Annotated in this window: 89 protein-coding genes and 3 tRNA genes; 48 read left to right on the forward strand and 44 right to left on the reverse strand. The window is 57.0% G+C overall.

Features of this window, described 5'->3' with window-relative positions:
* The 4 genes from SPL01S_RS19395 to lptF all read right to left on the reverse strand — a co-directional run.
* A partial coding sequence (locus SPL01S_RS19395) for a tyrosine-type recombinase/integrase (RefSeq protein WP_155729011.1) occupies nt 1-560 on the reverse strand: 560 nt, incomplete at its 3' end.
* Nucleotides 561-749: 189 nt separating this feature from the next.
* Nucleotides 750-834 (reverse strand) — tRNA-Leu (locus tag SPL01S_RS19400).
* Between the two features lie 251 nt (nt 835-1,085).
* Nucleotides 1,086-2,156: an LPS export ABC transporter permease LptG gene (lptG, locus tag SPL01S_RS19405; protein WP_020438362.1), complete on the reverse strand. Its 1,071-nt coding sequence runs from the start codon at nt 2,154-2,156 to the stop codon at nt 1,086-1,088.
* A complete protein-coding gene (lptF, locus tag SPL01S_RS19410) occupies nt 2,156-3,250 on the reverse strand; it encodes an LPS export ABC transporter permease LptF (protein WP_006323363.1) in 1,095 nt (364 codons plus the stop codon). The genes lptG and lptF overlap by 1 nt, the downstream gene beginning before the upstream one ends.
* 281 nt (nt 3,251-3,531) lie before the next feature.
* Here lptF and pepA point away from each other — a divergent pair, with 281 nt between their 5' ends.
* The 4 genes from pepA to SPL01S_RS19430 all read left to right on the forward strand — a co-directional run bounded on the left by pepA (nt 3,532) and on the right by SPL01S_RS19430 (nt 9,178).
* Nucleotides 3,532-5,043, forward strand: coding sequence for a leucyl aminopeptidase (gene pepA, locus SPL01S_RS19415; RefSeq protein WP_004953046.1), 1,512 nt, complete (start codon nt 3,532-3,534; stop codon nt 5,041-5,043).
* Nucleotides 5,044-5,128: 85 nt separating this feature from the next.
* Nucleotides 5,129-5,578 (forward strand): DNA polymerase III subunit chi, encoded by a 450-nt coding sequence (locus tag SPL01S_RS19420; protein ID WP_012005017.1) that lies wholly within the window; start codon nt 5,129-5,131, stop codon nt 5,576-5,578.
* A gap of 13 nt (nt 5,579-5,591) precedes the next feature.
* The gene (locus SPL01S_RS19425; protein WP_063202324.1) at nt 5,592-8,483 is read left to right on the forward strand and encodes a valine--tRNA ligase; all 2,892 of its coding nucleotides are present in this window, start codon (nt 5,592-5,594) and stop codon (nt 8,481-8,483) included.
* A gap of 191 nt (nt 8,484-8,674) precedes the next feature.
* Complete coding sequence (locus tag SPL01S_RS19430; RefSeq protein ID WP_063202325.1) at nt 8,675-9,178, forward strand: GNAT family N-acetyltransferase; 504 nt, start codon at nt 8,675-8,677, stop codon at nt 9,176-9,178.
* A gap of 66 nt (nt 9,179-9,244) precedes the next feature.
* Here SPL01S_RS19430 and SPL01S_RS19435 read toward each other — a convergent pair whose 3' ends face one another.
* Nucleotides 9,245-10,255, reverse strand: coding sequence for an acyltransferase family protein (locus tag SPL01S_RS19435; protein ID WP_063202326.1), 1,011 nt, complete (start codon nt 10,253-10,255; stop codon nt 9,245-9,247).
* Nucleotides 10,256-10,657: 402 nt separating this feature from the next.
* Here SPL01S_RS19435 and SPL01S_RS19440 point away from each other — a divergent pair, with 402 nt between their 5' ends.
* Complete coding sequence (locus SPL01S_RS19440) at nt 10,658-12,265, forward strand: GMC family oxidoreductase (RefSeq protein WP_063202327.1); 1,608 nt, start codon at nt 10,658-10,660, stop codon at nt 12,263-12,265.
* An 18-nt stretch (nt 12,266-12,283) separates the two neighbouring features.
* Here SPL01S_RS19440 and miaE read toward each other — a convergent pair whose 3' ends face one another.
* Both miaE and rraB read right to left on the reverse strand, forming a co-directional pair.
* Complete coding sequence (miaE, locus tag SPL01S_RS19445) at nt 12,284-13,048, reverse strand: tRNA isopentenyl-2-thiomethyl-A-37 hydroxylase MiaE (RefSeq protein WP_004953030.1); 765 nt, start codon at nt 13,046-13,048, stop codon at nt 12,284-12,286.
* A gap of 162 nt (nt 13,049-13,210) precedes the next feature.
* Nucleotides 13,211-13,639: a ribonuclease E inhibitor RraB gene (gene rraB / locus SPL01S_RS19450; RefSeq protein WP_006323358.1), complete on the reverse strand. Its 429-nt coding sequence runs from the start codon at nt 13,637-13,639 to the stop codon at nt 13,211-13,213.
* A 163-nt stretch (nt 13,640-13,802) separates the two neighbouring features.
* Between rraB and argF the strand changes: the two genes are divergently transcribed.
* From argF to SPL01S_RS19495, 9 genes are all read left to right on the forward strand, one after another.
* Nucleotides 13,803-14,822 carry an ornithine carbamoyltransferase gene (gene argF / locus SPL01S_RS19455; protein ID WP_004953024.1) on the forward strand — a complete coding sequence of 340 codons (1,020 nt, stop codon included), beginning with the start codon at nt 13,803-13,805 and terminating at the stop codon, nt 14,820-14,822.
* Between the two features lie 245 nt (nt 14,823-15,067).
* Nucleotides 15,068-16,636, forward strand: a complete 1,569-nt coding sequence (locus tag SPL01S_RS19460) for an ABC transporter substrate-binding protein (RefSeq protein WP_063202328.1) — start codon at nt 15,068-15,070, stop codon at nt 16,634-16,636.
* 288 nt (nt 16,637-16,924) lie between these two features.
* Nucleotides 16,925-17,860 carry an aspartate carbamoyltransferase gene (gene pyrB / locus SPL01S_RS19465; RefSeq protein WP_063202329.1) on the forward strand — a complete coding sequence of 312 codons (936 nt, stop codon included), beginning with the start codon at nt 16,925-16,927 and terminating at the stop codon, nt 17,858-17,860.
* Between the two features lie 12 nt (nt 17,861-17,872).
* Complete coding sequence (gene pyrI, locus SPL01S_RS19470; protein ID WP_004953014.1) at nt 17,873-18,337, forward strand: aspartate carbamoyltransferase regulatory subunit; 465 nt, start codon at nt 17,873-17,875, stop codon at nt 18,335-18,337.
* A 182-nt stretch (nt 18,338-18,519) separates the two neighbouring features.
* On the forward strand, nt 18,520-18,906 hold the full coding sequence (ridA, locus tag SPL01S_RS19475) for a 2-iminobutanoate/2-iminopropanoate deaminase (RefSeq protein ID WP_004953012.1): 387 nt from the start codon (nt 18,520-18,522) through the stop codon (nt 18,904-18,906).
* Nucleotides 18,907-19,181: 275 nt separating this feature from the next.
* Entirely contained in the window at nt 19,182-20,618 is a 1,437-nt protein-coding gene (locus tag SPL01S_RS19480) for a circularly permuted type 2 ATP-grasp protein (protein WP_006323352.1), read from the forward strand.
* A complete protein-coding gene (locus SPL01S_RS19485) occupies nt 20,612-21,541 on the forward strand; it encodes an alpha-E domain-containing protein (protein ID WP_063202331.1) in 930 nt (309 codons plus the stop codon). Before SPL01S_RS19480 ends, SPL01S_RS19485 begins: the two co-directional genes overlap by 7 nt.
* Entirely contained in the window at nt 21,538-22,344 is an 807-nt protein-coding gene (locus tag SPL01S_RS19490) for a transglutaminase family protein (protein ID WP_063202332.1), read from the forward strand. Before SPL01S_RS19485 ends, SPL01S_RS19490 begins: the two co-directional genes overlap by 4 nt.
* Before the next feature lie 96 nt (nt 22,345-22,440).
* A complete protein-coding gene (locus tag SPL01S_RS19495; protein WP_004953000.1) occupies nt 22,441-23,169 on the forward strand; it encodes a proteasome-type protease in 729 nt (242 codons plus the stop codon).
* A gap of 40 nt (nt 23,170-23,209) precedes the next feature.
* Here SPL01S_RS19495 and SPL01S_RS19500 read toward each other — a convergent pair whose 3' ends face one another.
* Both SPL01S_RS19500 and mgtA read right to left on the reverse strand, forming a co-directional pair.
* Nucleotides 23,210-25,603: a beta-N-acetylhexosaminidase gene (locus SPL01S_RS19500; RefSeq protein ID WP_063202334.1), complete on the reverse strand. Its 2,394-nt coding sequence runs from the start codon at nt 25,601-25,603 to the stop codon at nt 23,210-23,212.
* Nucleotides 25,604-25,749: 146 nt separating this feature from the next.
* Entirely contained in the window at nt 25,750-28,458 is a 2,709-nt protein-coding gene (gene mgtA / locus SPL01S_RS19505; RefSeq protein WP_063202336.1) for a magnesium-translocating P-type ATPase, read from the reverse strand.
* A gap of 419 nt (nt 28,459-28,877) precedes the next feature.
* On the opposite strand from mgtA, the gene treR reads away from it, so the two are divergent.
* The 4 genes from treR (at nt 28,878) to SPL01S_RS19525 (ending at nt 33,566) form a co-directional block, all read left to right on the forward strand.
* Nucleotides 28,878-29,825, forward strand: coding sequence for a trehalose operon repressor TreR (treR, locus tag SPL01S_RS19510; RefSeq protein WP_037432101.1), 948 nt, complete (start codon nt 28,878-28,880; stop codon nt 29,823-29,825).
* Between the two features lie 301 nt (nt 29,826-30,126).
* On the forward strand, nt 30,127-31,263 hold the full coding sequence (locus SPL01S_RS19515; protein WP_063202338.1) for a tail fiber domain-containing protein: 1,137 nt from the start codon (nt 30,127-30,129) through the stop codon (nt 31,261-31,263).
* A gap of 99 nt (nt 31,264-31,362) precedes the next feature.
* The gene (locus tag SPL01S_RS25765) at nt 31,363-33,303 is read left to right on the forward strand and encodes an S-type pyocin domain-containing protein (protein WP_232246036.1); all 1,941 of its coding nucleotides are present in this window, start codon (nt 31,363-31,365) and stop codon (nt 33,301-33,303) included.
* On the forward strand, nt 33,300-33,566 hold the full coding sequence (locus SPL01S_RS19525; protein ID WP_063202340.1) for a colicin immunity domain-containing protein: 267 nt from the start codon (nt 33,300-33,302) through the stop codon (nt 33,564-33,566). The genes SPL01S_RS25765 and SPL01S_RS19525 overlap by 4 nt, the downstream gene beginning before the upstream one ends.
* 92 nt (nt 33,567-33,658) lie before the next feature.
* Here SPL01S_RS19525 and SPL01S_RS19530 read toward each other — a convergent pair whose 3' ends face one another.
* Nucleotides 33,659-34,072 (reverse strand): Exc2 family lipoprotein, encoded by a 414-nt coding sequence (locus SPL01S_RS19530; RefSeq protein ID WP_063202342.1) that lies wholly within the window; start codon nt 34,070-34,072, stop codon nt 33,659-33,661.
* A gap of 523 nt (nt 34,073-34,595) precedes the next feature.
* Here SPL01S_RS19530 and treB point away from each other — a divergent pair.
* Both treB and treC read left to right on the forward strand, forming a co-directional pair.
* Nucleotides 34,596-36,011: a PTS trehalose transporter subunit IIBC gene (gene treB / locus SPL01S_RS19535; RefSeq protein WP_062869377.1), complete on the forward strand. Its 1,416-nt coding sequence runs from the start codon at nt 34,596-34,598 to the stop codon at nt 36,009-36,011.
* A 179-nt stretch (nt 36,012-36,190) separates the two neighbouring features.
* Nucleotides 36,191-37,855 (forward strand): alpha,alpha-phosphotrehalase, encoded by a 1,665-nt coding sequence (treC, locus tag SPL01S_RS19540; RefSeq protein ID WP_063202344.1) that lies wholly within the window; start codon nt 36,191-36,193, stop codon nt 37,853-37,855.
* Between the two features lie 210 nt (nt 37,856-38,065).
* Here the strand turns inward: treC and SPL01S_RS19545 are convergent, their stop codons facing one another.
* Nucleotides 38,066-38,590, reverse strand: coding sequence for an NAD(P)H-dependent oxidoreductase (locus SPL01S_RS19545; RefSeq protein WP_063202346.1), 525 nt, complete (start codon nt 38,588-38,590; stop codon nt 38,066-38,068).
* A gap of 104 nt (nt 38,591-38,694) precedes the next feature.
* On the opposite strand from SPL01S_RS19545, the gene SPL01S_RS19550 reads away from it, so the two are divergent.
* The 4 genes from SPL01S_RS19550 (at nt 38,695) to SPL01S_RS19565 (ending at nt 43,440) form a co-directional block, all read left to right on the forward strand.
* Entirely contained in the window at nt 38,695-39,600 is a 906-nt protein-coding gene (locus SPL01S_RS19550; protein WP_063202349.1) for a LysR family transcriptional regulator, read from the forward strand.
* 214 nt (nt 39,601-39,814) lie between these two features.
* Entirely contained in the window at nt 39,815-41,953 is a 2,139-nt protein-coding gene (nrdD, locus tag SPL01S_RS19555; RefSeq protein WP_063202352.1) for an anaerobic ribonucleoside-triphosphate reductase, read from the forward strand.
* 168 nt (nt 41,954-42,121) lie between these two features.
* Nucleotides 42,122-42,586, forward strand: coding sequence for an anaerobic ribonucleoside-triphosphate reductase-activating protein (nrdG, locus tag SPL01S_RS19560; RefSeq protein WP_063202354.1), 465 nt, complete (start codon nt 42,122-42,124; stop codon nt 42,584-42,586).
* Between the two features lie 200 nt (nt 42,587-42,786).
* Nucleotides 42,787-43,440: a haloacid dehalogenase-like hydrolase gene (locus SPL01S_RS19565; RefSeq protein WP_063202409.1), complete on the forward strand. Its 654-nt coding sequence runs from the start codon at nt 42,787-42,789 to the stop codon at nt 43,438-43,440.
* Nucleotides 43,441-43,620: 180 nt separating this feature from the next.
* On the opposite strand, the gene SPL01S_RS19570 is transcribed toward SPL01S_RS19565, so the two are convergent.
* Both SPL01S_RS19570 and SPL01S_RS19575 read right to left on the reverse strand, forming a co-directional pair.
* Nucleotides 43,621-43,896: a putative quinol monooxygenase gene (locus SPL01S_RS19570; RefSeq protein WP_063202356.1), complete on the reverse strand. Its 276-nt coding sequence runs from the start codon at nt 43,894-43,896 to the stop codon at nt 43,621-43,623.
* A gap of 232 nt (nt 43,897-44,128) precedes the next feature.
* Nucleotides 44,129-45,187, reverse strand: coding sequence for a permease (locus SPL01S_RS19575; protein WP_063202358.1), 1,059 nt, complete (start codon nt 45,185-45,187; stop codon nt 44,129-44,131).
* 360 nt (nt 45,188-45,547) lie between these two features.
* Here SPL01S_RS19575 and phnF point away from each other — a divergent pair, with 360 nt between their 5' ends.
* The 11 genes from phnF to phnP are packed head-to-tail and all read left to right on the forward strand — an operon-like array spanning nt 45,548 to nt 53,848.
* A complete protein-coding gene (gene phnF / locus SPL01S_RS19580) occupies nt 45,548-46,273 on the forward strand; it encodes a phosphonate metabolism transcriptional regulator PhnF (protein WP_174523968.1) in 726 nt (241 codons plus the stop codon).
* Nucleotides 46,274-46,717 carry a phosphonate C-P lyase system protein PhnG gene (gene phnG, locus SPL01S_RS19585; RefSeq protein ID WP_006323306.1) on the forward strand — a complete coding sequence of 148 codons (444 nt, stop codon included), beginning with the start codon at nt 46,274-46,276 and terminating at the stop codon, nt 46,715-46,717.
* A gap of 3 nt (nt 46,718-46,720) precedes the next feature.
* On the forward strand, nt 46,721-47,302 hold the full coding sequence (gene phnH / locus SPL01S_RS19590; protein ID WP_063202360.1) for a phosphonate C-P lyase system protein PhnH: 582 nt from the start codon (nt 46,721-46,723) through the stop codon (nt 47,300-47,302).
* Entirely contained in the window at nt 47,302-48,387 is a 1,086-nt protein-coding gene (locus SPL01S_RS19595) for a carbon-phosphorus lyase complex subunit (RefSeq protein WP_062869357.1), read from the forward strand. The genes phnH and SPL01S_RS19595 overlap by 1 nt, the downstream gene beginning before the upstream one ends.
* Nucleotides 48,380-49,240, forward strand: a complete 861-nt coding sequence (locus SPL01S_RS19600; protein WP_004952938.1) for an alpha-D-ribose 1-methylphosphonate 5-phosphate C-P-lyase PhnJ — start codon at nt 48,380-48,382, stop codon at nt 49,238-49,240. The genes SPL01S_RS19595 and SPL01S_RS19600 overlap by 8 nt, the downstream gene beginning before the upstream one ends.
* Nucleotides 49,240-50,028: a phosphonate C-P lyase system protein PhnK gene (phnK, locus tag SPL01S_RS19605; RefSeq protein ID WP_004952936.1), complete on the forward strand. Its 789-nt coding sequence runs from the start codon at nt 49,240-49,242 to the stop codon at nt 50,026-50,028. The genes SPL01S_RS19600 and phnK overlap by 1 nt, the downstream gene beginning before the upstream one ends.
* Nucleotides 50,029-50,043: 15 nt before the next feature.
* Complete coding sequence (gene phnL / locus SPL01S_RS19610; RefSeq protein WP_004952934.1) at nt 50,044-50,748, forward strand: phosphonate C-P lyase system protein PhnL; 705 nt, start codon at nt 50,044-50,046, stop codon at nt 50,746-50,748.
* Nucleotides 50,748-51,884, forward strand: coding sequence for an alpha-D-ribose 1-methylphosphonate 5-triphosphate diphosphatase (gene phnM / locus SPL01S_RS19615; protein ID WP_063202363.1), 1,137 nt, complete (start codon nt 50,748-50,750; stop codon nt 51,882-51,884). The genes phnL and phnM overlap by 1 nt, the downstream gene beginning before the upstream one ends.
* Entirely contained in the window at nt 51,884-52,453 is a 570-nt protein-coding gene (gene phnN / locus SPL01S_RS19620) for a ribose 1,5-bisphosphokinase (RefSeq protein WP_063202365.1), read from the forward strand. The genes phnM and phnN overlap by 1 nt, the downstream gene beginning before the upstream one ends.
* Nucleotides 52,450-53,052 carry a DapH/DapD/GlmU-related protein gene (locus SPL01S_RS19625; protein ID WP_063202367.1) on the forward strand — a complete coding sequence of 201 codons (603 nt, stop codon included), beginning with the start codon at nt 52,450-52,452 and terminating at the stop codon, nt 53,050-53,052. Before phnN ends, SPL01S_RS19625 begins: the two co-directional genes overlap by 4 nt.
* A gap of 13 nt (nt 53,053-53,065) precedes the next feature.
* Nucleotides 53,066-53,848, forward strand: coding sequence for a phosphonate metabolism protein PhnP (gene phnP / locus SPL01S_RS19630; protein WP_063202369.1), 783 nt, complete (start codon nt 53,066-53,068; stop codon nt 53,846-53,848).
* On the opposite strand, the gene SPL01S_RS19635 is transcribed toward phnP, so the two are convergent.
* From SPL01S_RS19635 to SPL01S_RS25510, 3 genes are all read right to left on the reverse strand, one after another.
* A complete protein-coding gene (locus SPL01S_RS19635; protein ID WP_063202371.1) occupies nt 53,799-54,437 on the reverse strand; it encodes an NAD(P)H-binding protein in 639 nt (212 codons plus the stop codon). The genes phnP and SPL01S_RS19635 overlap by 50 nt on opposite strands.
* Nucleotides 54,438-54,485: 48 nt before the next feature.
* Nucleotides 54,486-54,920, reverse strand: a complete 435-nt coding sequence (locus tag SPL01S_RS19640; protein ID WP_063202373.1) for a YhbP family protein — start codon at nt 54,918-54,920, stop codon at nt 54,486-54,488.
* 180 nt (nt 54,921-55,100) lie between these two features.
* Entirely contained in the window at nt 55,101-55,259 is a 159-nt protein-coding gene (locus SPL01S_RS25510; protein WP_169800865.1) for a hypothetical protein, read from the reverse strand.
* Nucleotides 55,260-55,750: 491 nt separating this feature from the next.
* Here SPL01S_RS25510 and SPL01S_RS19645 point away from each other — a divergent pair, with 491 nt between their 5' ends.
* The 3 genes from SPL01S_RS19645 to SPL01S_RS19655 all read left to right on the forward strand — a co-directional run bounded on the left by SPL01S_RS19645 (nt 55,751) and on the right by SPL01S_RS19655 (nt 57,238).
* Nucleotides 55,751-56,197 (forward strand): STM2901 family protein, encoded by a 447-nt coding sequence (locus SPL01S_RS19645; protein ID WP_063202375.1) that lies wholly within the window; start codon nt 55,751-55,753, stop codon nt 56,195-56,197.
* Nucleotides 56,191-56,514: a DUF1493 family protein gene (locus SPL01S_RS19650; protein WP_063202377.1), complete on the forward strand. Its 324-nt coding sequence runs from the start codon at nt 56,191-56,193 to the stop codon at nt 56,512-56,514. Before SPL01S_RS19645 ends, SPL01S_RS19650 begins: the two co-directional genes overlap by 7 nt.
* Nucleotides 56,515-56,935: 421 nt before the next feature.
* Entirely contained in the window at nt 56,936-57,238 is a 303-nt protein-coding gene (locus SPL01S_RS19655) for a GIY-YIG nuclease family protein (RefSeq protein ID WP_062869343.1), read from the forward strand.
* Here SPL01S_RS19655 and SPL01S_RS19660 read toward each other — a convergent pair.
* Complete coding sequence (locus SPL01S_RS19660) at nt 57,225-57,728, reverse strand: GNAT family N-acetyltransferase (protein WP_062869342.1); 504 nt, start codon at nt 57,726-57,728, stop codon at nt 57,225-57,227. The genes SPL01S_RS19655 and SPL01S_RS19660 overlap by 14 nt on opposite strands.
* Nucleotides 57,722-58,243 carry a ubiquinone anaerobic biosynthesis accessory factor UbiT gene (gene ubiT / locus SPL01S_RS19665; RefSeq protein ID WP_062791109.1) on the reverse strand — a complete coding sequence of 174 codons (522 nt, stop codon included), beginning with the start codon at nt 58,241-58,243 and terminating at the stop codon, nt 57,722-57,724. The genes SPL01S_RS19660 and ubiT overlap by 7 nt, the downstream gene beginning before the upstream one ends.
* A gap of 227 nt (nt 58,244-58,470) precedes the next feature.
* Here ubiT and ubiU point away from each other — a divergent pair, with 227 nt between their 5' ends.
* Both ubiU and SPL01S_RS19675 read left to right on the forward strand, forming a co-directional pair.
* The gene (ubiU, locus tag SPL01S_RS19670; RefSeq protein WP_063202379.1) at nt 58,471-59,466 is read left to right on the forward strand and encodes a ubiquinone anaerobic biosynthesis protein UbiU; all 996 of its coding nucleotides are present in this window, start codon (nt 58,471-58,473) and stop codon (nt 59,464-59,466) included.
* A gap of 11 nt (nt 59,467-59,477) precedes the next feature.
* Nucleotides 59,478-60,356, forward strand: coding sequence for a U32 family peptidase (locus SPL01S_RS19675; protein WP_063202381.1), 879 nt, complete (start codon nt 59,478-59,480; stop codon nt 60,354-60,356).
* 69 nt (nt 60,357-60,425) lie between these two features.
* Here SPL01S_RS19675 and SPL01S_RS25400 read toward each other — a convergent pair whose 3' ends face one another.
* Together SPL01S_RS25400 and SPL01S_RS19680 are read right to left on the reverse strand one after the other, a co-directional pair.
* The gene (locus tag SPL01S_RS25400; protein ID WP_073972082.1) at nt 60,426-60,629 is read right to left on the reverse strand and encodes a hypothetical protein; all 204 of its coding nucleotides are present in this window, start codon (nt 60,627-60,629) and stop codon (nt 60,426-60,428) included.
* 46 nt (nt 60,630-60,675) lie between these two features.
* Entirely contained in the window at nt 60,676-61,044 is a 369-nt protein-coding gene (locus SPL01S_RS19680) for a hypothetical protein (RefSeq protein ID WP_147424923.1), read from the reverse strand.
* Nucleotides 61,045-61,413: 369 nt separating this feature from the next.
* Here SPL01S_RS19680 and SPL01S_RS19685 point away from each other — a divergent pair, with 369 nt between their 5' ends.
* Complete coding sequence (locus tag SPL01S_RS19685) at nt 61,414-62,670, forward strand: M24 family metallopeptidase (RefSeq protein WP_063202386.1); 1,257 nt, start codon at nt 61,414-61,416, stop codon at nt 62,668-62,670.
* Nucleotides 62,671-62,700: 30 nt separating this feature from the next.
* Nucleotides 62,701-63,336: a CerR family C-terminal domain-containing protein gene (locus SPL01S_RS19690; protein WP_063202389.1), complete on the forward strand. Its 636-nt coding sequence runs from the start codon at nt 62,701-62,703 to the stop codon at nt 63,334-63,336.
* A gap of 15 nt (nt 63,337-63,351) precedes the next feature.
* On the opposite strand, the gene SPL01S_RS19695 is transcribed toward SPL01S_RS19690, so the two are convergent.
* Genes SPL01S_RS19695 through SPL01S_RS19705 form a run of 3 tightly spaced genes read right to left on the reverse strand, consistent with a single transcriptional unit; the run spans nt 63,352 to nt 66,595 of the window.
* Nucleotides 63,352-64,491: an ABC transporter permease gene (locus SPL01S_RS19695; protein ID WP_006323279.1), complete on the reverse strand. Its 1,140-nt coding sequence runs from the start codon at nt 64,489-64,491 to the stop codon at nt 63,352-63,354.
* Nucleotides 64,488-65,642: an ABC transporter permease gene (locus SPL01S_RS19700; protein WP_006323277.1), complete on the reverse strand. Its 1,155-nt coding sequence runs from the start codon at nt 65,640-65,642 to the stop codon at nt 64,488-64,490. Before SPL01S_RS19700 ends, SPL01S_RS19695 begins: the two co-directional genes overlap by 4 nt.
* Complete coding sequence (locus SPL01S_RS19705) at nt 65,624-66,595, reverse strand: HlyD family secretion protein (RefSeq protein ID WP_062869326.1); 972 nt, start codon at nt 66,593-66,595, stop codon at nt 65,624-65,626. Before SPL01S_RS19705 ends, SPL01S_RS19700 begins: the two co-directional genes overlap by 19 nt.
* Before the next feature lie 224 nt (nt 66,596-66,819).
* Between SPL01S_RS19705 and SPL01S_RS19710 the strand changes: the two genes are divergently transcribed.
* Nucleotides 66,820-67,833: a luciferase-like monooxygenase gene (locus tag SPL01S_RS19710; RefSeq protein WP_174523967.1), complete on the forward strand. Its 1,014-nt coding sequence runs from the start codon at nt 66,820-66,822 to the stop codon at nt 67,831-67,833.
* 44 nt (nt 67,834-67,877) lie between these two features.
* On the opposite strand, the gene SPL01S_RS19715 is transcribed toward SPL01S_RS19710, so the two are convergent.
* Nucleotides 67,878-69,320, reverse strand: a complete 1,443-nt coding sequence (locus tag SPL01S_RS19715) for an MFS transporter (RefSeq protein ID WP_063202393.1) — start codon at nt 69,318-69,320, stop codon at nt 67,878-67,880.
* Between the two features lie 121 nt (nt 69,321-69,441).
* Here SPL01S_RS19715 and SPL01S_RS19720 point away from each other — a divergent pair, with 121 nt between their 5' ends.
* Nucleotides 69,442-70,308, forward strand: a complete 867-nt coding sequence (locus SPL01S_RS19720; RefSeq protein ID WP_062869317.1) for a helix-turn-helix transcriptional regulator — start codon at nt 69,442-69,444, stop codon at nt 70,306-70,308.
* 8 nt (nt 70,309-70,316) lie between these two features.
* Here the strand turns inward: SPL01S_RS19720 and yedF are convergent, their stop codons facing one another.
* The 19 genes from yedF to rlmE all read right to left on the reverse strand — a co-directional run bounded on the left by yedF (nt 70,317) and on the right by rlmE (nt 89,961).
* Entirely contained in the window at nt 70,317-70,556 is a 240-nt protein-coding gene (gene yedF, locus SPL01S_RS19725; protein ID WP_004952879.1) for a sulfurtransferase-like selenium metabolism protein YedF, read from the reverse strand.
* Complete coding sequence (yedE, locus tag SPL01S_RS19730; protein ID WP_063202395.1) at nt 70,553-71,767, reverse strand: selenium metabolism membrane protein YedE/FdhT; 1,215 nt, start codon at nt 71,765-71,767, stop codon at nt 70,553-70,555. Before yedE ends, yedF begins: the two co-directional genes overlap by 4 nt.
* 147 nt (nt 71,768-71,914) lie before the next feature.
* Nucleotides 71,915-73,888: a DEAD/DEAH family ATP-dependent RNA helicase gene (locus SPL01S_RS19735; protein WP_062869313.1), complete on the reverse strand. Its 1,974-nt coding sequence runs from the start codon at nt 73,886-73,888 to the stop codon at nt 71,915-71,917.
* The gene (yrbN, locus tag SPL01S_RS25860) at nt 73,878-73,958 is read right to left on the reverse strand and encodes a protein YrbN (protein WP_096335046.1); all 81 of its coding nucleotides are present in this window, start codon (nt 73,956-73,958) and stop codon (nt 73,878-73,880) included. The genes SPL01S_RS19735 and yrbN overlap by 11 nt, the downstream gene beginning before the upstream one ends.
* A gap of 117 nt (nt 73,959-74,075) precedes the next feature.
* Complete coding sequence (gene nlpI, locus SPL01S_RS19740) at nt 74,076-74,960, reverse strand: lipoprotein NlpI (protein WP_004952871.1); 885 nt, start codon at nt 74,958-74,960, stop codon at nt 74,076-74,078.
* Between the two features lie 128 nt (nt 74,961-75,088).
* Complete coding sequence (gene pnp / locus SPL01S_RS19745) at nt 75,089-77,212, reverse strand: polyribonucleotide nucleotidyltransferase (RefSeq protein WP_062869311.1); 2,124 nt, start codon at nt 77,210-77,212, stop codon at nt 75,089-75,091.
* Between the two features lie 256 nt (nt 77,213-77,468).
* Nucleotides 77,469-77,738: a 30S ribosomal protein S15 gene (gene rpsO / locus SPL01S_RS19750; RefSeq protein ID WP_004933502.1), complete on the reverse strand. Its 270-nt coding sequence runs from the start codon at nt 77,736-77,738 to the stop codon at nt 77,469-77,471.
* Between the two features lie 124 nt (nt 77,739-77,862).
* Nucleotides 77,863-78,807, reverse strand: a complete 945-nt coding sequence (gene truB / locus SPL01S_RS19755) for a tRNA pseudouridine(55) synthase TruB (RefSeq protein ID WP_063202398.1) — start codon at nt 78,805-78,807, stop codon at nt 77,863-77,865.
* Nucleotides 78,807-79,217, reverse strand: coding sequence for a 30S ribosome-binding factor RbfA (gene rbfA / locus SPL01S_RS19760; RefSeq protein WP_004952863.1), 411 nt, complete (start codon nt 79,215-79,217; stop codon nt 78,807-78,809). The genes truB and rbfA overlap by 1 nt, the downstream gene beginning before the upstream one ends.
* Nucleotides 79,218-79,285: 68 nt before the next feature.
* Nucleotides 79,286-81,973, reverse strand: a complete 2,688-nt coding sequence (gene infB, locus SPL01S_RS19765; RefSeq protein WP_004952860.1) for a translation initiation factor IF-2 — start codon at nt 81,971-81,973, stop codon at nt 79,286-79,288.
* Nucleotides 81,974-81,997: 24 nt separating this feature from the next.
* Nucleotides 81,998-83,494, reverse strand: coding sequence for a transcription termination factor NusA (gene nusA / locus SPL01S_RS19770; protein WP_063202400.1), 1,497 nt, complete (start codon nt 83,492-83,494; stop codon nt 81,998-82,000).
* A gap of 21 nt (nt 83,495-83,515) precedes the next feature.
* Nucleotides 83,516-83,968 carry a ribosome maturation factor RimP gene (gene rimP, locus SPL01S_RS19775; protein WP_004952852.1) on the reverse strand — a complete coding sequence of 151 codons (453 nt, stop codon included), beginning with the start codon at nt 83,966-83,968 and terminating at the stop codon, nt 83,516-83,518.
* Between the two features lie 217 nt (nt 83,969-84,185).
* Nucleotides 84,186-84,262, reverse strand: a tRNA-Met gene (locus SPL01S_RS19780).
* A 60-nt stretch (nt 84,263-84,322) separates the two neighbouring features.
* A tRNA-Leu gene (locus tag SPL01S_RS19785) sits at nt 84,323-84,409 on the reverse strand.
* A 77-nt stretch (nt 84,410-84,486) separates the two neighbouring features.
* Complete coding sequence (gene secG, locus SPL01S_RS19790) at nt 84,487-84,822, reverse strand: preprotein translocase subunit SecG (protein ID WP_004952849.1); 336 nt, start codon at nt 84,820-84,822, stop codon at nt 84,487-84,489.
* Nucleotides 84,823-85,072: 250 nt separating this feature from the next.
* Nucleotides 85,073-86,410, reverse strand: a complete 1,338-nt coding sequence (glmM, locus tag SPL01S_RS19795; RefSeq protein WP_004952846.1) for a phosphoglucosamine mutase — start codon at nt 86,408-86,410, stop codon at nt 85,073-85,075.
* Nucleotides 86,411-86,417: 7 nt separating this feature from the next.
* Complete coding sequence (folP, locus tag SPL01S_RS19800; protein ID WP_062869309.1) at nt 86,418-87,251, reverse strand: dihydropteroate synthase; 834 nt, start codon at nt 87,249-87,251, stop codon at nt 86,418-86,420.
* Nucleotides 87,252-87,343: 92 nt separating this feature from the next.
* Entirely contained in the window at nt 87,344-89,275 is a 1,932-nt protein-coding gene (gene ftsH / locus SPL01S_RS19805) for an ATP-dependent zinc metalloprotease FtsH (RefSeq protein ID WP_037430164.1), read from the reverse strand.
* A 56-nt stretch (nt 89,276-89,331) separates the two neighbouring features.
* Entirely contained in the window at nt 89,332-89,961 is a 630-nt protein-coding gene (gene rlmE, locus SPL01S_RS19810) for a 23S rRNA (uridine(2552)-2'-O)-methyltransferase RlmE (protein WP_004952836.1), read from the reverse strand.
* A 143-nt stretch (nt 89,962-90,104) separates the two neighbouring features.
* Between rlmE and yhbY the strand changes: the two genes are divergently transcribed.
* Nucleotides 90,105-90,398, forward strand: a complete 294-nt coding sequence (yhbY, locus tag SPL01S_RS19815) for a ribosome assembly RNA-binding protein YhbY (protein ID WP_004933536.1) — start codon at nt 90,105-90,107, stop codon at nt 90,396-90,398.
* Between the two features lie 114 nt (nt 90,399-90,512).
* On the opposite strand, the gene greA is transcribed toward yhbY, so the two are convergent.
* On the reverse strand, nt 90,513-90,989 hold the full coding sequence (gene greA / locus SPL01S_RS19820) for a transcription elongation factor GreA (protein WP_004952832.1): 477 nt from the start codon (nt 90,987-90,989) through the stop codon (nt 90,513-90,515).
* A gap of 256 nt (nt 90,990-91,245) precedes the next feature.
* On the opposite strand from greA, the gene dacB reads away from it, so the two are divergent.
* The 3 genes from dacB to pmrB are packed head-to-tail and all read left to right on the forward strand — an operon-like array spanning nt 91,246 to nt 94,411.
* Nucleotides 91,246-92,679, forward strand: a complete 1,434-nt coding sequence (gene dacB / locus SPL01S_RS19825) for a serine-type D-Ala-D-Ala carboxypeptidase (protein WP_004952830.1) — start codon at nt 91,246-91,248, stop codon at nt 92,677-92,679.
* 8 nt (nt 92,680-92,687) lie between these two features.
* Entirely contained in the window at nt 92,688-93,350 is a 663-nt protein-coding gene (pmrA, locus tag SPL01S_RS19830) for a two-component system response regulator PmrA (protein WP_063202402.1), read from the forward strand.
* Nucleotides 93,347-94,411, forward strand: a complete 1,065-nt coding sequence (gene pmrB, locus SPL01S_RS19835; RefSeq protein WP_063202405.1) for a two-component system sensor histidine kinase PmrB — start codon at nt 93,347-93,349, stop codon at nt 94,409-94,411. Before pmrA ends, pmrB begins: the two co-directional genes overlap by 4 nt.
* Nucleotides 94,412-94,414: the final 3 nt, after the last annotated feature.

The following is a 94,414-nucleotide window of genomic DNA, read 5'->3' on the forward strand; positions in this document are numbered from 1 at the left end:
ACTGGGGTGTAGTCAATTAAACCATTCTGGACTGCATATCGCATTATCGCGGTGGTTCGCTGTTGCAGGCGTGCTGCTACTTCCAGACGCCCTGAAGCCTCAACGACCTTGATCGGAACGAGTAGATCCTTTGTTTTAAGCTCAACAATTTTTCTCTTACCTATTGAGGAGAAAAGGTTGTCTTCAAGACTTTTAAGAACTCGTTCGCTGTGAGAAGGAGACCATCTCCGATTACATGCGGTATGCCAGTCTCTCGCTATAGCTTCAAAGGTAAATGCTTCACTTTGTTCAATCTTGTCGGATTTTTTCTTTTCTGAGGGATCGATACCAACAGATACCAACTTTTTGGCTTCATCTCTTTTTCTACGAGCTTCGCCAAGTGTGACCGTTGGATAAACACCTAATGCCAGAATCTTTTGCTTACCATCAAAGCGATACTGTAAACGCCAGTATTTTGAGCCATTGGGGTTGATTAGCAGGTGCATACCCTGACCATCAGTCAGTTTAAAGGGTTTATCTGAGGGTTTGGTTGTTCGAACTTTGATATCAGTGAGCGCCATCAGTTGATAACTCCATTGTTGGTATCAAAATCAATCGAACCGAAGATACCACCAGTTATACCATCATTTGTTGGTATATGTGGATAGATGTGAGTGGACGTCAAGAGACATATAGCAGGGGGGAAACAGCGTAACTGCTGGATTTTAGAGACAAAAAAAGACGTCAATAGACGTCGATTTTGTACTATTTGGTGCCGAAGGCCGGACTCGAACCGGCACGTATCTCTACGGTTGATTTTGAATCAACTGCGTCTACCGATTTCGCCACTTCGGCACTGCAAGTAGTATGCGGAAAACGGGTGAATTATACCTTTCAGCGATCCGCATGCAACACTTATCCGTTGTTCAATGAGTTAAGTGCTGAAAAAATCGTCGCTGGGGTCACATTGTGCCCATTTTGCGGGTGCAGCATGCAGCGCACCAACGTCTACCCCCACCGTAACCACGCTCCTCGCCCCGCCAGGCGCCAGAAACAAAAAAGGCGCAACCCAATGGCTACGCCTTCTTAAACTGCCCGTAATGGCGCTACTTGCGTTTTAGCAGCATATACACGCTGATCAGCAGGAACAGCATGCTCGGCAGCAGCGCGCCCAGCACCGGCGGCATGTTGTACACCAGGCTCAGCGGGCCGAAGATCTGGTCCAGCACGTAGAACAGGAACCCGAAGCTGATGCCGGTCACCACGCGCACGCCCATCGGCACGCTGCGCAGCGGCCCGAAGATGAACGACAGCGCCATCAGCATCATCACCGCCACAGAGAGCGGCGAGAACACCTTGCTCCACATGTTCAGCTGGTAGCGGTTAGCTTCCTGGCCGCTCTGCTTCAGGTACTTCACGTAGTTGTGCAGGCCGCTGATGGAGAGTGAGGTTGGGTCCAGCGCCACCACGCCCAGTTTGTCCGGGGTGAGGTTGGTTTTCCATTCGCCGGTCAAGGTTTGGGTGCCGGTGACCTGTTTTTCGTTGGTCAGGTCGGAAGTATCCACCTGCGAAAGCTTCCACACGCCGTCTTCAAAGCTGGCGGTGGCGGCATAGCGCACCGTCTCCAGCCTGCGCTGGTCGTTGAAATGGTAGATGTTGACGCCGGAAAGTTCTTTCTCGCCCGCCACGCGCTCGATGTAGATGAAGTCGTTTCCGTCCTTCGCCCACAGGCCGTTTTTGGTGGAAAGCAGCGAACCGCCGTACATCTGCTGCGCACGGTAGTTGCGCGCCATCTGGTCGCCCTGCGGCGCCACCCACTCGCCAATCGCCATGGTCAGCAGCACCAGCGGGATAGCGGTTTTCATCACCGAGCCGGCGATCTGCATGCGGGTAAAACCGGAAGCCTGCATCACCACCAGTTCACTGCGCGTCGCCAGTTGCCCCAGGCCGAGCAGAGCGCCCAGCAGGGCCGCCATCGGGAAGAACGTCTCGATGTCCTTCGGCACGCTCAGCAGGGTAAACATCCCAGCGCTCAGCGCCGAGTAGTCGCCCTGGCCCACTTTGCGCAGCTGATCGACGAACTTGATGATGCCGGAAAGCGACACCAGCATGAACAGCGTCATGATGATGGTGTTGAAAATCGTCTTACCGATATATCGGTCTAAAACGCCAAACATCAGGCCGCTCCTCTCAGGCGTGCGCGCAGCTTGCGCATCGGCACGGTATCCCACAGGTTTAGCGCCAGCGCGATCGCGAAGTACGCCGCGTTGACCACCCACAGCCAGATCATCGGATCCAGCTTGCCTTTGCCGCCGTTAGAGCGCAGCGAGGTCTGCAGCAGGAAGAAAATCAAATACAGCAGGATGGCCGGCAGCATGCTCAGCACGCGGCCCTGGCGTGGGTTCACCACGCTGAGCGGCACCACCAGCAGCGCCATAATGGCCACGGACAGCACCAGCGTCAGGCGCCAGTGGAACTCGGCGCGCGCGTCCGGGTCATCCGACTGCCACAGCGCCTGCATCGACATCTGTTCGGCCTGGTTGCCGTCAATAGCGACCGCACGGTGGCCCACCACGGCTTTATAATCGTTGAAATCGGTAATGCGGAAGTCACGCAGCAACGCGGTGCCCTCAAAGCGGGTGCCCTTGTCGAGCGTCACCACCTGCGAGCCGTCTTTCATTTGGTTGATCTTGCCGCGCTCGGCCACCACCACGGAAGGGCGCTGGTTGCCGTTCGGCCGCAGTTGCGCCAGGAACACGTCGTTGAAAGTGCTGCCCTTGACGTTGCCGATAAACAGCACGGCGTTGCCGTCTTGCGAGGGTTTGAACTGCCCTTCCGCCAGGCCGGCGATGCTCGGGTTGGCTTTCGCCTCGCTGATCACCACGTCCTGATAACGGGAGGCCACCGGGCCGGCCCAGAACACGTTTACCGCCGCCACGGCGGAGGTGATTAGCGCCAGCACCATCGCGGCAATGATCAGGGTGCGTTTACCCAGCCCGCAGGCGTGCATAACGGTGATTTCGCTGTCGGTGTACAACCGCCCAAGCGTCATCAACAAGCCGAGAAACAGGCTTAATGGCAGGATTAGCTGCGCCATCTTCGGCACACCCAATGCAAGCAGTGAAAGGACTAAATTTGTCGGGACATTGCCGTCCACCGCATCGCCTAACACCTTGACCAGGTTCTGACAAAAGAAGATCAGAAGCAGGATGAAAAGGATCGCGATTTGGCTCTTTAGCGTTTCCCGTACCAGATATCTTATGATGATCACGCTTATTACGCCTGTGAAAACTTGTCTTTTTGCAGGAAAATCGATAGTTTCATCGCTAATCCGCCATTTATTCTCATCATATGGCAACCGTCATAGCTAAAATAGTATTACAACATCTAGCATTTGGGTGTCCTATAGGAACTTGCCTATAGTCGCCAAAACAGAGCAATTTACGCCGTTCAGGTTAACATAGTTAGTTAACTCAATGGCGGGAGTTCATTACGGAGTTGGGTCATTCTAGCCGTAGCTTCCGCCTTTGTCTTTAAGATTCAGGAGAGTGCATGGAGTTCAGTGTAAAGAGCGGTAGCCCGGAAAAACAGCGCAGTGCCTGTATTGTAGTCGGCGTTTTCGAGCCGCGCCGCCTGTCCCCTATCGCAGAACAACTCGACAAAATCAGTGATGGTTATATCAGCGCATTGCTGCGCCGTGGCGAACTGGAAGGTAAAGTCGGGCAGACATTACTGCTGCACCATGTACCTAACATTCTCTCCGAACGCATCCTGTTAATCGGCTGTGGCAAAGAGCGCGAGCTCGATGAACGCCAGTACAAACAGGTGATTCAGAAAACCATCAATACCCTTAACGATACCGGCTCCATGGAAGCGGTCTGCTTCCTGACCGAGCTGCACGTGAAAGGCCGCAACACTTACTGGAAGGTGCGCCAGGCGGTAGAAACCGCCAAAGAAACGCTCTACACCTTCGATCAGCTGAAAAGTAATAAAGTGGAGCCGCGCCGTCCGCTGCGCAAAATGGTGTTCAACGTGCCGACCCGTCGCGAGCTGACCAGCGGCGAACGCGCTATCCAGCACGGTCTGGCGGTGGCTTCCGGCATTAAAGCGGCGAAAGATCTCGGCAACATGCCGCCGAACATCTGTAACGCCGGTTACCTGGCCTCCCAGGCTCGCCAACTGGCGGACGCCTTCAGCACCAACATCGTTACCCGCGTCATCGGCGAGCAGCAGATGAAAGAGCTGGGGATGAATGCCTATCTGGCGGTCGGCCATGGTTCGCAGAACGAATCATTGATGTCGGTGATGGAATATAAGGGCAACCCGAACCCGGACGCTAAGCCGATCGTGCTGGTGGGCAAAGGGCTGACCTTCGATTCCGGCGGCATCTCGATCAAACCTGCCGAAGGCATGGACGAGATGAAGTACGACATGTGCGGCGCGGCCACCGTGTACGGCGTGATGCGCGTAGTGGCGGAGCTGAACCTGCCGCTGAACGTGATCGGCGTGCTGGCCGGCTGTGAAAACATGCCGGGCGGCAGCGCTTATCGTCCGGGCGACGTACTGACCACCATGTCCGGCCAGACCGTCGAGGTGCTCAACACCGACGCCGAAGGCCGCCTGGTGCTGTGCGACACCCTGACCTACGTAGAGCGTTTCGATCCGGAGCTGGTGATTGACGTCGCCACCCTGACCGGCGCCTGCGTGATCGCGCTGGGCCACCACATCACCGGCCTGATGTCGAACCACAACCCGCTGGCGCACGAACTGATCGGCGCGTCCGAGCAGGCCGGCGACCGCGCGTGGCGTTTGCCGATGACCGACGAGTACTACGAGCAGCTGGACTCCAATTTTGCCGATATGGCGAACATTGGCGGCCGTCCGGGGGGTGCCATCACCGCCGCCTGCTTCCTGTCGCGCTTTACCCGCAAGTACAGCTGGGCGCACCTGGACATCGCCGGCACCGCCTGGCGTTCCGGCAAGGCCAAAGGGGCGACCGGGCGTCCGGTAGCCTTGCTGTCTCAGTTCCTGTTGAACCGTGCTGGACTGAACGGCGACGATTAAATCTGAGCGGTAATTCAGGTATAATCCCGAGGGGCACAGCATGCTGTGCCCCTACATTTTTTTATAGGCAGCGGTGAATCAGATGATCAAGCAGGCAACGTTCTATCTTATTGAACACGCGGAACCGGCAGGCGCGCTCAGCGCGCATGAGGCCGTGGCCTGCGCCGTTGCCGCCGAACGTTGGCGTTCCGGCAAGCGGGTGTTGATCGCCTGCGAGAGCCAGGAACAGGCCCAGCGGCTGGACGAAGCGCTGTGGCAGCGCGATCCGCACCAGTTCGTGCCGCACAACCTGGCCGGCGAAGGCCCGCACTACGGCGCGCCGGTAGAATTGTGCTGGCCCGGCAAACGCGGCAACTCCCCACGGGATCTGCTGATCGCCCTGCTGCCGCAGTTTGCAGATTTTGCTACTGCTTTCCATGAAGTGGTAGACTTCGTCCCTTACGAAGACACCCTGAAACAGTTGGCGCGCGACCGATATAAAGCCTATCGCAGCGTCGGCTTCCATTTGACCACGGCAACGCCGCCAACTCACTGAACAACGATATAAAATGGAAAAGACAAACAGTCATCTCGATACCGCATACGACCCGAAAGAGATCGAACAGAAGCTGTACGATCACTGGGAAAACCAGGGTTACTTCAAGCCAAACGGCGATACCAGCCAGGAAAGCTTCTGCATCATGATCCCGCCGCCGAACGTCACCGGCAGCCTGCACATGGGCCATGCCTTCCAGCAGACCATCATGGACACCATGATCCGCTACCAGCGCATGCAGGGGAAAAACACCCTGTGGCAGGCCGGTACCGACCATGCCGGTATCGCTACCCAGATGGTGGTTGAGCGCAAGATCGCCGCAGAAGAAAACAAAACCCGCCATGACTATGGCCGCGACGCGTTCATCGACAAAATCTGGCAGTGGAAAGCGGAATCCGGCGGCACCATCACCCGCCAGATGCGCCGTCTGGGCAACTCCGTCGACTGGGAGCGTGAGCGCTTCACCATGGACGAAGGCCTGTCCAACGCGGTACGCGAAGTGTTTGTCCGCCTGCACAAAGAAGATCTGATCTACCGCGGCAAGCGCCTGGTGAACTGGGATCCGAAACTGCGCACCGCCATCTCCGATCTGGAAGTGGAAAACCGCGAGTCCAAAGGCTCGATGTGGCACCTGCGCTACCCGCTGGCCGACGGCGCCAAAACCGCCGAAGGCAAAGACTATCTGGTGGTCGCCACCACCCGTCCGGAAACCGTGCTCGGTGATACCGGCGTGGCGGTGAACCCGGAAGATCCGCGCTACAAAGACCTTATCGGCAAAGAAATCATTCTGCCGCTGGTTGGCCGCCGCATCCGCATCGTCGGCGACGAACACGCCGATATGGAAAAAGGCACCGGCTGCGTGAAAATCACCCCGGCGCACGACTTTAACGACTACGAAGTCGGTAAACGTCACGGCCTGCCGATGATCAACATCCTGACTTTCGACGGCGATATCCGCCAGGAAGCGGAAGTGTTCAACACGCTCGGCGAAATCTGCACCGACTACTGCAACGAAATTCCGGCCCAATACCGTGGCCTGGAGCGTTTCGCGGCGCGTAAAGCGGTGGTTGCCGCCTTTGAAGAGCTTGGTTTACTGGAAGAGATCAAACCGCACGACCTGACGGTGCCTTACGGCGACCGCGGCGGCGTGGTGATCGAGCCGATGCTGACCGACCAATGGTACGTGCGCACTGCGCCGCTGGCGAAAGTGGCGGTGGAAGCCGTTGAGCAAGGCGAAATTCAGTTCGTGCCGAAGCAGTACGAAAACATGTACTTCAGTTGGATGCGCGACATTCAGGACTGGTGCATCTCCCGTCAGCTGTGGTGGGGCCACCGCATTCCGGCCTGGTATGACGTGAACGGCAAAGTCTACGTTGGCCGCAGCGAAGAAGAAGTGCGCAGCGAAAACAACCTGGGCGCCGACGTGGTGCTGAACCAGGACGAAGATGTGCTGGACACCTGGTTCTCTTCCGGCCTGTGGACCTTCTCTACTCTGGGCTGGCCAGAGCAGACCGACGCGCTGAAAACCTTCCACCCGACCAGCGTGATGGTCAGCGGCTTCGACATCATCTTCTTCTGGATTGCGCGCATGATCATGCTGACCATGCACTTCATGAAGGACGAAAACGGCAAGCCGCAAGTTCCGTTCAAGACGGTCTACATGACTGGCCTGATCCGCGACGACGAAGGGCAGAAAATGTCCAAGTCGAAAGGCAACGTGATCGATCCGCTGGACATGGTTGACGGCATCTCGCTGGAAGATCTGCTGGAAAAACGTACCGGTAACATGATGCAGCCGCAGCTGGCGGAAAAAATCCGCAAGCGCACCGAGAAGCAGTTCCCGAACGGTATCGAACCGCACGGCACCGACGCCCTGCGCTTCACCCTGGCGGCGCTGGCCTCTACCGGCCGTGACATCAACTGGGACATGAAACGCCTGGAAGGCTACCGCAACTTCTGTAACAAGCTGTGGAACGCCAGTCGCTTTGTGCTGATGAACGCGGAAAATCAAGACTGCGGCTTCAACGGCGGCGAGAAAGTGCTGTCGCTGGCGGACCGCTGGATCCTGGCCGAATTCAACCGCACAGTGAAGGCTTACCGCGAAGCGCTGGATACCTATCGCTTCGATCTGGCCGCCAACATTCTGTATGAATTCACCTGGAACCAGTTCTGCGACTGGTATCTGGAGCTGACCAAGCCGGTGGTGAGCAACGGCAGCGAAGCGGAACAGCGCGGCACCCGCCACACGCTGATCACCGTGCTGGAAGCCCTGCTGCGCCTGGCGCACCCGGTGATCCCGTTCATTACCGAAACCATCTGGCAGCGCGTGAAAACCCTGACCGGCGAAACCGCAGCTGCTCTTCAAAACGAAAGCATCATGCTGCAGCCGTTCCCAGAGTACGACGCCGCGCTGGAAGACACGCAGGCACTGAACGACCTGGAGTGGATCAAGCAGGCGATCACCGCGGTGCGTAACATCCGCGCCGAGATGAACATCGCCCCAAGCAAACAGCTGGACGTGCTGCTGCGCAACTGCAACGCCGACGCCCAGCGCCGCGTGCAGGAGAACCAGAGCTTTATCGAGCGTCTGGCGCGCCTGGCGTCCATCACCCTGCTGCCTGCGGGCGAGAAAGGCCCGTTATCGGTCACCAAACTGGTGGACGGTGCCGAGTTGCTGATCCCTATGGCCGGCTTTATCGATAAAGACGCTGAAATCGCGCGTCTGTCGAAAGAGATGGGCAAGCTGGATGCGGAAATCGCCTCGATCGAAGGCAAGCTGTCGAACGAAGGCTTTGTGGCGCGCGCACCGGAAGCGGTCGTCGCTAAAGAGCGTGAGCGTCTGGCGGCCTGCAAAGAAGGCAAAGTGAAACTGCAAGAGCAGCAGGCGAGCATCGCCGCGCTGTAATCTGTCGGTTCGCTGCAACAGCTGAAAACAGCGGGGTTCTCCCCGCTGTTTTTTTATCGCCGTTGCATCCGCCCCGGTATAGATGTTATTACAAGGTATTAATGCCGCATGGACGCCGCCGAGATATAAACCCGGCGCCTTTTGTGCTGCGATAAAAAACGTGGTCCCAGTAATTTATGGCGAGTGTAAACATGACAACAGCAACCCCAGTGCGTCTTCTGGTGCGCCCAATAACGGTTGACGACAATGCCGCTATTGCTAACGTCATTCGCGAAGTCTCCGCCGAGCACGGTTTGACGGCGGATAAAGGCTATACCGTTTCCGACCCCAATCTGGACGTCTTGTATCAACTCTACAGCCTGCCGCGCAGCGCTTATTGGGTGATAGAAGTCGACGGTCAGATTGCCGGCGGCGGCGGCGTTGCCCCGCTGCAAGGCGGTGATGACGATATTTGCGAATTACAGAAAATGTATTTTCTGCCGGTTTTGCGCGGCAAGGGCCTGGCGAAACGCCTGGCGTTGCAGGCGCTGGAGTTTGCCCGTCAACAGGGCTTCCGCTGTTGTTATTTAGAAACCACCGCCAGCCTGACGCAGGCTATCGGGCTGTATGAGCATCTGGGCTTCGAACACATCGACTGCGCCATGGGCACCACCGGCCACGTCGACTGCGAAGTGACCATGCTGAAAACGCTTTAATCTGGCTTCTGGGCGGGGGGCGAAGATGTTCGTCCCCTGTCATGGCAAGCGCCGCATGCGCTGGCGCTACTCAGAGGCCCGCACTTTTCCCCTCATCCCCCCGCTTTTGATAGCTACCTCAATCCGGCTCAGCACCAGGCTGGTAAGGTACGACACCAGGATCAACAGCAGCAGCACCAGCGGCGTATAACGCGGCGCAAAAATCAGTTTCTGAGTGAAGTAATAGCAGTAGAAGCTGTGGGTCAGCCACATGTACATCGAATGTTTGCCCAGCTCAACCACCGCCTTGTTCACCCTGCTGCCCAGCCCGTCGGCGGTTTTCATCATCGCGATGATAAACAACGGCGTCACCAGCAGCAGCCCCGGATTATGGGCGACGATAAACACCGCCACAGTCACCACCAGCAAGATCAACGGATGGGTGCGGCCCAACGTATCAATCAGCTTCGCCAACCACGAGTCTGCCGGGGCCCGCTGGGTACGGCCAAACACCATGCCAAAACCAAAAGGCAGCAGCCAGGTGCAATACTCGATGAGCACCTGCGGCGCCCAAGGGAAATACTGCAATCCCCTGCCGCACAGCGCCGCCGCAAACAGCACGCCCAGCAAGGTCGTCGTATTCAGTTTCGACAGCAGCGGCAGCGAGAGCACATACAGAACATAAAGTTTGAAGAACCACCACTCGCTGTTGTAGGTGGATTTGAGGCCAATCAGGTTTTCGATAAACAGCGACGGCGAAAGGGAATATCTTTCACCCGGAAAGAAAATAATGCCGATCGGCACAAAGATAAACAACACTATCCAGTAGCTGATATATAAATTCTTCAGCTTGCCCCAGATATATTTAAAAGAAATGTCTTTTTTAAGTGAAAAACCGTAACCGGACAAGAACAGGAACATCGACACGCAAATCTTGCCGAACAGGCCAAGATACATCTCAATATTTATCCCGCTAACGATATAATATACCGGAATATCAGGGCTAATTCGGTCTGGATAGGCGAACAGGTGGTGGACCAACATCAGAATGATGGCAATCCCTTTTAAATAATTAGACTTATTAATTGAAATTTCCATATTTCTTAATATATTATCCGCTAACAAGTGTCGTCATCATATAGCAGCCCCACTTCCCTGACACTTTCTTTCTAATCAGATTAATCCCATATTTAATTTCCCGGTAAAAAACAAAGGCACAGCGATTTTATTAACGCGTTTCTCCCGCTCTCGTTACCGTTTTTTGCTGTCCCACGGCCCCAAAACCCTGCCCGAAGCGACGCACGCATAATCATTAACATGGTCATATTTTAATTTATTTATATAAAAACAATAAAATCAAATACATAAAAACAAATCAAAAATCAATTGTCATCTTTTTTGTGATATTCATTAACAAATTAACGATTACAAATTGACCTCTTGCCACCTTGCGATACTCTGCCCTGACAGGCTTATGCCGCACTCGCACGGGGAACAGTCATGTCGGAAAACGCTTTTGATTACATCATTGTCGGCGCAGGCTCCGCCGGTTGCGTACTGGCCGCGCAGTTAATCCGCCGCACCCAGGCGCGGGTGCTGCTGCTGGAAGCCGGCGGCGGCGACAATAACCTGTTCATCAAGATGCCGGCCGGCGTGGCGAAGATCATCGCCAAAAAAAGCTGGCCGTATGAAACCGAACCGGAACCGCACGCCAACAACCGCCGCATGCAAATTGCCCAGGGCAAGGTGCTGGGCGGCAGCAGCTCGGTCAACGGCATGATCTACATTCGCGGCCAGCGGCAGGATTACGACGAATGGGCCGAACGTTACGGCTGCGTCGGCTGGGGCTATCAGGACGTGCTGCCCTATTTCAAACGCGCCGAGGCCAACGAGAGCCTGTCCGACGCTTATCACGGCGGCGAAGGGCTGCTGCCGGTCAGCGAGAACCGCTACCGCCACCCGCTCAGCATGGCGTTTATCCGCGCCGGCCAGGAGCTGGACCTGCCTTACCGCAACGATTTCAACGGCGACAGCCAGCACGGCGTGGGCTTTTATCAGACCACCACCCACAACGGCGAACGCGCCAGTACCGCCCGAACCTACCTGAAAGCGGTGCGTAACGAGCAACGGCTGGTGGTGAAACTGAACGCGCTGGTGCATCGGGTGGTGTTCGACGGCAACATGGCCACCGGCGTAGTGTATAGCCAGAACGGCGGCGGCGAAGTCACCGCGCATGCCGCAAAAGAAGTGATCCTCAGCGCCGGTGCGGTAGGCTCGCCGAAGATCCTGATGTTGTCCGGCATTGGGCCGCGCGAACACCTGCAACAGCTGGGGATCGAGCCGCGCGCGGACTTGCCGGTGGGCAAAAACTTTCACGATCACCTGCATATGTCGATCAACGTCAGCACCCGCGAGCCGGTCAGCCTGTTCGGCGCCGATCGCGGCCTGCAGGCGCTGCGCCACGGCACCGAATGGCTGGCGTTCCGCAGCGGCGTGCTCACCTCCAACGTGCTGGAAGGCGCCGCCTTCTCCGACAGCCTGGGCGACGGCCGGCCGGACGTGCAGATCCACTTTCTGCCGCTGCTGGACAGCTGGGACGACGTGCCCGGCGAGCCGCTGCCGAATATTCACGGTTTCACGCTGAAGGTCGGCTACCTGCAACCGAAGGCGCGTGGTGAAGTGCTGCTGCGCAGCCGCGATCCGCGCGATCCGGTCAAGCTGCACGCCAATTACCTCGGCCACCCGGAAGATCTGGCCGGCAGCGTGCGCGCGGTGAAATTCGGCCTGCGCTTCCTGCAAACCGCCGCCCTCAAGCCGATCGTCAAAGATCTGCTGATGCCGCAGCCGGCATGGTTGAACGATGAGGCGCAACTGGAGGAGTTCGTGCGTAACTTCTGCAAAACGGTGTATCACCCGGTAGGCAGCTGCCGCATGGGCCAATCGCCGCAGGACTCGGTGACCGACCTGCAACTGCGGGTACACGGGTTTGAACGGCTGCGGGTGATCGATTGCTCGGTGATGCCGCAGGTGACCAGCGGCAACACCAATGCACCGACCATCATGCTGGCGGAAAAAGCGGTGGATTTGCTGCTGGGCGCGCCGACGTGAAAACCGGGCGCCCGGCAGTCAGGCGGCGGCGGGCACGCCGCTGTGGAAACGCAGCTCGCTGTCCGGCGACAGGATCAGCTCAGCTTCAATGCGGCCGAAGTGAGCCACCCGCTCGCTGATGTCGCCGCCGGCAATCTGCTCGGCCAGCGTCAGGTAATCCTGATAATGCCGCGCCTCGGAGCGCAGCAGCGAGACGTAGAAACGGTTTAACTCGTCGTCCAGGTGCGGTGCCAACCGGGCGAAGCGTTCGCAGGAGCGTGCTTCGATATAGGCGCCGCAGATCAGCTTATCGATCAGCGTGGCCGGATCGTGGGTGCGAACCTCGCGGATCATGCCTTTGGCATAGCGGCTGGCGGTGATTTTCTTGTAGGGAATGCGCCGCGCCTGCATGATCTCCAGCACCTGCGAGAAGTGGTGCAGTTCTTCTTTGATCAGCAGCACCATCTTGTCCGCCAGATCCTGCCCGTAGGCCGAACCGTTTTTCGGCAAGATTTTCCTGGTGAACTGGCCCTGGCGGAACAGCGCTTCCGGCTCGCCCTGCGCTTCATGCAGAAAAGCCTCGTAGGGCCTGAGCAGCGCCAGCAAGGCATCGCCGCTCTCTTTGTCCGCCACGTAGCGGCGAATCAGCCACATGCCGGTCTGCGCCGCCTTCAGCTCGCACACCATATGGTCGGTCAGCAACAGCGGCAGGTTTTCCGGACGCCGCGCAGCGTCGATCCAGCCATCGGGCGTTTCGCAGTGCAGGAAGTTTAGAATCGGGGATAACAGGGATTGGTATTTCATCAGCTTAATAGCCCTATGGCTTTCAAGTTGCAGCCAGGCAACCAGCTCGCTCATCCTCAGGCGCTTACTTCAATAAGTAACTGGGGTGAGTGAGTGCAGACAACAACGCTGCGGCTTGAAAGACGACGGGAGAGGCCGGCTTGCGCCGGCCCATTGCATTAATCAGTGGCGTTTGCCGTCGTCATCTTCGTCGATCAATTCACCGTCTTCTTCATCATCCTCACCGTCTTCACCGTTCGGATCTTCATAGTAGGTGCCCCAACCGTCGTAGTTGACACCGCAACGTTCCGCCAGCGCCAACAACTGCTCTACCTGGGTGTCGATCAGTTCGGCGTTCAGGCCGACTTCGCTGATCACGTCGCAGCACATGACCAGCGTGCCGTCTTCCACTTCCAGTTCTTCGGCGTCGGTCACTTCGTAGCCCAGCTTGAAGGCTTCGACAGCAGCCTGCTCCAGCACTTCAAACTTTTCAGCAGAGAGGTGGTGTTCGATGGTGTAGAGCGCATCCGGATCGCTGCCGTCTTCCAGCAGTTCTTCGATGATCAGGCGGGTCTCTTCACGTTGTTCTTCCAGCTGTTCGCGGTTTGCCATGCCTATATCCTCAAGTCAAATGGCCTGTATTCCTTCTATTTTCACACACCGCCGCCATAGCTGCCACGATAAACGTGAAAGATTTCTGCTTCGGGGTTGAAATTGAATATTCATACATATAAAGTGAATTTTAATTCAATTAAAACGATCAGGACATGCGGAAATGAGTACGATGAACCCGTTCTACAAACGTCACTTTCTGAGATTAATGGATTTCACGCCGACAGAGCTGCTGGCGCTGCTGCGGCTTTCGGCCGAATTGAAGCAGGCCAAAAAGCAGGGTAAGGAAACGCGGCGTCTGCAGGGCAAGAACATCGCGCTCATCTTCGAAAAAGACTCGACACGCACCCGTTGCTCTTTCGAAGTTGCCGCTTTCGATCAGGGCGCCCAGGTCACCTATCTCGGCCCCAGCGGTAGCCAGATCGGCCATAAAGAATCGATGAAAGACACCGCCCGCGTGTTGGGCCGGATGTATGACGGTATTCAATACCGCGGTTACGGCCAGCATCTGGTGGAAACCCTGGCCACCCATGCCGGCGTGCCGGTATGGAACGGGCTGACCAACGAATTCCACCCCACCCAGCTGCTGGCGGACCTGCTCACCGTGCAGGAACAGCTGCCGGGCAAACCCTTGAGCGAGGTGAAATTCGCTTACCTCGGCGACACGCGCAACAACATGGGCAACACCTTGCTGGAAGCGGCTGCGTTGGCGGGCATGGATCTGCGCCTGGTGGCACCGAAAGCCTGTTGGCCGCAGCCGGAGCTGGTAGCCGAGTGTCAGGCGCTGGCGCAACAGACCGGCGCCAAGATCACCCTGACCGAAGACATTGCCGAAGGGGTGAAAGACGCGGACTTCCTGTACACCGACGTGTGGGTGTCGATGGGCGAACCGAAAGAAACCTGGCAGGAGCGGATCGCGCTGCTGAAACCCTATCAGGTCAATATGGCGATGGTGAAACTGACCGGTAACCCGAACGTCAAATTCCTGCATTGCCTGCCGGCGTTTCACGACGACCAAACCACCCTCGGCAAACAGATGGCGGAACAATACGGGCTGCAAGGCGGCATGGAAGTCACCGATGAAGTATTCGAATCCGCGCACAGCGTGGTGTTCGATCAGGCCGAAAACCGCCTGCACACCATCAAGGCGGTGATGGTCGCCACCCTGAGCGAAACGATTTAAAGCATATTGCCGGGGCGCGTCACGCACAGGCAATGGGGCGCGCTCGCGCCCCAACCCCTTCCCCGCTCTGGCAACCCCCGCCGGAGCGCCTAATATATTCTTGTCATATCAAATAGCCGATTGACCTTTGCCAGCCTTGGGCAAAGGTTCTACCGTGGCAGACTAACGGCAAAACTGCCGTGAAAACTAACGATAACAACTACTTCTCAGCACTGCCGCGCAGTGCCTTCAGGGGATACACATCGATGAAAGCCAAAGTCCTGCCGCTGTTAATGCTTGCCGCCCTGTCCGCCTCTGCGCTCGCCGCCACCCCGGCCAACACGCTGGTGGTGGTGCAATCGCTGGACGATATCGTCAGCCTGGATCCGGCGGAAGCCAACGAGCTGTCCAGCATCCAGACCGTGCCCAGCCTGTATCAGCGGCTGGTGCAGGCGGATCGCGATGATCCGGCGAAAGTGGTGCCGGTGCTGGCGGAAAGCTGGCAGGGCGATGCGGCGGCAAAAACCCTGACCGTCAAACTGCGCCCACAGGCGGCGTTCGCCTCCGGCAATCCGCTGACCGCCGACGACGTGATTTTCTCCTACAGCCGCGCGGTGAAAATGAACAAATCGCCGGCGTTTATCCTCAACGTGCTCGGCTGGCAGCCGGACAATATTGATGCCCACCTGAAGAAAATCGACGAGCACAGCCTGCAACTGAGCTGGACGGCGGACGTCAGCCCGGCGGTGGCGCTGAATATTCTCTCCACGCCGATCGCCTCGATCGTCGACAGCAAGGCGATGCAGCCGAACGCCAAAGACGGCGACTACGGCAATGCCTGGCTGAAAATGCACTCCGCCGGCAGCGGGCCGTTCAAAATGCGCGTCTACCAGCCGCATCAGGCGATCGTGCTGGACGCCAATCCGACCTCGCCGGGCAGCAAACCCTTGTTGCACAGCATCATCATTAAAAGCGTGCCGGACCCGGCCACCCGCCGCCTGCTGATCCAGCAGGGCGACGCCGATGTGGCACGTGAGCTTGGCCCGGACCAAACCGTGGCGTTAAAAAATCAACCGGGCGTGAAGGTGTTGGAAATCCCGTCCGCCGAGCAGAACTATTTAGTGTTCAATACCGGCAACGCCGCCAATCCGCTGCTGAAAAACCCGGCCTTCTGGGAGGCGGCGCGCTATCTGATCGATTATCAGGGCATTACCAAGGATCTGCTGAAAGGCCAGTATTTTGTGCATCAAAGCTTCCTGCCGGTCGGGCTGCCGGGCGCGCTGGAAGACAACCCGTTCAGCTTCGATCCGACCAAGGCCAAGGCGATCCTGGCCAAGGCCGGCATCACCAACGCCACCCTGACGCTGGACGTGGAGAACAAGCCGCCGTTTATCACCATCGCCCAGGCGTTGCAGGCCAGTTTTGCCCAGGGTGGCGTGAAGCTGGATCTGTTGCCGGCCGCCGGCAGCCAGGTGTATTCGCGGGTACGCGCCAAACAGCACCAGGCGGCGATCCGCCTGTGGATCCCGGATTATTTTGATGCGCATTCCAACGCCAGCGCCTTCGCCTATAACGACGGCAAAACCAGTACGGTCGCGGGCCTCAACGGCTGGCAGATCCCGCAGTTGAGCAAGCAGACGCTGGCGGCGGTAGCCGAAGCCGATCCGGCCAAACGCACCGCGCTGTACACTGCCATGCAACAGGAGTTGCAACGCAGTTCGCCGTATGTGTTTATCGATCAGGCCAAAACCGAAGTGGTGCTGCGCGATAACGTCAAAGGCTACCAGCAGGGCCTGAACGCCGACATGGTCTACTACGATCGCGTCAGCAAATAACCGGCAAGCGGCCATCGCCGGCCAATCGATTGCGAAGCGGCAAAAATCGGCGTTTTAGCGCTTGCAGTGGCGAAAAGCGCGAGTATAATGCGCGACAATTTGCCAGGAGAAAGCATGAAAAACGCCATGTGTTTTGTTAGCCGCAACCGACAAAACCGACCGCCAATCGGCGGCCAACTGCCGTTGTTTCTCCTGTTGCTAAACCGATCGTTTCAAGCCCCTCGTTGAGGGGCTTTTTTTTGCCTTAAAAAGCCCCGCGCCACGGGCACGAGTCGAGGAGAGTGAAAAATGGCCAACCCGCTGTATCACAAACATATCATCTCTATTAACGATCTCAGCCGCGAGGATCTGGAGCTGGTGCTGCGCACCGCCGCCAGCCTGAAAGCCACCCCGCAGCCCGAATTGCTCAAGCACAAGGTGATCGCCAGCTGCTTCTTCGAAGCCTCGACCCGCACCCGCCTGTCGTTCGAAACCTCTATGCATCGCCTCGGTGCCTCGGTGGTCGGCTTTGCCGACGGCAGCAATACGTCGCTGGGCAAGAAAGGCGAAACGCTGGCCGACACCATCTCGGTCATCGGCACCTACGTAGACGCCATCGTGATGCGTCACCCGCAGGAAGGCGCCGCACGGCTGGCGACGGAATTTTCCGGCGGTGTCCCGGTGCTCAACGCCGGCGACGGCGCCAACCAGCACCCGACCCAAACGCTGCTCGACCTGTTCACCATCCAGGAAACCCAGGGCCGCCTGAACAACATCAATATCGCCATGGTCGGCGACCTGAAATACGGCCGCACCGTACACTCGCTGGCGCAGGCGCTGGCCAAGTTCGAAGGCAACCGCTTCTACTTTATCGCCCCGGATGCGCTGGCAATGCCGGCTTACATCCTGAAAATGCTCGAAGAAAAAGGCATCGAATACAGCCTGCACAGCAGCATTGAAGAAGTGGTGCCGGAGCTGGATATTCTCTACATGACCCGGGTGCAGAAAGAGCGCCTGGATCCTTCGGAATACGCCAACGTGAAGGCGCAGTTCGTGCTGCGCGCGGCGGATCTGGCCGGCGCGCGCGCCAATCTCAAAGTGCTGCACCCGCTGCCGCGCATCGACGAGATCACCACCGACGTGGATACCACGCCGTACGCCTACTACTTCCAACAGGCAGGCAACGGCATCTTCGCCCGCCAGGCGCTGCTGGCGCTGGTATTAAACGCAGATTTGGCTTTTTAAGGGGGAACCGTCATGACTCACGATAACAAACTGCAGGTTGAAGCGATCAAGTGCGGTACGGTGATTGACCATATTCCGGCGCAGGTGGGCTTTAAGCTGCTGACGCTGTTCAAATTGACCGCCACCGACCAGCGCATCACCATTGGCCTGAACCTGCCTTCCAACGAGCTGGGTCGCAAAGACCTGATCAAAATCGAGAACACCTTCCTGACCGAGCAGCAGGCCAACCAGCTGGCGATGTACGCGCCGAAAGCCACGGTGAACCGCATCGACAACTACGAAGTGGTGCGCAAGCTGACTCTCAGCCTGCCGGACCATATCGACGGCGTGCTGACCTGCCCGAACGGCAACTGCATCAGCCGCAGCGAGCCGGTAGCGTCCAGCTTTGGCGTGAAATCCCGCGACGGCGAAGTGCATCTGAAATGCCGCTACTGCGAGAAAGAGTTCGACCATCAGGTGGTGCTGCAGGCGGATTGAAATATACCCATTTGCCGGGAACGACGCTGTTAATCCGCTCGTCACTCCCTATAATGGAATGCCGTAGGGGCGCTACATGCTGCGCCCACGTGTTACGGGGCGAACTTATTCGCCCCCTACGGTGAGCGCACGCAGCCAACAACGCTGCGGTTTGAAAGACGAAGGGTATATCAGGAGAAAAAATGTCCCGTAACATCAGCACTGAACTCGCCCCGGCAGCCATTGGTCCTTACGTGCAGGGCGTTGATCTGGGCAGCATGATCATCACTTCCGGCCAGATCCCGGTGGATCCGAAAACCGGCGCAGTGGCCGACGACGTTTCCGCACAGGCACGCCAGTCGCTGGAAAACGTTAAAGCGATCGTTGAAGCCGCCGGCCTGAAAGTCGCCGACATCGTGAAAACCACGGTGTTCGTGAAAGATCTGAACGATTTCGCCACCGTAAACGCCGCTTACGAAAGCTTCTTCACCGAGCACAACGCGCCGTTCCCGGCCCGTTCCTGCGTCGAAGTAGCCCGTCTGCCGAAAGACGTGAAAATCGAGATCGAAGCCATCGCCGTTCGTCGTTAATTCCACGACTACCGCGCCCAACGGTCAGCCATCGGCTGGCCGTTTTTATTTGTCCCGCCTGAAGCAACGATCCGTTAGGGTGCGCTATCAGGGATCATAGTTAACCCAACGCACCACAATTTCGCCCCATTTTAAGGCAACGCCCGCCGCGCCTGCACCCAAATCGCGCTTTCCCCTGCCTTTTTCCTGCTTTTTACGCCGGTTTTCGCCTCTTTCACATTTTGGCACATTTTATGCTCGATCTTGTTACAGCCTGCAATGTCAACGAGGTGACGATGCTAAATATCGACCTGTCCGCTTCACCGTTTTTTGATGAGATGCTTCTGGCTGAGGGTAAACACCGGGGCCATTACGAAGCTTACTGGCATTGGCTGCAACAGGCCGACCAAAAGGCTATTCAGCGTAAAAGAGAAGAGGCTGCACTGCTGTTTCACCGGGTGGGCATTACCTTTAATGTTTACGGTGAGGATGACGGCGCCGAACGGCTTATCCCGTTCGACAGCGTGCCGCGCATCATCCCCGCCAGCGAATGGGCGATGCTCGATCGCGGCATTCGCCAGCGCGTACAGGCGCTCAACGCCTTTCTGCACGATATCTACCATCAACAGCATATTCTGAAAGCCGGGATTATTCCGGCAGAACAGGTGCTGGCTAACGATCAGTATCAGCCCTGCATGCAGGGGGTCGATCTGCACCGCAATATTTACGCGCACATCGTCGGCGTGGATATGGTGCGCGGCGGCGACGGCCAGTATTACGTGCTGGAGGACAATCTTCGCACCCCGTCCGGCGTGTCCTACATGCTGGAAAACCGCAAGATGATGATGCGCCTGTACCCGGAACTGTTCGCCCAGCAACGCATCGCCCCGGTAGAGCGCTACCCGTCGCACCTGCTGCAAACCCTGCGCGAAAGCTCGCCGATTAACGATCCTACCGTGGTGGTGCTGACGCCGGGCCGTTTCAACAGCGCCTATTTCGAGCACAGTTTCCTGGCTCAGCAGATGGGCGTGGAGCTGGTTGAAAGCGCCGATCTGTTCGTCAAGGACGGTGCGGTGTTTATGCGCACCACCGCCGGGCCGTGCAAGGTGGATGTGATCTACCGCCGGGTGGACGACGCCTTCCTCGATCCGCTGGCGTTCCGCCCGGACTCGATGCTCGGCGTGCCGGGGCTGCTTTCCGTCTACCGCGCCGGCAACGTGGTGCTGGCGAACGCCATCGGTACCGGCGTGGCCGACGACAAGTCGATCTACCCGTACGTGCCGGACATGGTGCGCTTCTATCTGCAGGAAGAGCCGATCCTCAACAACGTGCCCACCTGGCAGTGCCGCCACAAGAATGAGCTGTCGTACGTGCTGGCGAACCTGGAGCAGATGGTGGTGAAGGAGGTTCACGGCGCCGGCGGTTACGGCATGCTGATTGGGCCGGCGGCGACCAAAGACGAAATCGCCCACTTCCGCGCGCTGCTGCTGGCCAAACCGCATAACTACATTGCGCAGAACACGCTGGCGCTGTCGACCTGCCCGACCTTTGTCAACGATGGCCTGGCGCCGCGTCATATCGATCTGCGGCCGTTCGCCCTGAGCGGTGCGGAAATTCGCCTGGTGCCCGGCGGCCTGACGCGCGTAGCGCTGGCGCAAGGCTCACTGGTGGTCAACTCGTCACAGGGCGGGGGAACCAAGGATACCTGGGTGTTGGAGGATGACGCATGCTGAGCCGAACTGCCAGTGAACTCTATTGGATGGCCCGCTATCTGGAGCGGGCGGAAAGCATCGCCCGGGTGCTCGACGTGACCAACAAACTGTCGATGATGCCGATCCGCGACAGCGAAGATCATGATCTGCAGGTGCCGCTCAACCTGACCGGCACCGGGCAACTGTACGCCGCCGCCTATCCCGATTTGACGATGGCCAATCTGGTGAGCTTTTTTGCGCTCGACAGCCGTAACCACAGCAGCATCTACAACTGCCTGCAAATGGGCTGGAACAACGCCCATGCGGTGCGCGGCAGCCTGTCTTCCGAAGTCTGGGAATGCATTAACGCCACCTGGATCGAAATGAAGCTGATCCGCCGCCAGGGCATAGGGTCGGTGGGCGCCGACGGCTTCTTCGATTGGGTCAAGGAGCGCTCGCACCTGTTTCGTGGCGCGATGTTCGGCACCCTGCTGCGCAGCGACGCGATGTGCTTTATCCGCCTCGGCACCCTGCTGGAGCGGGCAGACAGCACCGCACGCCTGCTCGGCGTCAAAAACGAGTTGCTGGATAACGACAACGATCCGGTGCGCGAGTATTACCGCATGGACACGCTGCTGCGGGCGGTCAGCGCACGCGAAGCCTATCACAGCATCTACAAGCAGCAGCTCAGCCGGGAAACCATTGCCGAACTGATGATCCTGCGTAACGAAATCCCACGCTCCCTGCTGGCTTGCGTCGGCGATATGGTGCAACAGTTGGAGCAGATTGGCGGCAACAGTGCCAATGAACCGCGCCGGCTGGCGCACACGCTGCACGCCGAACTGCGTTTCAGCAGCATGAAGGATCTGAACAAGGTGGGGCTAAGCGACTGGCTGGGCTTATTCCTAGGGCAGATCAACGGCATCGCGGAAAGCATCCATCACACTTACCTGGAGGCGCAATGAAACTGAATATTGAGCACAATACCCATTACACCTACGCCCAGCAGGTGAAGCGCAGCACCCAGTATCTGCGTTTGACGCCGCAGGATTCGCAGCACCAGCGCATCATCTCCTGGCAGTTAACGCTGCCGGAAGATGCGGTGTGCACCACCGATGCCTTCGGCAATGTGCTGCATGTGCTGACGCTGGATCACCCGCATCAGGCGATCACCATTCAGGCCCACGGCGTGGTGGAGATTGAAGACGGTGTAGAAGACCCGACGATGGGGCATCTCTCGCCGCTGGTGTTCCTGCGCCACAGCCCGCTGACCCAGCCCGACAGCGCCATCCAGGCCTTCGCGCTGCGCTATTACCAACCGGAAACGCTGCTTGCCGGGCTGGAAAAACTGATGGGCGATCTGTTGCTGAAAATGCCTTACACGCCGGGCGCCACCGAGGTGACCGACAGCGCCGCCCAGGCGTTCGCTTCCGGCAACGGCGTCTGCCAGGATCATACCCACGTCTTTCTGGCCTGCTGCCGCAGCCTGAATATTCCGGCGCGCTACGTCAGCGGCTACCTTTACAGCGAAGATTCCGCCCACGTCGCCACCCACGCCTGGGCGGAAGCCTGGGTGGACGAACGCTGGCACAGTTTCGACGTTACCAACAACACCCGCCTGCCGAATCAGCACCTTAAGCTGGCGGTGGGGATCGATTATCTGGATGCCTGCCCGGTGCGCGGTATCAGGCTCGGCGGCGGCAGCGAGGATATGCAGACCATGGCGGCAGTGCAGATGATGCCGGCCAGCCAGGCTCAGGGGCAATAACATCCCCTTGCCGAACGCAGCGGTTTGCGGCACGCTGGTTTTTTCCGGCGTGCCGTCATCGAGCACGGTGTTATTTCGCGTTTGAAGGATTTTGGTATGACCTATTGTGTGGCCATGCGCTTGTCATCCGGGCTGGTGTTTGCTTCCGACTCCCGCACCAATGCCGGGGTGGATCATATCTCCACCTTCCGCAAGCTGCACGTGTTCCAGCAGGACGGTGAGCGCACGCTGGTGCTGCAAAGCGCCGGTAACCTGGCGACGACTCAGAGCATCATCAGCCTGCTGCTGCGCCGCAGCAAGGATGCCGACCGCCCCAACCTGCTCAACGTGCCCAACCTGTATGAAGCCGCCACGCTGGTGGGCGAAACGGTGCGCGAAGTGATCCTGCGCGACAGCGAAGCCCAACAGAGCGGCAGCACCACCGATTTCAGTTGCAGCCTGCTGCTCGGCGGCCAGATTGACGGCGAAGAGATGCGGCTGTTCCATATCTATCCGCAGGGCAACTTTATCGAAGCCACCCGGGATACGCCCTATTTCCAGATTGGCGAAAGCAAATACGGCAAACCGATTATCGATCGGGTGCTGAATTACGATACCCCGCTGGAGCAGGCGATGCAGTGCGCGCTGATTTCTCTCGACTCCACGTTGCGCAGCAACCTGTCGGTCGGCCTGCCGCTCGACGTGATGATCTACCCGCGCGACAGTTTCAGCAGCCAACAGCAGTACCGCATTACCGAAGATCACCCGCACTTCAGCGCCATTCGCAAAGGCTGGGGCGAAGGGCTGGTCAGCATTTTCAAACAGCTGCCGCCGTTGCAGCTGTAAGTTGTTTTCGGGCTCAGCATGCTGAGCCCTAAATCCCCCCTTATTCGATCGCGCAGGCACGCAGCAGCGCCTCCAGCGGGTAGACCGCCGCAATCACCACTTCGTCACGCACCTGTGCCGCGGCATCCAATTGCTGCTGTATCTGCCCGGCTTCGGTTTTACTCAACGGCTCACTCTGCTGATAGCGCTCCAGCAGCATCAACCCCAGCGTGGACAGCGCACCGACGTCCTGCGCCACCGGTGCCAAATCCTGCAATACCCGGTTACCGGCGACAGTCGTTTTCACCGCTGCGGTGTTCAATTGCCAACGCTGCAAACGCTCGCGGATCGCCTGCGCCGCTGCGCGATCGTTTTTGTCCTTCAGCAGCGCCTCAACCTGTCGCCCCATCTCGCGCACCGCGTTGCTTTCCGGCGGCAGCGCGTCGGCAAAACGGTTCAAAGGCTCGAACTGATGATAATTACCGGCCTTGAATTTCAGGTGCTGGCGAGTGTAGTACTGCCCCGGCTCCACCGCCTCGGCAAGAATTTGCAGCGGCAAGATCTCCACGCTGTTCGCCAGCCGGGTGAATTCGCGGGCGGTTTCGGCATGCTGCTGCAAGCCCACCGACACCACTGACCAGGCATCCACCGCCGCCAACCGTTGGTACATGTTGTTTTCATCGGTCACATCCTGCGCCGACCACAGCCGCTCCGCCACCGCAAAGGCCCGCGGCCACAGCTTGAGATCGAGGATCGGCGCACGGACGTTTTCAGCCCACAGCGCCGCCTCGCCGCCGAGAATATTGGCCTGTTGCTTCGCCTCCGGCACCACCGGCATTTTGCCCGCCGGGATCGCCGCCAGCCTGCTGCCGCTGGTCGGGTAGCGCACGTTGCCGAGCAGCATATAGCCGCTCAGTTGGTCCTGTTGCAGCCTGAATACCGGGCGCGTCTCGCCCATCCAGCTGTCGAGGCGGAAGGTCACCTGCTGCGGCGAACGCCAGACGATATCGTGCAACGCGCGGCGGGATTTGCCGTTGAAGTCGATAAAACCACGCCAGCCCTGCTTACCTTCGATCAACGTAAAACTGCCTTCTACTACGCTGCCCTTCAGGCGCGGCATGCTGAACTGCCAGCTCTGCGCCTGCTCAGCGGGCTGCACCTCGGTATCTACCCCCAGCGGCTGGGGCAAAATTTCGTTGCGATAGTGATAGGCGGCGCTCTGTGGTTGGTCGAGGTAGAAACCGGTGGACAGAATGCCCTGGTAGCCGTCCTGCGCACTGGCGCCAAGCGAATCCGGCCCCTGCCAGGACTGGATGACAATGGTGCGCGGCAGCGACGGGTGATAAATCTCATCCCAGCCGACCATGCGCCGCTGGTGCCGTTCGAGGATTTTCTCCAGCTTCTGGTTGAAGTAGGCTTGCAGCGCATGAGTATCCGCCAGCTGATTTTTTTGCATAAACGCCTGAATCGAGGCCGATGCCTTCCACTGGCTGGCGTCGACCTCGTCACCGCCGATATGCAGGTAGGGATCGGGGAAAATCGCCGCCAATTCGCCGATGATCGCGTCAACGAACCGATAAACCTCGTCGCGGGTCGGATCGAGCGTCGGCTTGTGCACGCCCCACTCGCGCTCCATCGAGTACGGCCCCGGCGCGCTCATGAATTCCGGGTAAGCCACGGCGATGCTGGAGGCATGGCCCGGCAGATCGATTTCCGGCACCACCCGGATGCCGCGCGCTGTGGCGTAAGCCACCACCTGCTGCATCTGTTCGCGGGTATAGAACTGGCCGTCGCTGGCCAGCTGTTGCAGTTTGGGGTAGCGCTCAGAGGCAAAGCGCCAGCCTTGGTCGTCGGTCAGATGCCAATGGAAGACATTGAGTTTGGCCGCCGCCATGCCGTCGAGCTGGCGCAGGATATCAGGCAGCGGCAAGAAATGGCGCGCCGAATCCAGCAGCACGCCGCGCCACGGGAAACGCGGCACGTCGGCAATCGTCACCAGCGGCAAGAAGGTGTTTTGGCCGTCGGTCTGCATCAGTTGCAACAGGGTTTCCATGCCGCGCAACGCGCCGAAGCGGGTATTGGCGGTCAGTGTGGCGCCCTGCGGCGTCACCGCCAGCTTGTAGCTTTCATCGCTGCCGGGCAGCGGCTGAGCGGCCACTTTGTCTTTGATATTCACCTGAATCGCCGCACCCTCGGCTTTTGCGGTTTGCGGCGCCAACGTCCAACCGGTCTGCAGTTCGATGCGTTGCCGCCAGCGCAGTTCCGCCTGTGCCAGATCGTCGCCCTGCACCTTAAGCGTGAGGCGGTGATCCAGCACCAGCCTGCCCGCCGGCTGCGTCAGTTCGACCTGCTGTGGCCAAGGCATCAGCGGCAGCGAGCCGGCCGGTTGCGCCAACGCGCCGAGGGAAAGCAATAACGATGAAGCCAGTAGCGTATAACGGAGCGGTCTATGCATCAGAAATTCCTCAAAGGAAAAAAATCAATAAAAACAGCGAAGCTGTCAATAAAGACTGAGCATAGTTCAGATGTCCAACCGCAAAGATGAAAAGCCGGGGTGGATCACGAATGCCCTCTCCCGCACTGCAGAGAGGGCTTGAGAGATTACTGCCAGCCGTAGCGGCGCACGAACCAGCCTTTCACGCACTGGGTCAGCACCATATAACCGGCCAGGATCAGCACCAGCCACGGGAAATAACCGAGCGGCAGCGCCTGCAGTTGCAGGAAACCTGCCAACGGCGAGAAGGTCAGGCCGATGCCGGTGGCGATCACCGCCAGCGTCATGATGCACAGCGGCCATGAAGGGCGGCTCTGGATAAACGGAATTTTGCGCGTGCGGATCATATGCACAATCAGCGTTTGCGACAGCAGCCCTTCCACGAACCAGCCGGACTGGAACAGCGTCTGCATTTCCGGCGTATTGGCCTTGAATACCCACCACATCAGGCAGAAGGTCAGCACGTCAAAGATCGAGCTTATCGGCCCAAAGAACACCATAAACCGCCCCAGATCGCTGGAGTTCCAGCGCTGTGGTTGGGTAATTTGATCGTCGTCGACGTTGTCGAACGGAATGGCGATCTGAGAAATGTCATACATCAGGTTCTGGATCAGCAGATGCAACGGCAGCATCGGCAGGAACGGCAAGAAAGCGCTGGCGATCAGCACGCTGAACACGTTGCCGAAGTTGGAGCTGGCGGTCATCTTGATGTACTTCAGCATGTTGGCAAAGGTGCGGCGCCCCTCGATCACCCCCTGCTCCAGCACCATCAGGCTTTTTTCCAGCAGGATGATGTCTGCCGCTTCCTTGGCGATATCCACCGCCGAATCGACGGAAATGCCGATATCCGCCGCCCGTAGCGCCGGGGCGTCGTTGATGCCGTCGCCCATAAAGCCGACCACGTGCCCTTGCTGACGCAACAGCTTGACGATACGCTCCTTGTGCATCGGCGTCAGTTTGGCGAACACCGTGGTGCGCGCGGCCGCCTGCGCCAGTTGCTCGTCCGTCATGTGTTCGATTTCACTGCCGCACAGCACGTGATCTGCCGCCAGCCCGACGTCTTTACAGACCTTGGCCGCCACCAGCTCGTTATCGCCGGTGAGGATCTTCACCGTCACGCCGTTTTTCTTCAGTGCCGCCAGCGCCGGTGCGGTGCTCTCCTTTGGCGGATCGAGGAAGGCCACATAGCCTTCGAGGATCAGATCGGATTCGTCGGCCACACCGTATTCATGCGCCTGCGCCGGCAGGATCTTGTTGGCCACCGCCACCACCCGCAGCCCCTGCTGGTTAAGATCGTCGGTGATGCGCCGAATGCGCGCCAGCAGCGCATCGCTGAGCGGGTGAACGTCATCTTCCTGACGCACGTGGCTGCAAATCGCCAGCATTTCCTCCAGCGCGCCCTTGCAGATCAGCTCGTGATATTCCGCGTCTTTGGCGACCACCACCGACATGCGGCGGCGTTCAAAATCAAACGGGATCTCATCCACCTTGCGGTAATGCTGTAGCGCATCCGGCTGCTGGTTCTGTTCCGCGCAGCTCAGCACCGCCACGTCGAGCAGGTTTTTCAGCCCGGTCTGGTAGAAGCTGTTCAGCCAGGCGTAACGCAGCACCCGGTCGCTGTTGGCACCGAACACGTCGGTGTGACGTTCCAGTACGATTTTATCCTGGGTCAGGGTGCCGGTTTTGTCGGTGCACAGAATGTCCATGGCGCCAAAGTTCTGGATCGCGTCCAGGCGTTTGACGATCACTTTCTGTTGCGACAGTTTCACCGCCCCTCTGGCCAGGGTGGTGGTCACGATCATCGGCAGCATTTCCGGCGTCAGCCCCACCGCCACCGACAGCGCGAACAGCGCCGCTTCCCACCAGTCGCCCTTGGTGTAGCCGTTGATCAGCAGCACGATCGGCGTCATCACCAGCATAAAGCGGATCAGCAGCCAACTGACCTTGCTGATGCCGCTCTGGAAGGCGTTCGGTTGTTCATCCTGGCTGGTGACGCGCTGCGCCAACTGGCCGAAGTAGGTGTCGCCGCCGGTGCCGATCACCATCGCCAGCGCGGTGCCGCTCACCACGTTGGTGCCCATAAAGCACAAGTTCTGGCATTCCAGCGGATCCTCCGCCACCCCGTGCGGTTCGGCGATCTTTTCCACCGGCAGAGATTCGCCGGTCAGCGCCGCCTGGCTGATAAACAGATCCTTGGCCGACAGCACACGCAGATCTGCCGGGATCATGTCCCCCGCAGCCAGCTTGATGATATCTCCCGGCACCAACTGGGCAATCGGCAGTTCAAGGTGTTCGCTTTTACCGGTCAGCGCGTCGCTGCGAATGACCGTGGCGGTATTACTGACCATCGCTTTCAGCGCGTCCGCCGCCTTGTTGGAGCGCGCTTCCTGAACGAAATGCAGCAGCGTGGAGATCAGCACCATCAGGCCGATCACCAGCGCGCCGGTCAGGTCTTCGGTGGCGTAAGAGATAAGCCCCAGCACCGTCAACAGCAGATTGAACGGGTTGCGATAGCAGTGCCATAAATGGCGCCACCAGGACTCCGCCTGCTGGTTCTCAATCACGTTGGCGCCAAAGCGCTGGCGCAGTTGTTCCGCCTCATGGACGGTAATGCCTTCCGGGTGGCTGTGGAAACGTTCGTAAAGCTGGGTCGCATCGGCGACGGCGCATTCCAGCCGCTGCTGGGCCAGGCCGGCGGGCAGTTCATGCGCTGCGCCGCTGACACCTTCCAGCAGGGGATCGCGCCGAATCAGGCGGCGCGGCAAATTGCGGCTGAGCAGGCCCAGCAGCTGACGGGGGATATTTTTAAGTTTCATTATTCGCTCCTCGTTTACCCGCAGCCTCACGGCGGCGGGTAAACGAACAATTCGCCCGGACGAAGCTTTCGGACACGCCAAAAAGCCTCTGCCGGGGCAGATTCTTGTATTTTTAAAAGCAGCAGGAGCGAACGACAGAGCGCGCGCGACCGGTTACCGTTTATTTCACCGGTAAAACAGCAGCGCAAAGCGGAGAGGTTTTACCGGTGAGCCGAATGGGTGTCTATTGGGGTCGGATCGGGATCCATACGGGTAATAACCTCCGGTAAATAAAAAGATCGAACGACAAGAGCGGCCGTTCAGCGCAGTACGAAGATCCCCGCATTGCGCCAAGATCCGTACTGGAAAATAGGCTATGCTGACGGGCATTCATCGTAGGCCGCCAGATTACGCCTTTTAACCTAAACGATAAGTAAACCATGCAAAACCGGCTGACCATCAAGGACATCGCCCGCCTGAGCGGCGTGGGGAAATCCACCGTATCGCGCGTATTGAACAACGAAGGCAGCGTGAGCCCGCAAACCCGTGAACGGGTAGAAGCGGTGATCCGCCAGCAGGGGTTTACGCCGTCCAAATCGGCGCGCGCCATGCGCGGGCAGAGCGATAAAGTGGTGGGGATTATCGTTTCCCGCCTCGATTCGCCGTCGGAAAACCAGGCGGTGCGCACCATGCTGCCGCTGCTGTATCAGCAGGGTTATGACCCGATCGTGATGGAAAGCCAGTTTGAAACCCGCCTGGTGGAAGAGCATCTGCACGTGCTGCAACAGCGCAACGTCGACGGGGTGATCCTGTTCGGTTTCACCGGCCTGACGGCGGCCATGCTCAGCCCCTGGCAGGAGAAAATGGTGGTGCTGGCGCGCGAATACGAAGGTTTTTCCTCGGTTTGCTACGACGACGATGGCGCAGTTCGGCTGCTGATGGAACGCCTGCAACAGCAGGGCCATCGGCATATCAGCTATCTTGGGGTGCAACTTGCCGATGCCACTACCGGCATGCGCCGCCATCAGGCCTATCTCGACGCCTGCCGCCAGCAGCGGATCACCCCCAGCGTCGCCCTGGGCGAACTGAGCTATCAGAGCGGTTTTCAACTGGCCTCCGAAGTGATTGGCCCGCAGACCACCGCGCTGGTGTGCGCCTCCGACACCATCGCCCTCGGCGCCATCAAATACCTGCAACAGCAGCACATCGCCCCGCTACAGGTCTGCGGCATCGGCAATACGCCACTGCTTAACTTCCTGTTCCCCGAGACGTTTTCGGTAGAACTGGGCTACGGCAGCGCCGGGTTGCAGGCCGCCCAACAGCTGCTGGGCCAGCTCAGCGGCGAACAGGGCATCCGCCAAATCATCGTACCCAGCAAACTCGCCTGACGGCGGGGGTTTGCCCGCATAATCCCCCTACCCGCATCCTCGGTTCTTGCCCACATCCGGTGGGCATAAGCTCCTCGCCATTTTGTATCAGCCACCACACAACAACGAATAGCCTTTCCTGATTGACCTCTGTCGCCCATAGCAACAATATACTGGTTAAACATACAGTAATTTATTGTGTGTTCCAGCGGTTTGGCAGCACACGGAACGTGAACACCGATAGCCATTAGCCAGAATGGGCGGAAGGATACCGGATGCTGTTAGCCATCAAATAACAGAGTGTCAAAAAGGAAGATTCATCATGGCTGAAGAAAAGAAAAATGCTCAAGTGCTTAACGGTATTAATGAAGACATCACTGAACTGAAATCACTGTCCACATTGCGCAAACGCGTTGTCAGCGACGGTGAGATTGTCTCCAAATCACCAAACGGTTTTCGTCTGGGCGGCGGAAATAACGGAGTGATTCTCCGTAATGACGGCAAAGGTTTTTATGCGCTGATCACGCCAGACGGACAGGCACAGGACGGGCAGTGGAACACGCTGCGCCCCTTCTCCTTTAGCCTCTCTACCGGCAGGGTACACATGCAAAACGGTGTGGATATCTCCGGTGGCACGTTGGTGTCGCATAACGCCGGCATTGGCGCGGTCACCACTGGCCCCGCTTCTCTTATCAACGGGCAGACGTACGGCGCACCGCCTGTGCATTCCGATTTCACCAGCGGTAATGTCACCACCACGATGATAATGGGGTCACGTATTATCCCGGGTAAAGAAGATTGCGGCCTGATTTCATATCGCGACAGACTGGGCAACTGGAATGAAATTCAGGTAAGAGCCAACGCTGAGCTTTCGGCAGGGCAACTGGTCAAACGCAATGTGGAAGGCTGGATTTGGGCTGGCGGAAACAAGACTGTAAATAACAATGCAGACCGGATAACCAACGGTATGCATATACAGGGGGGCGGCGATCTTTTTGTCAATACTTACCACTATGAACGCATTGGCCAGCACCACTTTATGGGGTTCCATGTTGGCAACGGTGGAGCTAATGGTTGGTACGAATTCCGCAATGATGGCAATGCTTACGCTAATGGCGCCTGGCACAGCAGCTCCGATGCCCGCATGAAAACGGAGATCGTGAAAATTGAGGGCGCGCTGGAGAAACTGGGGAAAATCAGTGGCTATACCTACCTGAAACAAGGCGTGCCGGAGGCCGGCGTAATAGCCCAGGAAGTGGAGAACGTATTACCTCAGACAGTAACCACAACCGAATTAAAACTGAATGACGGCAGCGTTCTGAAAGATGCCCGTGGAATTAATATTAACGGCGTAGTCGCCCTTCTTATCGAAGCGCTTAAGGAAGAACGTGATGCCCGGCTTGCGCTGGAGTCTCGGTTGGCGGTGCTGGGAAACTCAGCAGCCACCAAACACGATTGATTCCTCGAATGCACTGTAGACGCACAGCCAAATGAACGTATTTAACTACAACCAGACAGATGCATCTGATAACAGATAAAGAATCAAGGAGATGTTGTTATGCCGGGACCTGCAAGTTACCAAAATGGCTTCCCTTACAATGCTAATGGAGAAATCCGTATTCTCATTACCGGCGGGCCGACTCCGCCTAGCGGGACTATTCCCGCAAGTCCACCGTCTAATGGTGGTTTGTATGTGTCAATGCTCCCGCCCAATGTGGCACCCGTTTATTTGAAGGACCGAGTGAGTGTTGAGTATGTTCCCGGAAAAGGACGACAATTCACGCCGTATGGGCAACTGGCCCAATTAGAAAAGATTTTTGACGACCAGATAGCTGCAGCCAGGAACCGCATAGCAGAACCCGTTGATCGGATTATTGATCGTGTCAATGCGGTTTTCCGGTTGGTTAATACCCACGTGGGTAATGACCCTCGTGTTATTAGTTCTGAAAAACTTTTACGTGAAGCGAACCATGGTCTGCAAGTCGCCAATAGTGAAGTGCAACTGTCTGAAGGTAATGTCTCGCAAAAGCATGAAGCAGCAGAGAAAGCACTGAATGACGTCAAACCGAAATTAGGCCTCTCTGGGGTGGAGCCAGAAGATTATGACGCATTACTAACACGGGCACTTGAACCTGTTTCACGATCCTATTGGGAGGAGTATTCGGTAAAACCCCGCGTAGAAGAATTTAATGCCAAACAGCGTTTGCTCGCTGCACTGGATAATATCGCTGTCGTTATTCAGGATGTCGAGTCTAAGGCAAGCACACTGACCGACGTGGTTAATCAGGTTAATAAAGAAAGAGCTGACGCAGAAACCAAGGCGAAAGCCGAAGAGGAGGCTAAAGCAAAAGCCGAAACGGAGGCTAGAGCGAAAACAGCGGAGTTAATGACCAAAGCTGGAGTAAAACCTACTCCGGTTTACACACCAGAAATGGTTAAATCGGCTCAAGCGTCCCTTGCAGCTGTGGGTGCGATGGTGCTAAATCGTGCCCCAGGGATGTTACAGCTATCAACCGCCGCCGAAGGTGTTTTGACCACCACCAGCGAGTTGGCGGGCTCGATAGCCGGGGCTGTGTGGCGAGGAGCTATTGCGTTAGCTGAAGCCGCAACCGTCAGCACCGCAGGGGCAACTGTTAGCGCTTTAGTTATGGGCTTCTGGCCCACAAAAGCAGGGGAAGGCAGCGACAAGCTTTACGGACGCGACATTGTCATGTTTGGCTTTCAGGCCAATCTAATCGCTGCCGGCAAAGTCAGCATTTCGCCGGAAATGCACTCTGTCGACTTACCGGTCCGTGGCTCTTTAGTTATGGAGAATGGTCAGCAACAGGTCAAACTGGTTAAAACGGGTATAGGTGGCGTACCCGCGAGCGTGTCTATTCTAAAGGCGGTACGTGATGAGAAAACCGGGTTGGATAGGATTACGCTTCCTGCGGTGGGAGGTGCACCGTCGCGAACCATCCTGGTTAACCCAGCTCCGGTCGGGCCGACAGCACCTCCTCATACCGGAAACAGTTCGCCTGCCCCCGTCACGCCAGTGCATACTGGCACGACAGTAAAACAGGCTGATAGTATAGTTACCACCAGCTTCCCGGCGGATGACCTTAAAGAGCTGCAGGACTTCATCTACTGGCAGCCGGATGCAACGGGCAGCGGCGTCGAGCCGATTTATGTGATGCTGAGTGATCCGCTTGATTCGGGACGATTTACCCGTAAACAACTGGATAAAAAATTCAAACATGCCATTGATTTTGGTATCAGTGACACAAAGAAAAATAGTGAAACGCTGACAAAATTCCGTGATGAGGTCAATGCGCATTTGGCAGATAAAGAGACCGTTGAGAGGGGAACATACCGACGGGAAAAAGGGTCTAAAGTTTACTTCAATCCCAAGAGCATGAGGGTTGTTATCCTCAAAGCCAACGGCGATTTCCTCTCAGGATGGAAAATAAATCCCGATGCGGATAATGGCAGAATCTATTTAGAAACAGGTGATTTATGAACAAGATGGCGGTAATCGAATTAGCAAGGAGTTTTTTGAATTCAAAAGTTAATGCGCTTCAATTTTCTGAAGATATATGCATTGAAAGAAATAATTTGTACGGTATTAAAGATCAAGACAAGAACGTTTTGAATTGTGGTGAAGAATTATTTATGGCAGCTGAAATTTATAATCCAGATTCAGACCGTGTTGATTATGAACTGGATGAAGCTGGGTTAAGGAAGGAAGTGAAAGCGATTCTGGAGAAATTCAATCTGCTTTAATTCCCCCCTTCTGATCAGTGGAATTTTAAGCAGCGCCCAACAAACTCTCATTTGTTGGGCTTTTTCATTAATAGCGTATTTATCTATGCCCCTCAAGGCCGCCCTTCGTAACCATCCCAGTAGGTGGCAACGGCAGAATCCATCAGGATCTGCCGTTGTTTTTGCGGGTTATCCGCCGAATATTTGCGATTGATGAATATCCCTTTTTGCCCTACGTCACTAAGGAATTCAGGGCTGCGGAACTCGGCCTCCCTCTGCTGTGCCTGCTGGCGCGTCATGCCATTAGCCCGATCGGTTTTCCCTATCTGATAGAACTGGTCAAAAAACGGAATGGATGATTTTATCGAGTCCGAAATCTGCGTACGGGTATTGGGATCAAAGTGCACCTGAGCCAGTTGATGAATGGCATGCCGGGCGTGACGTTCAGGGCTGGTTTGCTGGCTGGCGCAAGCGCTCAGGAACAGCGCGGAACACAAGATAAGGGTACGGGGGGCTAACAGGGTCATTATTCTTCCTTGAAAAGTGTATTGCGATGCCGCTACCGGCATCACGTTGAAAAAGCAGTGAGTATTGATGTATTCAACCGACCTCTTGCCCGATAAGGGAAAGGTAACTGAGTTTAATGACAAAGTTGTCTTTGAACCCGAGATACCCGGGCCTAGCGCACCGAGGGGCGCTCCGGCGGCAAGCCGCTACGACCCCTTCGGCACGCTCTCCCTAATAACAGGCTTTGTCAGCAGTCTGCAACCGACCTCTTGCCCAATAAAAGAGAGGTAACTCTTTGTTATTCCGGTTCAGGATAATACAACCGGCCGGAGTCTGCAGGATGTTTTTGCGGCTTTGCGGGCGCCCCTCTCGATCCGAGATTGTTGCCCCCCGGCAGAACGCATAATGCGGTCATTTTTTATCGTTTTGTGATCGTCGCCCCAAACCGGGAACGTTCCCATTCCATAAAAAAAGGGGAATGACTAAGCTTTGATCATTACTCAGCCAACACCTCTGCGCCTTACCCAAAAAAGGTACTTTATAATGAGCAAAGTTAAACAACAGGATATCGACCGCCTGATTGTGCTGGTGGGCGGACGCGATAACATCGCCACCGTCAGCCACTGCATTACCCGGTTACGTTTCGTCCTTAACGACCCCGCCAAAGCCAACCCGAAAGAAATAGAAACCTTGCCGATGGTCAAAGGCTGCTTCACCAACGCCGGGCAGTTCCAGGTGGTGATTGGCCCGGAGGTCGGCGATTACTATCAGGCGTTGATCGCCACCACCGGCCTCAACGAGGCCGATAAGGAGCAGGCCAAGGTCGCCGCGCGGCAGAACATGACCTGGAGCGAGCGCGCCATCGCCCACTTCGCCGAAATCTTCTTCCCGCTGCTGCCGGCGCTGATCAGCGGCGGTCTGATCCTCGGCTTCCGCAACGTGATCGGCGACATCCCGATGTCCGGCGGCCAGACGCTGGCGCAAATGCACCCGGCGTGGAAAACCATCTACGACTTCCTGTGGCTGCTCGGTGAAGCGATCTTCATGTTCCTGCCGGTGGCCATCTGCTGGTCGACGGTGAAAAAAATGGGCGGCACGCCGGTGCTCGGCATCGTGCTGGGCGTCACGCTGGTCTCCCCGCAGTTGATGAACTCTTACCAACTCGGGCAGCAAGTGCCGGAAGTGTGGAACTTCGGCTGGTTCGCCATTCAAAAAGTCGGCTATCAGGCGCAGGTGATCCCTTCCATGCTGGCCGGTATGGCGCTGGGCTGGATTGAAACCCGCCTGAAAAAGATCGTGCCCGATTACCTGTATCTGGTGGTGGTGCCGGTCGTTTCACTGCTGCTGGCGGTATTCCTGGCGCACGCGCTGATCGGGCCGTTTGGCCGCATGATCGGCGACGGCGTGGCGTGGGCGGTGAAAGCCGTCATGACCGGCAGCTTCGCCCCGATTGGCGCCGCGCTGTTCGGCTTCCTGTATGCGCCGCTGGTGATTACCGGCGTGCATCAGACCACGCTGGCCATCGATATGCAGATGATCCAGAGTATGGGCGGCACCCCAGTATGGCCGCTGATTGCGCTGTCCAACATTGCGCAGGCTTCTGCGGTATTGGGCATTATCATCATCAGCCGCAAGGCCAACGAGCGTGAAATCTCGGTGCCGGCGGCGATTTCCGCTTACCTCGGCGTTACCGAACCGGCGATGTACGGGATCAACCTGAAATACCGCTTCCCGATGCTGTGCGCGATGATCGGCTCCGCCTTCGCCGGCCTGATCTGCGGCCTGGACGGCGTGATGGCCAATGGCATCGGCGTCGGCGGCTTGCCGGGTATTCTGTCCATCAAACCGCAGTTCTGGCTGGTTTACTCGGCGGCGATTGTGGTGGCCGTGGTGATCCCAATGCTGCTGACCATCATGGTCTATAAACGCAAAGCCGCCCGCGGCGAACTGCCGGTCTGATTGAAATGTAGGGGTCGCAAATACCCAATAGCTTTCAGGCTGCAGCTAGGCGGCAAGGGTGCTGTACTCCCAGGAGCTTACTCAGGTAAGTGACTGGGGTGCAGCGCCAGCAGCCAACAACGCTGCAGTTTGAAAGATGAAGGGTATCGGGCCCGTTGTCACGATTCAAAGGTATAACTATGAGCAATCCAATCCCCTGGTGGCAGAACGGTGTCATCTACCAAATCTATCCGAAGAGTTTTCAGGACAGCACCGGTAACGGCTACGGCGATCTGGCCGGTGTGACCCAGCGGCTGGACTATCTGCAGGAGCTGGGCGTCGACGCCATCTGGCTGACGCCGGTGTATGTCTCCCCGCAGGTGGACAACGGTTATGACGTGGCGGATTACTGCGCCATCGATCCGGCCTACGGCACCATGGAGGATTTCGACAGTCTGATCGCCGCCGCCCACCAGCGCAGCATCCGTATCGTGATGGATATGGTGTTCAACCATACCTCGACCGAACACCCGTGGTTCCAGGCCTCGCAAGACCCTGACAGCCCGTTCCGCCAGTTCTATGTCTGGCGCGATGGCGAAGGCGATGCGTTGCCGAACAACTGGCGTTCCAAGTTCGGCGGCAATGCCTGGCAGTGGCACGCCGACAGCGGCCAGTATTACCTGCACCTGTTCGCCACCGAACAGGCGGACCTCAACTGGGAACACCCGCCGGTGCGCGAAGAGCTGAAAAAGGTGTGCCGGTTCTGGGCGGACAAGGGCGTCGACGGCCTGCGTCTCGACGTGATCAACCTGGTCTCCAAACAGCAGGATTTTCCGTCCGATCCTCAGGGCGACGGCCGCCGTTTCTACACCGACGGCCCGCGCATACACGAGTTCCTGCAAGAGATGAGCCGCGACGTGTTCCAGCCGCGTGGCCTGATGACCGTCGGCGAAATGTCCTCCACCACGCTGGAGCATTGCCAGCAGTATGCGGCGCGCAGCGGCGAAGAGCTGTCGATGACCTTCAACTTCCACCACCTGAAAGTGGACTACGCCGGTGGGGAAAAATGGACGCTGGCGGCGCCGGATTACGTCGAACTGAAGCAGATTTTCCGCCACTGGCAGCAGGGCATGCATAACCGCGCCTGGAACGCGTTGTTCTGGTGTAACCACGATCAGCCGCGCATCGTTTCACGCTTCGGCGATGAGGGCGAACTGCGGGTGCCGGCCGCCAAGATGCTGGCCATGGTGCTGCACGGCATGCAGGGCACGCCGTATATTTATCAGGGCGAAGAGATTGGCATGACCAACCCGGGCTTTAGCGCCATCGGGCAGTATCGCGATGTGGAAAGCCTGAACATGTATGCCGAACTGAGCGCCCAGGGCAAGAGCGACGCCGAACTGCTGGCGATCCTGGCCAGTAAATCGCGCGATAACGGCCGCACGCCGATGCAGTGGAGCGCCGCGCCGAACGCCGGTTTCACCCAAGGCACACCCTGGATCGGTTGCGCGGAAAACTACCCGCAGATCAACGCCGAAGCGGCGCTGGCCGATCTGGATTCGGTGTTTTACGCCTACCGCCAGTTGATTACTCTGCGCAAGCAGTATCCGCTGCTGACCCACGGCGACTATCAGGATCTGGCGCCTGCGCACCCCGCTCTATGGTGCTACCAGCGCAGCTGGAACGGGCAGCGTTTGCTGGTGGCCGCCAACCTGAGCCGCGAACCGCTGGCCTGGGATGCCGAAGGCGTGGAACCTTCCAGCCAGTGGCGCCCGCTGATGGGCAACTACGCCGATGCAGCAGACCAACCGCAGGCGATGACCCTGCGGCCGTTCGAAGCGGTATGGTGGCTGCTGGAGGACTAAATAACTGCGTTTAATACCGCTGCACCCTAAGCTTGAGGCAGGTGGGAGCCATTGCAGGTTAGCCGACCGTTGAGCGCAGGGATGCGCGATACGAGCCCCCAGGGACGGGTTCACGGCGTGTCGGCGCTCTGCATGACCCTACCCGTAACACTATTCGGCGCAGCTATTTAACAGCCACAATGTGGGCGCAGTGCGGCAACCCGCTGCGCCCTACAATTTTTGCAGCAGCTTCACCACCCCGGCAGCCTCTTGCGCCAGGCGTTCATCGCTCATATCAAACACCCCCTGCACCAGATGCGGCGGCAGATAATCCATGCCGGTCAGGTTGGCCATGGCATTGAATGGCCGCAGCAAGTCCGTCACCGGATAACGGTTGTAACCTTCCGGCGTATAGGCCTGCGGATTGCCGCCGGTCGTCACCACCAGTTGCAGTGGTTTACCGTGCAATCGGGTGCCTTCGCTGCCGTAGGCGAAACCGTAGGTTAATACCGCGTCCTGCCATTCGCTGAGGATCGCCGGCGAGCTGTACCAGTAAAACGGGAACAGCATCACTACCGCGTCATGGCTTTGCAGCAGCTCCTGCTCGCGGGCCACGTCGATACAGTAATCCGGATAGGCGCGCATCAGTTCATGTACGGTAACGTTGGGCAGCGGGTGCAACGCCTCAATCAGCGCCTTGTTGACGCGTGAATCATCGGGAAAGCGGTGAGCGGTTAACGCTAAAATGCGTGACATAAGAGATCCTCGGTTGAAAATTGATATCGCATTTTTCCATTTCCTTCGCCCGGGGTGTAGGCTGTTCTCTGTCACTTCAATTTCAACTGAAAGTATCAACCATTATGTCGCTGCCCTTTGACGTGCATCGCCTGCTGCCGGCTTTTCTCAGCGCCGCCCAGGCGCAAAACTTTTCCGCCGCCGCCCGCCAGTTAGGCGTTACCCCGGCGGCGGTCAGCAAAAATATCCGTGTGCTGGAAGAGAAGCTGGCGCTGCGTCTGTTCCAGCGCAACACCCACAACGTGGTACTGACCGACGAAGGCAAAGCGCTGCTGGCGCAGGTGGCGCCGCTGTGGCAGGCGCTGTCCGCCACGCTGGAAAACGCCGGTGGCGCGCAGCAAGATCCCTCCGGCACCGTGCGCGTCAGCATGATCCCCGGCTTCGGCCGCCAGATGCTGATGCCGTTGATCCCGCAGTTCCTTGATCGTTATCCGCAGATCGACCTCGATCTTTCGCTGGATGCGCGAGTCGTCAATCTGGTGGGCGAAGGCTTTGACGTGGGTATCGGCAGCCGGGTCGATCCCGATAGCCGGCTGGTGGCGCGGCCACTGTATCAGATGCAGATGGTGCTGGCCGCTTCCCCCGGTTATCTGGCGCAGCGCGGCACGCCGCAGGATCCGGACGATCTGTTGCGGCATAACTGCCTGCTGCATCGCAATCCGGCCAACGGCCGCAGCGTAAAATGGCCGTTGCGGCAGCACGACGAAACCAACACCCTGGAGCTGCACGGCCGCCTGGTCGCCAGCCGGCCGGAGATGCTGCTGGACGCCGCGCTGGCCGGGTTGGGTATCGTCTGCCTGGCAAGCTGGTACACAGAGCCCCATTTTGCGCAGGGCACGCTGCAACCGGTGCTGCCGGGCTGCTGGCCGCAGCCGACGCAGCTATGGCTGTACTACGCCTCTGCGGATCTGCCGCCACGGGTGCGCGCCTGGGTCGACTTCCTGCTGGCACATTTTCGCGATCGCTCGTGAGCAGATTGACGTCTGTACAGGTTGCGCACGCTCTTCCGCTTTCCTTGTTCTACATCAAAAGACCCCCGCCAATATCTATATATAGTGCGTAAAGAAAGCAAATTACCTATATATAGTAGTTATCCACAAATTCATCCACACGCCGCCGTAGCCCTTGCGCGCTGCGGCGTTACCCTGTGGATAACCTATCCTTCGGGGAACAAGGAGTCGAAACGTGAAACCAGTAGTGATTAAACGGGACGGTTGTCAGGTCTCTTTTGACGAGGCACGTATTGGGCAGGCTATCGAACGGGCCGCGCTGGCCGTCGGGGTTGTCGATGCCGATTACTGCGCAACCGTGGCCCGCGTGGTCGCTCAACAGATGGCGCAACAGCCGCGCGTGGATATCCATGACATTCAGCAGGCGGTGGAAAATCAGCTGATGGCCGGCGAATACAAGCAGCTGGCGCGCGCCTATATCGAATATCGCCACGATCGCGACGTAGCCCGCGAGCTGCGCGGGCGGCTGAACCAGGAGATCCGCGGCCTGGTCGAACAAAGCAATATGGCCTTGCTGAACGAGAACGCCAATAAAGACAGCAAGGTGATCCCCACCCAGCGCGATCTGCTGGCCGGGATCGTCGCCAAACACTACGCCAAGCAGCACATTCTGCCGCGCGACGTGGTGCTGGCGCATGAGCGCGGCGAGATCCACTACCACGATCTCGACTATTCGCCGTTCTTCCCGATGTTCAACTGCATGCTGATCGATCTGAAAGGCATGCTGACCAACGGCTTCAAGATGGGCAATGCCGAGATCGAACCGCCGAAATCGATCTCCACCGCCACCGCCGTGACCGCCCAAATTATCGCGCAGGTGGCCAGCCATATTTATGGCGGTACCACCATTAACCGCATCGACGAGATCCTCGCGCCCTTCGTCAGCGAAAGCTTCGAAAAACACCGCCAGGTGGCCGAACAGTGGAAAATCCCGGACGCGCAGGGCTATGCGATGGCGCGCACCGAGAAAGAGTGTTACGACGCCTTCCAGTCGCTGGAATACGAGGTCAACACCCTGCACACCGCCAACGGCCAAACGCCGTTCGTCACCTTCGGCTTCGGCCTGGGCACCTGTTGGGAATCGAGGCTGATTCAGCGTTCAATCCTGAAAAACCGTATCGCCGGGCTGGGCAAGAACCGCAAGACGGCGGTATTCCCCAAACTGGTGTTCGCCATCCGCGACGGCCTGAACCACCAGTACGGCGACCCGAATTACGACATCAAACAGCTGGCGCTGGAATGCGCCAGCAAGCGCATGTACCCGGATATTCTCAATTACGATCAGGTGGTGAAGGTCACCGGCTCGTTCAAGACACCGATGGGCTGCCGCAGCTTCCTCGGCACCTACGAGGAAGGTGGCGAACTGGTGCACGACGGCCGCAATAATATCGGCGTGATCAGCCTGAACCTGCCGCGTATCGCGCTGGAAGCGGCCGGCGACGAGACGCGTTTCTGGCGTCTGCTGGACCAGCGGCTGCTGCTGGCGAAAAAGGCGCTGATGACGCGTATCGCGCGCCTGGAAGGCATCAAGGCGCGTGTTGCCCCGATCCTGTATATGGAAGGTGCCTGCGGCGTACGGCTGAAGGCGGACGACAATATCGCCGACATCTTCAAAAATGGCCGCGCGTCGATCTCGCTGGGCTATATCGGCCTGCATGAAACCATCAACGCACTGTTCGGCAACGGCACTCACGTTTACGACAATGCCGCGCTGCGCGCCAAAGCGGTCGCCATCGTTGAACGCCTGCGCACCGCGACCGACAGTTGGAAAGAAGAGACCGGCTACGGTTTTAGCCTGTACAGCACGCCAAGCGAGAACCTGTGCGATCGCTTCTGCCGGCTGGACACCGCCGATTTCGGCGTGGTGCCGGGCGTGACCGACAAAGGTTATTACACCAACAGCTTCCATCTCGACGTGGAGAAAAAGGTCAATCCGTACGACAAACTGGACTTTGAGGCGCCCTATCCCCCCTTGGCCAACGGCGGTTTCATCTGTTACGGCGAATACCCCAACCTGCAACACAATTTAAAAGCGCTGGAAGACGTGTGGGATTACAGCTACAGCCGCGTGCCTTATTACGGCACCAACACGCCGATAGATGAGTGCTACGAGTGCGGCTTTACCGGTGAATTCGCCTGTACCAGCAAGGGCTTTACCTGCCCGAAATGCGGCAATCACGAGCCGTCCAAGGTGTCGGTCACCCGCCGGGTGTGCGGCTACCTCGGCAGCCCGGATGCCAGGCCGTTCAACGCCGGCAAGCAGGAAGAGGTGAAGCGCCGGGTGAAACACCTCGGCAATGGGCAGCTCGGCTGAAAAGCGCCGTGCAGCCTATGCAGAAGCCTGTTCATCAGGCGTGATTGTCGCAGCCAGTTTGTCTTCGGCCAGCGCGCACAAACCGGAGCGTACACGCAGTACGTGAGGATTTGCAGCACTGCCCGGAGGCAAAATGGCCAGTAAAATAGCCTGATGGGCAGGCCTCACATGAATTATCACCAGTACTACCCTATCGATGTGGTCAACGGCCCCGGTACCCGCTGCACGCTGTTTGTCGCCGGTTGTGTGCACCAATGCGTCGGCTGTTACAACAAAAGTACCTGGCGGCTGAACTCCGGCCAGCCTTTTACTCAGGAAATGGAAGACCGGCTGATTGCCGATCTCAACGATGCACGCATTCCGCGTCAGGGGTTGTCGCTGTCCGGTGGCGATCCACTGCACCCGGCCAACGTCCCGTCGATTTTGCAACTGGTGAAACGGGTACGCGCCGAGTGCCCCGGCAAGGATATCTGGCTATGGACCGGCTACAGGCTGGCGGAGCTGGATTCGCAGCAGATGCAGGTGGTGGACAGGATTAACGTATTGATTGACGGCAAGTTTGTGCAGGATCTGAAAGACCCGGCGCTGATCTGGCGCGGCAGCGCTAACCAGGTGGTGCATAAGCTGCGTTGACCCAACAACACACGGCTCAACATGTATTAGCCCAGACTCGACCTGACACAACTACAGCATAAAGCCAATCTAGCAGGCGGGTCTGTGTCGGGAGCGGGCAATGGTGCCTTAAAATGTAGTTGCTGACTCTCTCTATCTTCTTCATAGTCAATTTCATAGAAATAACAATTTTAAGTTTATGCAAACTGTACGAGGTATTTATGAGTAAAGTTGTTATTTTTGATTTGGATAAGACTCTCTTGTCTGGCGATTCTACCAAAGCTTGGATGTTGATGAGGTTTAAGTCCGGGAAGTTAAGGTTCTTGTGTGCGGCCATCTTGGCCCCCATAGCTCTGGTTTTTCTGAAATCCAAGAAATTCAAATTAATTGGTGCAAACATGCTATTATTTGTCGCATCTTTCAGGATGAATGAAAGAGAAATGATAGACAGTTTCTCTTCGTTTTCATCTAAAATTAGAGATGGGAAAATAAATAGTGTCAGGTGGTTTGATGATGGATTTAAGGAGATTTTAAAACATTTAAAAGAAGGCCGGCGAGTTATAATTGCCACTGCTGCACCTGAGTTGCTAGCATCTAAAATTCTAGATGCTGTAAATCTTAATGTTGAAGTCATAGGAACCCCGTTATCCAAAGGTTTATTTGGTGGTTGGATTGGAGGTGCCCACTGCAGGAATGAAGAGAAAGTGAGAAGAATAAAGGGTACAGGAGTGTCAACAAAATGGCATGCAGCCTACACCGATGATTTTAATGATGATTACCCTATCCTTTTGAATAGTGAAAATCCTTATTTGATTAACTCTACATGCAAAAAAGAATACGTTATGATAAATCTTAAACTACTTAATTGGTCATAAGGTGTTTATAACTGGGTGTAAGTGACATTCTAAATATCTCGCTAATATCGAGATTCAACCTATATGCAGGTTGAACTATTTCAAAGTAGATTTCCACTTTCCGCTCTTAGCGAAATACAAGCTACGCGCTTGTCTGTTTTGTATCGGATGCGGTCATTCTAAAAATCATAAGCTGTACGGCTATTCAACTTCAAATATTTCATATTCACGAGCGATAGTGCTGGTTTCATTTCCCCACACTGAAGCTTTGGTTCTATTCTGATGAGCATCGAAGGTAGCCTGATCTTTGAATAGTTCTTCAACTTTCCAGATCAGAGGATCCGTTGTTTCAGTGACTTCAAAAGAAATACATCCAGATTCCTCTTTTGTAAGTCTCTTATGCTCAGGAAGATACTGGCGAACAAGATCTGCCTCATAGACGCTTGTGCATACTAAACGACCGGTCAATTTAATCATTCTAATCCCTTTCTTAGGTTGAGGCTTTATCTGTTTTCCTGTCGATAAAATTTATACCAAACAGCTAAAAGTAAAGTAAATAGGAATATCCGCTCCTCGCTCAAAGCCGACTGCCAGATACCGCAGAAACTGTCAGTTCAGCTCCGAGCGAGTACAACCCAACGTTATCATCGATAACGAGTCCTGATTTTCGCTTTGAATATAGCCATTCTTTTTTCCACATCCGAATGGCTTACATCAACCCCATCCCCACCAGACCCGTTGCGATCCCGCACAACACCACCAGCAATGCGGTCAGGCACAGCGCTTTGGCGGAGAAGACTTTGTTCAGCATCAGCAATGAAGGCAGGCTGACCGCCGGCAGGGTCATCAGCAGCGCCAGCGCCGGGCCGGTGCCCATGCCCGCCAGCATCATGGTCTGCACAATCGGGATTTCCGCGGCGGTGGGGATCACGAACAGGCAACCGGCGATCGCCAGGGCGATAATCCACAGCAGGCTATTGTCTATCGCCCCATCGGCGTGCGGGAACAGCCACACACGCGCCGCACCCAGCGCCAGCACCGCCACAATGTAAACGGGAATAGTCGCCCAAAACAGCGCCCACAGCGCTTTCAACCAGCGACCGAGAAACGGCCGATCCTCGCTTCTCACCTGCGGCACCGCCGGCGGTTGCAGCGCGGCCGGCTGCGGATCCCTGGCGGTGACCCGTTGTACCAGCCAGGCGACGCCCAGCACCATAATCACCCCAGCCACCAGCCGAATAGCGGCAAACGGCCAGCCGAGCACAAAGCCCATAAAAATTAAGGTTGCTGGATTCAACACCGGGTTGCTCAACCAGAACGCCATCGCCGCGCCGCTGGAGACCGACTGACGCCGCAGCCCGGCGGCCACCGGTGCAGCACAGCAGGTACACATCATACCCGGCAGCGCGATCGCAGCGCCCAGCAGAGTGCCGGAGAAACGCGGGTGGCCCAGGGTGCGTAGCAGCCAGTCGCGTGGGATCAGCACTTGCACCAGCGATCCCAGCAACACGCCGAGCACCGCCGCCTTCCACACCGCAGTGAAATACACCAGCGCATAGTGCCAGGCCGCCAGCCACGGGCTGCTGTCGGTATTGGCCAGAATCGATTTGCCGATGGAGTGCGTGTCCGCCGCCAAAAAGGCTTTGCCGTAATAAGGCTGCCATTTGACGTAGTAGAGGCCGATAGCCACCACCAGCAAGAACAGGATCGGTTTCCACAGCGGCCAGGCGCGGGAAGTATTTTCAGAAGCGGTTAAAGGTTGCGGCATAGGGGTGGCTCAGGTCAGTGCATCGATAACGCCAGCTTAGCGCGCCGCCGGCCCCTGCGCATCATCGGCCTGTCCAAAATAGTTCATCTGTTCGCCACCGGCGCGTAACGCGATTGTCATCTGGCGGCGGCAACATAATGCCAACTTGAAAGCCACAGGGCATACCCGTCACCTTTAAAGCCGTAGCGTTGTTAGCTGCACTCACTCATCCCAGTGACTTACTAAAGTAAGCGCCTGGTGATAAGCGAGCTGGCCGCCTAGCTGCAATTTGAAAGTCATAGGGTAAGCACCAGTACTGTAAGAAATCCTGATAAATCATAAAGTTTAATGGGTATCCGGCACGCCGAGGTTTTTATTATGATGGACTTATCTAGACATCCGACCAGTTTTCCTACCCGTTACCAGCAGATCGCCGCGCAGCTGGAACAAGAGTTACGCACCCAATACCGCTGTGGCGACTATCTGCCTTCCGAGCAACAGTTGGCGGATCGCTACCAGGTCAATCGCCATACCCTGCGCCGCGCAGTGGATCAGCTGGTGGATCGCGGCTGGCTGCAGCGCCGGCACGGCATCGGCATATTGGTGCTGATGCGCCCCTATGACTACCCGCTGCATGCCAATACCCGCTTTAGCCAGAACCTGTTCGAGCAGGGCAGCCACCCCACCAGTGAGCGCTTACTCGCTGTGTTACGCCCGTGCAATGGGCATATCGCCAGCGCGCTATCGCGTGAAGAAGGCGAAACGGTGATCCACCTGCGCACCCTGCGCCGGGTCAACGGCGTGCCGATGAGCCTGATCGACCATTATCTGCCCGATCTGGACTGGTGGCCGGCCTTGCAACAGTTCCACAGCGGCTCCCTGCACGAGTTTATCGAACAGCATATTCACCAGCCGCTGACCCGCAGCCAGACGCGAATCAGCGCCCGCCGGGCCCAGGCCAAAGAGAGCCGGCTGCTTGAGATAGCTACCCACGCGCCGCTGCTGTGCGTGCGCACTCTGAACGTCTGCACCGGCAGAGACAACGTGGCGGAATACTCCGTCAGCCTGGCGCGCGCCGACATGATTGAACTGACGATGGAGCACTAAATGCAAGCCTTACAGCCGAGACAACGCTGGATGTCGGTACTGGCGCACAGCCAACCGGCCCAGCTGCGCAGCCACTGGCAGGCGCTGAACCTCAGCCCGCGCTACCAAAGCATTCGCGCGCCGGAGATTGGCCTGGCGCAACTGCAAGGGCGCATGGGCGCCACCGGCCGCCGCTTTGTGCTGGGCGACATGACCGTCACCCGTGCGGTGGTGCAACTGGAAAACGGCGGCTATGGCTACAGCTATATCGCCGGGCGCGACAAGGCGCATGCCGAACTCTGCGCGCTGGCGGACGCCCTGCTGCAACAGCCGGATCAAACCGAATTGCTGCAACAGCGGTTGATTGAACCGCTGGCCGCGCTGCTGCACGAACAACGCCAGCTGCGTGCCCGCTCTGTCGCCTCCAGCCGGGTCGACTTCTTTACGCTGGTGCGGGGGGATTAATCGATGAGCCTGTTAACCGGATTTGAACAGCCGATAGACCAATCGCAGCACGCTTTTCGCCTGATTCTCAAGGCATTAAGCGAACCTGGCTATACCGTCACGCTGCAAGGCGGCCCGGTCTGGGGCGCTCTGAACGCCGCCAGCACCGCCGCGTTGCTGACGCTGGCGGATCAGGAAACCCCGATCCAGCTGTGTGAAGCCTTTAAAAGTGAGCAAGTGCTAACAAACATACGTTTCCACAGCGGTGCGCCCTTGGCGGCACAGCCTGAAGAAGTCTGTTTTGCCCTGTTCGATACACAGTTGCAGGCCGCCGATTTACTGGCGCTGCCGCACGGCAGTGAAATCTCGCCGGAATTCGGCGCCACGGTCATCGTGCAGCTCAATGGGCTGGAACAAGGCACCCCGCTGCGCCTGACCGGCCCCGGCATTGAGCGCCAACGCCAGGTTTCACCGCAGTTGCCGCCGGCGCTGCTGGATTTTCTCATTAACCGCCCGCTGCGCTTTCCGCTGGGGCTGGATATTTTGCTGACCTGCGGCGATCGCCTGCTGGCGCTGCCGCGGACCACCCGCGTGGAGGTGTGCTGATGTACGTAGCCGTTAAAGGGGGCGAAAAAGCCATTGAGGCCGCCCATCAGTTACAGGAACAGCTGCGGCGCGGCGACGACGGCGTGCCGGCGCTCGGCACCCAGCAGATTGAACAGCAACTGGGGCTGGCGGTGGATCGGGTGATGACCGAAGGCGGCATTTACGATCCCGAACTGGCCGCGCTGGCCATCAAGCAGGCGAGCGGCGATCTGGTCGAGGCGATTTTCCTGCTGCGTGCCTACCGCACCACCTTGCCGCGTCTGGCGGTCAGCGAACCGCTGGCGACCGAAAACATGCGGCTGGAACGCCGTATCTCGGCGGTTTACAAGGATTTACCCGGCGGGCAGGTGCTGGGCCCAACCTACGATTACACCCACCGGCTGCTGGATTTTGCCCTGCTGGCGGAAGGTGAAACACCGCGCGCGCCGCAGGCCGACGAACCGCTGCCGGAAAATTGCGCCCACGTGTTTGATTTGCTCAGCCAACAACAATTGGCGCTGGCGGAACAAGACGACGGCAGCGTGCCGGACGACATCACCCGCAACCCGCCGGTTTACCCTTGTTCACGCTCGGCGCGGCTGCAACAGCTGGTGCGCGGTGACGAAGGTTTCCTGCTGGCACTGAGCTATTCCACCCAGCGCGGCTACGGCCGTACCCACCCGTTCGCCGGCGAGATCCGGACCGGCTACGTTTCGCTGGAGATCGTGCCTGAAGAGCTGGGTTTCGCGGTAGATATCGGCGAAATCCTGCTGACCGAATGTGAAATGGTCAACGGCTTTGTCGACCCGGAAGACCGGCCGCCGCACTTCACCCGCGGTTATGGCCTGGTGTTTGGCCGCGCCGAGCGTAAAGCGATGAGCATGGCGCTGGTGGACCGCGCACTGCAAAGCCCCGAGTACCAGGAAGGCGTCGCCAGCCCGGCGCAGGATGAAGAGTTCGTGCTGGCCCATGCCGACAACGTCGAAGCCGCCGGCTTCGTTTCCCACCTCAAACTGCCGCACTACGTTGACTTCCAGGCCGAGCTGGAGCTGCTCAAGCGCCTGCGGCAGGAGTTCAGCGAGCGTCAGGAGGCCCGCAATGAGTGAAGTATTGACCGGCTATAACCTTGGCTATCTCGACGAACAAACCAAACGCATGATCCGTCGCGCCATCCTTAAAGCCGTGGCGATCCCCGGCTATCAGGTGCCGTTCGGCGGCCGCGAGATGCCGATGCCTTACGGCTGGGGCACCGGCGGCATTCAGCTGACCGCCAGCGTGATTGGCCGCGCCGACGTGCTGAAGGTGATTGACCAGGGCGCCGACGACACCACCAACGCGGTGTCCATTCGCCGCTTCTTCCAGCGCGTTGCCGGGGTAGCCACCACCGAACGCACGCCGGAAGCCACGCTGATCCAGACCCGGCACCGCATTCCGGAAACGGCGCTGCACGAAGACCAGATCCTGATTTATCAGGTGCCGATCCCGGAACCGCTGCGCTTTATCGAACCGCGCGAAACCGAGACCCGCAAAATGCACGCGCTGGAAGAGTACGGCGTGATGCAGGTGAAGTTGTACGAGGACATTGCGCGCTACGGCCATATCGCCACCACCTACGCCTATCCGGTGAAGGTCAACGATCGTTACGTGATGGACCCTTCGCCGATCCCGAAATTCGACAACCCGAAAATGCACATGATGCCGGCGCTGCAACTGTTCGGCGCCGGGCGCGAGAAGCGCATCTACGCCCTGCCACCGTTCACCAAGGTGGAAAGCCTGGACTTCGACGACCATCCGTTCAGCGTGCAAAAGTGGGATGAACCCTGCGCGCTGTGCGGCTCGCGCCACAGCTATCTGGATGAGGTGGTGCTCGACGACCAGGGCAACCGCATGTTCGTCTGCTCAGACACCGACTACTGCCGGCAGCAGCTGGCGCAACCTTCGCAAGAGGCGCAGCACTGATGATTTCCCAACCCCTGAGCACCACGCCGCTGTTGTCGGTGGCCAACCTCACCCATTTGTACGCGCCGGGCAAAGGTTTTAGCGACGTCTCTTTCGATATCTACCCCGGCGAAGTGCTGGGCATCGTCGGCGAGTCCGGCTCCGGTAAAACCACGCTGCTGAAATCCATCTCCGCACGGCTGGCGCCGCAGCACGGGCAGATCCTCTATCGCCCGCAGGCCGGGCAACAGCACGACCTGTACGCGATGGCGGAGAGCGATCGCCGCCGCCTTCTGCGCACCGACTGGGGCGTAGTGCATCAGCACCCGCTCGACGGGCTGCGGCCCAAAGTATCCGCCGGTGGCAACATCGGCGAACGGCTGATGGCCATCGGCCAGCGTCACTACGGCGACATCCGCCGCCAGGCTGCCCAGTGGCTGGAGGACGTGGAGATCCCGGTGTCGCGCCTTGACGATCTGCCGACCACCTTCTCCGGCGGCATGCAGCAGCGGCTGCAAATCGCCCGCAATCTGGTGACCCACCCGAAACTGGTGTTCATGGACGAGCCGACCGGCGGGCTGGACGTCTCGGTGCAGGCGCGGTTGCTCGATCTGCTGCGCAATCTGGTGGTGGAAATGCAGTTGGCGGCGGTGATCGTCACCCACGATCTGGGCGTGGCGCGCCTGCTGGCGCACCGGCTGCTGGTGATGAAAGAGGGCCAGGTAGTGGAAAGTGGCCTGACCGACCGGGTGCTGGACGATCCGCACCATCCTTATACCCAGCTGCTGGTTTCTTCGGTGCTGTCGTAACACTAGGGGATAACAATGACGATTCAAATCCGGGTTGAACACCTCAGCAAAACCTTCGTGCTCCACCAGCAGCACGGCACGCGCCTGCCGGTGCTGCATGACGCCAACATGACGGTCAGCAGCGGCGAATGCGTGGTGCTGCATGGCCACTCCGGCAGCGGTAAATCCACCCTGCTGCGCTCGCTGTATGCCAACTACCTGCCCGACAGCGGCCATATCTGGGTCAATCATCAGGGCGAATGGCTGGACATGGTGCAGGCCGAGGCGCGCCAGATCCTGGCGGTCCGCCGCCACACCCTCGGCTGGGTCAGCCAGTTTCTGCGGGTGATCCCACGCATCAGCGCGCTGGACGTGGTGATGCAACCGCTGTTGGAACAGGGCGTCGACCGTGCCGAATGCCGCGAGCGCGCCGAGACGCTGCTCAACCAGCTCAACGTGCCGCAGCGCCTGTGGCAGTTGGCGCCCTCGACCTTCTCCGGCGGTGAACAGCAGCGGGTGAATATCGCACGCGGCTTTATTGTCGACTACCCGATTTTGCTGCTCGACGAACCCACGGCGTCACTCGACAGCCGCAACAGCGCGGCGGTGGTCGGCCTGATAGAACAGGCCAAACAGCGCGGCGCAGCGATCGTCGGCATTTTCCATGACGAAGGCGTTCGCCAACAGGTCGCCGACCGGTTATACGACATGCAAGCGCCCCAGGCGCTGGAGATCTTCTGATGATCATCAATAACGTGAAACTGGTGCTGGCAGACCAGATTGTCGAGGGTTCGCTGGAGATTAACGACGGCGTGATCCGCAGCTTCGCCGATACGCCGAGCCAGCTGCCGCAGGCGCTGAACGGTGAAGGCGGCTGGCTGCTGCCGGGGTTGATTGAGTTGCACACCGACAATCTGGACAAGTTTTTCACCCCGCGGCCCAACGTCGACTGGCCGGCGCATTCGGCAATGAGCAGCCATGATGCGCTGATGGTCGCCAACGGCATCACCACGGTGCTGGACGCAGTGGCGATCGGCGATGTGCGCGACGGCGGCCACCGGCTGGAGAACCTGCAAAAAATGATCGACGCGGTGATCCACAGCCAGCGCGCCGGGGTCAACCGCGCCGAGCACCGGCTGCACCTGCGCTGCGAGCTGCCGAACGAGAGCACCCTGTCGCTGTTCGAACAGTTGATGGACAAACCGGGGGTATCGCTGGTGTCGCTGATGGACCATTCGCCGGGCCAGCGCCAGTTCGCCTCGCGTGAAAAATACCGTGAGTATTATCAGGGCAAATATCATCTCAATGACCAACAGATGAGCGAGTACGAAGAGCAGCAGATCGGGCTTTCCGCCCGCTGGGCCACGCCGAACCGCGAGGCGATCGCCGCCCACTGCCGGGTGCGTAAAATTTCCCTCGCCAGCCACGACGACGCCACTGCCGAACACGTGGCCGAGTCCTGCGCGCTGGGCAGCGCGATTGCCGAGTTCCCGACCACCGAGGACGCAGCCCGCGCCTCGCACCGGCAGGGGTTGCAGGTCCTGATGGGCGCACCGAACATCGTGCGCGGCGGATCCCATTCCGGCAACGTGGCGGCGCACCATCTGGCGGCGCTGGGGGTGTTGGATATTCTGTCTTCCGACTATTACCCGGCCAGCCTGCTGGATGCGGCATTCCGCATCGCAGCCGACGAACGTAACGGCTACGGCCTGCCGCAAGCGGTGCAGATGATCACCAGCAACCCGGCGAAGGCGCTGGATCTGCACGATCGCGGCTCCATCGCCGAGGGGCTGCGGGCGGATCTGGTGTTGGCGCGGCCGCACGGCGAGCACATCTACGTGCAGAACGTCTGGCGCCAGGGCAAGCAGGTGTTCTGATGGCGCAGCTTATCTATTTGATGGGGCCTTCCGGCTCCGGCAAAGACAGCCTGCTTGCGCAGCTTAGGGCCGATGCCGACAGTGCGCCGCTGGTGGCGCACCGTTATATCACCCGGCCGGCGGATGCCGGCTGTGAAAACCATATTGCGCTCAGCGAGCCTGAGTTTCTGCGCCGCCGCGCCAAGGGACTGTTCGCTCTCGACTGGCAGGCGCACCAGCACCATTACGCGTTTGGGATCGAGGTGGATCTTTGGCTGTTGCAAGGGATCGACGTGGTGGTCAACGGTTCGCGCGCCCATCTGCCGCAGGCGCAGCAGCGCTACGGTGCGCAGCTGTTGCCGGTCTGCCTGCAGGTCAGCACCGACGTGCTGCGCCAACGCCTGCAAAACCGTGGACGTGAAGACGCCGCGCAAATCGAACAACGGCTGGCGCGGGCGGCAGAGTACCAGCAAAAACTGCCCGCCGGTTGCCGCCTGCTGGCGAACGATGGCGACCTGCAAGACACCCTGACGGCGCTGCTGGCGCTGTTACCGGCTTCAACCAAACACCCCCAGGACGCCACGCAATGAACGACTTTGCACAACCGAGAATCGGCGACAACGTGATCCTTAACCGCACCCGGCTCGGCCAGTACGTACATGTGGCCGACGATGCGATCCTCGAAGAAGTGGAAATGGGCGACTATTCTTATACCGCCGGGCACAACCAGATTTTTTACGCCACCCTCGGCAAGTTTGTGTCGATCGCCTCTTACGCACGCATCAATCCCGGCAACCACCCAACCTACCAGCGCATCGCCCAGCACCACTTCACCTATCGCGCTTCCGAGTACGGTCTGGGGGAAGATGACGAGGCTTTCTTCGACTGGCGGCGCGAGCACCACGTCACCGTCGGCCACGACGTGTGGATCGGCCATAACGCCATCCTGATGCCCGGTGTGAGCGTCGGCAACGGCGCGGTGATCGGCAGCGCGGCGGTAGTGACCAAAAACGTCGAACCTTATGCGATCGTCGCCGGCGTGGCGGCTAAAAAGATCGGCATGCGCTTTGACGATGCCTTGATTGAACGCATCGAACGCAGCCAATGGTGGCACTGGGATCATCAGACATTGCAGGAACGACTGGCGGATTTCCGCGATATCAACGCCTTTGCGGAGAAGTATCTTTAAGCGGGGAGGAAGTATGCAATTGACGTTTCTCGGCACCGGCGGTGCCCAGCAGATCCCGGTTTTCGGTTGCGATTGCCTGGTGTGCCAGCGGGCGCGGCGCGAACCGGCATTCCGGCGACGGCCATGCAGTGCGATGCTCAAATTTCAGGGGGAAACGACCTTGCTGGATGCGGGATTGCCGTCGCTGGAACGGCGCTTTTCGGCGGGGGAAATTCAACGTTTTTTACTGACACATTACCACATGGATCACGTTCAGGGGTTATTTCCTTTGCGCTGGGGGTGCGGAAATTTCATTCCGGTGTACGGCCCGGCGGATGAACAAGGCTGCGACGATCTGTTTAAACACCCCGGTATTCTGGCGTTTCAACCGCCGTTAACCCCCTTCGAGACGGTTGAACTAGGTGGGCTGCATATCACCCCGCTGCCGTTGCAACATTCCAAACCGACGTTGGGTTATCTGGTCCAGGCAGAAGGCTACGCGCTGGCCTATCTGACGGATACCGTCGGCCTACCGCCGGACACCGAGGCTTTCCTGCGCAAAATAACGCTGGATCTGCTGGTGCTCGATTGCAGCCTGCCGCCACAACCCCAGGCGCCGCGCAATCATAACGATCTGACCCGCGCTCAGGAAACACAACAACGTTTGCAGCCAGGCCGCACGCTGCTGACGCATATCAGCCATCATCTCGATTTATGGCTGATGGACAACGAACTGCCGCCGGGCATGGAACTGGCTTTCGATAATCTCAGTGTACGTTGCCATAACGATGCAACCGATCGGACTCCAGCACCGTAACGCCGCTGCCGGGGCTGAACGCCTGCTCCAGCAGAGTCTGCGCCACGTCTTTGGCGGCAACCGAGCGCCACTTGCCCGGTAACAGTTTGAACAGCGGTGCGGTGAGCCGCTCCATCAAGCGCGGCGACGGGCGATTGCCCAACAGCATTGAGGGGCGCACCAGCGTCAGGCGTGGCCAGTTCTGCTCACGCAGCGCCTGCTCCATTTCGCCTTTGGTACGGTTGTAGAGGAATGACGAACGCGGGTTAGCCCCCACGGCGCTGACGACCAAACAATGCTGCGCCCCCAACCGCCGCCCGGTTAGCGCGCTTTCGACGACTAACTGATAATCGACATAGCGGAAATTGGCATCGCTGCCGGCCGCTTTACGGGTAGTGCCCAGACAGCAGAAAATAATATCGACTGGAGACTGTAGGCCGCTCAGCAACGCGAACAGATCCTCACCCACGGGGTTATCTGTTTTTTCGTTTGCGGACAGCGGTTGACGCGTCGGTGCCACAATCGCCGTCACCTGCGGATCGCCTTGCAACTGTTGCAACAGCTCGCTGCCCACCAGCCCGGTGGACCCTACGATTAATACCCGTGCCATAAACTCTCCCACCGATGGATGACTCTGAAAAAGTATAGTGTGTTGTACTCAGGCCCGCGTCCAATGCAGTTTCTTACCAAATCCAAGAGTATTGTCGGTCATCTTCACTTCCTGCAAATTCAGCTGCCACACCGGCGCTTTCATCACTTTGGCAATCGGGAACCGCTTGCAGTAACGGGCGCGCGCCAGCGCCTCTTCATCACCGCTCAGCATCACCGCCTCAGCGCTGTACTGCACGCCGCGGATCAGCGCGATGGTCTTTGGCTTCGGCGCAATAGTGCCCACGACACGGGCATTTTGCAGCATCAGCTCGCCGTGGCGGGTGTGGGTTTCGGTCATCAACCACAACGCCATCTGCTCGGCGTCAAACACGTAAAAACAGTTGGCGCACCACATGTCCAGGCCGTTGCCGGCGCACAGCGTCAGCACATGCTGCTTGCCGATAAAATGAGTAATAAGCTGCTGTTGTTCAAGATTGTTCACATCACTTCTCCCCTTCAGTGGCGCTATCTTATATCGATTATGGAAGGGCTGCAGCGTCGACAAAAACAACAAAGCCATCAACTCGGCGTATCAAGTTGATGGCTTTGAAATTGTGTATAACTCGACAACCTCAGGATACTGCCGAGTGAGACACAAGTTAACGCATTGCATTATTATTTATTATGGGTGGTGACCTGGATCATCAATATCGAGACATTCACCATTTGGGAAACAAATTATATTTTCTTTATGCTCTACACGGTCAAACTTAGAGAGCTCAACAGCAAAAGCAGAACCGTTAGCGGCTAACAGTAAAGCGCCTATCAGAAAGTATTTCATAGTAACTCCATTTAATTGAGTGATTAATTAACTTGCTCTCATGCCCTGAGAGTGAAATCAATTTATTACCTTGTAATTTAATCCTCAATAAAAAAATCATTAAATTAATTAGAGTTAATGCTTTTAATTAAACAATCATATCTTATTTTTCATTAAATTACATAAATATCATAAACTTAAATAAATTCACACATATAAAAACAAACCTTATCTTACCTTGTTTTTCAGGTTTATTTTAAATAACAATGCCACCAAAAAAGACTGCCAAGTTTATTTTAGTTTATATGAGATTTAATAATCTTGCTAATTAATAAATAGCCATGGAATTTAATGCATTGTCTGTCGTAACCTTGATCTTTTCAAGCCACAGTATAAATACGTTAAACTTAATGAAAGATAGCAAAATGCAATTACATTTCCATCGGTTTTGAAACGACCTTTACGGCAGTACACTATTGGTTAGGCAACAACTAAATTGACAAGGAAAAGTTATGGATACGGTTGAGGAACTGGGCGGGACATACTTTTATAGAGGAATTTCAAATCTTTCAGCGGGGGAGCTCTTCTTTTGGGTTTTCCTTGACGCCGTAAATGAGCAATGCGGGGCATCCGATATTGCAGCTGCAGCCAGCATCATTATTGGGCAACCAACCCGCCCAACAAGAGGGAAGTTCGCCGGAGCGACCAAAGGTACATCGATAGCCTCAGAAACAGCCAGACGCTATTTAAATATCGAACTCCCTTTTCGTCTCCCTACGTTCACCAATGCCAGTATCAAAACCCTAAAGCCAAAATTTGTGAATAATCTGGGTGCTTTTGTTGGCCGCACTGTTCCAGTACTCGGGTGGGCGATTCTTATGTACGATGTTTCTTCCATCGCATTTAAAGCTACAGCGACTTACAATCGGATAGCCAGAGGAAACGATAAAATATGGTAACCGACGAAGATATTTTAATGTTCTTTCGGGAACAACTGCCCAAAGTCACTACTCTGTGGCTTAAGCCTGTTCTACTTGAACCCGATGACGTCTTGCAAGAGTTTGCAGAGATCGAAGATTTAGCTTTAGCCATAGACAAATATTCCACTCAATTCCATCTTGATGTTTCAGAGTTAAATATCGAGGATTATTACCCGTGGGAAATTTCATGGTTTTTCCGTAAATGGTTCATAGCAAGACCTGTAAAGCAGTCTAAAAAACCGCTAACCGTCAGAATGTTTGCTGAATCCGCAAAAGCTGGCCGTTGGTTGTATTAGGTCGGTAAACGCCGCGCCTTTACTCGATATGCCTTCCATGTAGAGAACACAGGTGGATCCCCCAACCCCAGATTTTTCTGCGATTCTGTTTGTGCTACCGCGCCTGAGTCGGCGATCTCAGAAAGATTGTTTTTAATGGACAGAACATCGGATTCCACCGGCAAAGCAGTGAACATGAGACATCTCTGCAAGGAGTGGGGAAATATTTTCTAAGCTGCCTATACGGCAGTGCACCGTTGAAGATTAGCGCTAATCAGCTGATTATTGAAGAGTAACACCAGGATTCCCCCAAAAAGGCTTTTTTCAGCCTGCCCATTCAGCATGTTTAAAATCAACAAGTTAAAACATGTCGAAAAAAAAGGGTTCAGCGGCAGCCTGACGTTGCCTATAGTAACGCTCAACTCTCAACTGGGGCCCAATGATGGACATTCCAACCTGGCACCTCTACATGCTGCGTTTGCCGAACGGCATGCTGTATACCGGCATCACCACCGACGTAGCGCGGCGGCTTGCACAGCATCAGGCGGGCAAAGGCGCCAAGGCGTTGCGGGGAAAGGGGGAGCTGACTCTGGCGTTTCACTGCCGGGTGGGGGATCGCTCGACGGCGCTGAGGCTGGAATATCGGGTAAAGCAGCTGAGCAAAATACAAAAAGAGCGGTTGGTAAGTCACCCGCCGCCCTCATTGGATTATTTACTGCCGAGCGCTGAGGTTAAAACCGGTTAAACGGCTCGGAGTATTCCACCGCCCCGCTCACGTCGTTCAGCGCGTCTTCCGCCAGCGGATAAACCTGGAACGCGGCTTCGGCACCCGGCCAGCGGCAACGCAGGCCATAGGCAGCGGCCGGTTTAAAGCCGAAACGGCCGTAGTAAGCCGGATCGCCCAGCACCACCACGGCGGCGTAACTGAACTCGTTCAGGGAATCCAGCCCTTCGTAAATCAGCTTTTCACCCAGCCCCTGGCGACGCAGGCTTTCATCCACCGCCAGCGGCGCCAGGCCGACCCACTGCCGGTCTTCTCCGGCGACATCAACCGGGCTGAACGCGGCATAACCCACCACGCCACCTTCGTCGTCGGTGGCGACAATGCCCAGGGTCAGCAGGCCGTCTTCGCGCAGTTGCTGCACCAGATCTGCCTCGTCATCTCGCCCAAAGGCGCGGCGCAGCAGGGCATCAATCCCCGCCGCGTCTACCGGAATTTCTACGCGAATCAGCATGCTACCGGCACACGGGAAGTCTGCGCCGTGCCCTCCTGCAATCCTGCTTCCACAAATTCAGCCAGTTGCAGCAGGCCAATGCGCAACGGCGCAGGCATGGCTTCAAGCTCGATGGCGTCCATCAGATTTTTTACATACAGGCCCAATTCGGTGTCCCCTTCAATCTGCAGCCGACGCTGAAAGAACAGCGTATCGGGATCTTGCTTACGCGCTGCGATCAGAATCAGATCGTTGGCGTCGCCGCTGAAGCTGACATCAGCTTCGGCGTGGTGGCTGACAACCAGTTTGTCGTTTTCTACCGTCATAAACCAGTGTAGTGCCAGATCGCGAACTTCGATCTTCAACCAGCGCGATTCGAGAAAAGCCAAATCGCCATCCGCCAGCGCCTGGCGGAATTGCCAGCCCAGCACCTGTTCCAGAAGCTGCCGCTGCAAGGCAAACGGCGTGAATTTTAGCGGTACGCGCAGCAGCGACGGCCCTTGGCGCACAATGCGTGCTCGTAGTTGTTCCAACACTGTCGTTCACTCCTTTCAACACAGACTAGCGCTATTTTGCCACATCGGCGCGCACCTGAAGCGGTCTATATCAACAAATAGTGCATTTGGCCGCCGGCTTTATCAATACGCCAGAAGCTGCCTCAAATCAAAACCTGTTCGCCGCGCTTTCACTAAAATTGCTTCCCCGATGGGCGCTTGCCGGTTGAATACCGCCGCCGACAGCCCTTGTTAACCAGGATAAATCTATGGAGCTGCTTTGTCCCGCCGGTAACCTTCCGGCCCTGAAAGCCGCGGTGGATAACGGCGCAGACGCCGTGTACATCGGCCTGAAAGACGATACCAACGCGCGCCACTTTGCCGGCCTCAACTTCACCGAGAAAAAGCTGCAGGAAGCGGTCGAGTACGTGCACCGGCACCGCCGCAAACTGCATATCGCCATCAACACCTTCGCCCACCCGGACGGCTATGGCCGCTGGCAACGGGCGGTGGACATGGCGGCGCAACTGGGTGCGGACGTGCTGATCCTGGCCGATTTGGCGATGCTGGAATACGCTGCCGAACGTTATCCGCAGCTGGAACGCCATGTCTCGGTGCAGGCTTCCGCCACCAACGAAGAGGCGATCCGTTTCTATCAGCGCCATTTTGACGTCAGCCGGGTCGTGCTGCCGCGCGTGCTGTCGATGCATCAGGTCAAACAGCTGGCGCGCACCAGCCCGGTGCCGCTGGAGGTGTTCGCTTTCGGCAGCCTGTGCATCATGGCCGAAGGGCGCTGCTACCTCTCTTCCTACCTGACCGGCGAATCGCCGAATACCGCCGGCGCCTGCTCCCCGGCGCGCTACGTGCGCTGGCAGAAAACCGCACAGGGCATGGAGTCGCGTCTGAACGACGTGCTGATCGACCGTTATCAGGACGATGAAAACGCCAGCTATCCGACGCTGTGCAAAGGGCGTTATCGGGTGGACGGCGTGCGTTATCACGCGCTGGAAGAGCCCACCAGCCTGAACACGCTGGAGCTGTTGCCGGAGCTGCTGGCCGCCAATATCGCTTCGGTGAAGATTGAAGGGCGCCAGCGCAGCCCGGCCTATGTCAGCCAGGTGGCGCGCATCTGGCGCCAGGCGATAGACCGCTGCCAGGCCGACCCGGCCGCCTACCGGGCAGACGCAGGCTGGATGGAGGCCCTCGGCGCGATGTCCGAAGGCACGCAGACCACGCTCGGCGCCTATCACCGCAAATGGCAGTAGCAGGAGAAACCATGAAATACGCATTAGGCTCGGTGCTGTACTACTGGCCGAAAACCGAGATTGAGGAGTTCTACCGGCAGGCGGTGAACAGCAGCGCGGAGATTATTTACCTCGGCGAAAGCGTCTGCACCAAGCGGCGCGAAATGAAGGTGGGCGACTGGCTGACGCTGGCGCAGGAGATCGCCCGCAGCGGCAAGCAGGTGGTGATTTCCACCCTGGCGTTGCTGCAAGCGCCGTCAGAGCTGAACGAACTGAAACGCTATGTGGAGAACGGCGAGTTTCTGATTGAAGCCAACGATCTGGGCACGGTGAACATGGCGGCGGAGCGCGGCCTGCCGTTCGTCGCCGGGCATGCGCTCAACTGCTACAACGCCTACACCCTGCGCCTGCTGCACCGCCAGGGCATGGTTCGCTGGTGCATGCCGGTCGAGCTTTCGCGCGACTGGCTGGCCAATCTGCTGGCGCAATGCGACGAGCTGGGTTTCCGCCATCAGTTCGAAGTGGAAGTCTTGAGTTATGGCCACCTGCCGCTGGCCTATTCAGCACGCTGCTTCACCGCTCGTTCGGAGAACCGTGGCAAGGACGAATGCGAAACCTGCTGCATCCGCTACCCGCAAGGGCGGATGATGCGTTCGCAGGAAGAACAGCAGGTGTTTGTACTCAACGGCATCCAGACGATGAGCGGCTACTGCTATAACCTCGGCAATGAGTTGCAAAGCATGCAGGGGCTGGTGGATATCGTGCGCCTTTCACCGCAGAGCGCAGAAACGCTGGCGCTGATCGACAGCTTCCGCGCTAACGAACAGGGTGCACAACCGCTGGTTTTGGCCGATAAAGCCGACTGCAACGGCTACTGGCGCCGGGTAGCGGGGTTGGAACTGGTGCGGTAGCGGGATAAATCAAAAGGATGCCGACAACTTTTCTGCTGTCGGTATCTTATTGCTTCTCGTTAAATCGCATTACTTTCCGTTGTACCAATGATAAAAACTCACGCACATCAGGCAAAAACTTCTGACACCCAACCCCATAAAAACAGCAATAGCCGCATTCGCTACGTGTTCTCTTGGAGAACCAGCGAGTAATAATGGGTGATAAAGCAACTGCATGGTTATCATCAGCCCGATAAAAGTAGCAAAAGACTTGGCGAGCTTTCCTGGCCCCATAGTCAGCACCTATTCTTAAAACTTTAAAAGTAATATAAATGAGTAATTACCAGCGGCACTGACCATTTACGCTATTAGCGTTTCTATTGCCATCCAATGCACCTTTATTATCACTGTTATTCTTTGACTGCCTATTTATATCACAACCAACAACCCCGGTTAAGGCGCCAGCGAAAGCCATGCCAAGCATCCCAGGCGGGCCGCCAGGCATACCCGTAAATGCCCCAATAATCATGTAGGCACCTGTTTTGTTTGCGCAGGTATCAGGCGCACCGCGGTCGGTTCTGTCACGGTCACCGCCGTTATTTCCATCCCCGCAACCGCCAATCAACTTCATCTCGTCTAACGTCAATTCCCTTATTGTTGACATAATATTTTTCCCTTTAATAAATGATTTAATATGTTCAATTAACATTAATCGAAGATTTATTAACTGCAAACCACCACACGATCAACAAACAATAATTATCAGCAACAATAAACAAAGTCAAATTAAATCAATATTAATCAAAAACGTTAATTGTAGATTTAAATTATTTAATTAAAACGAACCAATAATAATTAAAATAATAAAGACGTCGGGTCCGGCGCCTTTATTGATTCACTCTTCCGCCGTTTGTGGAAGATTCTGCTCACAAATCCCACGCCGCAACCCAACAGGCTGTTAATGCTCTGCAACCGCAGAATCTGAAACCTCATCGCTTCGTTCAGAATTTAAGCATTGATTAATTCATTTGAATGAATTAATTTCAAACTTCCCTGACACGCAACAAGGAGTCACACCATGTTGATACCGCCAAAATCGTTATCCCGTACCGAACGTGACCGCCGCTGGCAACTGGCACGCGACATTATTCAGACAGAGAACCTGGCAGCCCTGATCGTGTATGGCGATCGAGAGGCCGCCGCACCCGCCGGTTTCGCACCGGATTGTTATTTCACCAACGACCGCCCCGGCTCTATCGTGGTGTTTATCGGCGATGAACCTCCGCGGGTTTACACTTTCGCCTCACTGATGGTGGCCGATCATCTTCAGGCATCATTGCGCGGTGACTTGCAGTGGATCGACGCGGAGCAGCTGTTTGTCGGCAAAACCGGCCCCGACGTCGGTGCCTGGCTGGCCAGCCGCCGGTTGGAGGGAACGCGCATCGGCATTATCGGGCTAGAACCCTATCCGCCGTTCTACTTTGACGGCGCCATGCCCGCTCGTACCTTTCAAGGGCTGGCCGATGCCCTCCCTACGGTAACCTGGGTCCCGGTATACCGTGAATTCTTCCGGCGTGCGTCGGTAAAAAGTGAAGAAGAACTCGCCTTGGTGCGCTATGCCGCGCACATCGGCGAAACGATGTGTGAGGCTCTCCGAGCCACGGCACGGCCTGGCGTTTCCGAAGCGGATCTGGTGGCGGCGGTGACCGCAACCTGCTTTTCGATGGGCGGTTACACCGCCGAGCTATTGCTGGGTTCCGGACCCGAATATGTCGGCTGGGGGCCACCGGCCTGGCAATACCGCGCACAGGCGCCACGGGTGTTGCAGGAAGGCGATCTCGTGCTGTCGGAGATCTTCGCGCTGTACGGTATGATGGAAACACAGCACCAGGCTGCTGTCGCCATCGGCGACGTGCACCCGGAGATATTGCGCGCCGCCGAGGTGGCCAGGGCGAGCTATGAAGCAGGGTTGCAAACGCTACGCACGGGCAATACCTTCGGCGATGTAGTCGATGCCATGGAGCAGCCGTTATTGGCCTCTGGGGGCTGGCATGTACATCCCTTGGTCCATAGCATCAACCCTTATGGCCCAGTAGGCTTCGGGACGGCACCTGGCATAGAATCCTTGCCCGAGGCGGCTCGCTACGCGCAGCTCAAACGGTTGCCGACCGTAGGGCGCGATCTTCCGCTGCAGGCGGGCATGTGCTTCGCCTTCGAGCCTAATTGCGCCTTCGGTCGGCACATGGCCAACATCGGCGGAACGGTATTGGTCGGGGACTCGGGCGGTGTGGCGCTTAATGAAAACTCTACGTGGTTGATGCAGGCAGACGGCTAGGCAAACCTATTACCAGGAGATGATGAATCCATGCAAGATCAGGACAGGCTCAGTGAACGAGCCCGCGAAACCCAGGAGCGGCTTATTCGGGCTGGATTGAGCCTGTTCAGCAAACAGGGGCTGGAAGGCGTACGCACCCGGCAGTTGGCCGACGAAGCGGGCGTGAATCAGTCCGCCATTCCGTACCATTTTGGCGGCAAAGAAGGTGTGTATTTAGCGGTACTTGAACACGTTGCCAACGGCATCGTTGAACACCTGGCATTGCCTCGTCTTTTGACAAACTCACCATCGCCGGCAGCAGCTTTGCAAACACTGATGCAGGATTTCGTCCGTGCCTTGCTGGGGTCTGAAACCTCGACAGCAAGCAGTCTGCTATTAGCGCGCGAACAACTCCAGCCCAGCGCTGAGTTCGATGCCTTGTATTCGCGCCTGTTCTTGCCGCTGCATCAGGCCGTTAGCGAGTTAGTCGCGGCGATCCGCGGTGAAGACCCGGGCCTGCGGGAAAATATTCTGTGCGCTCACGCCATCCTCGGCCAGGCGTTAGCCTTCTCCGTGGCGCGGGAGGCCCTGCTGCGTCGACTTGGCGAAAAGGCATTGCGGCCGCAACAGGTGGCGCAGATTGCCGGGCTGGTAGGTGTTATGTCGGTCGCCGCAGCACAATACTAAATACGGCAACGTCAGCTATGCACTCCGCTTGCGAAACAGACTGCGCAACGCCACGCTGTTGCGCAGAAAGCCCACGCCGACGCCCAGCAGGGTGTAAATAATCCCCAGCACCAGCAGCATCACCACATCGCCCCACACTTCGTTAAGCGACAGCCCCATCTGGTTAACCCCGGCTATCGCCTTGGTGGCCCAGGTGGAGGGGATGCAATAGGAAATGGTTCGCACCCAGCCCGGCATCGCCTGCAGCGGCCAGATGGTGCCGGAGAGGTAGAATATCGGCGTGGTGATAAATGCCAGCGTCAGGTAGATCATCTCGACGCTGCGCAAGCACTCGGTCACCAGCTTGCCCAACCCCAGCACCGCCAGCAGGAACGGGAAGGTCAGCAACAGAATTTCCGGGATGCCCGCCGTCTGGCGGTAGCCCAGCACCCACGGCCACAGCACAAACAGCACGATCGACAGGAATAACCAGATCGGCAGCAGCGCCGTCAACCCGCCCAGATGCGCCGCCAACGGTGCTTTACCGCCCGGCGTACTCTTCATGGCGATGCTGACGCGTATGCAGGCGATCAACAACGAGTGCTGCAACAGCATGACCAGCAGGCCGGGGAAAATGATTGCCGCAAAGCTGATGCCGGGGTTGAACACGTCCAGCGTCTGCCCCACGATCGGCGTCAGGATCACCTGCGCCTGGCGTTCGCTGAAACCGCTGCGCAGCAGCAGCCCGTTGTTGTACTGGCTCAACAGTTGTTGATAAGCCGCCACTACGTCCTGCTGGATCTGGCCGTTGGCCAGGCGGTTGGTCGCGTCGCCGTACACCGGCACCACGATATTCTGCCCGCTCAGGATCTTTTTCTCCAGATCCACCGGCATGATGATCACCGCAAACAGCTTGCGCCAGCCAAGGTCTCGCTGGGCCTGCTCCTGGCTGTCGTAGGTCTGGATCGCGATTTTCGAGGTGGCGTCCAGTTGGCGGATCAACTGGCGGCTGGCGGTGCTATGGTCCTGATCGACCACGCCAACCGGCAGATCCCACACCGTGCGGTTGGCATACACCATGCTCATGATGCACAACGACAGGAGCAGCATCAGCCACATCGGCCGTTCCAGCATGCCAAGCAGCACCCGGACAAAGGTTTGCCAATAGATCTTCATCCCGCGCCCCCTTCCTTCAACAACCGCTGCAACAGCCGGTTACGTACCAGCAGCGCGGTAACCAGCGGATAGACCGCCAGCAGCGCACAGACGCTGAAGATGGCACTGGCCGGCACCTGCCGCAGGAACACGTCGAACATGGCGTACAGCGCGTGGGTCAGCGGCTCGATATTGGAGATAATGCGCGCCGGCAGCGGCATCGATAGCTCCGGCACTGCCATGCCCGAGAAGGTCAACGCGATACTCACCAGGATGCCGATCAGGCTGTAGGCAGTGATAGTGCTGCCGGTAAAGGTAAACAGCAGCAGGCCGACGCTCTGCGCCGCCATCACGTAGAAAAAGGCGATCATCAGCATAAACAAGGGATTGCCGCTGACGCGGGCGTCAAAAATGCCCACCAGCGCCGCGATCTCCACCATCAGCAGGCTGGTGAAACACAGGGTGTAAGGCGCCAGTTTGCCGAGCAGCGCCAGGCTGAACGGCCTGGCCTTCAACAGCGACTTGCTGCGCGCCAGCACGTAAATCATGCAGGTCACCACAAACAGCTGCAGCAGGTGAATGGTGGCCGCGAACTGCTGATAATAAATATAGCTGCCGCTGGCGTTGAACAAACTGCCGTACGACAGCGTGACGTCCGCCAGAGGCGGCAGCGTTTTGCCCATCTCCCCGGCGATGATGCTGCGGGTGCTGGCGTTTATTTCCGTCATCAGGCCGCTGAAATCCTGAGTGGAATACAGCCCGGCGCCGTAAAACAGCGCGTTGTAATACATCACCACACTCGGCTGTTTGCCCGCCAGCGCGTTGGCCTCGAAATCCGGCGGGATGTAAAGCAGCGCATAATCCTGCGCGCTGCGCAGGCGGTGCAGCGATTCATCCAGCCCGCCATCGTAGGCTTCGACGTGGGCATGGGAGCCAGCATCCAGCTTGCGGGTCAGTGATTTGGACAGAGAGCTGTGATCGCTATCCACCACCGATACCGGCAAATCGAGCAAGGTGCCTTCCGAGAAGTTGCTGCTGATCAGGCCAAACAGCATCAGCGGGAAGATCCAACTTAGCCAGTGCACCACCGGGCTGCGAAAGGCGATGCGGCACTCGTTGTCAAACGCGTGGCTGAAGCAGCGCCAACCGGCCTTTACTCTTTCCATAGCCATAGGCTGCTCATCCCCGGACGCAGACCGTCCACCGGCTGTGACGGATACAGGCGCACTTCAAAGGTTTTCAGATCGAAGTCACCGGTGGCGCGGGTGGCGCGTTTGGTGGCGTAATCGCCCAGCGGCGCGATGTAGCGTACCTCTGCCTCAATCATTTTGTTCTGCAGCGCCGGCACCCGCATTTGGATCTTATCGCCTTTGCGTACGTGAGCCAGAATGTCTTCGCGCAGGTTAAACACGAAGTAGGCATCCGGTACGCGGATCAACGTCACCAGCGGGCTACCGGCATTCAGCAGTTCACCCACTTCCGCCGGGATCGGCCCCACTTCGCCGTCCACCGGCGCTAAAACCCGCAGATCGTCGGTTTGGGCTTTCACTTCCAGCAGGTTCTCTTCCGCCGCCCGCAGCGCCGCGGCGTATTGCTGCCGCAGTTCGATACGGTCGCCGTTGACGCCTTCGTCCAGATTGGCCTTGGCGGCCTGCACCTGTTGGAAAGCGGTATCGCGCGAACGGCGCGAGCTGTCCAGCTCGGATTTCGAGATATAGCCTTTGCCGGCGATACTCAGGTTGCGATTGTAATCATTCTGCGCATTGCGGTATTGCGCCTCGGCCTGCGCCAGGCTGGCGCGCAGATTGCGGATGCTCTCTTCACGCGTGCCATGCAGCGACTGATCAAGCTGCGCTTTGGCCTCATCGCGCGTCGCCTGTGCGGAACGCAGCTGCGCCATCAGTTCCGGGCTGTCGAGCTGAATCATCGCCTGCCCGCCCTTTACGTCATCGCCACGCTCCACCAGGCGCTCGATCACCCGCCCCTTGGCTTTGGAGGCCACAATCACTTCCGGCGCATCCACCTCGCCCTGCAACAGCAGATCCTGATTATGCGCGCGGAACAATATCGCCAGAGCGATCGCCACCACCATCAACAACAGGGTAAACAGCGTCTTTTTTTTCATTATTCAGGCTCCCGGAAGGGTAAGCGGCAGGTGGGGATCATCACGTCCATATTTTAATAGGCTCTAAAAAGACCATTTTTCTCATAAGGATACCACAAGCACATATATCCTCTTTTATAACCCTAAATTGGATTATGCTTTTAACGCTAAAGCACATTCGACTTTGTAGTTTGCAGACTCCTGCAATCGCCCTTTAAGCGATCACTCCTCTGATGGACGATGTCATGACTGAAAAAACCGTGGTACCGCTTTCGGTACTGGACTTATCCCCCATTCCGCAAGGGGCCAAACCGCGCGATGCGTTTCACGCCTCTTTAGATTTAGCACAACATGCCGAAAAATGGGGCTATCAGCGCTATTGGTTGGCGGAACATCACAATATGACCGGTATCGGCAGTGCGGCCACCTCGGTGCTGTTGGGCTTTCTGGCCGCCGGTACCCAGAGCATTCGCCTCGGCTCCGGCGGCGTGATGCTGCCTAACCATGCGCCGCTGGTGATTGCCGAACAGTTCGGCACGCTGGAATCGTTGTACCCGGGACGTATCGATCTGGGCCTTGGCCGCGCGCCCGGTACCGATCAGCGCACCATGATGGCGCTGCGCCGCCACCTGTCCGGCGAAGTGGATAACTTCCCGCGTGACGTGCAGGAACTGCAGCATTATTTCTGCGATGCGCAGCCAGGCCAACCGGTGCAGGCCGTGCCGGGCCAGGGCTTGCATGTGCCGATCTGGCTACTGGGCTCGAGCCTGTACAGCGCACAGCTGGCGGCACAGCTTGGTCTGCCGTTCGCCTTCGCTTCCCACTTTGCGCCGGAAATGCTGTTCCAGGCGCTGAAGCTGTATCGCGATAACTTCAAACCTTCCGAGCAATGCGCACAGCCGCATGCCATGGTGTGCGTCAACGTGGTGGCCGCCGACAGCGACGAAGAGGCCCGCCGGCTGTTCACCTCGATGCAACAGCAATTCATTAACCTGCGCCGCGGTTCGCCGGGCCCGTTGCCGCCGCCGGTGGACAATATCCACGCGCTATGGAGCGCCGGAGAGCAATACGGTGTCGATCAGGCGCTGCGCATGTCGATAGTCGGTAATGAAAGCACCGTTCGCCACGGGTTGCAGGCGCTGCTGCGTGAAACCGGCGCGGATGAAATCATGGTCAACGGCCAGATCTTTGACCATCAGGCACGGCTGCATTCGTTTGAGATTGTCGCCGGAGTGAAAGGCGATGTGGTGAAAGGCTAAATGAACGGTGGGGGAAATGGCTTCCCCCACCTTTAACCGGGCCGTCAGGCCTGTTTTATCGCTTCATGCACCTGCTGGCGGCGTTCGGCCCGCAGAAACAGCAACGTGCGGCTCAGCAACACCAGCATCAGGCAAAATTCGGCCGCAATCGCCACCAGCACTGCATTCAGGTAATTACCGGGCGCCAAATGCAGCATCTGCACCAGCAGCGTGCCCAGCAGGATCGGCCCCAACCCCAACGCCGTCTGTTGCACCGTAGCCAGCATGGCACTGCCGGAGCCGGCGTGCTCTGTCGGTACGTCAGACAGGCCGATGCGAAAGAAACTGCTGACGATAAACGCCTGCCCGAAGCCAATCAACACCGTCGCCGGGATCAAATTCCACAGCCCCGGATGCGGCCAGACCAGTTTCAACGTCAACATCAGCGCCAACAGACCCACCATCTGGATCAGGCAGCCAAACATCAGCGTCCGCACCTTGCCGAAGTGCTCCACCACCGTGCTGCTCAGCAGCGATGAAAGAAAATAGGCCGCCCCGAGCGCGATAAACGCATTGCCTGACTGGAATGAGCTCAACCCCGCGCCGGATTGCAGCGTCAGCGCCATCACAAACATAAAGCCGCTCCAGCAGGAGAAGAACAGGATGGCGATCACCAGCCCGAAGCGCACGCTCGGCAAGCGCAGCAGCGCCGGCGGCAACAACGGGAAATTACGCCGTTGCTCCTGTCGCCGTTCGACCTGCCAAAGTAACCACAACAGCGGGATGCTGGCCGCCAGCAGCACCAGGCAAGGCCACGGCCAGTGCCATACCGGCCCCAATGCCAGCGGGAACAGCAGGCAGGCGATGGTCAATCCAAGCAACAGCGTGCCGGGGAGATCGACATTCACCCGCTTTTCCCCACGGGTATTCGGCACCCAGCGGTGGGCGCAGGCCAGCACCAACAGGCACACCGGAATATTAATCAGGAATACGCTGCGCCAGCCGCTGCCGGCAATATCAAGAGTGATCAGCAACCCGCCCAGCACCTGGCCGACGATAAACGCCAGCCCACCGATAGCCCCGTACATTCCCAGCGCCTTGGTATGTTCGCGGCCCCGCAGGCACACATGAATGGTGGCCAGGATTTGTGGCACGATAAACGCCGCGCCAACCCCCTGCAACACGCGAGCCACCAGTAACAGCCAGACGGAGTTCGCCAATCCGCACATCAATGAGGCCACGGCAAATATCCGCACGCCCCACAGGAACAGGGTGCGCCGCCCCAGGTTATCCCCCAAGCGGCCGCCCATCGCCAGACAGACGGCGAACGCCACGCCGTAGACCGCCACAATCAGTTCCAACTGCGCCGGGCTGGCTCCCAGCGACTGCGCTATCGCATCCAGCCCGACATTCACGATGGAAAAATCGATCATCGGCAGCAACTGCCCCGCCAATAAAATAATTAACCCCGCGCGGCCCAGCTTGGCCGCCGTTGATGGTGCGCTCATGCTTCTCATCCATTGTGTTAACCCAGGAATGTGATTAGCATCACCTTTAAAGCAAACGGGTACCAGTGCTTGATTATCATGGTATAAAAACTACCGGTCTTGTTGCAGGAGTAAATTGTTCATGCCCGTAACTACCCGCACTACCTCTGGCGTTCACGCCGATAACCGCAAGCTGTTGGGCGCTTTTCTGCGCACGCGCCGCGAGAGCCTGGATCCCAACCGGCTGGGGCTTGCGCGTATGCGTCAACGCCGCACGCCCGGCCTGCGCCGTGAAGAAGTCGCGCAGTTGGCCGACGTTGGCATCACCTGGTACACCTGGCTGGAACAGGGGCGGCCGATTCAAGCCTCGCCAAAAACGCTGACCGCGATCGCCAACGCGCTGCAATGCAACGAAGCGGAAACTCACCACCTGTTCAGGCTGGCGGGACAAAGCTTGCCGGCGTCTACGCAAAGCGACGGCTGTGAGCCGTTGTCGGCATACGGGCAAAAAATCCTTGATCAGCTCGACCCGCTGCCGGCAATCATTTCCAACGCACGCTTCGATATCCTGGGTTTCAACCGGGCCTATTGCCTGCTGATGGGCGTCGAACTGGCCGAACTGCCACCGGAAGATCGTAACTGTATCTATTTGGCGTTCACCCACGAACACTGGCGTGCCAGCCAGTTGGACTGGGATGAAGTGATGCCGAAAATGGTGGCGCTGTTTCGCGCGCAAATGGCGGAGCATTTGGGCGAACCGATCTGGGAGGCGCAACTGGCGCGCTATCTGGCGGTCTCTGAGGATTTCCGCACCCTCTGGGAGAGGCATGAGGTGCGCAGCATCGACAACAACGTCAAACGCTTTCGCCATCCGTTAGTCGGGGTGATGAGCCTGCGGCAGAATAACTGGTGGTCAGCGCCGCGCAACGGCGATCGGATGCTGGTGTATGTGCCGGCAGATGAGCAGAGTGAACGCCGCCTGCATCAGTTGACCGGCGGCGCAGAGTAACTTTGGGGTCAGCGTTGGATAAGGTAGCGGATGGTCGGACCGTCCTGCTGGATATCCAGCACCTTGTAACCGTGGTTGCGCGCGTCGAGCGGAATGTTGTTGATCGACTGCGGGCAATCGCTGATTACCTCCAGGATTTCCCCCGGTTTCAGCTGCGGCATGGCTTCCAGCGTCGCCACCGCCGGGTAGGGGCAAGGCTCGCCGAGCATATCCAGCCGGTAATCCGGCACTATCGCCGCCTGTTTCATGACACTCTCCTTAAATTAACCACCTGTGCGTCGGGTTTGGCGCGGAAAAAGCGTTTCTCCCACCACAGCATCGCGGCAAACGCCAGCGCCAGCAGCAGGTAAGTGACCAGCAGGCCGCCGATCGGCCCGAAGGTGTCCAGCAGGTTGACCTTGTCGTAATCGGTAGCCAGCGCCGGGGCCAAATCGTCCCAGTAGTAAGCCAGCAGCGTGGCACCGATGATATTGCCCAGCCCGACCCACCAATAATGCACCTGCCCTTCCACCGCGCGGTACATCCAGCCGGTCTCGCAGCCGCCGGCCAGTACGATGCCGAAACCGAACAACAACCCGCCAATTACCGCATTGGGGCCGGCCCACATGATTTTAGGCGCAACGCCGAGCTGCACGTAACTGAAAATACCGATGGCGCTGACCGCCATGCCGATAATGATCGCTTTCGCCATGTGGGTGCGGCCGGTGATCCACAGATCGCGGAACGCCGAGGTGAAGCAGATCTGCGCGCGTTCAATCAACAAACCAAAACCGATGCCGAACAGCATGGCGATACCCAGCTTCGGCGCATCAAACAGCGTCCATAGCGACCAGGCGATCGACAGGCAAAAAATCACCATGCCCAGGCGGAAACGACGACGCGCCTGCTCTGGCTTTTGCGTCAGCGGCGCGGCAGCCTGCACTTTTTGCAGTTTTATCGGAATACGAAACAGCGGTAGCAGGGTAAATTTGGCGCCAAAGTAAGAACCGGCTGCGGTCGCCAGCGCGAAGAACCAGGCGTGCAGCGAGAACTGCGGAATGCCGGTAAAGAATGCCGCCAGGTTACACCCCATCGCCAGCCGCGCGCCGAAGCCGGCGATAATGCCGCCCAACAGCGCCTGCACAATGCGGATACTGTGCTGTGGCCGGCGTAGCTTGATGTTGTTGGCCCACAGCGCGGCGGCGACACAGCCGGCGAACATACCGATGATCATCCGGCCGTCGATGCGTTGCAACGGCGTGCCCTCAAGGCCAATGACCTTAAAGTAACCCCATTGCTCAGGATGCAGACCGAACGCCTGCAACAGATGGCCGCCCCAGCGGGTAAATTCGCCGGTTACCGCCCAGAAGGTGCCGGTCATGCCGAAGTAGTAAGTCGAGAGTATCCCGGCGGCAATCACCGCCGGCAGTGGCGCCCAAAAGCGCACCAGGTATTGAGATTTAAATTGCTGCCAACTCATGGCATCTCCTGTGCGTAGTATCCATAAGAAAAAACCTTATAAAGGATACGCCATTTAACCGCGCTTAACGGCAAATTTCAGGTATAAAAAAACCAGCCCGAAGGCTGGTTTTTCAGTGTGACTAACCGCGAACGGTTAAATCAGACGTTATGCATCACCGAAACGGCGACGTGGTGCAGCCGGAGCGGCATCATCACGACGCGGCGCGCGTTGACCGTCACGGCTGGCGTTGCCACGACGTTCGCCAGCTGCAGCAGGAGCACCGCCTTCGCGACGCTCACTGAAAGAACGACGCGGTGCACCGGCGCCGGCACCTTCACGACGTTCGCCGTTGAACGGACGACCACCGCCACGACGCTCGCCACCTGCACCTGGAGCACCGCCTTCGCGACGCTCACGACGTTCATGCGGCTGCGCATCGCCCAGCAATTGCATGTTCATCGGCTTGTTCAGGATGCGGGTACGGGTGAAGTGAGACAGGATCTCGCCCGGCATGCCTTTTGGCAGTTCGATGGTGGAGTGACCGGCAAACAGCTTGATGTTACCGATGTAACGGCTGCTGATGTCACCTTCGTTAGCGATCGCGCCAACGATATGACGAACTTCCACACCGTCATCACGGCCCACTTCAATGCGGTACAGCTGCATTTCGCCAACGTCACGACGTTCGCGACGTGGGCGCTCGGCACCACCGTCACGGCTGTCTGGACGCGCTTCACGGCGACGGTCGTTGCCACGATCAGAGCCACGCTCGTCACGGTCGTTGAACTCACGACGTTGACGCGGTTTGAACACCGGATCCGGTGGCAGAATCAGAGGACGTTCGCCCTGTGCCATTTTCAGCAGTGCTGCGGCCAGGGTTTCCATTTCCAGCTCTTCTTCCGGCTGCAGTTTAGCCAGCAGTGCGCGGTACATGTCCAGATCGCTGCTTTCCAGCTGTTGCTGTACTTTAGCGGCGAACTTGGCCAGACGACGCTCACCCAGCAGCTCTGCATTTGGCAGCTCAACTTCTGGAATGGTCAGCTTCATGGTGCGTTCGATGTTGCGCAGCAGGCGGCGTTCGCGGTTTTCCACGAACAGCAGTGCACGGCCGGCGCGACCAGCACGACCGGTACGGCCGATACGGTGAACGTAAGACTCGGAATCCATAGGGATGTCGTAGTTCACAACCAGGCTGATACGCTCCACGTCCAGACCACGAGCGGCAACGTCGGTAGCGATCAGGATATCCAGACGACCGTCTTTCAGACGCTCCAGGGTCTGCTCACGCAGTGCCTGGTTCATGTCACCGTTCAGTGCGGCGCTGCTGTAACCGCTGCGCTCGAGCGCTTCAGCCACTTCCAGGGTCGCGTTTTTGGTACGCACGAAGATGATCGCCGCATCAAAGTCTTCAGCTTCCAGGAAACGCACCAGCGCTTCGTTCTTGCGCATGCCTTGCGCAGTCCAGTAGCTCTGGCTGATGTCCGGACGGGTAGTGATGCTGGACTGAATGCGCACTTCCTGCGGATCTTTCATGAAGCGACGGGTAATGCGACGGATCGCTTCCGGCATGGTTGCAGAGAACAGCGCGGTCTGATGTTCAGCCGGGATCTCCGCCATGATGGTTTCTACGTCTTCGATAAAGCCCATGCGCAGCATTTCGTCGGCTTCATCCAGCACCAGACCGCTCAGGTTAGAGAGGTTCAGCGTGCCGCGTTTCAGGTGGTCCAGCAGACGGCCTGGGGTACCCACTACGATTTGTGGGCCCTGACGCAAGGCGCGCAGCTGTACGTCGTAACGTTGGCCGCCGTACAGGGCAACAACATTAACGCCAGTCATATGTTTAGAGAAATCAGTCATCGCTTCAGCAACCTGAACCGCCAGTTCGCGGGTCGGTGCCAGCACCAGAATCTGTGGTGCCTTCAGGGAAGCGTCAAGGTTGTGCAGCAGTGGCAGCGAGAACGCTGCAGTTTTACCGCTACCGGTCTGTGCCATGCCCAGCACATCACGGCCGTTCAACAGGTGAGGAATACACTCAGCCTGGATCGGTGACGGTTTTTCGTAGCCCAGATCGGTCAGGGCAGAAATGATAGGAGCAGACAGCCCCAGGTCAGCAAAAGAGGTTTCAAGCTCAGTAGTCATGTACACGTGCCTCATTAATAATGGCAGCCAGTCTACATAACTCGTCGAGAAAATTTTCAGTCATTTTCATTGAAAAGTGTGAACCGGCTCAAATTAGATTATAAAACGAACAAAGAAGCCCTCGCCCGTTAAGGCGATAACTTTGGCTATAAAACCAATGTATATCAGGCTGATAGTTGTTCGTCAGCTATTGCTGGTCCGATTCCGATAGGTCGTCTTGTTCTTGGCCCAACAGCGCCAATTCCAACAATGCATAGCGGTGCTCAACGAAATTATGAACGTTGTTAGCAACCGTCAGTTTGAACAGCGCCGAAGCGGTGTCCTTGTCCCCCAGACTCAGGTAGTGTTTACCCAAATAGAAGTCAGTTTCACTGAGATGCTCAGCGAGCGAAGTGTTATCCGTTGCATCTGCCTTGAGCTTTTCCATCAGCGTTTTTTCACTGATGTTGCCCAGGTAGAATTCGACAATATTCCATCCCCATTGCCCTCGGTTCGCTTTGTCATAACGCTGCTGGAGCGCTACGTCAGCCTTCTTGGGATCGATTTCTCTTTCCACAAGATACAGCCACAACGAACGGAAGGGATCGTTTGGGTCGTCTTGATAAAACGCCTGCAGATCATCCTGCGCCAACGGGAAGCGGCCGCCATAATACAGTGCGATGCCCCGGTTTAAACGCGCGTAATTGTAAGTTGGATCAAGCTCTAGTACAGAATCAAACGCTTCATAGGCAGCATCAAAATTGCCTGCCTGCGTTAAGTAAATGCCCAGGTAGTTGAAAACTTCTGGCATATCAGGACGTATCGCCAGCGCTTGCGAGAAATCATTGCGCGCCAGTGCACGTAGCCCGAGGCTATCATACAGCACACCGCGCTCATATAAAAGCTGCGCACGCTCATCGTCCGTCAGTGCCCGGCTGGCAAGTATTTGTTCCATGCGCGCCAGGATCACTTCCTGCTGCAGCGTTGGCTGCAACGGGATCGCCAAAACTTCGTCTTTACGCCAATCATGGTTGCTGCATCCTGCCAGCATGAGTGCTGTCGCAACGTAACACCAGCGCAAGAAAGGCTTCATTTCCCACTCCCGAAGACAAACATTGGATGAACATCCTGTCATCCGTTTGCTAATACGCAGGCATCCTACCCGCGCGATACGAACAGCTCCCAACCCCATGGCGGGGAGCTGTAAATCTATCTATACAGTTATTCTGCTTCAGGCGCAGGTGCAGATGAACCTGCTTCTGGCGCTGTAGCTTCTTTGATGCTCAGACGCACACGGCCCTGACGGTCAACTTCCAGTACCTTAACCGGTACTTCCTGACCCATCTGCAGATAGTCGGTCACTTTCTCAACGCGCTTGTCAGCGATTTGAGAGATGTGCACCAGACCTTCTTTACCACCGCCGATCGCCACGAATGCGCCGAAATCAACGATACGGGTCACTTTACCCTGGTAAATACGGCCCACTTCGATCTCTGCGGTGATCTCTTCGATGCGGCGGATAGCGAACTTGGCTTTCTCACCGTCGGTAGCAGCAATTTTAACCGTACCATCATCTTCGATTTCGATGGTAGTGCCGGTCTCTTCGGTCAGCGCACGGATGACAGAGCCGCCTTTACCGATCACGTCTTTGATCTTGTCCGGGTTGATTCGGATGGTGTGGATACGTGGTGCGAACTGAGAGATATCGCCACGCGGGGTGCTGATAGCCTGTTCCATCACGCCCAGGATGTGCAGACGCGCGCCCTTGGCCTGGTTCAGTGCCACCTGCATGATTTCGCGGGTGATGCCTTCAATTTTAATGTCCATCTGCAGCGCGGTAATACCGTCACGGCTACCGGCTACTTTGAAGTCCATGTCGCCCAGGTGATCTTCGTCACCCAGAATGTCGGACAGAACGACAAAGTTATCTTGTTCTTTAACCAGGCCCATTGCGATACCTGCAACGGCGGCCTTGATTGGCACGCCTGCGTCCATCAGCGCCAGAGAGGCACCACAGACAGAAGCCATTGAAGAAGAACCGTTGGATTCGGTGATTTCAGAAACCACACGCACCGTGTACGGGAAATCCTCTGGTTTAGGCATCATAGCCAATACACCGCGTTTCGCCAGGCGACCGTGACCAATTTCACGACGTTTAGGCGAACCCACCATACCGGTCTCACCTACGGAGTACGGAGGGAAGTTGTAGTGGAACAGGAAGCTGTCGGTTTTCTCACCCATCAGCTCATCCAGGTTTTGCGCGTCACGGGCGGTGCCCAGCGTTGCAGTAACCAGAGCCTGAGTCTCGCCACGGGTGAACAGTGCGGAACCGTGGGTACGCGGCAGCACGCCGGTGCGCACGTCCAGACCACGGATCATGTCTTTTTCACGGCCGTCGATACGCGGCTCGCCACGCAGCACGCGGCTACGTACAACGTTTTTCTCAACGCTGCCCAGGATGTCCTGAATTTCAGACGCGTCCAGGGTTTCGTCCTGTGCCAGCAGGGTTTCAATTACGCTGCTCTTGATCGCATCTACCTGAGCGTAACGCTCTTGTTTCTCGGTGATGTGATAAGCGTCGCCCAGACGGCTTTCTGCCAGTTCTGCAACGCGCGCGTGCAGCGCTTCGTTGACTGCAGGTGCCTGCCAGTCCCACTTAGGCTTACCGGCTTCGGCAACCAGGGAGTTGATGTTCTCGATAACAATCTGCTGTTGCTCATGGCCAAAGACCACAGCGCCCAGCATCTGATCTTCGCTCAGAACGTCAGCTTCGGATTCAACCATCAGCACTGCGCCAGCGGTACCGGCAACCACCAAGTCCAGGCTGCTTTCTTTCAGCTCGTCGGTCGTTGGGTTCAGCACGTACTGATTGTTGATGTAACCCACGCGTGCAGCGCCGATTGGGCCGTTGAACGGAATACCGGACAGGCTCAGGGCAGCAGAAGCGCCGATCATCGCAACGATGTCCGGGTTTACCTGCGGGTTAACGGAAACTACGGTCGCGATCACTTGCACTTCATTCAGGAAGCTGTCCGGGAACAGTGGACGGATCGGACGGTCAATCAGGCGTGAGGTCAGGGTTTCGCCTTCGCTCGGACGGCCTTCACGACGGAAAAAGCTGCCCGGGATACGACCAGCAGCGTAAGTACGCTCCTGATAGTTAACGGTCAGTGGGAAGAAGCTTTGGCCTGGCTTGGCTTTTTTCTGGCCAACTACGGTAACGAATACTGCGGTGTCATCCATGCTCACCATAACGGCGGCGGTGGCCTGACGAGCCATCATACCGGTCTCGATGGTGACGGTATGCTGGCCATACTGGAATTTGCGAATGATCGGTGTCAGCAAAATTATATCCTTGATTAACGGCGCGCAATCGTATTGACGACTCGACACGCCAGTGACTCGATTTGCCTTCTCACTACATCCTCGCGACTAATGACAATCCTTATCTCAAGCCTGAGACAAAGCCTCTCATTAGCCGCGCGAACCTCTGTAACGGAAGAACCTGTTTGGAAACATCAGTAATACATTAACCTGATTTGCTTATGCTTCCTAGAAGAAAGGGGCCAAAATAGGCCCCTTTCCGCTGAAACTTGCTAGATTAGCGACGCAGACCCAGACGCTCGATCAGGCTGGTGTAACGTGCTACATCTTTACGCTTCAGGTAATCCAGCAGCTTACGACGCTGAGAAACCATACGCAGCAGACCACGACGGCTGTGGTGATCTTTTTTGTGTTCTGAGAAGTGGCCTTGCAGATGGTTGATCTGCGCAGTCAACAGGGCAACCTGAACTTCGGTAGAACCGCTGTCGTTAGTACCACGACCAAAATCAGCTACGATTTGAGCTTTAGCTTCAACACTTAGAGACATTGTCATACTCCAGATTATAGATAATAAATACAGGCGCCGATCTCTAATTCAGCAACCCAATGCATAAGCTGCGCCATTCTACTCTTAGCGCAGTGCGATCGCAAGGCAGTGCGTTTTTCCACCCTCAGTCGAAATGTTCGACCACCAGGCGACGCGGCGCTACGCGACCGTCATCGGCGATGTCACCTACGCCGATAAATTTACGCTCTTCACCTTCGGTCATTCGCACCATGCCCGAGGCCGGTGCGCCGGCAACCTGTACCGGCTGCCCCTGCTTGACGTAACCCGCAACGACCGGCAGCAAATTCACTTCCGGGTAGTTTTCTACCGGGCTGTCCATCGGCATCAGCAACGGATCGAGCAACTCGCCAGGCGCGATTTCCTGCGCCTGGGCTTGATCCAGCAACGCGTTCAACTGCTCAAGCGTGACCATACGTTCGATCGGATAAGTCGCTACCTGCAAACGACGCAGATAGATCACGTGCGCGCCGCAGCCCAGCAGTTCACCGAGATCATCGGTGATGGTGCGGATGTAGGTGCCTTTCGAACAGTGGATTTCCAACTCCAGCTCGTCGCCTTCCCAGCGAATGAACTGCAGTTCATACACCGTGATGCTACGCGCTTCACGCGGCACTTCGATACCCTGGCGCGCATACTCGTAGAGTTTCTTGCCCTGGTACTTCAGCGCCGAGTACATCGACGGCACTTGCTTGATATCGCCGCGGAAACTGTCCAGCGCCGTATCGAGTTGCGCCTGAGTGAAATTCACCGGGCGCTCTTGCACAATCTGGCCGTCCGCATCCGAGGTGTCGGTACGCTGACCCAGCTTGGCAATGACACGATAGCGTTTATCGGAGTCGAGCAGGAATTGCGAGAACTTGGTCGCCTCACCCAGGCAAATCGGCAGCATGCCTGTCGCCAGCGGATCGAGCGCGCCGGTGTGGCCCGCGCGATTGGCGTTATAAAGGCGTTTCACTTTTTGCAGAGCGTCGTTGGACGACAGACCCTGCGGTTTGTCCAGCAACAGTACGCCGTGAATATCACGGCCGCGGCGACGAGGGCGACTCATTAAGCCTCCTCGTCATCGCCTGATGCAGAACGGCGTTCGGCGTCATTCTTCACGACGTTGGTCACCAGGTTGGACATGCGCATGCCTTCCACCAGTGAGTTGTCGTACGCGAAGGTCAGCTCAGGCACCACGCGCAGGCGCATGGCTTTACCCAGCAGCGTGCGGATGTAGCCGGAAGCGTCTTCCAGCGCTTTAATGCCTTTAGGCACCAGATCCGGATCGGCGTTTTCGGTCAACACGTTCAGGAAGGTGACGTAAACCTTGGCATAGGCCAAATCACGAGAAACTTCTACACCAGAAACGGTAGCCATGCCGATACGCGGATCTTTGACTTCACGCTGCAGAATGATAGCAATCTCTTTTTGCATCTCTTGTGCCACGCGCTGACCGCGGCTGAATTCTTTTGCCATTATGGATTCTCCAGACAAATCGGGGGGCACAAGGCCCCCCGGAACAGACTTAAGCAGATGTGCAAGCGTTAAGCGATGGTGCGTTGAATCTCAATGATTTCGAACACTTCGATCATGTCGCCGACGCGCACGTCGTTGTAGTTCTTAACGCCGATACCACATTCCATGCCGTTACGGACTTCGTTAACGTCATCTTTGAAGCGGCGCAGGGATTCCAGCTCGCCTTCATAGATAACCACGTTGTCGCGCAGAACGCGGATTGGGTTGTGACGCTTGATCGTCCCTTCGGTAACCATACAACCTGCGATGGCACCAAATTTCGGAGATTTGAACACGTCACGCACGGCGGCCAGACCGATAATCTGCTGCTTGTACTCAGGCGCCAGCATACCGCTCATCGCCTGCTTCACTTCGTCGATCAGGTTATAGATGACGGAGTAGTAACGCAGATCCAGGCTTTCAGCTTCAATCACGCGGCGCGCAGAAGCGTCGGCACGGACGTTGAAGCCCAGAATGATAGCGTTGGAAGCCGCTGCCAGCGTTGCGTCGGTTTCGGTGATACCCCCCACGCCGGAGCCGACAATCTTCACTTTCACTTCGTCGGTAGAGAGTTTCTGCAGTGATTCGGAAATCGCTTCACAAGAACCCTGTACGTCAGATTTCAGTACGATGTTCAGCTCAGAAACTTCACCGTCGGTCATGTTAGCGAACATGTTTTCCAGTTTAGATTTCTGCTGACGCGCCAGCTTAACTTCGCGGAACTTGCCTTGACGGTACAGCGCAACTTCACGCGCTTTCTTCTCGTCACGCACCACGGTCGCTTCATCACCGGCGGCAGGAACGCTGGACAGGCCCAGGATCTCAACCGGAATAGAAGGACCCGCAGAGGTCACTTCGCGACCCAGTTCGTCACGCATGGCACGTACACGGCCGTATTCGAAGCCACACAGAACGATATCGCCTTTGTTCAGCGTACCTTCCTGTACCAGCACGGTAGCAACCGGACCACGACCTTTATCCAGGAAGGATTCGATAACCACGCCGCTGGCCATGCCGCTGCGTACGGCTTTCAGTTCGAGAACTTCGGCCTGCAACAAGATAGCGTTCAGCAGTTCGTCGATACCGGTACCGGCTTTCGCAGATACGTGAACGAACTGTGCTTCGCCGCCCCACTCTTCCGGCATAACGCCGTACTGGGACAGTTCCTGCTTAACGCGGTCCGGATCGGCTTCCGGCTTGTCGATTTTGTTCACTGCAACCACCAACGGCACCTTCGCTGCTTTCGCATGCTGAATAGCTTCGATGGTTTGCGGCATCACGCCGTCGTCGGCTGCAACAACCAGAACAACGATGTCTGTCGCCTGAGCACCGCGGGCACGCATTGAGGTAAAGGCTGCGTGGCCTGGGGTATCCAGGAAGGTGATCATGCCGTTGTCGGTTTCTACGTGGTAAGCACCGATATGCTGGGTAATACCACCGGCCTCGCCTGCTGCCACCTTGGTGGAGCGGATGTAGTCCAGCAGAGAAGTTTTACCGTGGTCAACGTGGCCCATGATGGTCACGACAGGTGCACGTGACTCGGCAGCAGCACCGGTATCACGGTCGCTCATCAGCGCTTCTTCCAGCTCGTTCTCACGACGCAGGATAACTTTGTGGCCCATCTCTTCGGCAACCAGCTGTGCGGTTTCCTGGTCGATGACCTGGTTAATGGTGGCCATTGCGCCCAGTTTCATCATCGCTTTGATGACCTGAGAGCCTTTAACCGCCATTTTGTTAGCCAGTTCGGCTACGGTGATGGTTTCGCCGATCACAACGTCACGGTTAACCACCTGAGCCGGCTTGTTGAAGCCCTGCTGAAGAGTACTTGGCTTACGCTTGCCTTTACCGCCACGGGTAACGGCGCGCGCTTCTTCACGGTCTGCTTTAGACTCGGAAAGCTTGTTGCCTTTCTTCTGCTTGGTCGCTTTACCGCCACGAGTGCGGGCGCGGCGCTCGCCTTCAACTTTGGCGTCGTTTTCGTCTTCGGCTGCACGGGCGTGCTGAGAGGTGGTCACGTGGTAATCGGCTGTTTCAACCGCAGCGCTTGCTGCTTCAGCTTCGGCCCACTTCTCGCCGTTCTCTTCGGCCATACGGCGCGCTTCTTCCGCTACGCGTTTGGCGTCTTCTTCAACCTTGCGGCGCACTTCTTCTTCCGCTTTACGTTTCAGTTCTGCGGCTTCGGCTTCACGGCGTGCTTTTTCTGCCTGAGCTGGCTTGGTCATTTCGTCGGTATGTTGATTGGTCACTTTTTCTTTTTCCGCTGAATTACGCTTAGCAATCTCCGCGGCCTCACGTTTGGCTTGGTCTTCGGCTGCGCGCTTTGCTTCTGCTTCGCGTTTCGCCAGCTCTTCCGCTGCGCGCTGTGCCTGCTCTTCCGCTTCACGCTGTGCCTGCTCTGCCGCTTCAGCCTGTTGGGCTTCTGGCGTATCGCGATTTACATAAGTGCGTTTCTTGCGGACTTCGATTTGCACCGATTTACTTTTACCGCCGGTGCTCGGAATATTCAAGGTGCTGCGCGTTTTGCGCTGCAACGTGAGCTTACCCGGCGCACTACCGTGTTCACGGTTAAGGTGCGCCAGTAAGGCTTCTTTCTCGTGCTGGGTCACAGAGTCTGTCTCAGACTTGTTAATCCCTGCATCAGCAAACTGCTGTACCAGGCGATCAACTGGAGTCTGAATCTCTGCTGCCAGCGATTTTACGGTTACATCTGTCGTCATGCTGTTCCTTCCTGCTACAGTTTATTACGCGTTGTCGCCAAACCAACAGATATTACGTGCGGCCATAATCAGCTCGCCGGCTTGCTCATCGCTAAGCCCTTCAATATCCGCCAGATCGTCAACACCCTGCTCGGCAAGATCTTCCAGCGTACAAACCCCACGCGCGGCCAGTTTAAAGGCCATGCTGCGCTCAAGACCCGGAAGGTTGAGCAAATCGTCAGCAGGTTTTTGGTCGCCCAGGCTCTCTTCTTGGGCCAGGGCAAGCGTGGTCAATGCAGCTTTGGCGCGATCGCGCAACGCTTCAACCATATCTTCATCCAGACCGTCAATTTCCAGCAGCTCTTTGATTGGCACGTAAGCCAACTCTTCCAGAGTAGAGAAGCCTTCTTCGACCAGTACGGTGGCGAAATCTTCGTCGATATCAAGATACTTGGTGAAGGTATCAATGGCGGCATGAGCTTCGGCCTGGTGCTTGGCCTGCAGATCGTCCGCCGTCATCACGTTCAGTTCCCAACGGTCATCGTCACGATGCTGTTTTAACAATTGGGAAGCCAAACGCACGTTTTGGCCATTACGGCCGATCGCCTGTGCCAGATTGCTGGCTTCGACGGCGATATCCATGGTGCAATTATCTTCATCAACCACGATCGAGGCAACGTCTGCCGGCGCCATGGCGTTGATGACGAACTGCGCAGGGTTATCATCCCACAGGATGATATCGATACGTTCGCCGCCGAGTTCGCTCGAAACGGCCTGAACGCGCGCACCGCGCATACCTACGCAAGCGCCGACCGGGTCGATGCGTTTGTCGTTGGTTTTCACAGCAATTTTTGCACGGGAGCCAGGATCACGGGCTGCCGCTTTAATTTCAGTCACTTCTTCGCCGATTTCCGGCACTTCGATGCGGAACAGTTCTTTCAGCATCTCTGCACTGGAACGGCTGACGAACAGCTGTGCGCCACGAGCTTCAGGGCGGACGGCGTACAATATGCCGCGAATTCGGTCGCCCGGACGGAAGTTTTCGCGCGGCAGCATGTCTTCACGGCCAATGACCGCTTCTGCGTTGCTGCCCAGGTCCAGCGCAATGCTGTCACGGTTAACTTTCTTCACCACGCCGGTGACGATTTCACCTTCGTGCTGACGGAAAGCGTCGACGACCATGGCGCGTTCGGCTTCACGTACTTTCTGTACGATAACCTGTTTCGCGGTTTGGGTGGTGATGCGGTCAAAGGTCACAGATTCGATCTGATCTTCAATGTACCCGCCCAACTCTTCATACTGAGCGGCTTCCAGCGTGATTTCACGCGTTGGCTGGGTCACTTCATCTACGGCGACCCAACGACGGAAGGTATCGAAATCGCCGGTTTTGCGGTCAATGCTGACGCGAACCTCAATTTCCTGCTCGTATTTTTTCTTGGTTGCGGTGGCTAATGCGGTTTCCAACGCTTCGAAAATCTTCTCACGCGGAAGGGATTTTTCGTTGGAAACAGCTTCAACAACAGCCAGAATCTCTTTATTCATCCTAGTTGCCTCATCCAAACTTTAAAAGTGGGGTACCAGGTTCGCTTTCTGGATGTTGCTCAGCGCGAACACTTCATCTTTCCCTTCCACAGTAACCGTGATCATCTCGCCATCGACAGACTTGATAATGCCCTGCCATTTGCGACGGTTCTGTACGGCCATGCGCAGGACCAAGCTGACTTCTTCACCGAGGAAACGAGTATAGTGCTCAGCGGTGAACATCGGGCGATCAAGGCCAGGAGAGGAGACTTCCAAGTTGTAAGCGACTGTGATTGGCTCTTCGACGTCCAATACAGCGCTGACCTGGTGGCTGACATCAGCACAATCGTCAACATTGATGCCGTTTTCACTATCAATATAGATACGGAGCGTCGATTGGCGCGCACGAATAAATTCGATGCCTACAAGCTCAAAGCCCAACGCTTCTACCGGTGCCGAAAGCATCTCTGTTAATTTTTGCTCTAATGTGGACAAGCCCACCCCCAAGACATAAAAAAAGGGCCTAATAGCCCAGTGATTCTGTTGCCAAATAACAAAAAACCCCGAAAATTCGGGGCTTTATGCAACTGGACCCTGTTTTCCGCAAAGCGGCTTCGGTGCAACTTTCTAACAAGTGTCATTTTCAAATGTTGTTCGAGAAAAGCGGAATTCAATCGAAAAGTGTATTTGAAAATAAACACTTAAAGGAAAGTGGTTGCGGGGGCCGGATTTGAACCGACGACCTTCGGGTTATGAGCCCGACGAGCTACCAGGCTGCTCCACCCCGCGTCCGAAAACGTGGCAAATATTACGCCGATAATTGCAAAATTGCAAGTTATCTCTGGGATTTGGTACCGAGGATGGGACTCGAACCCACAAGCCCGTTAGGGCACTACCACCTCAAGGTAGCGTGTCTACCAATTCCACCACCTCGGTACTGATTCTTGCTGCTAACGGCTGTTATTTTATTGAGGTAACAACAACCGTTTTCAAACTCTGTGACTGCTTGCCGCTTACTGTGGGATATCGCTGCTCGGCTTGGTTGGTGCTGCCGGTGCGGTAGTCTGCTCAGATTTCACTGGCTGACCCAGGTTTTCCCACTCGCTGCCTTTCTTGCTCTGGTTGGTGCTCAGGTTGCCCAGGATCAAACTGATGACGAAGAACAATGCCGCCAGAATAGCCGTCATGCGGGTCATGAAGTTACCGGAACCACTCGAACCGAACAACGTGCCAGACGCACCTGCTCCGAATGAGGCTCCCATATCAGCGCCTTTACCTTGCTGCAGCATAATCAGAGCAACAAGCCCGATTGAGATCAGCAGGAAAATTACCAGAAGAGCTTCGTACATAGTTGTACCCGTATCCTTGCGGCTTCACCGCGTGCCAAATGCTTCACACCCCAAAGGCTTCTTTTCTATTAAGAAGTCGCAGGCGTTGTATCAAACTGCCCACTGAAGCGGGTGTGAATACTAACCAAAGCCGTTAACCCGCGCAAGGGCAATTTGCAGCAGCCGGCGTGTTTGCGGAAAAAAACACCAATAAAATTCGCAGGCTGTGTTTTCCGGGGGCCCCAAACAGCCCCCGGCTCTCGGCAATCCGTTAACCGGCAGCCTTTACAGCATCGGCGATACGGTGTGCCAGCGCGGTAACCTGCTGTTCATCCTCACCTTCCACCATCACGCGGATCAAGGGTTCGGTACCTGATTTACGCAAAAGAACGCGGCCACGGCCAGCCAACTCGGTTTCAACCTGCTCGGTGACTTTACGCACATCGTCAGACTCCAACGGGTTGTGCTCGCCGACAAAACGCACGTTAACGAGGATCTGCGGCAACAGTTTCATGCCGCTGCACAGGTCGTGCAAACTCATGCTGTTACGCACTATCGCGGTCAGCACCTGCAGGCCGGCGATGATGCCATCACCCGTTGTGGTTTTATCCAGCAGGATCACGTGGCCGGAGTTTTCTGCGCCGATGCGCCAGCCCAGCTCCTGTAGCTTCTCCAGTACGTAGCGGTCACCCACTTTCGCACGGGCAAACGGGATACCAAGCTGCTTGAGCGCCAGTTCCAGGCCCATGTTACTCATCAGCGTACCGACTGCACCACCGCGCAACTGGCCCTGACGCAACCCCTCACGGGCGATGATGTACAGGATCTGGTCGCCATCCACTTTGTTGCCAAGGTGATCAACCATCATCACGCGGTCGCCATCACCGTCAAACGCCAGACCGACGTGCGCTTTTTCCAGCAGTACGCGTTCTTGCAGTTGGCGAACGTCGGTGGCGCCGCATTTCTCATTGATGTTCATGCCATCCGGCTCAACGCCGATAGCAATCACCGTAGCGCCCAGCTCACGCAACACGCTCGGTGCGATGTGGTAGGTCGCGCCGTTGGCGCAGTCCACCACGATTTTCAGGCCCTTCAGGCTCAGTTCGCTCGGGAAGGTGCCTTTGCAGAATTCGATGTAACGGCCGGCGGCATCGATAATCCGGCTCGCCTTACCCAACTCGGCAGACTCCACGCAGGTCAGCGGTTTTTCCATTTCGGCTTCAATGGCCTCTTCGACATGATCCGGCAGCTTGGCCCCATCAATGGAGAAGAATTTAATACCGTTGTCGTAGAATGGGTTATGTGATGCAGAGATCACGATACCGGCCTCGGCACGGAAGGTACGCGTCAGATAAGCCACCGCCGGCGTCGGCATCGGACCGGTGAAAGAAGCGGATAACCCCGCAGCGGCCAGGCCGGCCTCCAGCGCCGACTCCAGCATGTAGCCGGAAATTCGGGTATCTTTACCGATAATGATTTTACGGGAGCCGTGACGTGCCAGTACCTTACCCGCAGCCCAGCCAAGTTTCAGCACGAAATCCGGGGTAATAGGACTATCGCCGACTTTGCCACGAATGCCGTCGGTACCAAAATATTTGCGCTCGCTCATGTCTCTGTCATCCCTTAGCTGAAAGTGTTGCCTCGACGACACGCATCGCCTCGACGGTTTCTTTAACGTCATGCACTCTGACAATCTGTGCGCCCTGCATAGCGGCGATCACCGCACAGGCCACGCTGCCGATAACCCGCTGTTCAGGGGGGACATTCAGCAGCTGTCCAATCATCGACTTACGCGACATCCCTACCAACAGCGGCAGGCCGAAGTGATGAAACTCTGACAATCTGGCCAGCAGTTGATAATTGTGAGCCAAATTCTTACCGAAACCGAATCCCGGGTCGAGCAGCAATTTCTGATTTGTAATGCCGGCGGCATTGCAACGTTCTATATGCCGCTGGAAAAATGTATTCACATCGGCAATCAGGTCGTCATAATGCGGCGCCTGCTGCATGGTGCGCGGTTCGCCCTGCATGTGCATCAGGCATACCGGCAGCCCGCTTGCCACGGCTGCGTCCAGCGCCCCCGGCTCCTGCAGCGAGCGAACGTCATTGATCAGATGCGCACCCGCTTTAGCCGACTCGCGAATCACCCCCGCTTTCGAAGTATCCACCGAGATAAAGACTTCAAAACGCCGGGCAATGGCTTCCACCACAGGCACCACACGTGCGATCTCTTCCTCTTCGCTGACCTCCGCAGCTCCCGGCCTGGTCGACTCTCCGCCCACGTCAATCATGGTCGCACCGGCCGAAATCAGCGCATGCGCATGCAACAACGCCTGATTCAAGGTGTTGTGACGGCCGCCGTCAGAGAAAGAATCCGGGGTTACATTGAGGATCCCCATCACCCGTGGATGGGAAAGATCGAGAGTCATGTCTCGCACGGTTAACTGCATCGCTAATTCACCTTACTGTCGCCTGGATCACTGCCCGCCGGGCAATAAAAAACCCCGGCATGCCGGGGTTCGATGTTATTACACAGCCGAAGTTACTTGTCTAGCTGTTCAGACAGGGTATTGCCTGGGTTTGGCGTGCGCGGCTCATCTACCGGCGTCGGGGCTTTTGGGGTGCCACCGTTGTCGGAATTGCTGCCCTTGTTCACATCGTCCCAACCCGCTGGCGGACGCACGTCTTTACGGTTCATCAGATCGTCAATCTGTGGCGCATCGATGGTTTCATACTTCATCAAGGCATCCTTCATTGAATGCAGGATGTCCATGTTTTCCATTAACAACGCACGCGCACGGATATAGTTGCGTTCGATCAGGGATTTCACTTCCTGGTCGATGATGCGCGCAGTTTCGTCCGACATGTGTTTCGCTTTGGCCACGGAACGGCCCAGGAACACTTCGCCCTCTTCTTCCGCATACAGCAGCGGCCCCAGCTTCTCGGAGAAGCCCCATTGGGTCACCATGTTGCGGGCAATCGAGGTCGCCACTTTAATGTCGTTCGACGCACCGGTAGAGACTTTCTCTGGCCCGTAAATGATCTCTTCAGCCAGACGACCGCCATACAGCGTAGAGATTTGGCTCTCCAGCTTCTGACGGCTGGCGCTGATTGCATCGCCTTCCGGCAGGAAGAAGGTAACGCCCAACGCACGGCCACGCGGAATAATAGTGACCTTGTGCACCGGATCGTGCTCAGGAACCAGACGGCCGATAATGGCGTGGCCTGCTTCGTGATACGCGGTCGACTCTTTCTGCGCTTCGGTCATCACCATGGAGCGACGTTCCGCGCCCATCATGATCTTGTCTTTGGCTTTTTCGAACTCAACCATCGACACTACGCGTTTGTTGCCGCGGGCGGCAAACAGCGCCGCTTCGTTGACCAGGTTAGCCAGGTCAGCACCGGAGAAGCCCGGGGTACCACGTGCAAGCACAGAAGCATCAACGTCTGGCGCCAACGGCACGCGACGTGAATGCACCTTCAGGATTTGTTCACGGCCACGCACGTCCGGCAGCCCTACCACGACCTGACGGTCGAAACGGCCTGGACGCAGCAACGCCGGGTCAAGCACGTCCGGACGGTTGGTCGCAGCGATGACGATAATGCCTTCGTTGCCTTCAAAGCCGTCCATCTCAACCAGCATTTGGTTCAGCGTCTGCTCACGTTCATCATGACCGCCACCCAGACCGGCGCCACGCTGGCGACCGACGGCGTCGATTTCATCGATGAAGATGATGCACGGTGCCGCTTTCTTCGCTTGCTCGAACATATCGCGCACACGGGAAGCACCCACACCGACAAACATTTCCACGAAGTCGGAGCCGGAAATGGTGAAGAACGGCACTTTTGCTTCACCCGCGATGGCTTTCGCCAGCAGGGTTTTACCGGTCCCCGGCGGGCCAACCATCAGCACGCCTTTAGGGATCTTGCCGCCCAACTTCTGGAAGCGGCTCGGCTCGCGCAGGTATTCCACCAGTTCGCTCACTTCTTCTTTTGCTTCATCGCAACCGGCAACGTCGGCAAAAGTGGTTTTGATCTGGTCTTCCGTCAGCATACGGGCCTTGCTCTTGCCGAAGGACATCGCGCCCTTGCCGCCGCCGCCCTGCATCTGCCGCATGAAGAAGATCCAAACCCCAATCAGCAACAGCATCGGGAACCATGAAATGAAGATAGAAGCCAGCAAACTCGGCTCTTCAGGCGGTTCACCAACAACTTTCACATTTTTCGTCAACAACGTATCAAGCAACTTAGGATCGTTGACAGGGATGTAGGTCGTGTATTTGTTACTGTCTTTCTTGGTAACGTTAATTTCACGTCCGTTGATTCGCGCTTCGCGAACCTGGTCCTGGGTCAGCTCGGACATGAAGGTAGAGTAATCCACCCTACGGCCATTCGACTCGCTGGGCCCAAAGCTCTGGAATACAGACATCAACACTACCGCGATGACTAACCAGAGAATTAGGTTTTTCGCCATGTCACTCAAGGGATTAACCTCATATTACAACTGTGTTAACAAACAGCGTTAGGGTACTACAGCTTGCGCCCTGTCGCTACAATGTACACTTCGCGCGAACGTGCGCGGGAAGCGTCTGGCTTACGAATCTTAACCTTCGTAAACAGGGAGCGAATTTCCCGTAGGTACTCGTCAAAGCCATCTCCCTGGAACACCTTCACCAGGAAACTTCCGCCTGGCGCGAGGACATCACGACACATTCCCAGTGCTAATTCCACCAGATACATCGATCTTGGAATATCGACGGCCGGAGTGCCACTCATATTCGGGGCCATGTCAGACATAACCACCTGAACCTTACTTTCACCTACACGTTCCAACAGAGCTTTAAGGACCAGTTCATCACGAAAATCGCCCTGAAGGAAATCGACACCAACGATAGGATCCATTGGCAAAATATCACAGGCGATGATACGACCGTTACCGCCGATCTGCGTTACTACATACTGCGACCAACCGCCCGGCGCTGCGCCTAAATCCACTACGGTCATGCCGGGTTTAAATAGCTTGTCACTTTGCTGTATTTCATCAAGTTTAAACCAGGCGCGCGAACGCAGCCCTTTTTTCTGCGCCTGTTGCACATATTTATCGCTAAAGTGTTCTTGTAACCAGCGACTGGAGCTAGCAGAACGCTTTTTATTAGCCATCTCGTTTTCCAACTATCATAAAAAGAGTCTTATGTCAGGTTCGCTGCTCACGTAGACTCACACCGGTGAAGACCGATTTGGTGATATACATGAGATGGCGGTAGAATGTACCGTTTTCAATCCCAACTTAAGCAAAAAAGACAATGAATCTGAATAATAAACAAAAACAGCACCTGAAAGGCTTGGCGCATCCGTTAAAACCGGTTGTCATGCTGGGTAATAACGGTCTCACCGAAGGAGTGCTGGCTGAAATTGAACAGGCTCTGGAACATCATGAGCTGATCAAGGTAAAAATCGCTGCTGAAGATCGCGAAACCAAAACCCTGATCGCCGACGCTATCGTGCGTGAAACGGGTGCCTGCAACGTACAAGTCATCGGCAGTACGCTTATTCTTTACCGCCCATCGAAAGAGCGCAAGATCAGTCTACCGCGTTAATAAGCATTGGGTTAACGAAAAGGTGCCATGCACCTGATTCAGATAAAAGGCCGCATGCGGCCTTTTTCCTTTCTTTACAAAACCCTGGCGAATTTCTGAGCGATTGGGCGTATATCAGAGATATTCAACCTTCAAGATCTCATAATCTACATCGCCGCCCGGGGTTTTAATGACGACCACATCGTCCTGCTCTTTACCGATCAAACCGCGTGCCATAGGTGAATTTACCGAAATCAGATTTTTCTTGAAGTCGGCCTCATCGTCACCCACGATTCGGTAAGTCACTTCTTCTTCGCTATCCAGATTCATCACCGAAACGGTGGAGCCAAAAATCACACGGCCATTGTTTGGCATCTTGGTGATGTCGATCACTTGCGCGTTCGACAGTTTGGCTTCAATTTCCTGAATACGCCCTTCGCAAAAACCCTGCTGCTCACGAGCCGCATGGTACTCTGCGTTTTCTTTCAAATCGCCGTGTTCACGGGCAGTCGCGATGTCCGCAATGATTTTAGGACGGCGCACGCCCTTCAGATATTCAAGCTCTTCGCGCAGTTTTTCAGCGCCAAACAAAGTCATCGGGATCTGTTTCATATAGTAAATACCTCTAAATCTTCCTGTTCAAATAGCCGTCGTCCTGACGTGTTCGAATGAAAAAACGGTGGGTGTATGCCCCCCCGCCTCCAGGCGACAAACAAAAGAAGCCTGACTCGGGACATTCGCCCAAGTCAGGATCGATTTTGCATTTTGATACGCATTTTAGCGTAGAGTTCCTTGAGGGTCATCGTTTACTTTCTCCCTGAATGCACCGTAGTATGACGGCACGTTATCCAGCTGTTATCCCGAGATTATGCGTTTTTCACGAATTGTCAGTGCATTGGCTTGCGCATTTGTTCTGAATGCAAATGCGGCCCCGGTGGAAGATTACACACAATATTTGCCTGATGGGGCCAACCTTGCCCTGGTAGTTCAGAAGATCGGCGCCGATGCGCCGACCATCGATTATCATTCACAGCAAATGGCGTTACCGGCCAGTACCCAAAAGGTGCTGACGGCGTTGGCTGCCTTGTTGCAGCTCGGCCCCGACTATCGCTTCACCACCACGCTGGAAAGCCAGGGCGACATCAGTGACGGTGTGCTGCGCGGCAATCTGATCGCCCGCTTCAGCGGCGACCCGACCTTTAAACGCCAAAGCCTGCGTAATATGGTGGCGATCCTGAAAAAACAGGGCGTGCGCCAGATTACCGGCGACGTGCTGGTCGACACGTCGGTATTCGCCAGCCACGACAAAGCCCCAGGCTGGCCGTGGAACGATCTGACGCAGTGCTTTAGTGCACCGCCGGCAGCGGCAATCGTCGATCGCAACTGCTTCTCGGTATCGCTGTACAGTGCGCCAAACCCAGGCGATATGGCCTTTATACGCGTAGCCTCTTATTACCCGGTCAACATGTTCAGCCAGGTGCGAACATTGGCGAGAGGCTCTGCGGACGCCCAATACTGTGAGCTGGACGTGGTGCCGGGCGAACTGAACCGCTTTACCCTGACCGGCTGCCTGACCCAACGCAGCGATCCGCTGCCGCTGGCGTTCGCCATTCAGGATGGAGCCAGCTATGCCGGGGCTATCTTGAAAGATGAGCTGACGCAAGCCGGCATCCAGATAGATGGCCACCTGAAACGCCAGACTCAACCTGGCCTGGCCGGCACGGTGATTGCGCAGACGCAATCGGCACCGTTGCACGAATTGCTGAAAATCATGTTGAAGAAATCGGACAACATGATCGCCGATACCGTGTTCCGCACTATCGGCCATGAACGTTTCGGCGTTCCGGGTACCTGGCGCGCCGGCGCGGACGCCGTACGTCAGGTGCTGCGTCAAAAAGCCGGGGTCGATCTGGGCAACAGCATTGTGGTGGACGGCTCTGGCCTCTCGCGTCATAACCTGCTGGCCCCGGCGACCATGATGCAAGCGTTGCAATACATCGCGCAGCATGACAGCGAACTGAACTTTATTTCGATGCTGCCGCTATCGGGCTACGACGGCACGCTGCGCTACCGTGGCGGGCTGCACGAAGCCGGTGTCGATGGCAAGGTTTCCGCCAAAACCGGTGCACTGCAGGGCGTGTATAACCTGGCGGGCTTTATCACCACCGCCAGCGGCCAACGTTTTGCTTTCGTGCAATACCTGTCGGGTTATGCCGTGCCGCCGGAAGATCAGAAACAGCGTCGCGCTCCTCTGGTGCGTTTCGAAAGCCGCTTGTACCGGGATATTTATCAGAATAACTGAGGGTCAGGATGAAACTGCTGATTGTTGAAGACGATGAGCTGTTGCAGCAAGGGCTGGCGCTGGCATTGGCCAACGAAGGCTATGCCTGCGACTGCGCCGCTACGGCTGCGCAAGCCAATGCGCTGCTCATTACCAGCCAATACAGCATGATCATCCTCGATCTCGGTCTGCCCGACCAGGACGGCGCCAGCTTGCTGCGGCAGTGGCGCCGTCAGCAAGTCGACTTGCCGGTGCTGATCCTCACCGCCCGCGACGCACTGGAAGACCGTGTCGACGGGCTGGACGCCGGTGCTGACGATTACCTGGTGAAGCCCTTCGCGCTGGTTGAGCTGCAGGCGCGGGTGCGCGCCTTAATCCGCCGCTATCAGGGCCACAGCGACAACCTCATGCAACTGGACGATCTCCAGCTCAATCTTTCCAGCCAGCAGGTTTACGTTCAACAACAGCCGGTTGAAGTCACGCCAAAAGAGTTCGCCATCCTGTCTCGCCTTATGATGCGCGCCGGGCAAACGGTCAACCGTGAACTGCTGCAGCAGGACCTTTACACCTGGCAGGATGATTTAGGTTCCAACACGCTGGAAGTGCATATCCATAACCTGCGCCGCAAATTGGGCAAGGATCGCATCCGTACCATCCGCGGTATCGGTTATCGCCTGGAATCCTCATCATGATCAGCATGCGCCGTCGTCTGTTGTTGATGCTGGCGCTGATCCTCCTGGTCACCCAGCTTATCAGCGCCTTTTGGTTGTGGCATGAAAGCCAGGAACAAATCAGTTTCCTGGTGGATGAAACGCTGTCGGCCAAGATCCGTACCGAGCGCGTCGACACCGAAATCGCCGAAGCGATAGCTTCGCTGCTCGCCCCTTCCCTGATCATGATGATCGTCACGCTGCTCGCCTCATTCTGGGCCATTAGCTGGATTATCCGCCCACTCAATCAGCTGCAACAACGGCTGGAAAAACGCTCCGCCGATAACCTGACCCCACTGCCGCTCAACAGCGACAGCCTGGAAATGAAAGCAGTCACCACTGCACTCAATCAGCTTTTCTCACGCCTGGACAACACCATCCAGCAAGAGCGGCTGTTCACCGCCGACGCGGCACATGAACTGCGCACGCCGTTGGCAGGGATCAGACTACACCTGGAACTGATGGAAAAACAGGGTATTGCGCAAAGCAAACCGCTGATTACCCGCATTGACCAACTGATGCACACCGTCGAACAACTGCTGATGCTGTCGCGCGCCGGGCAGGATTTTGCCAGCGGGCACTATCAACGTTTTGACTGGGTGAAAGATGTGATCCAGCCACTAAAGGATGAGCTTGAGGAGCTGGCCGCTCAACGCGAACAAAAGTTGTTTTGGCGGCTCCCTGCGGAGGCGCAAATCCATGGCGATCCGGTGCTGCTGCGCCTCTTGCTGCGCAACCTGGTGGAGAATGCGCACCGCTACAGCCCCGAAGGCAGCCTCATTCAGGTTAAGCTTATACCGCAGGACCGCGGCCACCTGCTGCAGGTGATCGATGAAGGCCCGGGCGTTAAAGAAAAGATGGCGGGTGAACTCACCCAGGCGTTCCGCCGTATGGATCAGCGTTATGGCGGCAGTGGGCTAGGTCTGAACATCGTAACCCGTATCGTGCAGTTGCATCAGGGACATCTGACGCTGGAAAATCGACAGGATGCCAGTGGGCTGAATGCCCAATGCTGGCTACCCGAAAACGTGCTGAATAAATAGCGT

The sequence above is a fragment of the Serratia plymuthica NBRC 102599 genome, assembly GCF_001590925.1.
In the GTDB taxonomy this organism is placed as follows: domain Bacteria; phylum Pseudomonadota; class Gammaproteobacteria; order Enterobacterales; family Enterobacteriaceae; genus Serratia; species Serratia plymuthica.

Bases quoted from the DNA above. Each gene is read 5' to 3' on its own strand.
- lptG (WP_020438362.1), bottom strand. From the start codon at position 2,156: ATGTTTGGCGTTTTAGACCGATATATCGGTAAGACGATTTTCAACACC.
- pepA (WP_004953046.1), top strand. From the start codon at position 3,532: ATGGAGTTCAGTGTAAAGAGCGGTAGCCCGGAAAAACAGCGCAGTGCC.
- SPL01S_RS19425 (WP_063202324.1), top strand. From the start codon at position 5,592: ATGGAAAAGACAAACAGTCATCTCGATACCGCATACGACCCGAAAGAG.
- SPL01S_RS19430 (WP_063202325.1), top strand. From the start codon at position 8,675: ATGACAACAGCAACCCCAGTGCGTCTTCTGGTGCGCCCAATAACGGTT.
- SPL01S_RS19435 (WP_063202326.1), bottom strand. From the start codon at position 10,255: ATGGAAATTTCAATTAATAAGTCTAATTATTTAAAAGGGATTGCCATC.
- SPL01S_RS19440 (WP_063202327.1), top strand. From the start codon at position 10,658: ATGTCGGAAAACGCTTTTGATTACATCATTGTCGGCGCAGGCTCCGCC.
- miaE (WP_004953030.1), bottom strand. From the start codon at position 13,048: ATGAAATACCAATCCCTGTTATCCCCGATTCTAAACTTCCTGCACTGC.
- rraB (WP_006323358.1), bottom strand. From the start codon at position 13,639: ATGGCAAACCGCGAACAGCTGGAAGAACAACGTGAAGAGACCCGCCTG.
- argF (WP_004953024.1), top strand. From the start codon at position 13,803: ATGAGTACGATGAACCCGTTCTACAAACGTCACTTTCTGAGATTAATG.
- SPL01S_RS19460 (WP_063202328.1), top strand. From the start codon at position 15,068: ATGAAAGCCAAAGTCCTGCCGCTGTTAATGCTTGCCGCCCTGTCCGCC.
- pyrB (WP_063202329.1), top strand. From the start codon at position 16,925: ATGGCCAACCCGCTGTATCACAAACATATCATCTCTATTAACGATCTC.
- pyrI (WP_004953014.1), top strand. From the start codon at position 17,873: ATGACTCACGATAACAAACTGCAGGTTGAAGCGATCAAGTGCGGTACG.
- ridA (WP_004953012.1), top strand. From the start codon at position 18,520: ATGTCCCGTAACATCAGCACTGAACTCGCCCCGGCAGCCATTGGTCCT.
- SPL01S_RS19480 (WP_006323352.1), top strand. From the start codon at position 19,182: ATGCTAAATATCGACCTGTCCGCTTCACCGTTTTTTGATGAGATGCTT.
- SPL01S_RS19485 (WP_063202331.1), top strand. From the start codon at position 20,612: ATGCTGAGCCGAACTGCCAGTGAACTCTATTGGATGGCCCGCTATCTG.
- SPL01S_RS19490 (WP_063202332.1), top strand. From the start codon at position 21,538: ATGAAACTGAATATTGAGCACAATACCCATTACACCTACGCCCAGCAG.
- SPL01S_RS19495 (WP_004953000.1), top strand. From the start codon at position 22,441: ATGACCTATTGTGTGGCCATGCGCTTGTCATCCGGGCTGGTGTTTGCT.
- SPL01S_RS19500 (WP_063202334.1), bottom strand. From the start codon at position 25,603: ATGCATAGACCGCTCCGTTATACGCTACTGGCTTCATCGTTATTGCTT.
- mgtA (WP_063202336.1), bottom strand. From the start codon at position 28,458: ATGAAACTTAAAAATATCCCCCGTCAGCTGCTGGGCCTGCTCAGCCGC.
- treR (WP_037432101.1), top strand. From the start codon at position 28,878: ATGCAAAACCGGCTGACCATCAAGGACATCGCCCGCCTGAGCGGCGTG.
- SPL01S_RS19515 (WP_063202338.1), top strand. From the start codon at position 30,127: ATGGCTGAAGAAAAGAAAAATGCTCAAGTGCTTAACGGTATTAATGAA.
- SPL01S_RS25765 (WP_232246036.1), top strand. From the start codon at position 31,363: ATGCCGGGACCTGCAAGTTACCAAAATGGCTTCCCTTACAATGCTAAT.
- SPL01S_RS19525 (WP_063202340.1), top strand. From the start codon at position 33,300: ATGAACAAGATGGCGGTAATCGAATTAGCAAGGAGTTTTTTGAATTCA.
- SPL01S_RS19530 (WP_063202342.1), bottom strand. From the start codon at position 34,072: ATGACCCTGTTAGCCCCCCGTACCCTTATCTTGTGTTCCGCGCTGTTC.
- treB (WP_062869377.1), top strand. From the start codon at position 34,596: ATGAGCAAAGTTAAACAACAGGATATCGACCGCCTGATTGTGCTGGTG.
- treC (WP_063202344.1), top strand. From the start codon at position 36,191: ATGAGCAATCCAATCCCCTGGTGGCAGAACGGTGTCATCTACCAAATC.
- SPL01S_RS19545 (WP_063202346.1), bottom strand. From the start codon at position 38,590: ATGTCACGCATTTTAGCGTTAACCGCTCACCGCTTTCCCGATGATTCA.
- SPL01S_RS19550 (WP_063202349.1), top strand. From the start codon at position 38,695: ATGTCGCTGCCCTTTGACGTGCATCGCCTGCTGCCGGCTTTTCTCAGC.
- nrdG (WP_063202354.1), top strand. From the start codon at position 42,122: ATGAATTATCACCAGTACTACCCTATCGATGTGGTCAACGGCCCCGGT.
- SPL01S_RS19565 (WP_063202409.1), top strand. From the start codon at position 42,787: ATGAGTAAAGTTGTTATTTTTGATTTGGATAAGACTCTCTTGTCTGGC.
- SPL01S_RS19570 (WP_063202356.1), bottom strand. From the start codon at position 43,896: ATGATTAAATTGACCGGTCGTTTAGTATGCACAAGCGTCTATGAGGCA.
- SPL01S_RS19575 (WP_063202358.1), bottom strand. From the start codon at position 45,187: ATGCCGCAACCTTTAACCGCTTCTGAAAATACTTCCCGCGCCTGGCCG.
- phnF (WP_174523968.1), top strand. From the start codon at position 45,548: ATGGACTTATCTAGACATCCGACCAGTTTTCCTACCCGTTACCAGCAG.
- phnG (WP_006323306.1), top strand. From the start codon at position 46,274: ATGCAAGCCTTACAGCCGAGACAACGCTGGATGTCGGTACTGGCGCAC.
- phnH (WP_063202360.1), top strand. From the start codon at position 46,721: ATGAGCCTGTTAACCGGATTTGAACAGCCGATAGACCAATCGCAGCAC.
- SPL01S_RS19595 (WP_062869357.1), top strand. From the start codon at position 47,302: ATGTACGTAGCCGTTAAAGGGGGCGAAAAAGCCATTGAGGCCGCCCAT.
- SPL01S_RS19600 (WP_004952938.1), top strand. From the start codon at position 48,380: ATGAGTGAAGTATTGACCGGCTATAACCTTGGCTATCTCGACGAACAA.
- phnK (WP_004952936.1), top strand. From the start codon at position 49,240: ATGATTTCCCAACCCCTGAGCACCACGCCGCTGTTGTCGGTGGCCAAC.
- phnL (WP_004952934.1), top strand. From the start codon at position 50,044: ATGACGATTCAAATCCGGGTTGAACACCTCAGCAAAACCTTCGTGCTC.
- phnM (WP_063202363.1), top strand. From the start codon at position 50,748: ATGATCATCAATAACGTGAAACTGGTGCTGGCAGACCAGATTGTCGAG.
- phnN (WP_063202365.1), top strand. From the start codon at position 51,884: ATGGCGCAGCTTATCTATTTGATGGGGCCTTCCGGCTCCGGCAAAGAC.
- SPL01S_RS19625 (WP_063202367.1), top strand. From the start codon at position 52,450: ATGAACGACTTTGCACAACCGAGAATCGGCGACAACGTGATCCTTAAC.
- phnP (WP_063202369.1), top strand. From the start codon at position 53,066: ATGCAATTGACGTTTCTCGGCACCGGCGGTGCCCAGCAGATCCCGGTT.
- SPL01S_RS19635 (WP_063202371.1), bottom strand. From the start codon at position 54,437: ATGGCACGGGTATTAATCGTAGGGTCCACCGGGCTGGTGGGCAGCGAG.
- SPL01S_RS25510 (WP_169800865.1), bottom strand. From the start codon at position 55,259: ATGAAATACTTTCTGATAGGCGCTTTACTGTTAGCCGCTAACGGTTCT.
- SPL01S_RS19645 (WP_063202375.1), top strand. From the start codon at position 55,751: ATGGATACGGTTGAGGAACTGGGCGGGACATACTTTTATAGAGGAATT.
- SPL01S_RS19650 (WP_063202377.1), top strand. From the start codon at position 56,191: ATGGTAACCGACGAAGATATTTTAATGTTCTTTCGGGAACAACTGCCC.
- SPL01S_RS19655 (WP_062869343.1), top strand. From the start codon at position 56,936: ATGGACATTCCAACCTGGCACCTCTACATGCTGCGTTTGCCGAACGGC.
- SPL01S_RS19660 (WP_062869342.1), bottom strand. From the start codon at position 57,728: ATGCTGATTCGCGTAGAAATTCCGGTAGACGCGGCGGGGATTGATGCC.
- ubiU (WP_063202379.1), top strand. From the start codon at position 58,471: ATGGAGCTGCTTTGTCCCGCCGGTAACCTTCCGGCCCTGAAAGCCGCG.
- SPL01S_RS19675 (WP_063202381.1), top strand. From the start codon at position 59,478: ATGAAATACGCATTAGGCTCGGTGCTGTACTACTGGCCGAAAACCGAG.
- SPL01S_RS25400 (WP_073972082.1), bottom strand. From the start codon at position 60,629: ATGGGGCCAGGAAAGCTCGCCAAGTCTTTTGCTACTTTTATCGGGCTG.
- SPL01S_RS19680 (WP_147424923.1), bottom strand. From the start codon at position 61,044: ATGTTAATTGAACATATTAAATCATTTATTAAAGGGAAAAATATTATG.
- SPL01S_RS19685 (WP_063202386.1), top strand. From the start codon at position 61,414: ATGTTGATACCGCCAAAATCGTTATCCCGTACCGAACGTGACCGCCGC.
- SPL01S_RS19690 (WP_063202389.1), top strand. From the start codon at position 62,701: ATGCAAGATCAGGACAGGCTCAGTGAACGAGCCCGCGAAACCCAGGAG.
- SPL01S_RS19695 (WP_006323279.1), bottom strand. From the start codon at position 64,491: ATGAAGATCTATTGGCAAACCTTTGTCCGGGTGCTGCTTGGCATGCTG.
- SPL01S_RS19700 (WP_006323277.1), bottom strand. From the start codon at position 65,642: ATGGCTATGGAAAGAGTAAAGGCCGGTTGGCGCTGCTTCAGCCACGCG.
- SPL01S_RS19705 (WP_062869326.1), bottom strand. From the start codon at position 66,595: ATGAAAAAAAAGACGCTGTTTACCCTGTTGTTGATGGTGGTGGCGATC.
- SPL01S_RS19710 (WP_174523967.1), top strand. From the start codon at position 66,820: ATGACTGAAAAAACCGTGGTACCGCTTTCGGTACTGGACTTATCCCCC.
- SPL01S_RS19715 (WP_063202393.1), bottom strand. From the start codon at position 69,320: ATGAGCGCACCATCAACGGCGGCCAAGCTGGGCCGCGCGGGGTTAATT.
- SPL01S_RS19720 (WP_062869317.1), top strand. From the start codon at position 69,442: ATGCCCGTAACTACCCGCACTACCTCTGGCGTTCACGCCGATAACCGC.
- yedF (WP_004952879.1), bottom strand. From the start codon at position 70,556: ATGAAACAGGCGGCGATAGTGCCGGATTACCGGCTGGATATGCTCGGC.
- yedE (WP_063202395.1), bottom strand. From the start codon at position 71,767: ATGAGTTGGCAGCAATTTAAATCTCAATACCTGGTGCGCTTTTGGGCG.
- SPL01S_RS19735 (WP_062869313.1), bottom strand. From the start codon at position 73,888: ATGACTACTGAGCTTGAAACCTCTTTTGCTGACCTGGGGCTGTCTGCT.
- yrbN (WP_096335046.1), bottom strand. From the start codon at position 73,958: ATGAAAATGACTGAAAATTTTCTCGACGAGTTATGTAGACTGGCTGCC.
- nlpI (WP_004952871.1), bottom strand. From the start codon at position 74,960: ATGAAGCCTTTCTTGCGCTGGTGTTACGTTGCGACAGCACTCATGCTG.
- rpsO (WP_004933502.1), bottom strand. From the start codon at position 77,738: ATGTCTCTAAGTGTTGAAGCTAAAGCTCAAATCGTAGCTGATTTTGGT.
- truB (WP_063202398.1), bottom strand. From the start codon at position 78,807: ATGAGTCGCCCTCGTCGCCGCGGCCGTGATATTCACGGCGTACTGTTG.
- rbfA (WP_004952863.1), bottom strand. From the start codon at position 79,217: ATGGCAAAAGAATTCAGCCGCGGTCAGCGCGTGGCACAAGAGATGCAA.
- infB (WP_004952860.1), bottom strand. From the start codon at position 81,973: ATGACGACAGATGTAACCGTAAAATCGCTGGCAGCAGAGATTCAGACT.
- nusA (WP_063202400.1), bottom strand. From the start codon at position 83,494: ATGAATAAAGAGATTCTGGCTGTTGTTGAAGCTGTTTCCAACGAAAAA.
- secG (WP_004952849.1), bottom strand. From the start codon at position 84,822: ATGTACGAAGCTCTTCTGGTAATTTTCCTGCTGATCTCAATCGGGCTT.
- glmM (WP_004952846.1), bottom strand. From the start codon at position 86,410: ATGAGCGAGCGCAAATATTTTGGTACCGACGGCATTCGTGGCAAAGTC.
- folP (WP_062869309.1), bottom strand. From the start codon at position 87,251: ATGCAGTTAACCGTGCGAGACATGACTCTCGATCTTTCCCATCCACGG.
- ftsH (WP_037430164.1), bottom strand. From the start codon at position 89,275: ATGGCGAAAAACCTAATTCTCTGGTTAGTCATCGCGGTAGTGTTGATG.
- rlmE (WP_004952836.1), bottom strand. From the start codon at position 89,961: ATGGCTAATAAAAAGCGTTCTGCTAGCTCCAGTCGCTGGTTACAAGAA.
- yhbY (WP_004933536.1), top strand. From the start codon at position 90,105: ATGAATCTGAATAATAAACAAAAACAGCACCTGAAAGGCTTGGCGCAT.
- greA (WP_004952832.1), bottom strand. From the start codon at position 90,989: ATGAAACAGATCCCGATGACTTTGTTTGGCGCTGAAAAACTGCGCGAA.
- dacB (WP_004952830.1), top strand. From the start codon at position 91,246: ATGCGTTTTTCACGAATTGTCAGTGCATTGGCTTGCGCATTTGTTCTG.
- pmrA (WP_063202402.1), top strand. From the start codon at position 92,688: ATGAAACTGCTGATTGTTGAAGACGATGAGCTGTTGCAGCAAGGGCTG.
- pmrB (WP_063202405.1), top strand. From the start codon at position 93,347: ATGATCAGCATGCGCCGTCGTCTGTTGTTGATGCTGGCGCTGATCCTC.